Origin of the sequence: Streptomyces sp. NBC_00289 (genome assembly GCF_041435115.1) — a bacterium.
Lineage (GTDB): Bacteria > Actinomycetota > Actinomycetes > Streptomycetales > Streptomycetaceae > Streptomyces.
The window spans coordinates 3278854-3394196 of record NZ_CP108046.1 but is presented as its reverse complement, the minus strand read 5'-3'; the positions used below and the strand labels follow the sequence as shown (position 1 = coordinate 3394196).

Genomic DNA, 115343 nt, shown 5'->3' with positions numbered 1-115343 from the left:
CTGCTGATGGGCAAGAACGGGGTGGACGGGGTCTACGACTCCGATCCGAAGACCAACCCCGAGGCCGTCAAGTTCGACTCGCTCAGCTACGGCGAGGTCATCACCCGCGACCTGAAGGTCGCCGACATGACCGCGATCACGCTGTGCCGTGACAACAAGCTGTCCATCCTGGTCTTCGAGCTTCTGGCGGAGGGCAATATCGCCCGCGCCGTCAAGGGTGAGAAGATCGGCACGCTTGTGGGTGACCAAGGCAGCCGGGACTGACCGGTGCGCCACGCCCGTCCGCCGGACGCCATGTGTCCGTGGGGCAACAGCAGGACGGCGGACGGACCCTGACCGGGGGATGGACAATGTCCTGACGGTCGGGAACCGTGCAGGAAGAAGACGCGACGCAGCCGGCCGCCGCCCCGTAAAGGAACCGCAGCCGGGCCTACTCAAGACACGCAGGAGCAAGTGGTGATCGAAGAGACCCTCCTCGAGGCCGAGGAGAAGATGGAGAAGGCCGTCGTGGTCGCCAAGGAGGACTTCGCCGCGATCCGCACCGGCCGTGCGCACCCGGCGATGTTCAACAAGATCGTGGCCGACTACTACGGTGCGCCGACGCCGATCAACCAGCTGGCTTCGTTCTCCGTGCCGGAGCCGCGCATGGCCGTGGTGACCCCGTTCGACAAGAGCGCGCTGCGCAACATCGAGCAGGCGATCCGCGACTCGGACCTGGGCGTCAACCCGAGCAACGACGGCAACATCATCCGGGTGGTGTTCCCCGAGCTCACCGAGGAGCGCCGCCGCGACTACATCAAGGTCGCCCGGAGCAAGGCCGAGGACAGCAAGGTCTCGATCCGCTCGGTGCGCCGCAAGGCCAAGGACGCCATCGACAAGCTCGTCAAGGACGGCGACGTCGGTGAGGACGAGGGCCGTCGTGCGGAGAAGGAACTCGACGACACCACCCACAAGTACGTCGCCCAGGTGGACGAGCTCCTCAAGCACAAGGAAGCGGAGCTGCTCGAGGTCTGATGAACGACTCTTCCTGGGGAGCGCCGCCTCAAGCCGGGTACTGGGGGCCGTCCGACCAGGGGCCTGTCCAGGGGGCTGCCCCGGCGGGTCCCGCGTACGATGCGCATGACGCCCAGCACACTCGCCCCATGCCCATCGTGCCCGACGTACCCGCATCCGGCGGGAACCAGGATGACGATCGGGGGGCCGCTCGGCTGAGCGGTCCCTTGTTCCGCGACGAACCGCCGCAGCCGTTGCCGTACGACTCACAGCGGACTCCGCCGTACGACCCGCCGCAGGCCCACGTCTACGGGCCCTACGACACGCCGCAGGCGCAGCCCCACGGGGCGGCGCCGCAGAATCCGGAGCCCATGCCCGACGCCTCGCAGCCGGCGCCCGCGCCGCAGAAGAAGAGCGCGGGCCGGGACCTGGGTTCGGCCATAGGCGTCGGAGTCGGGCTCGGAGCGGTGATCGTCGCGTCCCTGTTCGTGGTCAAGGCCGTGTTCGTCGGCGTGGTCGCGGTCGCCGTCGTGGTGGGTCTGTGGGAGCTGACCACGCGGCTCGAGGAGCGCAAGGGCATCAAGGCGCCACTCGTCCCGCTCGCGCTCGGCGGCGCGGCGATGGTCGTCTCCGGATACGTCCGTGGTGCCGAGGGCGCCTGGGTGGCGATGGCGCTCACCGCGCTGGCCGTCCTCGTGTGGCGCATGACGGAGCCGCCCGAGGGCTACCTCAAGGACGTCACGGCGGGCGTCTTCGCGGCCTTCTACGTGCCGTTCCTCGCCACCTTCGTCGCGATGATGCTGCGGGCCGACGACGGCGCGTGGCGCGTTCTGACGTTTTTGCTGCTCACGGTGGTGAGCGACACCGGCGCGTACGCCGTCGGCTGGCGCTTCGGCAAGCACAAACTGGCCCCGCGCATCAGCCCCGGCAAGACCCGCGAGGGCCTGGTCGGGGCGGTCACCTTCGCGATGGTGGCGGGCGCGCTGTGCCTGCAGTTCCTGATCGACGACGGCGTGTGGTGGCAGGGGCTGGTGCTGGGCCTCGCGGTCGCGGCCAGCGCCACGCTCGGGGACCTCGGCGAGTCGATGATCAAGCGGGACCTGGGCATCAAGGACATGGGCACGCTGCTGCCGGGGCACGGCGGCATCATGGACCGTCTGGACTCCCTGCTGCCCACGGCACCGGTGGTGTGGCTGCTGCTGGTGCTGTTCGTCGGATCCGGCTGACCGGGTCGCGTCTGCACGCCGGAGCCCCCGCCCTCGCCACGAGGGCGGGGGCTTCTCGGCTTCACCCGCTGACGGCCGCCGGCCGACCGGCTCGCCACCCGTATCTGTCATGACGAGCGGACCTTCATGACGATCAGAACCTCATGACGAGCGGACCGTCATGACGAGCAGACGCTCTTCAGCTCGTCGGCGGCGGCGTCGATTTTGCCGGAGTCGGGGTTCTCGCCGTTCAGGGCGGCCTTGTTGTAGTCCGAGACCGCCTTGTCGAGATCCTTCACGGCCTTGTCGACCTTGTCGTCCCCCGCGTCGTTCTCGTCAGTGATCCTGTCGAGGCGGCGGTTCGGGGCCATGGGAGGTTCCCTTTCTCAGGGTCGGCGGATGAGACGTGCTGGTGGGAACGTGTGCCGTGTCCGACGATCCCGTCACACGGCCGCCACCACGAGGGACCGGCCTCCCTGATCGATGGTGTAGCGGGCTACACCACCGATCACGCCACGAGATCTTGCACCGGGCATTTACGGTGGCGTTCCCTGGGCGTACTCTGCATTTCCTTGCTCGGTCACTCTCGGGGGAGTGTTTGTGGGGATCGAAATCGAACAGAAGTTTGAAGTTCCCGTCGACTCCATTTCGAGTATTAGTGAGAGCCTGCGGCTCGATCCCTCCCTGGGTGACTTCACCGTCACGTATGCGCGAAAAGTGACCAACTTCGACACGTACTTCGACGTCAATGGACAGATAGCTTCACGTGACTGGTCCCTACGTGTGAGGGAGAAATCCGCCGGGCTGTTTTCTGTGGCGCTGAAACGGCCGCGCCCGGGGGTGGGCGGGGGCTCCGCTGTCCATCGCGAGGAACTGGAAAACCCGACGGACGGCTCGCTGGTCGAGGTCTTGACGGCTGTTGCGGCTGCTCTGCGAGGGGAGAACATCATTTCCGCCCCTCCCGCTCCGGTCGAGACTCTCATTCACCGGGGCGGTGTCGTCGCTGCATTACGTCAACTTGGTCTGGTCAGCGACTATCCGGTGAAAACCACGCGGGACATCTGGATGGTGGGCGACGCGAGTGGCGATGTGGCGGAACTCGTTGTTGATGAAACGGAGTACTTGGACAGCACGGAGGGGAGTGTACGCGAGGGGCGTATCGAGATTGAGATCTCTGATTCGGCGAACGCGGCCAAGCTCGACGAGATGGCCCGTTGCATCGATCGTAGGTTCAATACCCGTCAGGTGTACACCTCGAAATTCCAGCAGGCCTTGATTCACTATGCCTCGCGGCATCTTCGGGACAAGCTGGAAGCGAAGGTGACTCTGGGAGATATTTCGAGTTACGAGGCGCTGGTCGCTCAGATCAATGCGTCCGGAGAGTTCGTCCGGGGGTATCAGTTTCATCGATCTGCGGACCGCAGAATCTTTGACACGTATTTCGACACGAAGAAGCATGAGCTCTTCAAGCTGGGCTGGTATCTGCGGATGCGTCGGGAAGGGGAAACCCGGCAACTGACCTTCCGTCGGCTCAAGGAACGTGGCGAGCAGCGATACGGGCTGGTGATGCAGCAAGAGATCATAGTCCGGCCGTCCAGTGACATCGACGAGGCGTGGGCTGCGATCCAAAACTGGCTCTCTGCGGTCCGGGGCGCCTCGCGTGCGGCACCTCCGGCTGATTTTTCCGAGCTCCCGACCGCGCTCGCCGCGTCGAGCCTACGTAATAGTCTCGAAGTGGAAGTGACGAGGACATCGTGGATTGTCGACCGGGCCGACGTCCGCTCGTCCGATCTCCGAAATCGTATTGCGAAGGTGAAGTACGACAGGGTCGCCTTCCGGCGTCCTGGGCAAACGGCGCCTCTGTCTCATTTCGAGTTCGAAGTGACCGGTGTCGAAGACGAGGCCGCCGCTCCAAATACTTTGCGGCGTGACTCGTATCAAGCCTTCCTGGGTGACTTCCTGGAAGTCTGTGCGGACAGGACGAACGGCGGTCGGGTCGACAAGCGCACGAGTGCCAAGTATTTTCACGGCCTGACGGAGCTGGGCATTGTCAGCAGAAAGCCCGAGTGGCTGACGGACGGCAGACTGGAGGTGCAGATACTGGCCAGGGAGAGTGCGCCGCAAGCAGTACAGTCCCGCAACTGGGGGCTGATGCGTTTCTGGTGCGCTCTCGCGACGCTGACCGCAGGACTGTTCGCACTCAGCGTCGGACAAGGTGAAGGCCTGTTGTCGGACAGCTCACCGGACATCGTTTCGGCGGCGATGCAGACTCTTGGTTTCCTGGCCCTGGTTCTCGGTTCTTTCTTCCTGTTCAAAGACCCGCCGGGCCCCGTCTCGCGTGCTCGTCGACTGGTGATCGTCGTGTGCACGGTGATGGCGGCGGTGGCGATCAGCATCCCGTCCATGGGGCGAGGCAACGCCGCGGACGCGACCGCGTTTCTGGGCCTCCTGCCACTCATTGTCTCGCTGTCTCGGACTGGAATGAGAGGCTGAGTCCGTCCTGCCCCAGGGCCCGTTTCTCTCCGCGGCGCTGCGGAGGGCGGAGGGACCTGGCGCCACGCGCATGGCCCGAAGGCTCCCCCGGGGCCCGGCCGTCTCCTGGCCACCCGATTCGATCTGCGACACTGGTACAGCCATGCCTAAGCCCGGAGAACTTACTTTCGTCGCCCCCCGCGGAGCCAAGAAGCCGCCGCGGCACCTTGCCGATCTCACGCCCGCCGAGCGCAAGGAAGCCGTCGCCGCGATCGGTGAGAAGCCGTTTCGTGCCAAGCAGCTCTCGCAGCACTACTTCGCGCGGTACGCGCACGACCCGGAGCAGTGGACCGACATCCCGTCCGGCTCGCGCGGCAAGCTGCAGGAGGCGCTGCTGCCGGAGCTGATGTCGGTCGTGCGGCATCTGTCGACCGACCAGGACACCACCCGCAAGACGCTGTGGAAGCTGTTCGACGGCACGCTTGTCGAGTCGGTGCTCATGCGCTACCCGGACCGGGTCACCATGTGCATCAGCTCCCAGGCGGGTTGCGGGATGAACTGCCCGTTCTGCGCGACCGGGCAGGCGGGTCTGGACCGCAACCTGTCGACCGCCGAGATCGTGCACCAGATCGTGGACGGGATGCGGGCGCTGCGGGAGGGTGAGATTCCCGGCGGGCCCGCGCGGCTGTCCAACATCGTGTTCATGGGCATGGGCGAGCCCCTCGCCAACTACAACAGGGTGGTCGGTTCCATCCGGCGGCTCACCGACCCCGAGCCCGACGGGCTCGGGCTGTCGCAGCGTGGGATCACCGTCTCGACGGTCGGTCTCGTGCCGGCCATCCACCGCTTCGCCGACGAGGGCTTCAAGTGCCGGCTGGCGATCTCGCTGCACGCGCCGGACGACGAGCTGCGCGACACCCTCGTCCCCGTGAACACGCGGTGGAAGGTGCGCGAGGTGCTGGACGCCGGATGGGAGTACGCCGCCAAGTCGGGGCGCCGGCTGTCGATCGAGTACGCGCTGATCCGGGACATCAACGACCAGGCCTGGCGCGGTGACCGGCTCGGCCGGCTGCTCAAGGGCAAGCCGGTGCACGTCAACCTGATCCCGCTGAACCCGACGCCGGGCTCCAAGTGGACCGCTTCGCGGCCCGAGGACGAGAAGGCGTTCGTCGAGGCGATCGCCGCGCATGGCGTACCGGTGACCGTCCGGGACACCCGTGGCCAGGAGATCGACGGGGCGTGCGGTCAGCTCGCCGCGACCGAGCGGTAGTCTGATCGCGTCAGGACAACTTCATACTCATCTTCATATTCCGACAGGGGAGCGCCACAGCGCTGAGAGTGCGGGACAGACCGCAGACCCTCTGAACCTCGCCCAGGTCATTCTGGGTAGGAAGTTCGGTCATCACTCAAGCTGTTGCGCCCTGCCCGGGAACCGTGGGTTCCTCGGGCAGGGCCGCGTCTCTTCCTGGTCAGCCAGGAGGAATCAGTGAGCACCACCAGGAAGTTCACGGCCGTGGCCCTCGGCCTGGGCCTCGTCACGCTGCCCGCACTCACCGCGTGCGGGTCCTCGTCCGGCTCGGGCAACGGCGGCTCCGGTTCCCGGACCGTGACCCTCGTCAGCCACGACTCGTGGGCCGTCTCGAAGAGCGTGCTCGCGGACTTCGAGAAGCAGTCCGGCTACAAGGTGCGGGTCCTCAAGGACGGCGACGCCGGGCAGGCCGTCAACAAGGCCATCCTCACCAAGGACAACCCGCAGGGCGACGTCTTCTTCGGGGTCGACAACACCCTGCTGTCGCGGGCCCTCGACAACGGGCTGTTCCAGTCGTACGAGGCGAAGGATTCCGACCTGGTCAAGGCGGAGTACCGCGTCGACGGGGACAAGCACCGGGTCACCCCGATCGACACCGGCGACATCTGCGTCAACTACGACAAGGCATGGTTCGGCGCGCACAAGCTGACCCCGCCCAGTTCGTTCGCCGACCTGGTCAAGCCGGCGTACAAGAACCTGCTCGTCACCGAGAACGCCTCCACCTCCTCGCCCGGCCTCGGCTTCCTGCTCGGGTCCGCCGCCGCATACGGCGACGACGGCTGGCAGGGCTACTGGAAGAAGCTGAAGGCCAACGGCGTGAAGGTCGTCGACGGCTGGGAGCAGGCCTACAACGAGGAGTTCTCCGGCTCCGCCGGCGGCAGGAAGGCGAAGGCCGACCGGCCGCTTGTGGTCTCCTACGCCTCCTCGCCGCCCGCCGAGGTCATCTACGCCGACCCCAGGCCCACCACCGCGCCGACCGGCGTCGCGACCGGCACCTGCTTCCGCCAGACCGAGTACGCGGGTCTGCTGAGCAACGCCGGGAACACGAAGGGCGGCAAGGCGCTGCTCGACTTCCTGCTCACCAAGAGGTTCCAGGAGGACATGCCGCTCAACATGTTCGTCTACCCGGTACGGGAGGGCGCCCGCGTGCCCGCGGAGTTCACCCAGTACGGGCCGCAGGCCAAGGATCCGGAGACCATGGACCCGGCGAAGATCGCCGGCAGTCGCGACCAGTGGGTCAAGTCGTGGACCTCACTCGTACTGAAGTAGCCCCCCGGAAGGGCCGTGCGAGGGCCGCCAGGGGGAGCGCGGCGCGGCTCGGCCTCATGGTCGTGCCGGTCGCGTTCTTCGCGGTCTTCTTCGCCTACCCCGTCGCCGCGATCGTCGCGCGAGGCCTCGACGTCGACGGTGTGTGGCGGCTGGGCCGGATCGTGGACGTCCTGACCCAGCCCGACATCCGGCACGTCCTGTGGTTCACCACCTGGCAGGCGCTCGCCTCCACCGCGCTCACCCTGCTGATCGCGCTGCCCGGCGCGTACGTCTTCGCCCGCCTCGACTTTCCCGGCAAGCAGGTCCTGCGGGCCGTGGTGACCGTCCCGTTCGTGCTGCCGACGGTCGTCGTCGGTACGGCGTTCCTGGCCCTGGTCGGCCGGGGCGGGCTGCTCGACGAGCTGTGGGGCGTCCGGCTGGACACCACCGTGTGGGCGATCCTGCTCGCGCACGTCTTCTTCAACTACGCGGTCGTCGTACGGACGGTGGGCGGGCTGTGGGCGCAGCTCGACCCGCGTCAGGAGGAGGCCGCGCGGATGCTCGGCGCCTCGCGGCCGGCGGCCTGGCGGAGGGTCACGCTGCCCGCGCTCGCGCCCGCCGTGGCCGCCGCCGCGCTGATGGTCTTCCTGTTCACCTTCACCTCCTTCGGCGTGGTGCAGATCCTCGGCGGTCCGACCTTCTCGACGCTCGAGGTCGAGATCTACCGGCAGACGTCGGAGATCTTCGACCTCTCCACGGCCGCCGTGCTGACGCTGATCCAGTTCGGGGCGGTGGGCGCCGTCCTCGCCCTGCACGCCTGGACCGTACGGCGGCGGGAGACGGCCCTGCGGCTGGTGGACGCCTCCCTGACCGCGCGGCGGCCGCGCGGGGCCGGGCAGTGGGCGCTGCTCGCCGGCGTCCTGGCGTCGGTCGCCCTCCTGCTCGTGCTGCCGCTGGCCGTGCTGGTGCAGCGGTCGCTCGACGCGCCGGACTTCGGCTACTACCGCGCCCTGACCAGCGACGACGGCGGGATCTTCCTGGTCGCGCCGATCGAGGCGATCGGGAACTCGCTGGAGTACGCCGTCGTCGCCACCGCGATCGCCGTGCTGGTCGGCGCTCTCGCCGCCGTCGCCCTGACCCGGCGGGACGCGGGCCGGCTCGTCCGCGGTTTCGACGCGCTGCTGATGCTGCCGCTCGGGGTGTCCGCGGTGACCGTCGGCTTCGGTTTCCTGATCGCGCTCGACGAGCCGCCGCTGAACCTGCGGTCCTCCTGGATCCTGGTGCCGCTCGCGCAGGCGCTGGTCGGGATCCCCTTCGTCGTACGGACCATGTTGCCCGTGCTGCGGGCCGTGGACGGACGGCTGCGGGAGGCGGCGGCGGTGCTCGGGGCGTCGCCGTGGCGGGTGTGGCGGGAGGTCGACCTGCCGATGGTGCGGCGGGCGCTGCTGATCGCGGCCGGGTTCGCCTTCGCCGTGTCCCTCGGCGAGTTCGGGGCCACCGTGTTCATCGCGCGGCCCGACAACCCGACCCTGCCGGTCGCCGTGGCCCGGCTGCTGGGGCGGGCCGGTGAGCTCAACTACGGGCAGGCGATGGCCCTCTCGACGATTCTGATGGTGGTGTGCGCGGTGGCGCTGCTGGTACTCGAGCGGCTGCGGACCGACCGGACGGGGGAGTTCTGATGCTGCTGAGCCTGGAGGGCGCGACCGTGCGGTTCGGCGCGCGGGCCGTGCTCGACGCAGTCGACCTGGGCGTCGACGAGCACGAGGTCGTGTGTGTGCTCGGGCCCAGCGGCAGCGGCAAGTCGACGCTGCTGCGGGCGGTGGCGGGGCTGCAACCGCTGGACTCCGGACGGGTGGTGCTCGACGGGCGCGACCAGGCGGGAGTGCCGGCGCACCGGCGCGGGGTCGGGCTCATGTTCCAGGACCATCAGCTGTTCCCGCAGCGGGACGTGGCCGGGAACGTCGCGTTCGGGCTGCGGATGCGTGGCGGGTCCAGGAGCCAACTGCGCGCGCGAGTCGGGGAGTTGCTGGACCTCGTGGGGCTTCCGGGCGCCGGCCCCCGGGCCGTCGCCGCGCTCTCCGGTGGGGAGCAGCAGCGCGTGGCGCTGGCCCGCGCACTCGCGCCCCGCCCGCGGCTGCTGATGCTCGACGAACCGCTCGGGCAGCTCGACCGCTCGCTGCGGGAGCGGCTGGTGGTCGAACTGCGCGAGCTGTTCGGCGGGTTGGGGACGACCGTGCTGGCGGTGACGCACGACCAGGGGGAGGCGTTCGCGCTCGCCGACCGGGTCGTGGTGATGCGGGACGGGCGGATCGCCCAGTCGGGGACGCCTCTGGAGGTGTGGCAGCGGCCGGCGGACGAGTTCGTGGCCCGCTTCCTCGGCTTCGACAACGTGGTCGAGGCGACGGTGACCGGGGAGGCGGCCGGCACACCCTGGGGGAAGGTGCCGGTCCCGGCGGGCGCTCCGCAGGGCACCCGCATGTTGCTCGTGCGGCCCGCCGGGGTACGGCTGGTGGCACCTGGCGAGGGCCTGCGCTGCACGGTGGCCGCGCGCACGTTCAAGGGCACGCACGTCGCCGTACAGCTGCGGCCCGAGGACGCGCCGCGGCTCGAGGCGGCGTGCGCGCTGCGGGCGGCGCCGGAAGTCGGGGACACGGTCGGGGTGGAGTTCGACGCGGCGGAAATCGTGGTGCTCGGATGACGGTCCCGCGCATAGGGTGCGCGGCATGACGCTGCTCGCGCACGACCGGTACTGCGACGAGATCGCCCACCAGGTCGGCCTGTTGAGGGACCTGGTGACCTCCGGGGCCGACCTGTCCGCCACCGTGCCGAGCTGCCCGGACTGGTCGCTCGAAGAACTCGTACGGCATGTGGGCGGTGCCCTGCGCTGGGTGGAGCTGCTGGTGCGCACCCGGGCCGCGGAGGACATCCCCGAGGAGCGGGTGCCCCTGTCCGGCGGGCCCGCGGAACGGGGCGACGCGGTCGCGCTGGACGCCTGGCTCGCCGAGACGGGGGAGATGCTCGTCGGCACGCTGCGGGAGGCCGGGCCGGACACCCGGGTCTGGGCCTGGGCGGGGATCCCCGACTCCGGCTTCTGGGCCCGCCGGATGACGCACGAGCTCGTCATCCACCGTGCGGACGCCGCCCTCGCCGCCGGGCTGCCCTTCGACGTCGCCCCGGAGGTGGCCGCCGACGCGATCGACGAGTGGCTGCAACTCGTGGAGTTCGCGCAGCGGACGGAGCCCGACGACCCGGCGAACGAGCTGCGCGGCTTGGGCCGCAGCATCCATCTGCACGCCACCGACACCGGTCCGTCGTTGAATGCCGAGTGGCTTGTCGAACTCACCGAGGACGTCCTGGTGTGGCGGCGCGGCCACGCGAGGGCGACGGTCGTGCTGCGCGGGCCGCTCACCGCCGTGCTGCTCGCCTTCTACCGCAGGCTGCCGCTGGACGGCCCGGAGGTGGAGGTGCTCGGCGAGCGGGAGTTGCTGGAGTTCTGGCTGGAGCGGGCCTCGTTCGGCTGAGGCCCGGCAGCCGAACGGCCCGCCCCCGGTGCGGGGACGGGCCGGACGTGCGTACGACGGGGATCAGCGCGAGGCACCACGACGGCGCAGGCCGAAGAAGACGGCGCCGCCGCCGAGGGCGACGAGGGCGATCGCGATGCCGGCGATCAGGCCGGTGTTGGAGTTCGCACCGGTCTCGGCGAGGTTCGAGTCACCGACCGCGGGGGACGGCGCGTTGCTCGAGGTGTCCGCGGGGGCGGTGCTGCCGCTCTCCGAGGCCGACGGGGTCGGCGACTCGGACTCCTCGGTCGGGGTCGAGGCGGAGTCCGAAGGCGACGGCTTGGCCGTCGGAGTCGGGGTCCCGGTGTCCTCCGCCTTGCAGGCGGTGGACGGGGTGGTCAGGTTCGGCTTGATGTCCTTGTCGACCTGGTTGCCCGCCTTGACGTGGACGCGGTAGACGGCGTTCGGCTTCCAGTCCTCGGCGAAGGTGATGGTGACACCGTCACCCGAGCCCTTGACGTTCTGCTTGCCGACCTGCTTCACGTCGGCGCCGTTGTTCTCGAGGAACACGGTGATGATGGCGGGAACGCCGGAGGGGTCCTTGTCGGTGACGGTGATGACGCCCTTGGCGCCGTCGCAGACGGCTTCGGCGGAGAACTCACTGATATCGCAGGCGAGCGCCTGTCCGGCGACACCGAGCGCGAGCGCGGCCGAGGCGGAGGCGACACCGAGGATGCGCACGGAACGACGTGCGGTGCGACGAGTTATGGACACGTTTGCCCTTCACGGGATGCGCAACTGAGGGGGGTTCGAGGGGGAGATGACGCGACGAGAGGTGAGGCCTCACCACCCCCGGCAGTCTCACAGGTTTATAAGCGTGCCATAAGCAATGTCAATGAATATGCCCCTCAAGCACCTTGGCTTTGCCTGCTTATTAACCACCGAGACGTTTCAAGGCCTCCGGAGCCTCCTCGATCCGGTCAACCAGGGCGATTCGGGACTCCATCGCCCGCTCCCGGGCCAGTGCCCGCAGCAGCGGCCACGCGGGCAGCCGTTCCGTCCAGTGCGCACGGTCGACGAGCACCATCGGCGTCGGTTCGCCGCGTGACTCGTAGTAGTTCGGCGTCGCGTTGTCGAAGATCTCCTGTACGGTGCCGGCGGCGCCCGGCAGGAAGACCACGCCCGCGTTGGAGCGGGCCAGCAGGCCGTCCTCCCGTGTGGCGTTGGCGAAGTACTTGGCCGTGTCCGAGGCGAAGGCGTTCGGCGGCTCGTGACCGTAGAACCAGGTCGGGATGCCGACCGAGGAGCCGCCGCCGGGCCAGGCGGCGCGTACCTCGAAGGCGGCCCGCGCCCAGTCGGACACCGACGGCCTGAACGACGGCGCCTTCGCCAGGAGCCGCAGGGACTCGCCCAGCATGCCCTCCTCGAACGGGGCCGCGTACGCGCCGAGGTTGGCCGCCTCCATCGCGCCCGGGCCACCGCCGGTGGCCACCGTGAAGCCGGACCGGGCCAGTTCACGGCCCAGGCGCGCGGCGCCCGCGTACTCCGGCGTGCCGCGCTCCATCGCGTGGCCGCCCATGACGCCCACCACCCGCGCGCCGACGAGGAGTTCGTCGAGCGCGTCGGAGACGGCGTCGTCGTGGATCGCGCGCAGCATGGACGAGAAGACGTCGCCGTCCGCCTTGGTCCGCTGGAACCAGGCGTACGCCAGCGCGTCCGGGGTCGCCTCGTACCCCTGGTCGAGGGAGGCGAACAACTCGTCGGGGGAGTAGACGAAACCGCGGTACGGGTCGAAGGGCAGCCCCGGGACGGGCGGGAACACCAGCGCCCCGGCGGCCCGGATCCGGGCCGCCGCCTCGGGGTCCATCGGGCAGCCGAGGAAGACGGCGCCCTTGACGTCCACGGTGCGCAGGACGTCCGTACGGTCCGTCAGGTCGACGGCCTGCACGCGGTGGTGGGTGAGCGAGCCGTGCGCGGAGACGACCTCGTCGAACTCGGCGAGGGACTCGATCTCGCGGTCGCGGGAGCCGTCGTGCGGCTGCGCGAGCTGGAAGGGCTGGGCCGGCTGGGCGGGTGTCGGGTGCACCCGCCCATGCTAGGCACCAGCCATTCGCCCGGTGGGCTCAACTCTGAACCGCAGCCGGGTCCATCCACATGATCTCCCAGGTGTGGCCGTCCGGGTCGTCGAAGGCGCGCCCGTACATGAAGCCGTGGTCCTGGGTCTCACCGGAGGCCGAACCGCCCGCCGCGATCGCCCTGTCGCACAGCTCGTCGACCTTCTCGCGGCTCTCGGCGCTCAGACACAGCAGGACCTCGCTGGTCCTCGTCGAGTCCGCGATCTCCTTCTTGGTGAAGTCCGCGTAGCGCTGCTTGTTCAGCAGCATCGCGACGATGGTGTCGCTGATCACCACGCTGGCACAGTTCTCGTCGCTGAACTGCGCGTTGATCGTGTAGCCGAGTTCCGTGAAGAACTTCTTCGAGGCGTCGACGTCGTTCACGGCCAGGTTCACGAAGATCATCTGCTGGTACATGGGGGCCTCTCCCGTCGGGTGCGTGCTGTTCGGTGGGGTAGACCCGGGGCCGGCGCCGAACTCATCGGCGTCCTGAGACCTTTCTCGGCGCGGTCGGCGGGCGGGCTGTCAGCGGGCCAGCGGAAGCGCCGCGAGTTCGGCGACGACCAGGGTCAGCGGGACGAACAGCGCGAGCAGGGCGCCGGCGCGGAGGGCGGCGGCGCTGCGCAGCATCGTGGCCGGGGCGCCGAGCCGCAGCAGCGCCGCCGTGGTGTCGGCGCGGGCGTGCTTGGCCTCGACGGCGGCGGTGAGCAGGGTGGCGACGGTGCAGCCGCTCACGAGGAGCGCGCCGAGGGTGCTCAGCGGACCGAACGACGGGCCCTCGGCCAGCGCGGTCGCGGCGTAGGCCGCGGAGGCCACCGCGCAGACGACGCCGAGCGGGCGGCCGATCCGTCCGGCCTCCGCCATCAGGACGCGGCCGGCCAGCAGCCGCAGCGGGCCGGGGCGGACGGCCTGCAGGAGGCTGCCGCACAGATGGGTCAGGCCGGGTCCGGCCAGGGCGAGGCCCAGGGTGGCCAGGATCCATCCGACGAGGACGCCGGCGGGACCGGTGCTGAGGCCTCCCGGCATGCGGAGGCCGGAGCCGCCCGGGGACCGGCCCGCGTACGACTCGAACGCGAGACCGGCGGCGAGTACCGCGATGCCCCAGGGGAGCCCGGCGGGGGCCTCGCGGGGGGCGGGCGGCCCGTCGGCGGCCGGGCCGGCCGTGGCGGTGCCCGCCGGCACCGCGGACTCCACCGGCTGATCGGTCGCGGTGACCGCCGTGGTCGAGATGACGTATCCCCGCGCGGCGGCCGCCGGGTGGGCCCGCAGCCGCGCGCCGAACCTGCCGTACGCCCCGAACGTCTCCCGCGTCCCCGACCGTCCGTACGCGCCGAAACGGCCGTACCCACGAGCTGGGACCCGTGCTCCCGCATCGCGCGCGTTTTCCTCCCGCGCCCCGGTGGGCCGCGGCACCCGCGGTCGCAGCGCCGTCGCCACCGCCATCGACGCGATCGTCGGTGCCAGGGCGAGCAGGGTCAGCGCGGCCGGCAGCGGCAGTGGCACGTCCGCGGCCAGGAACCCGGCGGCGGCGCCGTCGAACGGCATGCCCGTCAGGTCGCCGCGCAGGTGGAGGAAGAGGAGGAGGGCCAGCATCGAGCCGAGCGTGCAGGACAGCGCGGTCGTCGTGGCGGAGATGGCCATCAGACGGGCGGGGCCCAGGCCGATCGCCGACAGACCGGGACGCGGCCGGGTGGCCGGGTCGGTGCGGGCCACCGCGACCGCGAAGTACACCGTGGCCGCCAGCGGGGTCAGGCACCAGGCCAGCCGCAGCAGCGCGGCGGCGGTGGACTCCGGGTGGCTCATCGCGTGGCCGAGGGTGCACAGGAACAGGAAGCCCGTGCCCGCCGACGCCACCGCCACCAGCAGGCGGCGCAGTTGTACGGCGGGACGGGCGCCGCGGGTCAGACGGAGAGCGAGCACGCGGCCCGGCCTTCCGACTCCGCGAGCGGGGGCAGGTGCACGGTGTGCACGCGCCGCCCGTCCAGCAGGGACACCGTGCGGTCGGCGAGGGCCGCGGTCTCCGCGTCGTGGGTGGCGAGGACGACCGTGATGCCGTGCGAGCGGGCCGCCGTGGTGAGGGTGCGCAGGACGTGGGCGCGCTCGGCGCGGTGCAGGGGAGCCGTCGGCTCGTCGGCGAACAGGACCGAGGGGGCGGGGGCGAGGGCACGGGCGATGCAGACGCGCTGCCGCTCCGCCTGGAGCAGTTCGTGCGGGCGTTTGCGGGTGCTGTCGCCGATGTCCAGGCGCTCCAGCCACTCGATGGCGGCCGTCCGGGCGCGGCGCCGGCTGGTGCCGCGCAGCATCAGGGGCAGGGCCGCGTTCTCCCAGACGTTCAGCTCGGGAACGAGTACCGGGGCCGGGTCGATCCAGCCGAAGCGGTCGCGGCGCAGCCGTTCCCGGGTCAGGGGGCCCATCCTGTGCACGGGCACGCTGTTGAACCAGACCTCGCCGCGCTGTGCCGGGGTCAGACCGGCCAGGCACTGCAGCAGGGTCGTCTTGCCGCTGCCGCGCGGCCCGCTGACGGCGAGGATCTCGCCCTCCCGAACACCGAGCGAGACGCCGGTGAGTCCGGGCGATCCGTCCTGGTGCCGGAAGTGCAGGGCGCGTGCCCAGAGCACGTCGTTGTCGGGCGGGGCCTCCATGCGCGTACACCTCGTTCTGATCCGTTTTTCCCTGCCTTGTCCCCCGTGCGGGGGAACGAAGACAGGGCCGATCGGTCACTCGGCACGCTAGGCAGTTCCTGGGGAGAGGCCGGACAGCACACGGCCCCGGGCGGCCCATTCTCACTCGAATGGGCGGCCCGGGGCCGGTGTTGATCATTCCTACCGAAGATACCTAAGGAAGATCACAGCTGCGGGGAGGTTCACAGCCGCGGGGAGGATCACAGCTTCGTCCACGCCTCCGTCAGCGTCGCGCGCAGGATCTGCTCGATCTCGTCGAAGGTCTCCTGGTTGGAGATCAGCGGCGGGGCGAGCTGGACGACCGGGTCGCCGCGGTCGTCGGCACGGCAGTACAGGCCGTTGTCGTAGAGCGCCTTGGAGAGGAAGCCGTACAGGACGCGCTCGGTCTCCTCGTCGTTGAACGACTCCTTCGTCGCCTTGTCCTTCACCAGCTCGATGCCGTAGAAGAAGCCGTTGCCGCGGACGTCGCCGACGATCGGCAGGTCGTGCAGCTTTTCCAGGGTGGAGCGGAACGCGCCCTCGTTGTCGAGCACGTGCTGGTTGAGGCCCTCGCGCTCGAACAGGTCGAGGTTGGCCAGGCCCACGGCCGCCGACACCGGGTGGCCGCCGAAGGTGTAGCCGTGCAGGAAGGTGTTGTCGCCCTTGTAGAACGGCTCGGCCAGGCGGTCGGAGATGATGCAGGCGCCGATCGGGGAGTAGCCCGAGGTCATGCCCTTGGCGCAGGTGATCATGTCCGGCACGTAGTCGAACTTGTCGCAGGCGAACATCGTGCCCAGGCGGCCGAAGGCGCAGATGACCTCGTCCGAGACGAGCAGCACGTCGTACTGGTCGCAGATCTCGCGCACGCGCCGGAAGTAGCCGGGCGGCGGCGGGAAGCAGCCGCCGGCGTTCTGCACCGGCTCCAGGAAGACGGCCGCGACCGTCTCCGGGCCCTCCATGAGGATCTGCTGCTCGATCTGGTCGGCGGCCCAGCGGCCGAAGGCCTCCGGGTCGTCGCCGAAGAGCGGGGCGCGGTAGATGTTGGTGTTCGGGACCTTGTGCGCGCCCGGGACGAGGGGCTCGAAGGGTGCCTTCAGGGCCGGCAGGCCGGTGATGGACAGGGCGCCCTGCGGAGTGCCGTGGTAGGCGACCGCGCGGGAGATGACCTTGTACTTGGTGGGCTTGCCCTGGAGCTTGAAGTACTGCTTGGCGAGCTTCCAGGCGGTCTCGACCGCCTCGCCGCCGCCGGTGGTGAAGAAGACCTTGTTCAGGTCGCCCGGCGCGTGGTCCGCGAGGCGCTCGGCGAGCTCCACGGCCTTCGGGTGGGCGTAGGACCACACGGGGAAGAACGCCAGCTCCTGGGCCTGCTTGAACGCCGCCTCGGCGAGCTCCACACGGCCGTGGCCGGCCTGGACCACGAACAGACCCGCGAGACCGTCGAGGTAGCGCTTGCCCTTGTCGTCGTAGATGTAGGTGCCCTCACCCCGGACGATGGTCGGAACGGGGGAGTTCTCGTACGAGGACATGCGGGTGAAGTGCATCCACAGGTGGTCGTACGCGGTCTTGCTGAGGTCCTTGGAGCTCACGGTTATCGGGTTCCCCACATGTAGGTCTGCTTCTTGAGCTTGAGGTAGACGAAGCTCTCGGTGGAGCGCACTCCGGGCAGGGCCCGGATGCGTTTGTTGATGACGTCCAGCAGGTGGTCGTCGTCCTCGCAGACGATCTCCACCATGAGGTCGAAGGATCCTGCGGTCATCACCACGTACTCGCACTCGGGCATGGCGGTCAGCGCCTCCGCGGCGGACTCCACGTCGCCCTCGACGTGGATTCCGACCATCGCCTGCCGGCGGAAGCCCACGGTGAGCGGGTCCGTGACGGCGACGATCTGCATCACGCCCTGGTCGAGCAGCTTCTGCACGCGCTGGCGTACGGCCGCCTCCGACAGGCCGACGGCCTTGCCGATCGCGGCGTACGGCCGGCGGCCGTCCTCCTGGAGCTGCTCGATGATGGCGAGGGAGACGGAGTCCAGCTGGGGACTGCCGTTCCTGGACTCGCGGGAGTCCCTGGGGTCTGCGCTTCGACTGGCCACGGGCATCACTGTGCACGACGTCTCGACAGTTCCGCAAGGCCGCACCAATGAAATTCGTTGTTTACGTGACCGAGACCTGCGGATTTCGCAGCGAGGTGCCGATCGGGGGTGTTGAAAACGTGGGCGGGCCGATTAGGGTGGGTGTCTCAGTGAGTGGACACTCCCAGTGAGTGGACATGGATCGCATGGACACCCCCCAGCAGTCAGAAACCCACAGGAGGCCGGCAGTGAGCACCGAGCTGCGTCGTCTGCGCAACTACATCGACGGTGAGTTCCGGGACGCCGCCGACGGACGGACCACCGAGGTGGTCAACCCCGCTACCGGCGAGGCGTACGCGACCGCGCCGCTGTCCGGGCAGGCGGACGTGGACGCCGCCATGGCGGCGGCGGCCGCCGCCTTCCCCGGCTGGCGCGACGCGACCCCGGCCGAGCGGCAGAAGGCCCTCCTGAAGATCGCGGACGCCTTCGAGGAGCGCGCCGAGGACCTCATCGCGGCCGAGGTGGAGAACACGGGCAAGCCGATCGGGCTCACCCGCTCCGAGGAGATCCCGCCGATGGTCGACCAGATCCGCTTCTTCGCGGGTGCGGCCCGGATGCTCGAGGGGCGCAGCGCCGGCGAGTACATGGAGGGGCTCACCTCCATCGTCCGCCGCGAGCCGGTCGGCGTCTGCGCGCAGGTCGCGCCGTGGAACTACCCGATGATGATGGCCGTGTGGAAGTTCGCGCCGGCGATCGCGGCCGGCAACACGGTCGTGCTGAAGCCCTCCGACACGACCCCGGCCTCCACGGTCCTGATCGCCGACATCATCGGCTCGATCCTGCCCAAGGGCGTCTTCAACGTCGTCACCGGCGACCGTGACACCGGCCGGCTGATGGTCGAGCACCCGACCCCGGCGATGGCCTCCATCACCGGTTCGGTGCGGGCCGGCATGTCGGTCGCCGAGTCCGCGTCGAAGGACCTCAAGCGCGTCCACCTGGAGCTGGGCGGCAAGGCGCCGGTCGTCGTCTTCGACGACACCGACATCGCCAAGGCCGTCGAGGACATCTCCGTCGCGGGCTTCTTCAACGCCGGCCAGGACTGTACGGCCGCCACCCGCGTCCTGGTCCAGGAGGCCATCCACGACGAGTTCGTGGCCGCGCTGGCGAAGGCGGCGGCGGAGGCGAAGACAGGGCAGCCGGACGACGAGGACGTGCTCTTCGGCCCGCTGAACAACCCCAACCAGCTCAAGCAGGTCTCCGGCTTCGTCGAGCGTCTGCCCGCCCACGCCAAGGTCGAGGCGGGCGGTCAGCGGGTCGGCGACAAGGGCTACTTCTATGCCGCGACCGTCGTGTCCGGGCTGAAGCAGGACGACGAGATCATCCAGAACGAGGTCTTCGGGCCGGTCATCACCGTCCAGTCGTTCACGGACGAGGACCAGGCCGTGGAGTGGGCCAACGGCGTCGACTACGCCCTGGCCTCCTCCGTGTGGACCAAGGACCACGGCCGTGCGATGCGCATGTCCAAGAAGCTCGACTTCGGCTGCGTGTGGATCAACACGCACATCCCGCTGGTCGCCGAGATGCCGCACGGCGGCTTCAAGAAGTCCGGCTACGGCAAGGACCTGTCGGGCTACGGCTTCGACGACTACACGCGGATCAAGCACGTCATGACCTCGCTCGACGTGTAGCGCTCCGCGGGGTTCGCTGCCTCGGGGGTGCTGTGCGGGGCGGGTGCCGGTGCGTTGTGGCTGGTCGCGCAGTTCCCCGCGGCCCTGGGGGAGTTCGGCCTCTGGTCTTCGGATCGGGGGCCGATTGCCGTGGGTTGTGCGGGTGCGGGTGCGTTGTGGCTGGTCGCGCAGTTCCCCGCGCCCCTGAGGGGGTTGTGGTCGCGCGGTTCCCCGTGCCCCTGAGGGGGTTTGGTCGTCGGTTCTTGACAAGGTGTCCGGGCGGGGGCGGTGTGCTTGACGTAGCGTCGATTGCCCGGGGGTCGGCGGTCCCGGCAAGCTGCGGCCATGCGCCTGACACGCACCACCTCCGCACTCACCCGCCGGACCCTGTTGCGCGCGCTGGGGGCGGGTGGGGTGCTGGGCGGTCTCGCCGGCTGCGGGGTGCCCGGCGCGTACGTGGCGCCGGGGGACCGGGCCGGCCCCGACCTCTCCGCCGACGACAAGCGGCTGACCTGGGCGAACTGGCCGCTGTACATCGACACCGACGACACCGACACCACCCGCAGGCCCACGCTGGAGGCCTGCCGTGGGCGCACCGGGATCTCCGTCGACTACGTCGAGGAGATCAACGACAACGACGAGTTCTTCGGCAAGATCAGCCCGGCCCTGATGAACCACCAGCAGACCGGCCGGGACCTGATCGTCGTCAGCGACTGGATGTGCGCGCGGTTCGTGCGGCTCGGCTGGGTCCAGGAGATGGACCGGGCCCGCCAGCCGCACGTGACCAAGTACCTGGACCCGCTGCTGAGTTCGCCGGCCTTCGATCCGGGCCGCAGGTTCACCGTGCCGTGGCAGTCCGGCATCACCGGCATCGCGTACGACCGCCGCAGGCTCGGCCGGGAGCTGCGCCAGGTCTCCGACCTGTGGGCGCGCGACCTCAAGGGCCGGGTGACGCTGCTGTCGGGCCTGGACGAGGCGTTCGCCCTGCTGATGCAGGGCAACGGCGTCGACATCACCGCCTGGACGGCGGACGACTTCCACCGGGTCGTCGACCAGGTCGAGGCGTACGTCGGCAACGGCCAGATACGCCGCTTCACCGGCAACGACTACACCAAGGACCTCGTCAGCGGCGACGTGCTGGCCTGCCAGGCGTACTCCGGGGACGTGATCCAGCTCCAGGCGGACAACCCCGACATCCGTTTCGTCGTGCCCGAGGAGGGCGCCGAGCTGTGGTCGGACTCGCTGATGATCCCCGACCGGGCCCGCCACAAGACGAACGCCGAGCGGCTGGTCGACTACTACTACGAGCCCGAGGTCGCCGCGGAACTGGCCGCCTGGGTGAACTACGTCTGCCCGGTCCCGGCCGCCCGGGACGTGCTCGCCGCGTCCGGCGACGAGGACACGGCGGCCCTGGCCGAGAACCCGCTGATCTTCCCGGACGACGGCATGCGCGGCCGGCTGGCCGTCGCCCGCGACATCACCGCGAGGGAACGGGTCGAGTTCGCCAGGCGGTGGAACAAGGTCGTGGGGCTGTAGGGCGGGAGCGCGGGGTTGGGTCCCAACGGGGATGGAGCGCCGGGCACGCGTGAGGGCGTGGACAGGGCACAGTGCGCCCCTGTCCACGCCCTCGGCGCGAGGAGGTCTACGGGGTGTCCTCCACCGTGCCCGTCAGTGCGGGGTGGTCGGGGAGCGGGTGGGCGTTGTCGTCGGTCAGGACGAGGCGTATCGACTCGGTCGGCTCCGCCAGTCGGTCCTTCACCGTCGGCACGGTGAAGTCGGCGGTGGTGGCGCCGGCCGGGATGCCCGTCCACACCCACAGGTGCGCCCGGGAGAGCGGGCGCTCCGGGTCGGGGACGTCACCGGAGTAGTCCATCAGCCACTGCGGGTCCACGTCCTTGGTGGACAGTTCGGCGCCCTCGATGACCGCAACGACCTGGATCGGCTGCGAGATCTCCAGGTCGGCGGGTTCGGAGAGGGTGAGCCGCCAGGTCAGCGTCCCGCCCTCGGTCACCCGGTCCGTGACCGGCGTGACGGTGATCTCGGGCGCGGGGTCGTCGTTCAGCGCGGTGACGCCGCCCAGGTAGGAGCCGACGACGGCGCCGCGCACGGCCTTCGCGACGAGGTCCTGCTGCTTGTCGTAGCCGATGCGCGTGTCACCCTTCACCACCACGGGCACGTCGATCGGGGTGCTGCCCGGCCGGACCGTGACCAGCTTGTCCTTGGCCCGGCCGGTCTCCGGGTCGAGGACGGAGAAGCGGACCTTGCCGCTGCCGTGCCCGGAGACCTGGACCGGGACGCGGTAGGTGCGGGTGCCCGAGTCGCCCTCCTCGACGGTGAGCCGGCCGATGTCGACGCGCGGCAGTGCCGTCGGCCTGACCGCCGGGGTACCGGGGGCCCAGCCCCAGGCATCCATCAGCCATGCCTTCCCGGAGCGTGAACGCGGGGTCAGTTCCAGGGACTTGACGTGCTTCAGGTCGAGGCCGGCGCGGGTGGCCGCGGTCAGCGGGACGCGCAGCTCGCGCGCCCAGTAGGAGGCGGTGCGCTCGGAGCCCGGCAGCCCGTCGACCCTGACCCGGCCGAGCTTGGCCCGGCGGCCGGCGGAGTCGGTGACGGCCACGTCCAGCTTGGTGCCGGTCGTGTTGGGCGGAACGAAGACGCGCAGCGCCAGGCTTGCGGCGCCGGAGAGGGACCTCGGTGCGGCGGGGCGGACCGTGGTCGCCGTGCCGGGCGCCGACCACTTCATCGCGACCGCGCGGCGGCCGGTCTCCTTCTCGGTCTGCCACGACGCGAAGTGCGGCGAGGAGCCTTTGGTGTCGGGGGCGAGGCAGGCCACCGCCGGGTCGGGGTCGACCGCCGAGCACAGCCTGCCGCCGGTCACCTTCACCGGGGTGTCGGGCAGGAAGCCGCCCGTACGGCGGGCGCCCACCGCGTGGGTCAGCACGCGGGCCGGGTCGGCGGAGGGTGCGCGCCGGCCCGTGCCGTCGAGCAGCGGCCGCACCCGGTCGTCGCCGGCGACGAACAGCCGGGCAGCGGCGGCGATGTAGGTGGCGCCGGCCCGGTGCTGCTGGCCGGGGGTCAGCCGGGTGCGGGCGCCCGGGGCGCACACCGGGTCCGGCGGACTGTCCGGGTCGTCGTAGAAGTCGTCGAAGGAGGGTGCCTGGGACGTGCCCGGTGTCCACTCGGTGTTGAAGAAGTTGTGGTTGGCGCCGACGACGTAGACGGAGCTGTGCAGGGCGGTACCCCGGCTGACCCCGCGGGTCCCGTCGGTGTACACCTCGCCCTGGAGGTCGGAGACGTCACCGTCGCAGCCGGGGAGGATCGTCGTGGACGGCACGTCGGCGACCGGATTCTGGCCGAAGATCGTCGGTCCGATGAGGACGGTCCCGCGGATCTTCCAGCGCACCGGGCCCCGGTAGCCGTCCTGCGCGGCGGGCGGCGGATAGAGGCTGTCCATGGCGGCCCGGTTGACGCCCTCGCCGCCGCGCGAGTGGCCGACGAGCAGGACGCGGGACAGGTCGGCGGCGGCCGCGTCGGGCACGGCCGCCGGGGCGGTGCCCGGGTGGGCGGCCCAGCCGGCCCACGTGGCCAGGTGCCGCCGTACCAGCGAGGAGCGCGCCTGCGCACCGGCGTCCTCGACGTCCCCGTCCTGGCCGTTGACGCCGTTCGCCGAGATCGACACGGTCACATAGCCCTGGGAGGCCAGCAGCTTCTGGTCCCTCAGGTAGCCCTTGTAGCTCGGGATCGGCTGCGTGCCGGGCGAGCACGGCCAGTCGATGGTCACGTCGTCCTCGGTGCCGCCCGGCTTGAAGCACGTGGCGTGGCGGCCGTGCAGGAACAACGCGACCGGCCGTTTGCCGGTGGCCCCCCTGGGTGCCACGACGACGGCCCGCATCTCGACCGGCTGGGCGAAGCCGGGCAGCTTCACCGGGTCGAGGTCGTACTCGCCGGTGGCCGTGCCGTACGTGCCCGGCCTGCCCGGGTCCACGGAGTTCGCCGGGAGCCGGGCCGGCGGTCGCGCGGCCGCCGCGGAGTTCCGCGGCTGCGTGCCGGCGTTGTCGGCGGGCGCGTCCAACCGGACCCCGGCCGCGAGGACTTGGAGTCCCTTCAGCGGGGTGGCGGTGCCGAGGGCGAGCCGGAACGTGTGGCCGTCGTCGCCCGCCTTCGGTACGCCGAGCAGGCGGCCGTCCGCGTGGAACTCGACACGGGCGTCGCCCACGGGCACGCGTCTGTCCGACCGCCAGACCAGCTCACGCGCCGTGGCCGTTCCGGTGACGCGCCAGCCCGGCGGCAGCGGGTTGTCGGCGTTCACCGTCAACGGCGCCGGCTGGGGCGGCTGTTGGGCCTGGGCCAGCCCCGGTGAGCCCGCCAGGGCCGCGAGCACGGCCACGGCGGTGACACCTATTCGCCGGGTGTGGTTCAAGGGTCCCCTCCTCGCACTTCGAGCGCGGGCGCCGCGTCGGTCCCGGGAGCCCCTCGCGCCCCGGAGGAAGCGAATCGGGACCTGTGGGTTGCCTGTGCCGGGGAAACGTGCCCGCGCGGGCCAGGAATCGAGCCACCCGGGCAGCCCGCACGGACGCCGGACGAAGCCATCGACGTGAGCGGAAGTGCCCGTCTGCGCAAGGCCGTTCAGCGGGCGTCCAAGGACCGTCGGCGGTCCGGCGCGGACTTTGCCGGCTCTTTACAACCCGCTCCGCCGCTGCCTCGTCTCTCCGCTCGTCCGTATCCCGATCCGTGCCCGGGCCCGCTCGTCCACCGTGCGGCCGGACCGACGAAAGAGAGCGATTCATGCGCCGAACTGTCCTGAGTGTCATGGCACTTGCCTGCACCGCCGTGCTGGCGGGCACCGTGCCCGCGTTCGCCGACGGGGCGAGCCCGGTCCCCTCCACCAGGCCGAGCGGCACCGTCGCACCTGACTCGGCCACCCCCGTCCCGAGCGCCGAGCCGACCCGGGCCGCCACTCCGGGTTCGGGCGCCGACCCGACCACGGCGGCCTCCCCGGCCCCGAGCCAGGTGTCCGTCGTACCGAGCACCGCGCCCGACACCGGCGTGGTGCCGCCGTCGCAGCACTCCGGAGCACAGGCCGGGGCGATCGGCGGCGGCGCGGCCGCGGCGCTCGCCGTCGGTGGCGCGGCGGTGTTCGTCGTACGGCGCCGGCGGGCGACCGGGGAATGACCTCCCTCTCCAGGCGGGCGTTCGTCACCGCGGCGACCGCCTCGCTGCTCGCGGGCTGCGCCGGCCACGAGGCCGGCCGGTCCGCGACCGCGCGCCCCACCGGCGTGCCGGCACCCTCCGGGCCCACCGGGAAGGCCGGGAAGGCCGCGCCGCGGACCCTCGCGCGCTCGGTCCCGGTCGGGCTGCGCATCCCGGCCATCGGGGTCGACACCTCCGTCATGCGCCTGGGACTGGCCGCCGACGGCAGCATGCAGGTGCCCCCGATCGAGGCGGACGACCGAGCGGGCTGGTACCAGCACTCGCCGACGCCGGGTCAGGTCGGCCCGTCGGTGATCCTCGGCCATGTCACGGTCGGCGCCTACGGGGACGGGGTCTTCCGACGCCTGGCGGAGCTGGGCCGCGGCGACCGCGTCGTGGCGCGCCTGGAGAACGGCACGAGGGCGGAGTTCGCCGTCACCTCCGTACGGACGGTCGCCAAGGCGGACTTCCCGACGGAGGCGGTGTACGGGGACGTGGACCGCCCGGAGCTGCGGCTGATCACGTGCGGCGGGCCCCGCAGCGGTTCCGGATACCCCGACAACGTGATCGTCTTCGCCGCGCTGGGTACCGCGAGCCCCTGACCCGCCACCACCGGTTCCCGGGCCGACGGAACGTACGCCGTCGGCCCGGACTCCTCCTCTTCGAGCGCCCACCCGCGCCCACGAGTCCCCCCACGACCATGGAGAGCGTTGAAACGGTCCCGCGAGAAGGCAGCGTCCGAACTGTTCGCCGCCCTCTATCCGCGCCTCGCCGGCTGGTGCCGCCGTCTGGTCGACGACGACGAGACGGCCCACGAGATCGCCTCGGAGGCCTTCACCCGGCTCTGGGCCCGCTGGACGGCTGTCGCGGAACCCCGCGGGTTCCTCTACGTCACGGCGGCCAACCTCGTCCGGGACCACTGGCGCAAGCTGGAGCGCGAGCGGCGGGCCGTGCGCCGCGCCACCGACGAGGCCGCCGTACGCCCACCGGCCGAGCCCGCCGATCCGACGGTACGGATGCTCGTGCAGTCGCTGCCGGAACGGCTGCGCGTCCCGATCCTGCTGCACTACTACGCTGACATGCCGATCCGGGAGGTGTCCGCGCTGACCGGGCGCAAGGAAGGAACCGTCAAGGCCGACCTCCACGCGGCCCGCGAACTGCTCCGCGCCCACTTGAGGAGAAGTCTTGATCACTCACTCTGACGACGGTCCGGACTTCGACCCCGACGACCCGCTGACCGTCATCCTGCGGCCCACCTCCGGCTATCTCGGCCCACCGGCCGGCCGCTACGAGGCGATCCGCCGAGGTGCCGCCCGCCGCCGGCTGCTGCGCACCGCGGCCGGAGCCGGTGTGGCGTGCGCGGTCGCCGCGTGCATCGTGCTGCCGCTGCGTCTGGCGACGCCCGGGAAACCCCCGTCGCCGGCGGTCCCGCTCGCCCCGCCGGCCGCGACCAGCCCCTCGGTGCCGCCCGATCCGGCGGCGTCGACCGCGCCGGTCACTCCCGGCCCGAGCAGGCGGAGCGCGTCTCCCGATCCCGCCGCGACGCGCGGCGGCGCCGTCTCTTCGCCCGTGCCCTCGGTGCCGCCGGACTCGGTGACGGCCGAGCCGTCCACGGCACCGACCCCGGCATCGACCTCGGCGTCGACCTCGGCGTCGACCTCGGCGTCGACCTCGGCGTCGACCTCGGCGTCGATCGTGCCGTCGGCGACACGGAACGACGCCGACGTCACATCCGCGAGCGGCATCCGGTCGTAGGCCGTACGACAGCCCCCCGAGGTGCCGGCCCCCTGTCGGGGGTCGGCACCCGCCTGTGTCGGGGGTCAGCTCGAGTTGGCGCTCGACCGGCCGAAGAACTCGATCTCGGCGATGGACACCTGCGTGCTCGCGGATGCCCGGTAGGTGGACTCGATGACGAAGCGGACCTTGGTGACCGCCCCGACACGGAAGGAGCGACGCTGGCCGCCCGCACCCTGGTCGAGGGTGATCTTCCGGGTCATGGTCGTCCCGTCGTCCCTGGTGATGACGGCCTTGATGCGGTGCGGAAGTGCCGCCTTGGAGTTCTGGTCGGCGTGGGTGGAGACGCCCGGCGTGATGATCAGGTCGAGGAGCCGGGTCGGCTCGTCGAAACGGGCCTCGATCCACTGGCCCTTGCCGGACTCGGACACGCCCGGGCCCCACCAGGTGTTGTTGAGCAGGTCGAAGACCAGGTCGGGCTTGTGGCCCGGGTAGGACCGGGACGCGCTGACGCTGTCCGGGGGCACCGGAGCCCGCTTGGCGAAGTGGTCCCGGGTCGCGTCGATCCCCTTGGGGATGTTGAACGCCAGCACGATCAACAGGGTCAGGACGATCGCGCCGAACAGCCAGGTCAGGATCCGGTCGAAGGTGCGGCGCAGCCGGGGACGGTCACCCGCCCACGGGATCTCCCGGTTGCCGAAGCCGAGCCGGCGCCACCACGGCAGGCGGCCCGGAGTGGGCCCGTCCCCCGCCATGGGCATCGCGCACCGGGTGCAGAAGTGCCGGTCGGGCCGGTTGCGGGTGGAGCACCAGGGGCAGGGCGTTCCGCCGTCCGCGCCGAGTTCCTCGCCCGGGGCCCGTACGACCTGCGGGCGTGGGGCGGCCGGGCGGCCCGGCAGTACCGGCGCGACGGACGGGGCCGCCGCGGGGCGGGGCTCCGGGTCGGCGAGCGGCACGAGGAGCCGGCGGGCCCGGTCGGCCATGTCGTCGGCGTCCGCCGGGGACTGCCCCGGCCTCGGAGCCGCGGTGGGGAGGGGTTCGGTGGCGGCGGTCTCGTCGGCGGCCGGGGTGGCGGCGGGCGGGGTGGCCGCGGGGGGCACGTCGGGGTGGGCGACGGCCGCCGGTCCGCTCTCGCTCTCGTCGGGCGCGGCGGTGTGCGTGCGGGCCCAGGAGGGGGCCGGGGCCGTGGCGGGACGCGGCGAGTCCTGGTGGGACGGGGCCGCGGCCTGGCCCGTGGAGGCGCCGGAGGCGGGCGGGGCGGCGGGGGAGGCCGTGCCCGGTTCCGCCGCGGCCGCCCCGGCGCCCAGCAGTTCCCGCTGGGTGCGGGCCAGACCCGTACCGCCGTCGGTCCGGGTGAAGGCGTCCCACCCGGGGTCGCCTCCGGCCGGAGGGGCCGGGCTGTCGGAAGCGGCCGAGGAGTCGGCAGGGGAAGCGGCCGAGGGAGCGGGGGCCGAGCCGGCGGAGTCGCTCCCGTCGGCGCCCGCCGTTCCGTCTCCGGCTCGCGCTCCGGCGGAACCGCCGGAACCGCCGGAACCACCGGAACCGGAGGAACCGCCCGAACCCGCGTAAGCGGACGCGCTGGACGTGCCGGGAGCCGTCGTAGCACCGGACGACCCGGAAGCACCGGAAGCCCCAGAGGACCCCGAAGCTCCGGACGCCCCGGACGCCCCGGACGACCCCGATGCTCCGGACGCCCCCGCCCCTCCCGACGCAGCTCGCGCGGCCGCCCTGTCCGTCCAGCTCAGTACGGCCCCGCAGGCGTCGCAGAACGACTGGCCAGGTTCCGCGCGGGTGCCGCAGTCGGCGCAGTTCTGGGTGGTCGTCATCTCTCCGGGGTCCTTTCGGCGGGTTCGCCGGCGGTCACCTGGACCGTGTACGGCATGTGGGCTGGGCGCGCGGCGGCCACGAGGGTGTCCAGGCGGTGGTGGTCCGCCCGGGTCGGCTCGGGCAGCCGCAGGTGTACGTGCAGTCGTGGGCGTGGCTCGCCGGGGAACGGGCCGAGCGGGCGGGCGCTCCAGGCGGCCGCCCCGCTCTCGGTGATCTCGGGTTCCACGCCGAACGCGAGCCGGACCGCCTCGGCCAGGCCGCGCCGGGTGCCCCGGATGCGGTGCAGATACGCGGCGGCGGCCACGGCGGCGCGCAGCAGCGGTTCGGGTTCGGTGCCGTCGGTCTCGGCGCCGACCCAACTGCCCAGCCACTGGGTGAAGTCGAGCGGGGCGAGGGACGGCCGGAAGTACGTGTCGAGGCAGTCGAGCACGTTGTGGATCGGCGCGACCACCTCGTCGAGCCCGGCGACGAAACGCATGGCGAGGTCGTCGTCGGCGAACACGGCGGGCAGCATCATGCCGATCGGCGCGGACGAGTCGAGGCCGTCGACGGAGCCCCTCATCCGAGGCCCCCGGCGCGGGAGTCGACGTTCATCAGGCGCCGTCCCCGATGACTCGTACGCGGTGGTCGAAGGAGAACACCAGCGACGGCGGTGACAGGTCGATGCGGTCCGTCGCCTCGCCGCGTTTGCCGGTCAGCGGGTCGGCGGGATGCAGGACGACCTCGTCGACCAGTTCCACGCCCGGTACGCGTTGCAGCACCGCGAACACCTCGCCGGCCTGCACGGGCCGCCCGAACGGCCAGCCCTTGCCGTCGGTACCGCCGGTGAGCGGGTCGAGGTGCCGGTAGAGGGCGTCGTGGGCCTGCCGGCGCACCCGGTCGGTGTCGACGCCCCGGAAGGCGTGCACGGACGCCACCACGGTGACGCCCTGGTAGTACGGCGGCCCGACCGCCAGCCGGGTGCCGATCAGACGGCGTTCGTCCAGGTGACGGGTGATGCGGTCCAACAGGGCGTCTCCGGGCACCAGTTGCTCGAAGCGCAGGTGTCCGCCGGGATCCGGGACCGCCTGCGGCACCACGAGGACCCGTACCGCGTAGGCCCCGTACTCGCCCTCCTCGCCCTCCAGGCAGGTGATCCGCGCGGTCTCGGGAGCGGCACGGCGGGCCAGCTCCTCGTAGTCGCGCAGGGTCACCGCCCGCTCCTGGGCGCGCAGTGTGATCGGTGCCCGGACCTTCGCCTCCTGCACGGTCTCCCCCGCCACGCCGCCGCGCGCCGCCTCCCGGTTGACCACCTCGGAGACGTACGGGATGGAGCTCCGCAGGATCTGGACGGCGCCGCGCGCCACGTTGCCCGCGCGGCCGCCGCCGGTGCGGTAGCGGCGGGCGCGGACGGGGGAGCCCTTCGGGGCGACCATCCCGTACTGGCGCAGTGATCCGTCGGGTTCGCGCACGGCCGGCCCGAAGGCGATCTCGCCGGTCGTGGCGTCGAGCGTGATGTGCCGGTCGTCCGGCCCCGAGGCCGAGAAGTGCGGGACGACCTGCCAGTCCGCCCAGCCGTCGTGCTCGGCGGTCTGCAGCAGCACCGGCGGGGTGTCGCCGACCACGGGCGCGTGCGCCAGCCGCAGCCGCTGCCCCGGCAGTCCGGTGGACTCGCCGAGCGCCTCGTCGTACACCGTCTCGGCGTGTACGACGGCGGTCGTGCCGCCGATCGTGAAGGCCTCGGCGGCCTGGATCGTCGGCGAAGTGGTGTAGAAGGGCTGGCCGGGGAGGGGTTCCGTGACCCGGCAGCGCAGCCAGCCGGCCTGGTGGCCGGCGTTGCGGGACAGGACGTGTCCGCCGGGGACGTGCAGCACGACCTCGCCGGGCCGGTTGAGGCCGCCGGTGCCGTCCCGGTCCACCTCGCAGGACTGCCAGCCGTCCGCGGTCCACGCCTCCCACACCAGCGGCGGCTGCCGCGGGTCCACGCCGACGCCGTCCACCCGGCTGTCCAGGTCCAGGGCGAGCGCGCAGTGCGGTACGGCGGCGCTCAGACCGAGCAGCATGCAGTCACCCGGGGAGGGCGACTCCGCGAAGCACAGCAGGTCCTTGTCCTCCTCGGCGAGGTCGTGCGTCCGGTCCACCACCGGCTCGCCCTGCTCCTGCACCAGCAGATGGCGCAACCCGGTCGGTACGACGTTCAGTTCGCGCTCGGTGGCGAAGACGACCGCCTCGTCGCCCTCGGTGCGCAGGGTGGCGACCTCGGTGCCGACCGGCACCGGTACGGTCTCCTCCTGCGGCGCCGACAGCCAGAACGTCACGTCGGTGCGGGCGGCGGACGGCGGGAACAGGGTGATCCCGACCAGGTCCAGGAACGCCAGATGGTTCTTCTCCGGCACCCGGTTGAGCCGGTACACGATCTGGTCGGCCATGTGCGCGACCGTCTCGACCAGGGTGACACCGGGGTCGGAGACGTTGTGGTCGGTCCACTCCGGGGCGCGCTGCTGGATGTAGCGCTTGGCGTCGTCGACGAACTGCTGGAAGCGGCGGTCGTCGAGGTTCGGGGAGGGCAGGGCCATCAGCGGTCACTTTCGGGGGAGTTGCCCGCGCCGGAGCTGTCCGGCTCGTCGTGGGAGGGAATGACGTAGAACGGGAAGACGAGGCTGCGCGGGTTGTTGGTGCCGCGGATCGAGTACCGGACGTCGATGAACAGGACGCTCTGGTCGCCACCGGTGCTGACCTCGACGTCGTCGACCTCGATGCGCGGCTCCCAGCGGTCCAGGCTGACGTACACCTCGTGCTGGATGCGGCCCGCGGTCTGCTCGTTGACCGGCGCGAACACCAGGTCGTGGATCGCGCAGCCGAAGTCGGGGCGCATCGGGCGCTCGCCCGGCGCCGTCGACAGGACCAGCCGGATCGCCTCCTCGACCTCCCGCTCCCCGCTGACCAGGGCGATACCGCCGGTCGGCCCGATGCGCAGCGGGAACGACCAGCCGGACCCGACGAACTGCTCGGCCATCAGTGGGCCACCCGCCTTCCCGAACCTCTGAGGTGTCTGACATGGCTGAAGCTTCCGGAGAACCCGTTCACGGCAGCGGATACGGCTTGGCGTTGACCAGCACCGCACCCTGGAGCGTGAGGGTGACGGCCCGGATGCCCACGTTGGCAATGGAGTTGACCTGCACGGCGCCGCCCGCGGTGAGCGTCGCGGCACCCACCGCCTTCAGGTTCAGGGCGCCCATCGCGTCGACCATCACCGCACCGGTGAGGGACTTGACGTTGACCATGCCGCGGCCCTGGATGTTGAGGAGTCCGCCGCTCTTGATGGTCACGTTGCGCCGGGCGCTGAGCGTGAGGTCCGTGCCGGCCTCGACCGACACCGAACGGCTGCCCTTGATGGTGACCGAGCCCTTGCTGTCGACGACGATCTCGGTCTTCGTCCGGTCCAGGAACACCGTCAGCTGCTTGTCCCCGGAGATCATCCGCACGCCCTGCTTGCGGCCGCCGGTCTTCTGGCTGAGCAGGTCCATCCGGTTGCCGTCCCGGTCGGAGACGGTGTGCCGGCTGGCCTTCTTGCGGACGGTGTCGTGCAGCGGCACGTCGCCCACGACGGTCGGCTTGTCCCGGCCGTTGTAGAGCCCGCCGATCACGAACGGATGGTCCAGGGCACCCCGGTCGAACGCGACCAGCACCTCGTCGTTGACGTCCAGCGGGAAGATCCCGCCGCCACCGAGGCCACCCATCTGCACGGTCCGCGTCCAGTCGCTGACGTAGGTGTCGTCGAGCCACGGGAACTGCAACCGGACCCGCCCCTGCTTGAGCGGGTCGTTCACGTCGGTGACCAGCGCGTTGGCCACGCTGGGCAGCCGGGGCGAGGTGTCCGCGCCGCCCGAGGTGAGCCCGTACAGCGAACGCCACTGCCGGCCGCTGACCGTCACCCACGCCTCGTAGTGCTTGCCGTCGCCGAAGGCGTGCCGTACGGAGGTGACGGTGTACTTGCCCTCGAAGGGCGCCCCCACGTCCGCGAGTGCGACCGGAACTCCCGGCCGCAGCTTGGGATTTCCGCGGACGACGACCTCCAGCTCGGCGAACGAGCCGGTGACGTCGTCGGCGAGCGCGTCGGCGGCGAACTTCACTTCCTTCTGCTTGTCGTAGGGCGTGCCCGTCTCGACCAGCTTGGCGGCCTTGAACTTGCCGGCCGCCGCGCCCGGCGTGGTGCCGATGCTGATCCCCGGGTTGGAGGTTCCCGGGGAGGTCGCGGTGATCTTCTTCTTCGTCGTGACGTCCCAGCCCCGCGACTCCACCTTGGCGACCTGGTCGGCCGCCGTGACCGCGGACCGCAGCCGCAGGATGTCGTGCCCGGCCTGGAGGACGAAGGGGCTCTTGTCGCCGTCGGTCTTGGGCGAGGGGGCGCCGGAGGACGGCTTGGGCTTCACGAACTGGAAGTTGCCGTCCGCGTCGACGGACATGACCATCTCGTTCTCGTCGGCGAGCCGCGCGAGGAAGTCCCAGTCGGTGACGTTGGACTGGCTGATGAACTCGTACACCGTCTTCGTCGGCTGGATCAGCCCCACCGGCACACCGTCCTGCGCGGCCAGCTTCCTGGCGATGTCGGACGCGGTCTGGTTGCGGTAGGCGGCCACCCGGCGCTGGCGCAGCAGGCGGTGCCCGAAGTCGTAGCCACGGATGACGGTGAAGGTGCCGGTGCCGTCGTAGTCGGCCTCGAGGCCGGTGACCTCGCCGGTCAGCAGGGGATCACCGGCGCCCTGCCCGTCGGCCATCGGCGTGAGGACGACCTTCGTGCCGAAGGTCACGCGCAGTTTGCCGAGGATCAGCCGGTACGGGTCCCGGAAGGTGAGCCGGAACGCGGCCGGCACACCGGCGCCCTGGTCCACCCAGCTCTCGACCAGGGCCCGGGCGTATTCGGACGGAAGATCGGCGCCGCCGATCTTCACACCGATGACGTTGGAGAACGCGGACCTCACCATCAGGTACGCACCTCCTCGGCAGCGGGCAGCACCAGTTCCACGCCGGTCCGCAACTGCCCCGGGTTGTCGATGTCGTTGGCGTCGGCGATCGAGCGCCACGCGGACGCGTCGCCGTACTCCCGCCAGGCCAGCGACTGCAGTGAGTCACCCGCCACGACCCGGTGCACGCGCTGCGCGGTCAGTGCTCCCGAGGTCGGATTCTGCCCCTTGGTCTTGCTCGGGATCTCGTGCAGCTGGAGCCGGCAGGTGGCGCGGATGGGGACGCCGGTGGTGCCGAAGAGCGAGTAGGCGGCCTCCACGGAACTGACGTACGCCGTGAAGCGGGCCGTCGAGAACGACCCCCACTGGAACACCACCCAGGGCGGCGACGGCTGCTTCGCGGCGATGCTCTTGGTCGTCACCTCGCAGCAGTCGAGCAGCGACTCGACCTTCTTCAGCACCGTGTTGCTGGTCGGCTTGGCGGAGGAGTCGAGGAAGATCTCCACGCTCATCTCGCGCGGCTCCGAACCCATGAACTCCGGGAGCGAGCCGTCCCGTTCGATCTGCGCGGGGGTCGCCTTCCACTGCGCGCGGCGGGTCAGCGACAGCTGCGCCGGGTTGAAGTCGAAGCCGAAGGTCTTGATGATTCCGCCCGGCGTCGTGCTGCCGCCGACGGGGGGCTCGTGGATCGCGAGCGAGGCCCGAACGAGACTCTTGCCCGCGCCCTTGCTGCCTTTCGCCATGTCTCCCGGCCCCTCTCAGTCCGTGAACCCGTGATGGGCGATCTCGAGGACCTCCGTCGCGACGGCCGGGTTGGCCGGGTCCAGAGTGGGTCCCGTCCAGCTGACCGGCAGCACCTCGATGAGCCCCCACCGCGCCACCTCCGAACCGTCCGCGCGCAGCGCGGAGATCTGCGCGGTCGGCCGCTTGATCCCGGTCTGCACGGACGAGATCCACTTGGCGACCTTCGTGGTGTCCGGGGTCAGCGGACGGGTCAGCCGGATGGTGGAGAACGTGACACGGGTCGGCAGCTGCCAGACGAAGCCGTTGTTGCCGCCCTCCTGGCGGTGCTCGATCTCCACCTGGGAGGACAGCCCTTCGCAGCCGTTGAAGTAGCCGAGGCTCTCGCCGTCGATGCTGAGGGTGAACCAGATGGTGGAGCCCGGGTCCTGGCGGGGCATCGCGGGTGGGCCTTTCTGTCGTTCCTGATCGGTGGGGCGGTGGCGGCCGGCGGGGGCCGCGCCGGTGGGCGGGTCAGTGGCGGGGGTCGCGGAGCTTGCCGATCCGTTCGCGGTCCATGCGCAGTTCGGTGCGGATCAGCCGGGTGATACGGCCGATGATCCGGTGCACCAGTTCGTCGAGCTGGAAGTCGGTGAGCTCACGCGGGTCGAATCCACCGGCCGGGACCGCCGTGTACTGCGGCGGGGGCGGCCCGGACGACGCCGCCACAGCCGTCTGACCGGGCGGCGAGTACGGCGGCGGCGAGTACGGCGGCGGCGCGTGCGGCGGAGGAGAGTGCGAGGGCGGGGTGCCCGGGGGCGAGTACGCGGGCGGGGCCTCGGCGCGGTGGTCGCGCGCGGGTGCGTGGGACAGGAGAGGCAGCGTGCCGGAGACCGTGGCCGCGGCGGCGGCCGCGAGCGCACCCGTGGCGGAGGATCTGACCGGGGGCCTGGCCGGAGCCTTGGCCGAGGTCTTGGCCGGAGTCTTGCTCCGATGCCAGAGGCGCTGGACGACGGGCGGGGCAGCGGTGGTGGCGCCGGGAGCCGTGAGTGGCGCCGACGCGGGGGACGACGAGGGGCGGGTGAGCGGAGCTACGGGGAGGGGAGGGCGGCTGGAGGGTGTGGTGGTGGCGCTGGTGGGGGGTGACGGCAGGTGCAGGGGTACCGGACCGGGCGTGGCCGTCCGGCGTTGAACGGCCGGTGCGGAGGCGGGCGTTATGGACGGCTGCGGCTGCGGCTGCGGCTGCGGGGCCGGGGAGCTGGGCAGCGTGGGGGCGCCGGCCGAGAGGGGTGCCGTCGGCCGCAGCGGTGTCGCGGGAGGAGGTGTCGTGCGGCCGGACGGTGCCGGCGGGAAGGGGGTGGCGTCGGCGGGCGCGGTGCTGATGGGCGCGCCCAGGGGGGAGCGGCGACGGGCGGGCACGGCGGGGGCGGAGGCCGGGGCGCGCTGGACGACGGGTGGAGTGGCGGGCGACTGCGCGGGCTGAGGTGGGTTCGGCGTGGAAGGCGAACCTGCTGTGGTCGGCGCGGAGTTGACCGGCGTCGGCCGGGGCGGCGGACTCGCGGGGGTGACAGGTTGCGAGGCGATCGGGGCGCCGAGACCCAGTCGGGGCGCGCGGCGGGAGACGCTGCGCTGGACAGGGGGTGCCGGGGGTGTCACGCCGTACGAGCCGGGGGTCGGTGCGGGTGTCGACGCGGTGGCCGCAGAAGCGGAGCCGGAGGGAGAGGGGACGGCCACAGGGGGCCGGGGTGCGGTGCCTGTCGGGCTGCTGGGCTCAACGGCATCACGCTGTACGGGCGTTGCCGCCGCCGGACGAGAGAGGGACGATCCGGCGCCGGGGGCGGAGGCAGACGTGGGGGACGTGGGCGGGGTCGCCGAAGGGCTCGGAGAGACCGCCGCCCGCTGTACGGCACCGGATGCGGGACGGGTACCGGCGGGGGGCGCCGGGGCGGGCGCGGAGGTGGAGCCGGGTGTCGTACGGGCCTGCTCGACGGGCACCGTCGAGGGGCGTTCGGTAGCCGACGGGCGGCCCTGGGCGCGGTCCGGCGCGGTCGCGGACGGTGAGGTACGGCTGCTGTCGGGCGACGCGGACTGCGGCCGATCGGTGTCGGACACCGTTCGGCGCTGGACGGCGGGCGTCGCTCCACCGGACCCGGTCACTGTCTCGTGCGAGGCGGCAGCGGGCGTGGGAACCGGCGGGACTGCCGAGGGGGCGTTCACCCTGCGGTCGGCCGACGAAGTCTGCGGTTGCCCGGAGTTGGGGCCAGAACCGGAGGCGGGCCGGCGCTGGACGCTGGGTAGCGAACCGCCGGTACCCGTGGTTGTCGGGCGCGGGGTGACCGGGGCCGTGGGCGCTCCCGGGCCGGGGTGGGAGCCGGAGGCCGGTTGGCGTTGGACGCTGGGGTTGGCTTCGCCGGTACCGGTGGTGGTCGTGCGGGGGGCGGCAGGGGTTGTGGAGGTTGCCGGGCCGGGACGGGAGCCGGGGGCGGGTTGCCGTTGGACGGCGGGCATCGCTTCCCCGGACCCGGTGGTCGTCTCGTGCGGGGCGGCAGGGGTCTCAGGGGCTGCCGGGCCGGAGACCGATCGGCGTTGGACGGCGGGCGTCGCTCCACCGGAACCGGGGCTGTTTGTGCGCGGGGCCGCAGGGGTCGTACGGGCTGCCGGGCCGGAGACCGATCGGCGTTGGACGGCGGGCGTCGCTCCACCGGACCCGATTGTCGACTCGTGCGGGGTGGCAGCGGACGTAGGAACTGCCGGAGCCGCCGACTGAGCGTTCGCCCCGCCGTCGGCCGACGAAGCCCGCGACCGACCCGACGCGGACGCGGACGCGGCCCCGGAGGCCGAGCCGGACCCGGTGCCCGAGCCGGACCCGGTGCCCGAGGGGGACCCGGTGCCCGAGCCGGACCCGGAGGCCGAGCCGGACCCGGAGGCCGAGCCGGACCCGGGGCCCGCTCCCGACGTCGATCGTCGCTGGACCACGGGCTGCGAACCGCCCGTACCGGTGGTCGTCGTGCGCGGGGTCGCGGAGGTCGGTGAGGAGCCGCTCGCCCCGCCGGCGGGAGCGGGCCGGTTCGGCGCGCCTGTCGTACCGGAGGGCGTCACCGCACCGCCGGCTCCGGCGGCTGTGCTCCCCTCGACGGCGGGCCCGACCGCGGCCCGCTGCACCGGGGCGCCGCCATCAGCCGCACCACCCGTGCCGGAGGAGCGCCGCGTGGTGTCGTCGGGGATGGCACCGGTCGCCGTGTCGGCGCCGGGCAAGGCCGCGGCCCGCTGGACCGGGCCGCCGATGTCGCCGGTCCCCGTTCCGGGAACGGGCGCGGCGAGGTGAACCTCCGCTCCACCCGCCTCGGTTGACGACGCCGACGGCGTGTTCGCCGTACCGGCCCCGTCCGGCGTCCCGCTCGCCCCGGATGTCGTCACGCCGGTCGGGGCGGAGACCCGGCGTGTCACCGGCAGTGTCCGGCGCTGCACCGCGGGCGTTCCGGAGCGTGCGGTCGTCAGGGACCTCGGCCCGGGCCGGGACGGCTGCTGCGCGGCCACGGGGGTGACCCGGAGACCGGAGGCGGGGCGTACGGTCGGCGACACCGCGGCCGTGGCCGGTCCGGTCGAAGCGACCGGCGTCGGTGCGGACACCGGACCGTTCGACGGCGACGGCGACGGCGACGGCGACGGCGAGGGCGAGGGCGAGGGCGACGAGGGCGAGGGCGACGAGGGCGAGGGCGACGGCGGGACAACACCCGGGAGTCCCGGAGACGACGGAGAAGACGGAGCCGCCGGACCGGCCGGACCGGCCGCGCTCGCCCGCTGCACCGAGGGCGCACGCCCGCTCGGACCGCTCACCCGGGCCGGGGAGGGCGACGCAGCCGACGGCGTACTCGTCCTCGGCCGAGCCGGCGCGCTCCGCGCACCCGCACCGGCACCCACCTCCGACGCGCTCCGTCCGACAAGCGGCGTCGCCGTCGCCGTCGCCGTCGGCGTCGGGGATCCGCTCGGCGTGCGCGGGCCGGCCTCCGGGGACGGAGCCCGCCCCGGTGTCGGAGGTCCGCTCTGGGGGAGTGCTCGCAGGGGCACCGCCGGAGCCCGTTGCACGGTCGGCTCGGGGCCGGCCAACGGCATGGTGCCCGCGGGGCGTTCGAGGCCCGGCGCCGGTCGGCCCGAGGCCGCGCGTGCCGCGTCGCCGAGCACCGCGCTGGACCGCCCGTCCAGCACCGTGTGGGAGGACGTGCCCAGGAACGACGGGTTCTGCCACGTCGGCAGCCGCCCGCTGAACCGGGCGTCCGCGACCGTGGCCCGCCCCTCCGTCATGGCCCGCTGGATCGGCGGCAGCCCCGACCAGGACGCGGCCACCACCGCGCCACCGCTCGCGGAGCCGTCGGCGGTCGCGGCGGAAACCGGCACGCCGACGGACGGAGCGGCGGCGGCCGCCACCCCACCGCCGTCACGCGTCGCGCCGTTTCCGCCCGTCGAGCCCGTCGAACCCGTCAAGCCCGTCAAGTCCCTCGAACTCGAACCCGTCTCGTTCGTGCGCCTTCGCAGCCGGTCCAGGAACGCCATCGGTCAGCCCTCCGACCCGGCCCGCGTCACCAGGGACGCGATCTGCTCGGTGAAGCGGCGGCGATCCTCGTGTTCGAGGTCCAGGATCTCCTCCAGGCTCCAGTGGAAGTGGTAGGCGACGTACGCGATCTCCTCATGCAGCCGGTCGGTCGCGTACGTCACGATTCCCCCAGGCGGCTCCCGCCGAGTTCCACCTCGAACGGCTCCGAGCAGTGCGGGCACTCCACCGCCGCCCGGGTGTGGCCCTCGGCGTTGACCTGGCGGTAGAAGTCCTGGAGGAACGCGAGGTCGGAGGCGAACATGTTCTCCACCACCCCGTCGTGCACCATCGGGAGCGTGCCGAGGCGGGTGATGACCCGGCCCAGCAGGACCACCGACAGGTAGGCGGGGTTCTCCTGGACCCGGACGTCCCGCAGCGGGATCAGTTCGTCCCGGGCCGTGGCCAGGCGCATCACGCCGTCCCGGTGGACCGTTCCCGCGTCGTCGACATAGCCGCGGGGCAGTTCGAAGGCGAACTCGGTCCGCAGCGGTTGTGCCGCCGGGGCGGGCGCGGGCGCGGGGGCCGGGGCCGGAGCAGAGGTCTGTTCCGGCCCCGCCACCGCCTCCGGCGCCGGTGCGTCCACGATCGAGCCCGCGCCCGCCCTGGCAGCCGTACGCCGCATTACTCGATGACCAGTTCTTCGAAGACGATCGTCACGGTCTCGGTGAGCGCGGAGGCCTCGCCGGCCTTCAGGGTGCTGGCGGAGATCTTGCTGCACCAGGCCCGGCGCATGTTGTAGCGCTTCACCGGGTTGTACTCGTAGTCCATCATGATGATGGAGGCGTTCTTGCGGGCCGTGCTCATCCGGCCGCCGATCGAGTCGTTGATCCACGTCGTGAACGCCGGCGACATCGTCATGCCGCGCACCACGGTGACCTGCCCGTCCTTCTGCACGCCCGGCATGAGGGTGATCTCAGGCCTGCCCTGTGCGGAGTTCTGCGGGCTCTTGATGACGTCCTGTTCCATGTTGAGGCCGTCGACCGACGTGAGGTACTCGACCATCACGCCGTCGATCTGGAGGCCGAAATTATGTGATGTGAGGGAGTCACCCTGGGTGAGAGTCATCTGTTCGCTGTCCTTCTAAGGCTTTTGACGATCGCGTGAGGCCGGGGGCGCAGGCGGGGCCGCCTACTCCTCCAACTCGCCGCCCCCGCTGGAGAACTGGGCCAGCCGGAAGATCACGAACTCGGCCGGCTTGACCGGCGAGACACCGATCTCGCAGATGACGCGGCCCACGTCGACCGACTCCGGCGGGTTGGTCTCCTCGTCACACTTGACGTAGTACGCCTCCTCCGGCCGCTGGCCGAAGAGGGCGCCGCTGCGCCACTCGTTGACGAGGAACGCCGAGACGTTGCGCCGGATCCGGGCCCACAGCGCGTGGTCGTTCGGCTCGAACACCACCCACTGGGTGCCGAGGAGGATCGACTCCTCCAGGTAGTTGAAGTACCGGCGCACGTTCAGGTAGCGCCAGGCCGGGTCCGAGGACATGGTGCGGGCGCCCCAGACGCGGATGCCGCGGCCCGGGAAGGCGCGGATGCAGTTGACGCCGATGGGGTTGAGCAGGTCCTGCTCACCGCGGGTGATCTGGATCTCCAGGTCCACCGCACCGCGTACGACCTCGTTGGCGGGCGCCTTGTGCACGCCGCGCTCGAAGTCGTTGCGGGCCCAGATACCGGCCACGTGACCGCTCGGCGGGATCACCCTCGACTGGCCCGACGCCGGGTCGAAGACCTTGATCCAGGGGTAGTACAGGGCCGCGTACTTGGAGTCGTAACCCGCGGTCTCCTGGCGCCAGACCCGGATCTGACGGGCGTTGAGGCCCGGCGGCGGGTCGATCACCGCGACCCGGTCGCCCATCAGCTCACAGTGCGCGATGAGACCGAGCTGGACCGCCTTGACGGCCTCCAGGTCGATCGCGCCGCGCTGGTAGGCGGCCATCAGGTCGGGGACGGCGACCATCGAGATCTCGTCCACCGCCTCGAGGCCGCCGAAGCCGGTGCGGTCGGCGGAGTCGCCCAGATACTCGGCGGGACCGGGGTGGGAGTCGTCACCGGCGGCCGGGGCGGCCGGGGCGGCGGCCACAGGGGCCGGGGACGCGAGCGCCACGGTCTGGTTGTCGGGCCGGGCGAGCTGCGCGGCGGGCGCGGCCTCCTGCACGGTGATGAGCTTGGAGCGCTCCTTCACCTGCGTGACGACGTAGTTGCGGCCGCCCTTCTTGGCGGTCACGTCGAAGGTCTCGACGGACTTGTCGCCGTCCTTCACGATCAGCTTGAACCGCTCGGCGGGGCCTTCGCCCTCCGGGTCGGCGACCTCGACGCTCAGCGAACCGCCCGCGATGGCGGTCACCGAGAAGGTGCCGAGCTGCTTCGGCTCGGCCGGCGGCAGCGCGGCCGGGGCGGCGGAGCCGGTCAGCGCGGCCGGGGAGCCCTCGGACGCACCGTCGGCGGAGCCGCCGACCCGTACGACATAGGCCGCCGAACCGCCGTTGTTGAAGAAGCCGTAGACGGAGTGCGCGAGGTAGTAGCCGTCGGTGAACGCACCGAAGGCCGCGACGTACTGAGTCCAGTTGGTCACCAGCGTCGGCTCGTTCAGCGGACCGGTCGGCGCGAGCCCGACGAAGGCCGCGACCGACGTGCCCACTCCCTCGATGGGACGCGAGCCGCTGGCCACCTCCTCGACGTATACGCCGGGCGACAGGTAGGACGGCATGCTCTGCTCTCCTCGGGGTACGAGACAGGAACCTCTCCAGCCTCACGCGCGCGGGGCGCCGGCGAAACGTCCGCCGGTGCCGGACCGGGGGCAACCCCGCTGCCCGCAAGGGCAGTCCGGCGCGCCCTCACGTCCCGCCGGCCGTCGGCCGCGCCCCCGGGTCTGCCCCTTCGGACCTTCCGCCGGGCCGGCCGGTGCGTTATTCCGTGGAGTACGACCACCCGTCGCCCGGACCGGGAAGGCCCATGCGCGCACACGAAGAGAACCGTTCGTCCGCCGACCGGAAGCCCGCCGTCCCGCTCAGGCCGGCCGCGTCGCCGCCGCCGCTGCTCGCCCTGCAACGCACCGCGGGGAACGCCGCGGTGACGCGCGCGATCGGGGAGGCGCGGCACGAGCACAGCGCGGACTGCGGCCACGAGGGGGCGGCCGTCCAGCGGGCGGAGGAGCGGCCGTCCGTCCAGCGGCGCTCCTCGGTCTTCGACGCGGTCAGCTCGCCCCACTCGCCACTGGAGCCGCGCATCCAGCACCGGGCCGAGCAGGCGTACGGCATGAGTTTCGCCCATGTCCGCGTGCACTCCGGGCCGGTGGCCCAGCGGTCGGCGCAGGAGTTCCAGGCCAAGGCCTACACCACCGGTTCGGACATCGTCTCGGGCTCGTCGAGACTGGACGACGAGACGATCTACCACGAGCTCGACCACGTCCGTCAGCAGAGCATGGGGCAGGTGGCGGGCACCGACAACGGGTCGGGGACGAAGGTCTCCTCGCCCGGCGACCCGTTCGAGCGCCAGTCGACCTCCAACGGCCGCAAGGTGGCCCAGGGCGAGACCCCCGACCTGGCCGGCCCCTGACGGACCGCTCCGCGGTCCCCGTCTCGGGGGCTGTGGGGAGCACGCCGTCCGCGGCGAGCCGTCGGAAGCGGACCGCGACTGCCGGGACCGGGACTGCCCGGACCGGGACTGCCCGGACCGCCCGGAGGGCCGCGAGGGCACCGAGCTCTGCACTCGAGGCTCCTGACCGGGCGAGGGGTCCGCACTAGCGTCGACGCGTGAGCCTGTGGACTTCTCTGGAACCCGCCTCCGCTTCGGTGGACCCGGGTGGCAGTACGCGTGTACGGCTGCGGTTGCGTAATACCGGGGACGTGGTGGACGAGTACCGGTTCGAGGCGGTGGGGCCGGTGGCGCCGTGGACGACGGTGGAGCCGTCGTCGTTGCGGTTGTTTCCGGGGACGACGGGGACGGTGGAGTTGACGTTCGCGCCGCCGCGTACGTCGGATGCGAGTGCGGGGCCGAACGCGTATGCGGTGCGGATCACGCCGACGGAGCATCCGGAGGCGACGACGGTTCCGGAGGGCAATCTGACGGTCACGCCGTTCACGGAGGTGCGGGCGGAGTTGGTGCCGCCGACGGTGAAGGGGCGTTTTCGGGGGCGGCCGCGGCTGGCGATCGACAATCTGGGCAATACCAGGCTGACGGCGTCGCTGAGTGGCGGCGACACGGGTGATCATCTGTCGTACGACCTGCGTCCGGGCAATGTGCAGGTGGAGCCGGGTCGTGCGGTGTTCGTGAAGGCGACGTTGAAGCCGCGGAACATCATCTGGTTCGGGGCGAAGGAGCAGCGGCCGTACACGTTGTCGGTGCTGCGTTCGGGTGCTCAGCCGATGCCGGTGGAGGGCACGTATGTGCAGCGGGGGTTCCTGCCGCGCTGGCTGGCCACGTTCTTCGGGCTTTTCCTGGCTCTGGCGCTGACCTTCGTCATGTTGTGGATCGCCTACAAGCCACCCGTCAGGAGCGGAGCCGACGAGAAGACCGTCGAGGCCGGCGCCACCCTCGCACCCTCACCGACGCCCACACCGGCCCTGACGCCGGCACCCCCGTCCGAGGAGGCCGCGCCCGCGGCGCCGGAGACCGCCGCCGGCGACGAAGAGGAGAAGGACAGCGGTTCGGGCGGTGGTGGCGGTGGCGGCGGTGGTGCTCCGGCCGCGCCCAAGAAGAAAACCGCCAAGCCCGTGGTGCCCGCGACCGACATCGTGCTGCGCAACACGACCACCAAGAAGTGCGCGGACGTCCCCGGCTACGACAAGGGCAGGACCGACGGCCCCGTACGCCAGTACGTCTGCGACGACACCACGCGCGACAACCAGCGGTGGAACCTCGAGGTGAAGTATCCGAAGGGGGGCCCGGGAAGCCGTCCCCTCTTCCAGATCCGCAACGTCAAGGACCAGCTCTGCATGGACCTGCCCAACTACGGGGCGCAGCCCATCAGGACCGCGATCACCGAGTTCACGTGCAACGGCACGACCGGGGACAACCAGCTGTGGTGGATCCAGAAGCAGCCGAGCGGCGCCTACTGGATCCGGAACTTCGCCAGTAACAACAAGTGCCTCGACGTGGCCGGTTACAGCACCGGCGGCAACGACGCCAACCTCACCCTGTTCGACTGCTCCCGCACCGACGACCAGGAATGGCAGGTCGTCCCCGCCTCGGGAGAGTGAGCCGACAGACAGTTCCGGTGCCTACCAGGCACCCTCACCCGGCACCAGGCGGCCCGCCTTGCGGTACTCGCGGCGGGCGCCCTCCAGGAGGTCGGCCGCGGTGACGAGGTCGTCGCGGCCGGCGGCGAGATACGCGGCGGTGACCACGGCGCTGCGGATGGAACCGCCCGCCAGCTCGAAGTCGGCGGCCACCGTGCCGAGTTCGATGTCCTGCACGCAGGGTACGTGGGTGAGGCTGTGCCGCCACAGGGCGCCGCGCTGGCCGGCGTCGGGGAACGGGAAGTCGACGATCAGGTCCAGGCGCCGGGTGAACGCCTCGTCGATGTTGGCGCGCAGGTTGGTGGTGAGCAGGGCGATGCCGTCGAAGGACTCCAGCCGCTGGAGCAGGTAGGCGCTCTCCATGTTGGCGTAGCGGTCGTGCGAGTCCTTCACCTCGGACCGTTTGCCGAACACGGCGTCGGCCTCGTCGAAGAGGAGGACGGCGTCGGTGCGGTCGGCCTCGGTGAAGATGCGTTCCAGGTTCTTCTCGGTCTCGCCGAGGTACTTGTCGACCACGGACGACAGCTGGACCACGTAGAGGTCCAGGCCCAGTTCCGCCGCGACCACCTCCGCCGAGAGCGTCTTGCCGGTGCCGGACTCGCCCGCGAACAGGCCGAGGACACCCCGGCCGCGGCCGCCGCCCGCGCTGAGCCGCCAGTCGCCGAGGACCCGGTCGCGGTGGCGGGCGCGCAGGGCGAGTTCGTGCAGCCGGCCCAGCGGCTGCTCGGGCAGCACGAGGTCCCGCCAGTCGACGTCGGGCCGGATCCTTCGGGCGTGCTGCTCCAGACCCGAGGCGGACTGCTGGCGGGCGGCGAGACGCAGGTGGGCCGGGCTGAGGGGGGTGCCGTCGAAGGCGGCCAGGTGCCGGGCGGCGCGGGCGGCCCGGGTGATGTGGTCGCCCGCGAGGTGGTACGGGGCGACGGTGGCCGCGAGGTCGAAGCCGGGCTCCTCGCCGAGGGCGGCCGACCAGGCGCGGACCGCGCCCGCGCGCTGCGGGGGCGCCTCCAGGACCAGGGGATCGTGGTCGCACCACTCGGGGTCGTAGGGGCGCGCCCCGGTGATCAGCACGGGTACGTCGGCGGCCGAGGCCAACTCGCGGACCAGCGGGGCGGGTTTGTCCGGCAGGCCGGTGACGACGACCGCGCGGCCGGTCAGCCGCGCCTCCCGCAGCAGGTCGGGTACGCGGTCCTCGGGGCCCGAGTAGCGCAGCGCGGGGACGCCGGCGATGTGCAGGGCGGCCGCGGCCGACGCGACTCCGTCGCCCTCGCGGCGCTCGCGGAGATAGGCGGTGAACGGGCGACCGGCGGCCAGCCGGGCGGCGAGCCGGTGCGTGAAACGGCTGAACTCGCCGTCCTGGCTTGCCTCCTCGTCCTCGCGGAACTCCACGGGCGCGGTCAGCGGGAGAAGGTGGCCGGCGAGTGCCGCGTCGGGGGTGTCGTCGCCGAGCAGGTGCGCCACGAGCCGGTCGGGTACCCGCAACGAACGGCTGAGGAAAGGCCGTTCGGGTTCCTCCAGCACGAGCAGTCCGAGCGCGCACAGCGGGGCCGCGGGATGCAGCCGGGCGCGTGCGGCGGGCAGGTGGACGGGGAGGCCGCACAGGTCGAGGGCGAGCGCGACGGTGGCCCGCCGCCGGCTCACGTCGTCGTTGAGATAGCCGTAGAACTGCTCGAACCCGCGGTCCAGGTCGGGGGCGAGGGCGATCAGCAGCAGCAGGGCGTCGAGTTCGGTCAGGTCCAGGCGCGCGGCGAGTTCGGTCAGGCGGTCGTGCGGCGGCTCGGCCGGGTCCGGCGGGGCGAGCCCCGCGGGTTCCGCCGGACGCAGCAGATGCCGTACGGCGTCCTCCGGCAGGTACAGGCCGCGCAGCGGGTCGGCGGCCGTGGGGTCGTCGGCGGCGCGGTGGTCGACCAGCAGGGCGACGCGGTCCCGCAGGCCGGTCACCCGGTGGAGGAGGGCGGCGGCCGGTTCTGCCTCCGTCACCTCGTACGCCGCGGTCTGTGCGGTCACGTCGTCCTGCCCGGCCCGCGACCGGCCCGCGCGGCCTCCCGCGCCTCCCGGACCGCCGCTTCCCGCGCCTCCCGGGCCGCCGTCACCTGCCGTGGCCGGTGCGCGCGTTCCTCCGCCTCCGGCGGGGTGTCGTCCATGGTGCGTACCCGGATCGCGGCGCCCTCGGTGACGGGCGGGCCGGCGTCGTACTCCGGATAGGCCGGGAAGGGGGCGGTGACCACGAGGTCGAGGGACGGCTTGAGTTCGCCGCCGAGCGCGGACCAGATCTCCGCCAGGGAACGCGACTCCGACTGGATGCCGGCCACCGACAACGGCACCGTCAGACCCAGCGCGCCGAGGGCGCCCGGGAGTTCGGCGGGTGGGATCAGCTCGCGCGGGATCAGCGTGGCCATCACGGCGGACAGCAGCCGGTGTTCGTCCTGGGGCTGCTTCGTCCACGCCGTCACCAGATACGACAGCCGGAACCAGCGCGGCGGCTGGCGGAGCTTGACGATCACGTCCAGGTCGTCGCGTACCGGCACGTGCCCGCGCTGGCGGCGGGTCACGTCCTCCCGGATGTCGTACAGATACGCGTTGATGGTGGGCGCGTTGCGGCGGGCGGCCCAGTCGCGGGTGGGGGCGTCGAGGGCGACGTCGATGCCCGAACCGGCCAGCGCGCCACCGCCGAGCAGCCCCTTGAGGACCTCGTCCACTTCGTGGATCACTGTCGTGCTCCCGCCCTGCCGTGCCAGGGCGGACGCCCTGTGTGTCACCTGCCGCCGTACCCGATCCTGCCTCCGACCGGCCCGTGCCCGCAGGCACGCCGGGGACGGCCGCGGGGCAGACCGGGCTGCCCGCGGGGCCGGGTTCGGATGCCCGTTCGGTCAGATGTAGCCTTCCCGCAGGGCATGTGCCACGGCGTGGGCACGGTTGCGCAGATGCAGTCGGGTGGTCAGCCCGTGCATGACGTTCTTGACCGTCCGTTCGGAGTAGGACAGCTTGCTGGCGATCTCTCCGGTGTCGAGTCCCTCGGCGACCAGCCGCAGGACGTCGACCTCACGCGGTGTCAGCCCCGAGGCCGGTGCGCCGGACCGGCCGGCGGCACTGCGATGCAGCGAGCCCACCTGGCTGATGAGCCGGCCGAGCAGATCGGCCGGCAGGTCGCCGTCACCGCGGGCGGCCGCGAGCACGGCCTGCACCAGGCGGGTCGCGGTGGCCTCGTTGCGCCACACGATGGCGCCGACCCCGCACTCGATCACGTCGAGCAGTTCGCTCTCCCGGAGGGCGCCCACCACGAGCACCGCCCGCGCGCCCTCGCTGCGCACCAGCCGGCGCAGCCGGGTCAGCGCGGCCTCGTCGAGTGACTCCTCGACGAGCAGGGCCACCGTGCCGGGCCCCGACTCGCTCTCCTCGCGAAGGAGGACCTCCGGGTACCGGCGCAGCTGGCTGAGCGCTCCCTCCCGCGAGATCGGGTCCGAGGCGTGCACCGCCACGGGTACCCGGTCCGCCGAGTCGGCCGTACCCGGGTGTGTGGTGCGCGATTGGCTGAGCAAGCGTTTCCCCTATGTCCACGTGTGCGCCACCTCGGTAAAGCCGGTGGCAGGCGTGCACTCTTCACACTCGTGTGGCGGACGGGACGGGCGCAATCGTGGAGCACCACGAGCAGCACCACGAGATCGGCCGTACGACGACCACGACGACCACGACGGCGACCGCCCGTCCGGTACCACGGCGCCCGTGTTGCACGGCCGTTGCACTTCTCACGTCACCGCACCCCGTCGGTGGACGTCTTCCCCGGCGGAAGGCGTCACGCCCGACCAAGGAGGCACGGATGTCCGTACCGCAGCGTGAACTGCCGCGCGAGCACCGGGAAGCCGTCGCGCTGCTGGCGGCCGGAGCCGCGCGGGCCCGGGCCGGCTCGGGCGGCCTGGTGCTGCTGCGCGGGGCCACCGGCACCGGCCGGACCACCGTCCTGGAGGCCGCCGCCGAGGCCGCGGCCACTCACGGCATGCGGGTGCTGCGCGCCCGCTGCTCGCCCGGCGACGCCGGCGTGCCCTTCGCCGCCGTACTCCAACTCCTCGCGCCCGTACCCGGATTCGAGCAGTTCGACACGGCGGGCGACGAACGCGAGCGGGCCGCACTGCTGCGGCGGGTCCTGCGCTCGTACGCCGACGACTCACCACTGTTGCTCGCCGTGGACGACATCCACCTCGCCGACGCCCCCTCGCACCGCTGGCTGGTGGAGTCCGCCCGGCACGTGGACCGATTACCGCTGCCGGTCCTGCTCGCCGTCACCGAACGCAGCCAGTACGACATCGACCCGCCCGCCCCCGGCTTCACCCACACCCTCTCGCCGGCCCTCGTGCACACCCACACCCTCGCCCCGCTCACCGCGGACTCGGCGGCCGGACTGGTGCGTGCGCGGTTCCCGTCGGCCACCACGCCGTGGATCGACAGCTGTGTGCGGGCCGGCGCGGGCAGCCCCCTGCTGCTCGGCGCCCTCCTCGACGACCTCGGCGCCCCCGGCCGGCACCCCACCGTGCCCGAGACGTCCGCCGCGCTGTACCCCGGGGCATACCCGGCGGCCGTGCGCTGGTGGCTGGACAGCGCCGGCCCCGGCACGGCGGAGTCGGCGCGCGTCCTCGCGGCCCTCGACGAGGGATGGGACCGCACGACGGTGGGCCAGCCGGGCGGCGATCCCGGCTGCCCCGACGAGGGCCTCGCCGGCCTGCTCGCCGGACTGGCGGGCGCCGACCCGGCCCGGGTCGCGGGCTGGCTCACCGCCATGACCGGACTCGGCGTGCTGCGCCCCGACGCCGACGGCCGCCCCCGCTACGCCCACCCCCTCCTGCGGGACGCGGTCCTCGCCGGCGTGCCCGCGGAGCGGCGGCGGGCCGCGCACCGGGCGGCCGCCGAGGCGATGCTGCACCGCGGCGCCCCCACCGAGACCGTGGCACGGCAACTGCTGCTGTCCGGCCCGGCCGGCACCGCCTGGGCGCCGGCCGTGCTCCAGGACGCCGCGTCCCTCGCCCTGCGTGACGGCCGCGACGGCGACGCCGTCGTGTTCCTGCGCCGCGCGCTGGAGGAGCCGTTGTCCGACGAACGCAGGCAACGGCTGCTGACCGAGCTGGGCTCCCTGGAGTGCGCCGGCACGGACTCCTCGGCCGGCATACCCCGGCTGTCCGAGGCGCTGCGGCTCGCGGGCGCACCGCAGGACCGGGTACGCACGGCGGTGGCCCTGAGCACCGCGCTCGCCGGGCGCGGCAAGACCCGCGCCGCCGTGGAGGTACTGCGCACGGTGAACGGCCAGCTCGCCGACCACCCCGACATCGGCGACCGCTCCGACCTGGCCGGCACCCTGCAGAGCGCGTCCGCCCTGCTCTCCGACCAGGACCAGACGGTCCGCGGAGAGGTGTACCGGTGGCTGTGCGACACCGCCGAACACTCCCCGCGGCTGGTCGGCCCGGCCGCCCGGGCGCTGCTCGTACGACACGCGGCAACGGCCGGACTGACCTCGGCGGACGACGCGATGCAGCGGATGCGCACCCTGCTCGCCGAGCCGGCCGAACCACTGACCGAGCCCTTCCTGCTCGGCACGGCCGCCGCCGTCGCCCAGTGGGCCGACCACCTCGACGAGGCGGAGCGGCTCGTGGACCGCGGCCTGGCCGGCCAGCGTCCCGACCTGCTGCACCCCATGCACGAGGCGCTGCTCAACGTACGGGCCGACATCGCGGCCGCCCGGGGCGAGTACACGCGGCTGCCCGCCGAGCCCCCCGTCACCTCGGACGCCGGACCCTCCAACGCGCACGCCCACACCCTGATCGCACTCGTGGAGACCGGCCGCGCGGCCGAGGCGCAACGCCTGGCCGACGGCTTCGACCTGCGGGCGGCGCCCGACTCCTGGGAACTGAACCGGTTCCTGTACGCGCGGGGTGTGCAGCGCGCCGCGGCGGGCGATCCGGCGGCGGCCCTGCACGACTTCCTGGAGTGCGGCCGCCGGCAGGGCGCCCGCCAGGTGGTCAGCCCCGTCGTCACACCGTGGCGCACGGCCGCCGCCGAGTGCCGCCTCGCCCTCGGCAGCCCCCGGGAGGCGCTCGCCCTGGCCACGGAGGAGCTGCGGCTGGCCCGGGTGTGGGGCACACCGCGCACGACGGGCCGCGCCCTGCGGGTGCTCGGCACGGTCACCGGCGGCCGCCGGGGCCTGGAGCTCGCCGAGGAGGCCGTACGACTGCTGCGGGACGCCCCCGACGTCGCCGAGCCGGAGTTGGTGGCCGCGCTGATCGCCCAGGGCCGCCAGCTGACCGCCGCCGGAGAACGCGTCCGGGCCCGGCACTGCCTGCGGGAGGCGGCCGAACGCGCCGAACGCCTCGGCGCGCCACGACTGCGGACCCTCGCCGAGGAGGCCCTGCGCGAGGGCGGCGCCCGCCGCTCGGCCGGCGCCCGCACCGGCTCCGGCTCCCTCACCGGCAGCGAGCGGCGCATCGCCCAACTGGCCGCCGACGGCCGCACGAACGGGGAGATCGCCGGTCTGCTGCACCTGGCCCGCCGCACCGTGGAGACCCATCTCACCAGCACCTACAAGAAACTGGGGATACGGCGGCGGAACGAGCTGAGCCAGGCGCTGGAGATGCCCTAGGGCACGGCGGGTGGCGCCACCACCGGCTGTCGTGGTCCGAGGTGGTTGTCGGGGTCCTCGACCCGCGCGCCCTCGGTGCTCAGCATGCGGCGCACCACCGGCTCCGGCATACGGATCACCACCGGAGTCGGCAGCGTCATCTCCCGTACGGCGGTGGCGGTGCGGGAGGTGCGGACCCGGTTGGTCACCTGGGCGACCACCCTGACATCCAGCGTGAACTGGACCAGACACGAAGCCGACTTGGGCTTGTGCAGCGGCATCGAGCCGGCCGAGTTCACCGCGCCGTCGGCCGTGCCGCCCGCACCGTCGGCGTTGCCCATGAGCTGGTTGAGGCGGAACTCGTCCGCGTTGAGCAGACCCGCCCCCGCGAGACCCCGTGCGCTCCTGCCGCGGTCGGTGGAGCTCAGACCGTCCGTCTGGGTGGGGCGAGGCGCGTCCAGGTGGCTCTGCCCCACCGTCTCGAAGGTCATTCTGTCGCCGACGCCCAGCACCCGCCCGTTCCGCAGCCGTGCGTGCACGGAGGCGCGCAGGTCCTGGCCCTCGGCGCCACTCGCGTGCACCGGCGGCAGGTCCGCCCCGGCGGAGGTCAGCAGCGGCAGCGCCGCGATCAGCCACTCGGTGGAGACCGCCTCGTTCAGCGTGTACGCGGCCGCCTGCCCCTTGTCCCGGAACCGGCCGCCGCCACCCGCCTCCCGGACCGCGGAGTTCACCAACTCCCGCACTCGGGGCGCCCCCTGGAAGCCGTTCACCTGCGCCTCCATCGGCAGCCGCACGCCCCGCGCCCGCCAGGTGCCGAGCCCGGCCGCCGGGGCACCGGCCGCATCCCGCCGGCCCCGCTCGGCACGCGGCGCCTCCGGCCGGGGAGCGGACATCCGGCCGAGCGCCGCCAGGTCCTTCTCCGGCACGCGGTGGGTCAGCGCCAGATCGTCCATCCGCGCGAGACCCAGGCGGGTGTCGCCCCGGTGCAGTTCGAGGCTCGCCCGGATCGGCACGCGCATCCTCGCCGACTTCACGGCGGACGCCTCCGCGACCGTCTTCATCCCCAGCTGGCCCCGGCTCACCGCGCCACCGCGCCGTGAGTCGCCGGAGGCGAGGCCGACGCCCGCCGCACCACCCGTGCTCTTCAACTGGCCCGCCCCTGCCTCCGGCTTGCCGGAACCCGCGAAGACGGCCTCCACGCCGGTCACGACGCCCTCGTCGTGGGAGTCTGCCTGTTGCGCGACGGCCGAGGTGATGTACTCCATGTCCCGGCCGTCGTCCGCCGCGCCGGCCGGTGTGGCGTCCCCCACGCGGTCGACCCTGAAGACCGCCCAGTACGGCGTCCTGCGCCCGTCGAACAGCTCGACCGTGACCCCGCCGTCCATGGCCCCGGACAACAGCCCGGCCGAACCGTCCCGGTCCAGGACGCGCAGCAGGCGCTGCACGTTGTCGTTGCGGTCCTTGAGCTGCTGCCTGGGCAACAGGGCCTCGGCGAGATCCTGCCGTCCGCTTCGCGCGAGCCGCGAGCGCAGGGTGTCCAACAGCGGTACGAAGTTCGGCAGATCCTCGACCATGCCGAAGCCGAGGGGGAGGCCGCGGGCGAGGGAGGGGCCGGGGTGGGCGGCCGTGGACGAGGAGGAGGCGGCCGTCTCCGGGCCACCGCCCGCCTGGCGCGGGCCGCCGGGCGTGTCCGTGTCGCCGGCCCGCCGCCGGGCGCCCGCCGTGTCCGTGCCATCGGCCGGCTTCCCGCGGCCGGCCGTGTCCGTCTCCGTGCCGGTCCGTGGCAGGCCATCGGCCGTCGTCTCCGGGCCGGTCCGCCGTCGGCCACCGGCCGTTTCCCGGCCCGCGGCCGCCCGCTCCGGGGAGTCCGTCCGCTCCGGGGCGTCCGCCCGCTCCCGCGTGCCGGTCCGCCGTCGGCCATCGGCCGTTTCCCGGCCCGCGGGCGCCCGGTCCGGGGCGTCCGCCCGCTCCCGCGTGCCGGTCCGCCGTCGGCCATCGGCCGTTTCCCGGCCCGCGGGCGCCCGGTCCGGGGCGTCCGCCCGCTCCCGCGTGCCGGTCCGCCGTCGGCCATCGGCCGGTTCCCGGCCCGCGGGCGCCCGCTCCGGGGAGTCCGTCCGCTCCGGGGAGTCCGTCCGCTCCGGGGCGTCCGCCCGCTCCCGCGCGTCAACCCGTTCCCGCGCGCCGGCCCGTGCCGCGGCCGCCCGGGAACTCTCCGGCCCGCTCTCGCCGCGCGGGGACGAGGACGCGGCGAGCGGCTTCGTGACCGGCTCCTCCACCGGCTCCGCGTCCAGCTTCAGCTGTCGGCGGATCGACGCCGGCAGTTGCGCCTCCGTCAGCCACACCGCCGCTTCGGCCGGCAGGGTCCGCGCGGCCTTCGCCACGTACGGGCCGCCGCCGGTGACCTCGACCTCCGCGACCATGTTCACCAGCAGGTCGCACTGGACCAGGTAGAGGGGGGCCTTCCTCGGCGTGTGGGCGTTGCGTTCGACCGTGCCGGACACGCCGGACGACTCGGCGCCGCCCTCGCTGCCGGTCCGGTACGCCGACAGTCCCTGGCCGGTGCGCCAGGCCGGGCCGTTCTCCGTGCCCATGACCCCGGCCTGCACCGTGCTGGTGGTGCTCTGCCCGTGCTGTCCGGCGGCCTGGTGCCCGCCGAGGACGAAGGTCTCCGTGCCGGGACCGGCGCCCCGGTGCACGAACTTCGGGTTGGTCAGCGTGAGCCGGATGCCGACGGCCCCGTTCAGTGCGGCAAGACGGCGCGGGTGGCGCAGGTTCTTCACCACCCAGCCCGACGACGCGGCCTGCCGCAGCGAGGCCGTGATCGTCTGCGGGCTGAACCGCTCCTCGACCGCCAGCCGCGGGGCGAGCCCCTCCGTCGCGAGTGCCGGGTCCTCGCGCAGGTCCTTGTTGCGGGCGGCGGCCCGGGACAGCAGGGTCAGCGCGAGGTCTCGGACGGGCTGTCCGTCGCCGACGGTCTCCACCAACTGCCAGTCCCGCAGCGCCTGTCCGACGGCCGGTCGGGGGACGAGCGCGGCCAGGTCGCCGATGCCCGTGGCGGCGACGTCCCAGTCGGGGCGCGGAGCCCGCGCCCGGCGGGCGCCGGCCACCGCCTCGTGCCGCCGCTTCCCGTCGTCGTCCAGGGTGAACTCCGCCGGGGTGAGCAGCCGTACGTCCTGCTCGTCCAGGTGCAGCCCGGCCAGCGTCCTCGGTTCCGGCACGTCCCGACCGGGGGAGCCGGGGGTGAGGCCGCGCGCGAGTTTGCGCGGCCGGGAGGTCATGGTGACGTCGACGTCGAGGCGCAGGGCCGCTCCGAAGGTCGCGGCCGTCTCGGAGCCGTTGGTCAGCAGGTCCGTGCGTGTGGTGGGGCCGGCCTGGTTACGGCGGGTGCCGACGCGGTGTCTCTCGACGCGGGCCCCGCCGGTCAGGACGCCGGGGACCAGCCGGGCCTGGGCGAGGACCAGACCGCCGATGGAGCGTGAACTGCTGCGCCCGCTCTGCGTGTTGCCGGCGACGCCGGAGTGGCTGCGGACCATCCAGTCCTTGGTGTCGCCGAGGTAACCGGTCTCGCGGAGGGCGCCTTTGAGGTGTATCTGCACGTCGTGGGCGTGCATCGTGGTCTTGCGGCGTAACCGCACCCGGATGCCGGTGGACAGCAACTGGTCCTTGTTGACCCTGAGGTTGGTCTCCGCCAGGGCCGTCATCAGCTCCCGGTGGTTGTCGCGCTGGGCCTCGGCCTCCTCCCTGCCGGTGTGCGCCCCCGGCGGGGTGACACCGAAGGCGGGGAGGTAGCCGGCCAGCCGGGGGTCGGTGGCGAACAGCTCCCGTACGGCCTTCACCAGGGGGCCGGTGTCGAGCCGGCTGAGGGTGACACTGGACCCCATGGCGCCGAAGGGAAGGTGACGTTCGACGTCCACCTCGTCGCCGTTCTCGTCGGTCCGCTTCGGCTTCTCGAGGAACTCGCCCGCCGTCACTCCCGGCGGCAACGGCAGCCCGAGGTCCCGCGCCTCGTCGGCCCGCAGGCTCATCCAGACCTTCATCGAGTGCTCGGCGACCCGGGTGCCGGGGTCGAGGACCATCCGCGCCGAGCGGGGGCCCGTGCCCTCCACGGTGAACTTCACGGTCCCCAGGTAGAGCACCTTGTCGCCGCGGACCTCCGCGCCCTGCCGGCTGGTCACGGTCTGCTCGGCCACGGTGAACCGCGCCTTGCGGGCACCCGCGACCGGCATGGCCGTACCCCGGACGACGGCCGCGTTGGCGGCCGCCCCGACGCCGATCGCCGGACCCAGGCCGCCCGAGACGGCCCGCCCCTTGCCCGCGGAGTCGGTGACCGTGTTCTGCGTCTGCTGGTGGGTGCGCAGCTGCGTCCTGCCGGTGCCCCAGGCGGGGGAGAGGCCGGTGATCTCGGCGCGCATCCGGTAACTGCCCGTGCTGTCGCCGTCCTTGGCGTGCAGGTCCTCGCCGGTGACGCCGTCGCGGAGCAGCCGGGGCATGTCCTCCAGGACGGTCGCCGGAGAGGTCGCCCGGTACAGACGGTCCAGGCCGGGCGCTCCGGGTGCGGTGAGCGAGGGGTGCAGTACGGAGGCGACCGCGTCGAAGAGCCCGCCGCCGCCCCGGTGGGGCGCGGCGGTGTCGGTCACGCCGACCGGGGCCAGGGAGTCGGCGAGCGAGACGGCCCGTGCGGTGTCGGCGCGGACCGGCCGCGGCGCGGGCGGCGCGTCGGTGCCGACGGGAACCAGGTGCTCGGTGGGCACCCGCTGGGTGAGGGTGCCCACGTCCTGGAAGGTCTGCTCGCCGGGGGTGCCGTGCTTCTTGATCCGCACCTCGTAGCGCACCCTGCGGGGCACCTCCACCGAGCCCTTGTCGCTGCGCAGCACGCGCGGTTCGGCCACGTTGCGCTGGCTTCGGGACTCCCGGGAGGACTGCCAGGGCTGGAAGTTGGCGGTGGCGGCGCCGCCCACCCAGACGGCGGGCGCGACAGGCGCGAGCCCGAAGGCGAGCCCGCCCGCGCCCTTGCCGGTGGAGCCGCCGGCGGTGGTGCTCACGCCGGCGGAGGTGTTGTGCTGGACGTCGACCTTGGTCTCCTTGCCCTCCGCGTCCTCCAGTTCGGCCTGCGGCACCTCGTCGGTGCCGGGCGAGGCGTCGGCCGACAGGGCCGGGGGCTGGAAGACGGGCGGCTTGTCGCCAGGGGCTCTGGAGACGGCGACGGTGACGTCGTACGACTCCTTGCCCTTCGTGCCCTGGACGGCGAAGGCCCGGCCCCGGCCGAAGAAGCTCTCCGGCCGTCCGGCCAGTTCGGACGCGATGCCGGCGACCGTGCCCTCGCCGTGTCCCACCACGGCGGCCACCGCGTGCCGCACGAACTCGTGCCCGGTCAGCCCGTACGCCGTGGAGAGGCCGCCCGCCTCCAACTCCAGCAGGTACGACGGCAGCACGAATCCCGTCTCCGTGCGCTCCTCGACATCCGGCAGCGGGGGCACCGCTCGCTGCCGGCTGGCGGTGCGGTCGGGCCCCGGCCGCTCGCGCCGCAACGCCTGCGCGGTGGCCGCGTTTCCGGCGGACCGCTGGAAGGCGAGCAGCGCCTGGGGAGCGGCACCGACGGGTGGCGGGCCGGCCGTGCGGCGCACCCCAGGAGCCTGCCGAGAAGCCTCGTTCCTGCCGTCCGCTGACTGCCGCTGTGTCCGCACGGCCTCAACGTAGCCACCGTCCGCGCAGGTCGGGAGGCATCCGCCCGCTCCTGGACTGTTCGCCTTCCCCGCCACACCGGGAGATCGACTCCCGTTCACCTGACGGCCTTCCGGCCCCCGGGCGTTGGACCGCCGATACCGTCCGCACCATGGTTTTGAACATGTTCAATTTCAGGCGTACGCTGCCCTCATGAGCGACAGAGCCGCCCTTCTCAAGGGCATCCGCGCATGGCTGGTTCTCTTCGTCGTCTGTCTGGTGCTCAGCGGCGCCACCGCCTTCCCCCTGGTGCACGAACTGCGCTGGACCGAGGACCTCCTGCGGGCGTTGTCCGTCCCGGAGCACGTCCCGGCCCTGACGGACTGGATCGAGCACGTCCGGCGCGGACTGGACACCGCCGACACCGACTACCCCTTCCTCCTCTACGGCACCGACTGGCTGGCCTTCGCGCACCTCGTGATCGCGGTCGCCTTCTACGGCCCCTACCGCGACCCGGTCCGCAACATCTGGGTCGTCGAGGTCGGGATGATCGCCTGCGCCGGAATCATCCCGCTCGCGCTGATCTGCGGGCCGCTGCGGGACATCCCCTTCTGGTGGTCGGTGATCGACATGTCGTTCGGGGTGTTCGGCGTCATCCCCCTGTACGCCGTACGCAGGAAGATCAAGCGGCTGGAGGCGCTGGAGACGGCGGGTGCGGTCACCGCCCATCCCGCACGGGCGGTGGCTACTTGAGGGCGGCCCGCGCGATCCGCTCGGTGACGGGGTTCATCGCCTCACCCTTCGCGTCCGTCGCGCCCACGGACAGGACCAGGGTGCGGGACAGGTCGCGGGTCGCGGCGACGAGCGTGCCGTAGCCGTAGCGGGCGCCCGACTTGAGCCAGTAGACCCGGCCGCCGAACTCGAAGCGCTGGAGGCCGGCGCTCATGGTGGCGCCCTCGATCCGCGCCGGGAGGGTGAACATCTCCCGGAGCTGCGGCCGGGGGACCAGGTCGCCGCGGAACAGACGGGTCACCAGGCGCTCCAGGTCCGCGGTGGTGGAGATCATGTCGCCGGCCGCGAACCGGTCCGCCTGGTTCCAGTCGGTCACATCGACGAACTCCGTCGTCCCGTCGTCCCGTCGGACCGCCTGGTAGCCGTGGTTGTGCGGGCCGCGGATGCGCGGGTCGGTGCCGGGGAAGCAGGTGTCCCGCATACCGGCGGGGCGCAGCACCCGCCGGGCGGCCTCCGAGGCGTACGACCGCCCCGTCACCTTCTCCACCAGCAGGCCCAGGACGGTGTAGTTGATGTTGAGGTAGTGCTGCTGGGTGCCCGGGGCGAACTCCCGCTCCTTCGCCACCGCCGACGCCACGACGTCGCGGGGCGACAGGGTGTCGAAGCGGTGCGCGTACTGCTCCGCGAAGGAGTTCCCGAAGCCGTCGCCCGCCGGGATGCCGCTGGTGTGGTTCAGCAGCTGCCGCACGGTGACCCCGGCGAAGCGCGGGCCGAGCAGCTCGGGAAGGTAGTGCCGCACCCGCGTGCCCAGGCCGACCCGGCCCTCCGCCACGAGGTCGAGCACGACGGCCGCCGTCACCACCTTCGTCGTGGAACCGGCCCGGAAGCGGGCGTCCGGGTCCGCCGCGCGGCCGCTCTCCAGATCGTGCACCCCCGCGCTGCCGCGCCAGCTGCCGTCGGTTCCCCCGACCCGCACCAGGGCCGCGGTCGCGTCGGCGTCCGGGAGGCCGGAGATCGCGGCGCCCAGGGCGGCGCCGTCCGGGCCGGTAGCCGTGCTGTGAGCGGCCGCCGGTCCGGGGGCGGCCAACGCGGGCGCGGCCAGCGGACCGGCACCCAGAGCCAGGGCGAGGGAGGCGGCGAGGACGGTACGGCGACGGACCCGCATGCGGTTGCTCCAGGGGGCGAGAGGGGCGAGAGGGGCGACGGGGTGTGTGTCTCCGCGATCATCCTCCGGCCGTACCGGCACGCCTGGATCGTCACTCGGGAGGACCCCGGGCCCTGGCGAAACCCCGAGCAAACACCGTGGCAGATGCGGGAGTTGTGGGGGCGCGTCCCCTAGGGGCCCCCGCGGAGGCGAAAAAAAACCGTTATCGCGGCGGCCTTCACCCCGTCTCCACGCTGTGACCCCCGACATAGCCAAGATCCCCGGCCGGCCCGAGAGTGTGCGTGCACCACAGCGGCGACCTCAACCTCGTCTCGGCCGCCCGCCGCGGTGACTCCAGCGACCGACGGCAACGGCACGAACCAACGACAACCGTCGACGGCACCAGCCGTCCACGCCGTCGACAGCAGCACCACCAGCCGACGACGACAGCCGTGGACAGCACCCACCTCAGCCACCGAAAGGGCACCGTGGAGACTCAGCACTGGCGCTCGACCATCGCGGCCGCGCAGGCCGGCGACCGGCAGGCGCTGGACGAGCTGGTCGCGGGTTGGCTGCCGCTGGTCTACAACATCGTCGGCCGCGCCCTCAACGGCCACGCCGACGTCGACGACGTCGTCCAGGAGACGATGCTGCGCGCCGTCGGCAACCTCGGCTCGCTGCGCGACCCGGACAGCTTCCGGTCCTGGCTGGTGGCGATCGCCATGCGGCAGATCCGGGACCGGGCTCGCCGCAGGACGCCCGCCCGGCTCGACGAGTCGGCGGCGCACGAGGCCACCGACTTCGCCGAACTCACCGTGCTGCGGCTCCGGTTGGAGGGCCAGCGGCGCGAGGTCGCCGAAGCCGTGCGCTGGCTCGACGACGAGGACCGGCAGCTCCTGTCGCTGTGGTGGCTGGAGGTCGCGGGTGAACTCACCCGGCGCGAGCTGGCGGCCGCCGTCGGCATCAGCCGGCAGCACGCCGCCGTGCGCGTCCAGCGGATGAAGGAACGCCTGGAGACCTCACGCGGCATCGTCCGGGCCCTCGACGGCGCCTGCCCGGACCTGCGCGAGCTGACCGGCCGCTGGAACGGACGGCCCGACTCCGTGTGGCGCAAGCGGCTGGCCCGGCACATCCGGGGGTGCGCCTACTGCGGCGACGCCCGCGAGCCGGTCGTACCGGCGGAACGTCTGCTCGTCGGCATCGCGCTGGTCCCGGTGCCCGTCGGCTTCACCCTGTCGCTGGCGCTCGGCGGCAAGACGGCGGTGGCCGCCACGTCGGTCGGCTGGTCCGCCAAGGTGCTGAGCGCGCTGGCCAAACCAGCCGTCGCCATGACGGCCGGCGCGACTCTCGTCGCGGGTGGCGCCTACGTCGTCACCCGAACGCCCGACGACCCGCCGCCGCACGCCGCCACCGCCCCCACCGCGACCCGCACGCCCCGCCCGCCGTCGCCCCCGGTCGCTCCGACCACCTCCGAGTCCGTCGCCGCCTCGCCTTCCGCGTCGCCGTCGGCGACCCGGGCGAAGGCCGAGCTGTACGGCACGGTCGTCGACGCCGTCGACCGGGCCCCCGACCCGGACGCGCGGCCGGCGGCCCTGCCGCACCGTCCCGCGTCCGGGATCACCAGCACCGGCGGGGCCAAGGCCGTCATGAACCACCGCGGGGACGGTGTGACCCTCACCGGGCAGGGCTACGTCCTGGTGCGCTGGCAGATCTCCCCGCAGTACCGGTCCGGCGCGCTCGTCATGCCGTCCTGGACCGGTCTCGAGGGCAGGCTCTTCCACGTGGCGTCCGGCGGCGGCCGTCGGATGGACGACCCCACCGGCGACGACACCACCGGCATGGGCGGCCCCGACACCGGTTACACCGTCCTGCCGGCCGGCACCCAGCAGATGTGGCAGAACGAGTACTTCTACCTCGACGGCACCGTCACCCTCACCGTGAACGAACGGGGCGCCGACTACGGCCTGGCCGTCTTCCCGTCCAGCTGGGACGCGGCGGACAAGGACGTCGAGACCGGCCCCGCGCAGGGCGCGATCCGCTACGGCCTGGTCCGCGACACCGGCAAGGACACCGCCCCCGTACCCCAGTACGCCACCCGCACGACCCCGACCGACCCGGCGACGGTGCCGCAGCGATCCCGTCTCTGACCGGGGCCGGCGAAGCCGCGCCGTAAGGGGCGCGGGGAACGGCGCGACAGGCCACGACGCGCCCGCAGCGGCCGTGCGGGCTTCGCGGCGGAGGGCGGAAGGCGGGTGCCGATTGCTCGGCCGGGATGCCCGGCTCTGAACGGGGCGGGCGAAGCGGCCCCGAAAGGGGCGCGGGGAGCGGCGCGACCAGCCACGACGCGCCCGCGCCCACCGCACCGGCTTCGCGGCGGAGGGCGGTGTGCCGGTTGCTCGGCCGGGATGTCCGGCTCTGAGCGGGGCAGGCGAAGCGGCCCCGAAAGGGGCGCGGGGAACGGCGCGACCAGCCACGACGCGCCCGCGCCCACCGCACCGCCCCGAGGCGGACCGCGGCGCGCTCAGCGCCCGGACCCCGTTCCCCCCGCCCGCAGCGCGTGCAGCACGTCGACGCGGTTCGTCGTGATCGAGTCGACGCCCGCGTCGAGAAGCCGGAGCATCGAGCGGCGGGTGTCCGGCGTCCAGACGGAGAGCAGGCAGCCGTCGCGGTGGACACGGTCGGCGAGATCGCGGTCCACCAGGCCGAAGCGGTAGTTGAGCCACCGCGGCCGCACCGCCGCCAGCAGCGCGGGCCGCGGCGGCGCCAGCGACTTCCAGGTCAGCGCGATCTCGGCGGCCGGGTCGGCCGCGCGTACGGCGAGCATGGCCGGGGCGTCCGCGCAGTAGTACACACGGTCCTCGGCCCCGCACTCGCGCACGACGTCCACGACGCGGCGCACCGCCCGCAGTCCGGGCGTGCCCGGCAGGTCGAGCATCAGCCGGGTTCCGTCGGTCGCGGCCAGCGCCTCGGCCAGCGTCGGGACTCCGCCCCCGGTCAGCCCGCGCACCTCGTCCGCCGACAGCGAGAGCAGCGGCCGGTCCAGCTCCCACAGCCGCTTCAGGGTCGCGTCGTGCAGCAGCACGGGCACGCCGTCTCGGGTGAGCCGTACGTCGACCTCGACCGCGTCCGCGCCCCGGCGGAGCGCGGAACGCACGGAGTCGAGGGTGTTCTCCCGGACGCGGTAGGGGTCGCCGCGGTGGGCGACGGCGGTCACGTTCTGCTTGTCGCTCATGGTGGCGGGGCCCTCCGGGGCGGGGCTCAGGGGGCGAGCCATGCCGAGGTGTACGCGTCGATCTCGTCCTTGATCCGGGACTTGCCGGCCTCGGTGAGGAAGGACGCCTCGACCCCGTCCTTGGCCAGCTCGGCCAGACCCCGCTCGTCGAGGTCCAGGAGCCGGGCGGCGACGGCGTACTCGTTGTTGAGGTCGGTGCCGAACATCGGCGGGTCGTCGGAGTTGACGGTCACCAGGACCCCGGCCCGCACGAACTCCTTGATCGGGTGTTCGTCGAGGGTGCGGACCGCGCGGGTGGCGATGTTGGAGGTCGGGCAGACCTCCAGCGCGATGCGGTGCTCGGCGAGGTGGGCGAGCAGCTTCGGGTCCTGGGCGGCGCTGGTGCCGTGTCCGATGCGCTCGGCGCGCAGGTAGTTGAGCGCGTCCCACACGGTCTCCGGGCCGGTCGTCTCTCCGGCGTGCGGCACCGACCGCAGCCCGGCGGCGATCGCCTGGTCGAAGTACGGCTTGAACTGCGGCCGCGCCACGCCGATCTCTGGCCCGCCGAGCCCGAAGGAGACCAGCCCCTCGGGGCGCACCCGGTCGTCGGTGGCGAGCCGCGTGGTCTCCTCGGCCGCCTCGAGCCCGGCCTCGCCGGGAATGTCGAAGCACCAGCGCAGCACGGTCCCGAACTCCGCCTCGGCCGCCTTGCGCGCGTCCTCGATCGCGTCCATGAACGCCCGCTCGTCGATACCGCGCCGGGTCGAGGAGAACGGGGTGATCGTCAGCTCGGCGTAACGCACCTGCTGACGGGCCAGGTCACGGGCCACCTCGTAGGTCAGCAGCCGCACGTCCTCCGGGGTACGGATCAGGTCGACGACCGACAGGTACACCTCGATGAAGTGGGCGAAGTCCGTGAACGTGAAGTAGTCGACCAGGGCCTCGGGGTCGCTGGGAACCCTGGAGTCGGGGTGCCGGGCGGCCAGTTCCGAGACGATACGCGGGGAGGCGGAGCCGACGTGGTGAACGTGCAGTTCGGCCTTGGGCAGGGACGCGATGAACGCGTGCAGGTCGCGCGGTACGCGAGGGTCGACAAGACGGTCGGTCAAGGGTCCTCCCCAAAACGGCGTCCCCGGCCGGGGTGCGGCGGGACGCGGGTGATCGGCTGATCGGTGACTCGGGGATCATCGTAGGCCGGGGGCACGCGCCGGGGCGCAGCCGCATAGCATGACGCCACGCAGGACAGCACGCACGACGGAGGGGGCCCACCATGTCCGACGACGCGCAGACGCCGAACGCGCCGGTGGGCACGGGGGACGGGGCCGCGGCTCCCAAGGTGCCGCTGCACAAGCCGGACCGGCCGGCCGACTCGGCGGCTTCGGCAGCGCCCCCCTGGGCGCCTCCCGCGAGCGACGACACCGCCGGCACCGGACCGTCTGCCGGCCCCGGACCGACCGCCGGCCCCGGACCGACCGCCGGCCCCGGACCGACCGCCGGTCCCGGACCGACCGTCGACACCGGCCCTCCGGCCGGGCCGCCCCCCTCCGTGCACGACTGGCAGACCGTCACGGCACTCCCCAGCCCAGTCGCCCCACCTCCGGCCGACGTACCTCCGATCGCCACGCCCCCGGCAGACGCCGCACCGGCCCCGCAGCCGTGGGCGTCCCCCTTCGCCCCGCCGAACCCGTCCGCCCAGGCGAACGGCGCGAACGGTGGGCCTGGCGCGAACGCTTCGAACGGCACGGCCGGCTCGGGCGGCAACCCCTTCGCCCCGCAGAACCCCTTCGCCCCACCGAACCCCTTCGCCGCACCGAACCCCTCCGCCCCGGCGAGCGGTGCCGCCGGCCCCTTCGCGCCCCCGGTCGCCGCCCCCTATGACCAGGGGCAGCCGGTGCCTCCGCCGCCGATCGCCCCCGACGGTCCCAGCCAGGTGCCGTACGGCTACCCGGGCGGTTACGGCTACCCGGGCCAGCCCTCCTACGGCGCTTACGCCGGTCAGAGTGGTCACGGCGGCCTCGGCGGCGCCCATGCCCCCAGGCCCCAGGGCACCGGGACGTACTACGGCTGGCCCGGGATGACTCCCCAGCCGAGCAACGGCGCGGGTACGGCGGGACTCGTGCTCGGCATCATCTCGGCCGTCATCTTCTGCCTGTGGCCGATCGCCGTGCTGTTGGGCGTCCTCGCCCTGATCTTCGGCATGATCGGCCGCGGGAAGGTCCGCCGCGGCGAGGCGACGAACCCCGGCCAGGCCCTTGCCGGGATCATCTGCGGAGCGGCCGGCATCGTCCTCGGCCTGGTGGTCATCGCGTTCCTCATAGCGAGGTAGGACCGCGAGAGCCTGACAGGGACGTAGAGACCGCGAGGAGTACCTGACGACAGGGACGACAGGGCGCCCCGCCGGTCAGATGCCGACGGTGCCGCTCCTGAGTCTCTCCCGAGCCTCCATCAGGGCGAACCCCAACAGATTCGGCCCTCGCCAGCGCTCCGGGCGCGAAGCCGCCTCGTCCGCCGCGGCCAGCCCGATGCCCCACACCCGGTCCACGGGGCTCGCCTCCACCAGCACCCGCTCGCCCGTGCCCAGCAGGAAGTCCCGCAGGGCGGGGTCCGCGGCGAACTTGCGCACGCTGCCCTCGACCACGATGCCGAACCGCTCGCGCACCCACACCGCCTCGTCGAAGTTCCGCACGAGCCGCCCGGCCTTCTTCGCCTCGGCGGGATGTCCCGCGGCGAGCACCCGCTGTGTCGCCTCGGCGTCTCCGAACAGCCGGGCCTTGCCGGCCATCATCCAGTGCTCGGCGGTCGCGTAGGACACGGAATCGGCCACGAACGGTGACGGCCACCACTGGCTCAGACAGCTCGCGCCGACCCGGCCGTCCGCCTGCGGCCGGTGCCCCCAGAAGTGCAGGTACCTGACCCTTGCCCCCGCGCGGACCTCCCTGATCAGGGTGTCCCAAGAATCGATCTTCCCCATGCACGCGAGTGTGGCACGCACCACTGACACTCCGTCCTGCCTTTTCCGCGCCGACTCGACACCTGGTCGACAGATTCCGTCGCGTAACCAAAAGGCAACAACGGAATCACTTGTTGACGTCCCTTTGCTCTGTCAGGATCGGCACTCAAATCAAGCTGGAGCTACGCCACCCGCCCCGAGCTACGGGCGCCGGCGGAGGAGAGCGGACATGCACAATCCGGACAACGCCACCCCGGACCGGTTCCCGGCCCGGGACCGCTTCGCGGACGGCGCGCAGTTCATCGCGGGCCGTCCGGCCAAGGGCACCTCCGGCCGTACGCACACGATCGTGGACCCGGCCACCGGCGCGGACGTCCACACGTACGAGCTGGCCGGCCCCGACGACGTGGACGCGGCCGTCGCCGCCGCGCGCGGGGCCTTCCCCGCCTGGGCCGCCGCCACCCCCGGCGAGCGCTCGGACGCCCTGCACCGCTTCGCCGCGGTACTCGCGGAGCGGGCCGGGGAGTTCGCCCGCGCCGAGTCCCTCCAGTGCGGCAAGCCGCTGAAGCTGACCCGCGAGTTCGACGTACCGGGGACCATCGACAACACCGCCTTCTTCGCGGGTGCCGCCCGGCATCTGCAGGGGCAGTCGGCCGGCGAGTACTCCGGTGACCACACCTCGTACGTCCGCCGCGAGCCCATCGGTGTCGTCGGTTCCATCGCGCCCTGGAACTACCCGCTCCAGATGGCCGCCTGGAAGATCCTTCCGGCGATCGCCGCGGGCAACACCGTCGTGCTCAAGCCCGCCGAGCTGACCCCGCTGACCTCGCTGCTGTTCGCGCAGGCCGCCACCGACGCGGGCATCCCGGACGGGGTGATCAACATCGTCACCGGCACCGGCAGGGAGGCCGGAGAGCGCCTCGTCGGGCATCCCGACGTGGTCATGACCTCCTTCACCGGCTCCACCGCCGTGGGCCGGCGCGTCGCCGAGATCGCCACCGCCACCGTCAAGCGCCTGCATCTGGAACTGGGCGGCAAGGCGCCCTTCGTGGTGTTCGACGACGCCGACCTGGAGGCGGCCGCCAACGGAGCGGTGGCGGGCGCGCTCATCAACACCGGCCAGGACTGCACCGCGGCCACGCGCGCGTATGTGCAGCGTCCCCTCTACGAGGCGTTCGTCGCGCGGACGGCCGCCCTCATGGACGGCGTCCGGCTCGGCGACCCGTTCGCGGCCGGTACCGACCTCGGCCCCCTGATCTCGCACGCCCAGCGCGACCGCGTGGCCGGTTTCGTCGACCGGGCGCGGGCCTACGCGACCGTGGTCACCGGCGGCGAGGCACCCGAGGGGGACCTGAAGGACGGCGCCTACTACCGCCCCACCCTGATCGCCGACGCCGCTCAGGACAGCGAGATCGTGCAGTCGGAGATCTTCGGTCCCGTGCTGGTCGTTCTGCCGTTCGACGACGATGATGAAGGTATCCGCCTGGCGAACGACACCCCGTACGGGCTCGCCGCCTCCGCCTGGAGCCGTGACGTCTACCGGGCGAACCGCGCCACCCGCGAGATCAAGGCGGGCTGCGTGTGGGTCAACGACCACATCCCGATCATCAGCGAGATGCCGCACGGCGGCTACAAGGCGTCCGGCTTCGGCAAGGACATGTCCGCGTACTCGTTCGAGGAGTACACCCAGATCAAACACGTCATGTTCGACAACACGGCGGTGGCCCGGAAGGACTGGCACCGCACGATCTTCGGGGACCGATAGCCGAACAGGCCGCCCGACCCGCGGCCGCACATCTCCCGAAAGGGCACCAAGCGCATGGAGCAGTACGAGCCCGACCGCCTGTCCCCGGCCCAGGTGTCCGCCATGCGGCGCAGCTTCCGCAACGGCAGGGCCTCCCTGACGCGCCGCTCGATGCTGCGCGCCTCCGCCGGAGGCGCGCTCACGGTCGGCGGACTGGGGGCACTGAGCGCCTGCGGCATCCCCGCGGCGGGCAAGACACAGGGCGGCGTCTCCGCGGACGACCACTCGGCCACGGAGAAGACCGTCGACTTCTCCAACTGGACCGAGTACATGGACGTCGACGACAGCGGCAAGCATCACCCGACGCTCGACGCCTTCACCGAACGCACCGGCATCAAGGTCAAGTACACCGAGGACATCAACGACAACAACGAGTTCTTCGGCAAGATCAAGCCGCAGCTCGCCGCGGGCCAGGACACCGGCCGCGACCTCATCGTCCTCACCGACTGGCTGGCCGCCCGCCTGATCCGGCTGGGCTGGGTGCAGAAACTCGACTCGTCGAACCTCCCGCACGCCTACGCCAACCTGTCGGCGCAGTTCCGCGACCCGGACTGGGATCCGGGCCGTGCCTACTCCTATGTGTGGCAGGGCATCTCGACCGTCATCGCCTACAACAAGAAGGCGCTCGACGGCGTCGAGGTGAAGTCGATCTCCGACCTGCTCGACAACCCGAAGCTCAAGGGGCGGGTGGGCTTCCTGTCGGAGATGCGCGACAGCATGGGCATGACGCTGCTGGACATGGGCAAGGACCCGGCGAACTTCACCGCCGACGACTACGACGCGGCGATCGCCCGGCTGCAGAAGGCCGTCGACAAGGGGCAGATCCGCCGCTTCACCGGCAACGACTACACCTCCGACCTGACCAGCGGCGACTTCGCCGCGTGCGTCGCCTGGGCCGGTGACGTCGTACAGCTGAAGGCGGACAGCCCGGACATCGACTTCCTGATCCCGGACAGCGGGTACATGACGTCGACCGACAACCTGCTGATCCCCAACAAGGCGCGTCACAAGACGAACGCCGAACGGCTGATCGACTACTACTACGAGCCGAAGCCGGCCGCCGAGCTCGCCGCGTACATCAACTACGTGTGTCCCGTCGACGGTGTGCAGTCCGAGCTGGCGAAGATCGACGAGGATGCGGCGAACAACCCGCTGATCATCCCCGACAAGGCCATGGCCGCCAAGTCCCGTGCCTTCCGCTCACTGAGCGCGAAGGAAGAGACGGCGTTCGAAGAAAAGTTCGCGAAGCTGACTGGGGCGTGACCACCGTGACGACGAACAAGACCGACCACGGCGGCGACGTCCGCCTCTCGGGCATCAGCAAGAACTACGGCTCCTTCACCGCCGTGCATCCGCTGGACCTGACCGTTCCACAGGGCTCCTTCTTCGCCCTGCTCGGCGCCTCCGGCTGCGGGAAGACCACCACCCTGCGGATGATCGCGGGACTGGAGGAACCTTCCTCCGGCACCGTTTTCCTCGGCGACCAGGACGTGACCCCGCTGCCGCCGTACCGGCGCCCGGTGAACACCGTCTTCCAGTCCTACGCCCTCTTCCCCCACCTCGACATCTTCGAGAACGTCGCCTTCGGTCTGCGCAGGCGCGGCATCAAGTCGGTGAAGAAGCAGGTCGGGGAGATGCTGGACCTGGTGCAGCTCGGCGAGCAGGCGCGCAAGAAGCCGCACCAGCTCTCCGGCGGCCAGCAGCAGCGCGTGGCCGTCGCCCGGGCCCTGATCAACTCGCCCAGGGTGCTCCTCCTCGACGAGCCCCTCGGCGCCCTCGACCTCAAGCTGCGCCGCCAGATGCAGCTGGAGCTCAAGCGGATCCAGACCGAGGTCGGCATCACCTTCGTGCACGTCACGCACGACCAGGAGGAGGCCATGACCATGGCCGACACGGTCGCCGTGATGAACGCGGGCCGGGTCGAACAGCTCGGCTCGCCCGCCGACCTCTACGAGAACCCGAACACCACGTTCGTCGCCAACTTCCTCGGCACCTCGAACCTGATCGAGGCCGAGGTCGACTCCAGGACCGGCGACGACATCGTGCTCAGGGCGGGCGGCGGCAAGCTCGTACTGCCCGAGGCGCGCTGTTCCGCCCCGACGACGACCGGCGGGAAGGTGCTGGTCGGCGTCCGCCCGGAGAAGATCTCCCTCACCCACGCCGACCAGGCGGGCGAGATCCCGGACGGCCGCAACCGGATCACCGGCAGGATCGCCGACTCCAGTTTCATCGGCGTCTCCACGCAGTACGTCATCGACAGTCCCGTCTGCCCCGAGTTCGAGGTCTACGCCCAGAACATCGACCGCGACGCCCGGCTCGTGCCCGGCGCAGAGGTCGTCCTGCACTGGAACCCCGCGCACACCTTCGGCCTGGACGCGGCCCAGGACATCGACGCCGGCATCGACACGGCGGAAGAGGCGGTCTGATGTCGACCCTCACCGAGGCGCCCCCGCCTCTCTCCCCGACCGCCCCGGAGAAGAAGCCCCCGCGCAAGCGCGGCCGCCTGGTGCCGTACTGGCTGCTGCTGCCCGGCCTGCTGTGGCTGGTCGTCTTCTTCGCGCTCCCGATGGTCTACCAGGCCTCCACGTCCGTGCAGACGGGCTCCCTGGAGGAGGGCTACAAGGTCACCTGGCACTTCGCGACCTACTGGAACGCGCTGTCCGACTACTGGCCGCAGTTCCTGCGCTCGGTGCTCTACGCGGGTTCGGCCACGGTCCTGTGCCTGATCCTCGGCTACCCGCTCGCGTACCTGATCGCCTTCCGCGCGGGCCGCTGGCGCAACCTGATCATGATCCTGGTGATCGCGCCGTTCTTCACCAGCTTCCTGATCCGCACGCTCGCCTGGAAGACGATCCTCGCGGACGGCGGCCCGGTCGTCGGCGCCCTCAACACGCTGCACGTCCTGGACGTCACCAGCTGGCTCGGCATGACCTCCGGCGACCGCGTCCTGGCCACACCGCTGGCGGTGATCTGCGGTCTGACGTACAACTTCCTGCCGTTCATGGTGCTGCCGCTCTACAGCTCGCTGGAGCGCATCGACGTCCGGCTGCACGAGGCGGCGGGCGACCTGTACGCGCGGCCGGTCACGGTCTTCCGCAAGGTCACCTTCCCGCTGTCGATGCCGGGCGTGGTCTCCGGCACGCTGCTGACCTTCATCCCGGCGGCCGGCGACTACGTCAACGCCGAACTCCTCGGCTCGACCGACACGCGCATGATCGGAAACGTCATCCAGACCCAGTTCCTGCGGATTCTGGACTATCCGACCGCGGCAGCCCTCTCCTTCATCCTCATGGCCGCGATTCTCCTCATGGTCACCTTCTACATCCGCAAGTCCGGGACGGAGGATCTGGTTTAAATGGCCCTCGTCAACTGGCTCAAGCGTCATTTCGTCGTCATCGCGGGACTGCTGACACTCGGATATCTCCTGCTGCCGAACGTCGTCGTCACGGTGTTCTCCTTCAACAAACCGAAGGGTCGCTTCAACTACCAGTGGCAGCAGTTCTCCACGGACGCCTGGAAGGACCCCTGCGGCGTCGCCGACATGTGCGGCTCGCTGTCGATCAGCCTCCAGATCGCCGTCTGGGCGACGGTCGGCGCGACCGTCCTCGGCAGCATGATCGCCTTCGCGCTGGTCCGCTACCGGTTCCGCGCGCGGGGCACCGTGAACTCGCTGATCTTCCTGCCGATGGCGATGCCCGAGGTCGTCATGGCGGCCTCACTGCTCACCCTGTTCCTCAACCTGGGTGCCCAGTTGGGTTTCTGGACGATCCTGATCGCCCACATCATGTTCTGCCTCAGCTTCGTCGTCGTCGCCGTCAAGGCGCGCGTGATGTCGATGGACCCGCGCCTGGAGGAGGCGGCCCGGGACCTGTACGCGAGTCCCGTCCAGACCTTCCTCCGGGTGACCCTGCCCATCGCGGCCCCCGGAATCGCCGCAGGCGCGTTGCTGTCCTTCGCCCTCTCCTTCGACGATTTCATCATCACCAACTTCAACGCCGGCTCGACCGTCACCTTCCCCATGTTCGTCTGGGGCTCGGCCCAGCGCGGAACGCCCGTGCAGATCAACGTCATCGGCACGGCCATGTTCCTCGTCGCCGTTCTGCTGGTGCTGGCCTCGATGGTCATCGGGAATCGCCGCAACAGGCAAAAGGCATAACCGCACGCATCCTGTAGGGAGTTGAAATCATGGCCCCAGGCGCCATGAACCGTTGGACCACGTCACTCTCCGACGCGCAGCCGGTCCCGTACTGGCTGGAGGATCCCGGAAAACCCCACCCCGAGCCCGCCCTGACCGGCACCGAGACCTGCGACCTGCTCGTCGTCGGCGGCGGTTACAGCGGACTGTGGACCGCCCTCAACGCCAAGGAGCGCGATCCGCGGCGGGACGTGGTGCTGATCGAGGGCCGCGAGGCGGGCTGGGCCGCCTCGGGCCGCAACGGCGGCTTCTGCGCCGCGTCCCTCACCCACGGCCTGGCCAACGGCCTGACCCGCTGGCCCGACGAGATCCACAAGCTCCAGGAGCTGGGCGCCCGCAACCTCGACGAGATCGAGCAGGCGGTCGCCCGGCACTCCCTGGACTGCGACTTCGAGCGCACCGGCGAGATCGACGTCGCCACCGAACCGCACCAGGTGGCCGAACTCCGCGACTGGTACGCCGAGACGCGACGCCACGGCCTCGCCGACGGCGCCGAGTTCCTCGACCGGGAGGCGGTCCGTGAGCAGGTCGACTCGCCGACCTTCCTGGCGGGCCTGCACGACCGCCGGGGCGTGGCCATGCTCCACCCGGCCAAGCTCGTCTGGGGCCTCAAGCGCGCCTGTCTGCGCCTCGGTGTCCGCATCCACGAGCACACGCCCGCCCTGTCCCTGAAGCCGTACGGCGCCGGGATGGCCGTACGCACCCCGTACGGGCAGGTCCGCGCCCGCCGGGTCGCGCTCGGCACGAACATCTTCCCGAACCTGGTCAGGCGCGTGCGGGCGTACACGGTCCCGGTCTACGACTACGCGCTGATGACCGAACCGCTCACCGCCGACCAGCTGGCGTCCGTCGGCTGGAAGAACCGGCAGGGGCTCGGTGACTCGGCGAACCAGTTCCACTACTTCCGGCTGTCCGCGGACAACCGCGTCCTGTGGGGCGGCTACGACGCGATCTACCCCTACGGCGGCCGGGTACGGGCCGAGCACGACGACCGCCCGGAGACGTACGCCAAGCTCGCCGGGCACTTCTTCACCTGCTTCCCGCAGCTGGAGGGGGTCCGCTTCACACACGCCTGGGGCGGCGCGATCGACACCTGCTCGCGGTTCTCGGCGTTCTACGGCACCGCGCACCAGGGCAGGGTCGCGTACGCGGCGGGCTACACCGGTCTGGGAGTGGGCGCCACCCGGTTCGGCGCGGACGTGATGCTGGACCTGCTGGCGGGGGAGCGCACGGAGCGCACCGAGCTGGAGATGGTCCGCAGAAAGCCCCTGCCCTTCCCGCCGGAACCCTTCGCGTGGACCGGCATCGCCCTCACCAAGTGGTCGCTGGCCCGCGCCGACGCGCACGGCGGCCGGCGCAACCTGTGGCTGCGGACGATGGACCGGCTGGGGCTCGGCTTCGACAGCTGAGTGTGTGCCGGTTCACTCCAACGGGATGCCGGAACCCGCGTAATGCCGACGGGGAACCTCCCTCTCCCTTGTGACGCGACTGGCGTCCACGAAGGAACCGGGAGGTCTCCTCATGACTTCGGCGATGACGGCGGTCGAGTGGCTCGCATCCGTCGCACCGGATCCCCGGGCCTGCCGGCGGGAATGGGAGCGCAATCCCCTCGGGGTCGCGCTGCTGCCCGCCGGCAGGGCCTGGGACGTACTGATCCTGCCGGGTTCGCTCGGCTACCCGACGCTGGACGTCCTCACCCGCATCCTCGACCGGCCAGGACCGGTCCTGGCCGACTTCGGCGACGCCCGGATGGGCTTCCTCGTACCGCCCGGCACCGCGGCCCGCTGGCTCGGCACGGGCATCCGCACGGCCGGGCCCGGCACCTGGATCGTCGTGCCCTACCCGGGCCGCTCGGCCGGCGGGGTGCGCTGGCTGGTGCCACCCGACGGCTCCGGCACCCTCACCGACCCCGCGCTGCTGGAGCTGGCGATGCACGAGGCGGCGGCGGGACCGACGGGCGACGAGGGCAGTTAGCGGGCCGGAGGTCTTGACAACCGGATTGGTCTGGACCAAGTTGGGCGCGCTCCACCCTCCAATTCCCCCATGTCCGGAGGCCCTTGTGGATCGCACCAGATCCGTCCTCGCCACGCTCACGGCCACGCTCCTGGCCGTACCCGGCATCACCGCGCTCTCGTCGGACGCCCGTGCGGCCGACGCGGACCTCGCCCGCAACGGCGGCTTCGAGGCAGGCCTCGACGGCTGGACCTGCACGGCGGGTACCACGGTCGGCTCACCCGTGCACAGTGGCGGTTCGGCGCTGCAGGCGACCCCGACCGGCAGCGACAACGCCCAGTGCGCACAGACGGTGACCGTGAAGCCGGACGCCCAGTACACGCTGTCCGGTTACGTCCGCGGCTCCTACGTCTACCTCGGCGCGAGCGGCACCGGCACCACCGACGTCTCCACCTGGACCCAGTCCGCCCCGGCGTGGCAGCAGCTCACCACCACCTTCCGCACCGGCCCGTCCACCACCAGGGTCACGATCTACACCCACGGCTGGTACGGCACCGGCGCCTACCACGCCGACGACCTCTCGCTCGTCGGTCCCGGTGTCGACGCCGGTCAGCCGCCCGCCGCTCCGACAGGTCTCAAGGCAGGCACCGTCACCTCCTCCGGCGTGGCCCTGTCCTGGTCGGCGGTCACCGGCGCGACGGGCTACGCCGTGTACCGCGACGGCGTCAGGAACCAGACGGTGAGCGGGACTTCGGCCACGGTGACCGGGCTCTCGCCGTCGACGGCGTACGGATTCCAGGTCGCCGCGGTGAACGCCGCCGGCGAGTCCGCCAGGTCGGCGACGGTGACCGCGACGACCACCGCCGGGACCGGCGGCCCCTCCACCGACCTGCCGGCCCACGCCCTCGTCGGCTACCTCCACGCGAGCTTCGCCAACGGTGCCGGCTACACCCGCCTGGCCGACGTCCCCGACAGCTGGGACGTCATCGACCTGGCCTTCGGCGAGCCGACCTCGGTCACCTCCGGCGACATCCGCTTCACCCGCTGCCCGGTCACCGAGTGCCCCACCGTGGAGAGCGACGCCGACTTCAAGGCGGCGGTCAAGGCCAAGCAGGCGGCGGGCAAGAAGGTGCTGATCTCCATCGGCGGCCAGAACGGCCAGGTGCAGCTGGCGACCACCGCGGCGCGCGACACCTTCGTGTCCTCGGTCTCGAAGATCATCGACACCTACGGGCTCGACGGCCTGGACATCGACTTCGAGGGCCACTCGCTGTCACTGAACGCCGACGACACGGACTTCAAGAACCCGAAGACGCCGGTGATCGTCAACCTGATCTCCGCCCTCAGGACCCTGAAGGCCAGATACGGCTCGAAGTTCGTCCTGAGCATGGCCCCGGAGACCTTCTTCGTCCAGCTCGGGTACCAGTACTACGGCACCGGCAAATGGGGCGGCCAGGACCCGCGGGCGGGCGCCTACCTGCCGGTCGTCCACGCCCTGCGCGACGACCTGACCCTGCTGCACGTCCAGGACTACAACTCCGGCTCGATCATGGGCCTCGACAACCAGTACCACTCCATGGGCGGCGCCGACTTCCACATCGCGATGACCGACATGCTGCTGACCGGATTCCCGGTGGCGGGTGACGCGAACAACGTCTTCCCGCCGCTGCGCCCCGACCAGGTCGCGATCGGAATGCCGGCCTCCACCAACGCGGGCAACGGGTACGTCCCCCCGGCCGAGGTCACCAAGACCCTGGACTGCCTGACGAAGAAGACGAACTGCGGCTCGTACGCCACCCACGGCACCTGGCCCGCCCTGCGCGGCCTGATGACCTGGTCGGTCAACTGGGACCGGTTCGCGAACGGGGAGTTCCAGCGGACCTTCGACGGCTACTTCGGCTGAGGAAGCGGCACAGGAGAGCGATCAGCACCGTGCAGAGGCACCAACTGGCCACGACGTCCAGTGGCCAGTGGTAGCCGCGCCGGACCAGGCCGAAGCCGACGCCCGCGTTGACGGCCGCGCAGCCGGCGATCAGCGCGCGGCGGGCGGCGGCGGTGCGCTGCAACGGGAGGAGCAGCAGCGTCGCACAGCCGTAGGCGACGGCGGCCGTCGCGGTGTGGCCGGAGGGGTAGTAGCCGGTGCCGGGCGGCATGACCGGGGTACCCCCGCGGGCGGTCAGTTCCTTCAGCGGCACGACCAGGGCGGGGACCAGCGCCATGACCACGGCGGCCGAGGCGGCCGGCAGCCACCAGTGGTCCGTACCACTGCGGCGTGCCCGCCGGGCCGCGTACACCAGGACCGCCGCGAGGACCGGCAGCGCGATCTGGACACCGCCGAGTTCGGCGAGGAGTTCGGAGGCGCGGTCCGGGTGGACCAGGACACGGCTGAGGCGCCGGTCGACCCGCAGAAGTGGGCCGTCGACGACGACCTGCCAGGTGATCAGCGCGAAGAAGAGGGCCGGAAGGCCGAGAAGGAGAGAAGAGGAGAGGAAGGCCGGCCGCCCCGGAACAGGGGGGGTGGTTCCGGGGCGGCCGATCGGATCGGATGGTCGGCCGCCCCGGGGGGTTTGGGGCGGGCGACTGTCCGATCGGTGAGGAGACCCGGAGCCAGAGGCCCCGGTTGTGTGCGCGAAGGCACGACCAGGTCGAAGCTGGGGAGGCCCCGTCCTGATGTCGCCCACAGTCCCCTGTGGGCGGGGTGTATCTCTCATCTGGAAGAGAACCTACGTCAGGCGATGGGCTCAGGACAGGCGGAAGCGACTCCCGACATGCACCTCGCACACGTTCTTCACACCCTCTGACGCCCGTCCCGCGGGCTCGGCGAGCGCCGCGGCGAACGGGGCTGGGGCGGGTGGGGCCGCTGAGCTGTGTGTCTGTGGCCCACCCGTGTCCCCTCTGTCTTTCCGCCGCGCGGTGCCGCGCGGGCCCGGACGTGGCTCAGACGGCCGAGAACGCCTGCTCGATGATGTCGAGGCCCTCGTTCAGCAGGTCCTCGCCGATCACCAGCGGGGGCAGGAAGCGCAGCACGTTGCCGTAGGTGCCACAGGTCAGGACCAACAGGCCCTCCTGGTGGCAGGCCTTGGCGAGCGCCCCGGTCGCCTCCGGGTTCGGCTCCTTGGTGGCGCGGTCCTTGACCAGCTCGATGGCGATCATCGCGCCCCGGCCGCGGACGTCACCGATGATGTCGAACTTCTCCGCCATCGCGGCGAGGCGGGACTTCATGATCGCCTCGATGTTCTTCGCCCGGGCGTTGAGGTCGAGCTCCTTCATGGTCTCGATCGAGCCGAGCGCGCCGGCGCAGGCGACCGGGTTGCCGCCGTAGGTGCCGCCCAGGCCGCCCGCGTGCGCGGCGTCCATGATCTCGGCACGGCCGGTGACGGCGGCCAGCGGGAGGCCGCCCGCGATGCCCTTGGCCGTCGTGATCAGGTCGGGGACGATGCCCTCGTCCTCGCAGGCGAACCACTGGCCGGTGCGGCAGAAGCCGGACTGGATCTCGTCCGCGACGAAGACGATGCCGTGGTCGGCGGCGAACTGGCGGATCGCGGGCAGGAAGCCCATGGCAGGCTCGATGAAGCCGCCCTCGCCGAGCACCGGCTCGATGATGATCGCGGCGACGTTGTCCGCGCCGATCTGCTTGTTGATCATGTCGATGGCCTGCGCGGACGCCTCGGCGCCGGCGTTCTCCGGACCGGTCAGCCAGCGGTAGCCGTAGGCGACCGGCACCCGGTAGACCTCGGGCGCGAACGGGCCGAAGCCGTTCTTGTACGGCATGTTCTTCGCGGTCAGCGCCATCGTCAGGTTCGTCCGGCCGTGGTAGCCGTGGTCGAAGACGACGACCGCCTGGCGCTTGGTGTACGCACGGGCGATCTTGACGGCGTTCTCGACGGCCTCGGCGCCCGAGTTGAACAGGGCGCTCTTCTTGGCGTGGTCGCCCGGCGTCAGCTCGGCGAGCGCCTCGGCGACCTCGACGTACCCCTCGTACGGCGTGACCATGAAACAGGTGTGGGTGAAGTCGGCGAGCTGCGCCGTGGCACGGCGTACGACCGCCTCGGCGGAGGCGCCCACCGAGGTCACCGCGATGCCGGAGCCGAAGTCGATGAGGCGGTTGCCGTCGACGTCCTCGATGATGCCGCCGCCCGCGCGGGCGGTGAACACGGGCAGCACGGAGCCCACACCGGCCGCGACCGCGGCGGTACGGCGGGCCTGCAGCTCCTGCGACTTCGGGCCGGGGATGGCGGTGACGACGCGGCGCTCCTGCGGAAGTGCGGTCATGAGGGGCTCCTGGTGATCTTGCTGACGTGATCTGACGGTGACGTGGGCGAGGCGACGCGTCCGGTCCGGTCTGCGCCCGGCGGGCCGAGGGCCCTCTCTTCTCGCAGGTTAGGGCGGGGCCGCGGGGGTGGGCATGCTCCATGTGGGCGCTGTCGGCGCGCCCGGTTGTCCGTGGTGGACATACAGGCACTGTCGCGCATCACGGACCACCCGGCCACGTAAGCGGTGAACTCCCCTTGCGAGGGAGTTAGATTGACTCGCTGATGGCGAACGGAACGGCTGGTCAGGGGGCAGGGTCGATGGACAGCGACGGGACGCACGACGCACGGGGCACGCATGCGAACCCGGTGCCGCGTCCGGCGGGGCCACCCGAGGTCCCGGCGGCGCCACCGCGGCCGGCGGGCGCCCCGGGCATGCCGCCCCGGCCGGACGGGTCGGCGTTCCTGACCTGGCTGCGGACACCCCGGCCGGAGGCGGCGCCGGGCGTGTGGCGGTTCGGGCACACGCCCCGCCCCGAGGAGGAGCCGGAACGGATCCCCGGCCGTCAGCTGCTCAGCGGAGCCGTGATCGCCTTCCTGGTGGGCTGGCTGATCTGGTCCCTGCTGTGGAACGGCTACCTCGGCGGCTGGTGGGTGGTGCCGCTGGAGCTGTTCACCCCGGACTCCTGGCGCCGCAGCAACGACCGCGTCGGCAACGCCGTCCTCTGGTACGGCTACTACACGCTGATCGCCCTCGCGATCATGCTCGTGGTGGGCCGCCTCGGCCGCTGGGGCGAGGTCTGGCGGCGCTACGGACCGCCCGCCTGGAGCCCTGCCGCACCCGCGCCCGAGCACCGGTCCACCCCCGGCCAGGACCCCGCCGACTGGCCCGAGCTGCGCGCCGCGGGAGCGTCCGACGCCGCCGAGCGGCTCGCCGCGGAGGCCCGGGCCGGGCTGATGCGGGACGTCGACCAGGCCCGGATCACCCGCGCCTGGCAGGGCGTGCGCAGCGGCCGGCACAGCCTCGCCGCCTTCACCGGTGCCGTGCTCACGGAGGGCTCCGCCGCCTGTCTGCACCCCTCCGGGGAGCGCGACCTGCCGGCCCGGCTCGCCCGGCACGACCTGGTCACCGGCCAGGTCAGGCTCGGCACCACGGCCGACGACCCCCGCAACCCGTACGCCTTCCGCGGCACCGGCCTCGGCCTCGGACCCGAGCTGCTCGGCACCTCCCTGCTCGCGGTCGGACCGGCCGGCTCCGGCAAGACCGGCGCCGTCGTGTGGCCGCTCGCCGAGTCGCTGTGCCTGCACGCGCTCGCCGGGCGGGCCGCGGTCGTCGTGGTCGGCGCGGCCGGCGCGGGGCTCGGCCCGGCCGACGCGTTCGACGTCGTCGTACGGATCGGGAATCCGGAATCCGTCTACGACCTCGACCTGTACGGCGGGGCCACCGACCCCGACGAGGCGGCGGCCGTGCTGGCCGAGGCGCTGGTCGGGGACCTCGCCGAACCGCACCAGGGCGGCGACACCCGCCGGTCCACGACCGTCCTCGCCCAGCTGCTCGGCCCCTTCCGGGCGGTCCACGGACGCTTCCCCTCCGTACCGGAACTGCGGCAGCTCCTGGACGGCGCCCCCGGCGCGCTCACCGCGCTCCGGACGGCACTCGAGGGCTCGGGACAGGAGTCGCTGCTGCGGGAACTGGACGCCCGGGAACGGCAGCTGGGCCACCCGGGGGATGCGGGAAGCGTGCTCGCGGACCGCGTCGCGCTGCTCGACCGGCCGGCCTTCGCCGGGTTCTTCGACACCTCCGGACAGTCGCGGCCCTTCTCCCTGACGGCGCTCGACCATCCGGTGCGGGTACGGATCGACCTGCCCCAGCGCGGGCACGCCGACGCCTCGCGGATGCTGGCGCGGCTGGTGCTGGCGCAGTTCACGGCGAGCGTCGCGGTGCGGGAGGACCGGTCGCTGTTCGCCTGCCTGGTCTTCGACGACGCCACCGGGGTCGTGACGCCCGAGGCCGTACGGGGCATCCAGCGGCTGCGGTCCGGCAACGCCGGTGTGGTCCTGACCCTGCGCACCCTCGACGACGTACCGCGTCCGCTGCGCGGGCCGCTGCTCGGCTCCATCGGATGCCGGATGGCGCTGGCCGGGCTCACCCCCTGGGACGGACAGGACTTCGCCGAGGTCTGGGGCAAGGAGTGGATCGAGGCGCGGGACGTCACCGACCGGCAGATCATCGCCGAGACCCCGGCCGGCAAGGCGGTGCACATGCTGCGGCGGGTGATCACCGGGAAGGCGCCGACCGCGCGGGCGGTGACCGTGCGGCAGGTGGAGCGGGAGCGGTGGTCCGCGTCCGAACTCGCGCACGCCGTGCCGCCCGGCCACGCGGTGCTGTCGCTGACCGACGTGACGGGGGAGCACGCGCCGCCCCTGCTGGTGGACCTGCGCGGCTGAGCAGCACGTATGGGCGTCAGGTGACGTGCGGACCGTACGGTGAGGCAGAATCGACACAGGCCGTTCATACATCGCGGCCAAAAGATCACAGGGATCACACCGATTTGAAGGCCTCATGCCCCCGACGCTCGCCTCGCTCGTCCACCACTCCGCGCTGAAGCTCACCGTGCGGGCGGGCGAGGACCGCCTGGACGTGCCCGTCCGCTGGGCGCACGTCAGCGAGCTGGCCGACCCCGTGCCGTACATGGAGGGCGGGGAGCTGCTGCTGATCACCGCGCTGAAGCTCGACGCGGAGGACGCGGAGGCGATGCGGCGCTATGTGAAGCGCCTCGCCGGGGCGGGTGTGGTCGGGCTCGGCTTCGCCGTCGGGGTCAACTACGAGGAGATCCCCAAGGCGCTCGTCCAGGCGGCCGAGCAGGAAGGGCTGCCGCTGCTGGAGGTGCCGCGCCGCACCCCCTTCCTCGCCATCAGCAAGGCGGTGTCCGCGGCGATCGCGGCCGACCAGTACCGGGCGGTCACCGCGGGATTCGCCGCCCAGCGGGAACTGACCAGGCAGGCACTGACGGGCGGCCCCGAAGGACTGCTCGCCGCGCTCGCCTCGCAGGTCGACGGCTGGGCCGCGCTGTACGACGCGTCGGGCGCCGTCGTCGCCACGGCACCGGAGTGGGCGGGACGGCGGGCCGCGCGGCTCACCGCGGACGTGGAGCGGCTGCGGGAGCGGCCCGCGCCCGCCTCGTCGGTGGTGGGCGGCCCCGGGAACCCCGAGAACGACGACCGGGTCGAACTGCACTCCCTCGGCACCGGCCGACTGCCGCGCGCCGCGCTCGCGGTGGGTACGGCCGCGGCCCTCGGCACCGCCGAACGGTACGCGGTCCACTCGGCCATCGCCCTGCTCACGCTGACGACCGAGCGCTCGCGGTCCCTGCGCGCGGCCCAGCAGCGGATCGGCGCGGCGGTGCTGCGCATGCTGCTGGCCGGTGAGCCGGACCACGCGCGCGCCGTGGCCGGCGACCTGTACGGCGGCCTGCTGGACGCGCCGTTCCGGATGCTCGTCGCCGAGTACGCCTCGGCGTCCGCCGCGCGCGTCCACGCCGACGCCCGCGCGCGCGTGCCGGCCACCGGCGCGGACGCGGTGGCCGATCCGCTGGGCGCGCTCGCCGAGGTGGTGGAGTCCGCGGCCGCCCGGGCCGGGGAGGCGCTGTTGGTGGTGCCCGAGGCGGACGGCTGCCGGCTGGTCGTGCTGGTCGTGGACGGGGGCGCCGCCGCGACGGCGTGCGGCGAGTACGCGGGACTCCTGGAGGCGGCGCGGACCTCGCCCACGACGGGTGAACAGGGTTTCGCGGGTGACGAGGACGAGCTCGTCGTGGGCCTGTCCGCACCGGCCGGACCGATCGCGGCCGCCTCCGCGTACAAGCAGGCCGAACAGGCCCTGTCGGTGGCACGCCGACGCGGGCGCGTCTTCGTCGAGCACGAACAGCTCGCCGCCGGCTCGGTGCTCCCGCTGCTCGCCGACGACGCGGTGAAGGCGTTCGCCGACGGCCTGCTGCGAGCGCTGCACGAGCACGACGCGACAGGACGCGGCGACCTGGTGGCCTCCCTGCGCGCCTGGCTCTCCCGCCACGGCCAGTGGGACGCGGCGGCAGCGGACCTCGGCGTCCACCGCCACACCCTGCGCTACCGGATGCGGCGGGTGGAGGAGATCCTCGGACGCTCGCTGGACGACCCGGACGTACGGATGGAGCTGTGGCTGGCCCTGAAGGCGACCTCGGCCGAGTAGTCGAGCCCGCCACCACGGCCCGTCCGGCGTTCGAGGACGAGGCCGCAAGGCCGACAGGGGGTCTGGGGGCGAAGCCCCCAGGGACGGGACGGGAAGTGGCGGCGGGGCGAACCCCTCGAACCCGCACCCCCGCACCCCCGGCAGCCTCGCACCCCACCCCGCCAATCCGGCACACCCCCCACCCCGACTACTACGCCTCGGACAAACGCCCACCGGCGACCCCACGCCTACCGTGGACCCGACAGCACACGACCACCCCCATCGCGGAAGGGCCGGACCTCCCTATGACTTCCACTCACGCCTTCTGGCTCGCCGGCCGCCAGGCCACGGGCGAGGACAGCTTCGACGTCACCTCCCCGTGGGACGGCCGCCTCGTCGCGAAGGTCGCCGTGCCGACCGACGCCCAGACCGAGGAGGCCGTGGCCGCCGCGTACGCCGTCCGCGAGGACTTCGCCGCCACCCCCGCCCACGTCCGTGCCGCCGCCCTCGACCACGTCAGCAGGCGCCTGGTCGAGCGCACCGAGGAGATCGCGCAGCTCATCTCCGCCGAGAACGGCAAGCCGGTCAAGTGGGCGCGCGGCGAGGTCGGCCGGGCCGTGTCCGTGTTCCGGTTCGCCGCGGAGGAGGCCCGCCGGTTCAACGGCGGCGAGGCACAGCGCCTCGACACCGACCTCGGCGGGCAGGGGCGGCTGGCCCTCACCCGCCGTTTCCCGAAGGGTGTCGTCCTCGGCATCGCGCCCTTCAACTTCCCGCTCAACCTGTGCGCCCACAAGATCGCCCCGGCCATCGCGGCCGGCGCGCCGATCATCCTGAAGCCGGCGCCCGCCACCCCGCTGTCCGGGCTGGTCATCGGCGAGCTGCTCGCCGAGACGGATCTCCCGGCCGGTTCGTGGAGCATCCTCCCGGTGCCCAACGACCGCATGCCCGCCCTGGTGCAGGACGAGCGGCTGCCGGTCATCTCCTTCACCGGGTCGGAGATGGTCGGCTACGCGATCATGGACTCGGTGCCGCGCAAGCACTGCACCCTGGAGCTGGGCGGCAACGGCGCGGCCGTCGTGCTGGCCGACTGGGCGAGCGACGAGGACCTCGACTGGGCCGCGACCCGCATCGCCACGTTCTCCAACTACCAGGGCGGCCAGTCCTGCATCTCCGTGCAGCGGGTGATCGCGGACGCCGCCGTGTACGACCGGCTCCTGCCGCGTGTCGTGGCGGCCGTGGAGGCGCAGGTCACGGGCGACCCGTCCGACGACAAGACGGACGTCGGCCCGCTGGTCAGCGAGGACGCGGCGGTGCGCGTCGAGGCGTGGGTGCGGGAGGCGGTCGAGGCGGGCGCCGAGCTCCTCACCGGCGGCGAGCGGGACGGCGCCTCGTACGCGCCGACCGTCCTCACCGGGGTACCGGCCGATGTGACGATCTCCTGCGAGGAGGTCTTCGGGCCGGTCCTCACCGTGCAGAAGGTGGAGGGTGAGGCCGCGGCCTATGCCGCCGCCAACGACTCCAAGTACGGCCTCCAGGCAGGCGTGTTCACGCACGACCTGCAGACCGCCTTCCGCGCCCACCGGGCCCTGGAGGTCGGCGGCGTCGTCATCGGCGACGTCCCCTCCTACCGAGCCGACCAGATGCCGTACGGCGGTGTGAAGCAGTCCGGTGTGGGCCGCGAGGGCGTGCGGTTCGCGATGGACGACTACACCTACGAGCGGGTGCTGGTGCTCACGGGCCTCGCGCTCTGAAACCAGGGCACCAGTTCATGGGAACCATTTATAGGTTCCTCGAAGGGGCCCGGCACCGATGCCTTCCGGTGCCGGGCCCCTTCTGTACGCCGGTTTCCCCAGCCCCTCAACCGGAGAAGCCGACGTGCGCGAGCCGCAGCGGGCCGCGCAGCCGGACGCGCACGTCGTGCACACCGGCGGCGGTGAAGCCGGCGCTGAGCGTGCGGTAGTCGTACGGGCCGGAGGCGGGCGCGTCCGGCGTCAGCGCGGCCGACGCCGGGCCGCCGTCCACCGTGATCTCCACCGTGCCCTCACCCGCCACGGTCACCGTCACCGTCGTGACGCCGTCCCCGAAGTCGCAGGCGCGGTAGAGGAGTTCACCGGTCCCGCGCTCCGGCGCGGTCACCGCGTCACCCGACGTCCTCGTCCGGTCGACGATCCGGGTGGCGCTCTGCTCGTCGAAGTCGGCCGCGTCCAGGCCGCGTTCGCGGACGGGCCGCGGCGCGCCGGGCTCGCCGTCGAGGAGCACGGCCGTCCGCAGCCGGACGTCCTCGCTGGAGGCGCCGGCCAGCACCTCGTACGAGCCCGGCTCCAGCCGCCACCGGCCCTGGGCGACATCCCAGAACTCCAGGGAAGTCAGAGGGACTTCGAAGGTCAGCTCGGTCCGCTCGCCCGGCTCGAGCGTCACCCGGCGATGCCCGGCCAGCTCACGGCGCGGGCGCGGGACCGACGGGTCCACGGCGCGGGTGTAGAGCTGCGCGACCTCGTCGGCGGTGACCTCGCCGGTGTTGGTGACCGTGAAGGAGACCCGCAGCGCCCCGTTGTCGACCTGGACCGCCAGGTCGGCGTACGAGAAGGAGGCGTACGACAGTCCGTGCCCGAACGGGAACAGCGGGGTGCCCTCGAAGTACAGATAGGTCTGGCGGCCGCCGATCACGTCGTAGTCGAGAAGGCCGGGCAGGTCGGCGTCGTCGGCGTACCAGGTCTGCGGGAGGCGGCCGGCCGGGGAGACGTCGCCGGCCAGGACGCGGGCCAGGGCGGTGCCGGCCGCCTGCCCGCCGTGCGCGGTCCACAGCACCGCCGGGAGCTCCGTGAGGTCGACGGCGTAGGGATACGCGGAGGTCAGCGCCAGCACCGTGACCGGGTTCGCGGCCTGTGCGGCGCGCAACAGGCGCTCCTGCTGGGCGGGCAGACGCAGCGTCGTACGGTCCTCGGTCTCGCGGCCGTTGAGGTGCGGGTCGTTGCCCGCGACCACCAGCACCACGTCGGCCTCCGCGGCGACCCGCGCCACCGCGTCCTCGCCGCGTTCGGTGACGACGAGCTCGAAGGTTTCCGGGTTCTCGTCGGCAACCTTTACGCCGTCCGCGGAGACGCAGACGTGACGACCCGTGCCGAGGTGCCGCAGGAGGTGACCGTTCCCATGGGGTTCCAGGCGGAACGTCTCCTGCACGATCCAGCCTCCGGGCTGGTCGGCGGAGGCGCGAACCCGGCCGTCCTCGGCGACCGAGAGATAGCGGCCGTCGGGGGCGCGGAAGGTCAGGACGCCCTCGCCCCAGTCGATCAGCGCCAGTTCGGTGCCCTCGGCGCCGGCGGTGAGCGGGGGCAGGTCGGTACGGCCCGCCAGCAGCGCCGGGTCCAGGGCACCCGCCGCGCCGCGCACCTCGTCGGCCGCCTCCGCGGCCGGCACACGCAGGAACGTACCGGCCGAGGTTTTGAGCAGGACCCGGTCCACGCCCTCCGCGAACTCCACGCGCTCCGCGCCGAACCGCTCGTAGACGCCCTCCAGCGGGGTGGAGCGGTGGATGAGGGTGCCGCTGTACCAGTCGAGCTTGCACTCGTCGGCGAGCAGGCCCACCACCGCCACGCGGGCGTCCGTGGCCAGCGGCAGCACCCCGTCGTTCTTGAGCAGCACGACCGCCTGTTCCGCGGCCTCCCGGGCGAGGGCGCGGTGCGCCGGCGTGTCGAAGGCCGCGGTGTCGGTGTGGGGGTCGTAGCGCGGGTCGAACTCGCCGAGGCGGAAACGCACCGACAGCTGGCGGCGGACCGCCGTGTCGATGTCGGCCTCCGTCAGCAGGCCCCGCTCATGGGCCTTCCTGACCCGGCCGACGATCACCGAGCTGTCCTCGCCGTGGTCGGTGAAGCTGTCGACGCCGGCCAGCAGGGCGGCCGCCGTCGCTTCCTCGTGGGTGTCGAAGTAATGCTCGGAGTCGGCCAGGTTGGAGGGCGCGCCCGCGTCGGAGCAGACCAGCAGCTCTTCCTCGGTCCAGGTGCGCAGCTGTTCGCGCAGATGCGGGGAGACGTGGTTCGGGCGGCCGTTGACCAGGTTGTACGCCGGCATCACCCCGGCCACGGCACCCGCTTCGACGGTTTCCCGGAAGGCCCGCAGGTCGTACTCGTGCAGCACCCGCGGACGCACCGACGACGAGGTGACGTCCCGGCCCGTCTCGTTGTTGTGCGCGAGCCAGTGCTTGAGGACGGGGGCCGTGCGCCAGTACGTCGGGTGGTCGCCGCGCAGGCCGTGCGTGTACGCGGTGGCGATGGCCGAGGTCAACTTCGGGTCCTCCGAGTAGCCCTCCTCGTTGCGGCCCCACAACGGGTGGCGGAGCAGGTTGACCGTCGGGGACCACACGTTGAGGCCCACCCGCTCGTCGCGGGCGCGCATCGCCCGGGCCTCCCTGGACACCGCCTCGCCGACCCGCCGTACCAGGTCCGTGTTCCAGGTCGCGCCCAGACCGACGGCCTGCGGGAACACCGTCGCCGGGCCCATCCAGGCCATGCCGTGCAGGGCCTCCTGGCCGGTGCGGAAGGAGGCGAGGCCGAGCCGTTCGACGGCGGGCGTGAACTGGTGCAGAAAGCCGGTCTTCTCGTCGAGGGTCAGCCGCGACAGCAGGTCGTCGACGCGCTTCGCGAACGGCAGATGCGGGTCACGGAACGGCGGGGCGGGCGGCGTGGATGCGGTCACGTGGGGTTCCCTTTGCTGTGGAGCGGCGCAGCGCTTTCGAAGCGCTTCGATGCTCAGTCGAAGCGGGGGCGGGTGTCAAGACACCCCGAGGCAACAAACGCGACTCCCCGGCGACATTTCAAGCGGCATATGAGGCCGTCGGATCTGCCACAACTCCGGGCACACCCCGGAGGAAACTTGGGAACGACCCTTGTGCACCCCCAGGTGTTCACTTAACCTCGCAGCAACATCGAAGCGCTTCGACTACGAGAGCCGCCACCGGGAAGTGCGCGGCACTCGACCTGGGTCAAAGGACCGCTTCGGCTCAGCCAGTTCCACTGAAGACACCGCAGCCGACGGCCCACCGCCGGGTGTCCTGGTGCGCCATGAAGGGTTGACGCAATGACGCCGAACGCCGCTTCCTCCTCCGCTCCCAGCCGGAGAAGTTTCCTCGCCTCCACGGCGGTCGCCGCCGCAGCGGTGGCGGGCGGGATGCCGCTGCTCGCCGCCTGCGGCGGTTCGGGGAGCGGTTCGCGGGAGGGCACCACGTCGGGCAAGGACGCGAAGAAGATCCTCCCGGCCTACGTGGCGAGCAACGTGGTGACGCCGGACATCCCGTCCAAGAACGGCTCGTCGATGGGCTTCACCGCCAAACTCGACGGCGCCGCCCTCAAGACCTCGGTCGCGAAGAAGCTCGGCACCGGTGGCAAGATCACCATCATGTCGCCGTTCTGGGGCTCGCCGCCGAAGGGCGACAACCCGTACTACACGTCGATGAACGACCTGATCGGCGTCGACGTGCGGTGGCGGAACCAGGACGGCAACACCTACGACCAGAAACTCGGCGCGGTCCTCGCCTCCAGCGACGTCCCGGATGTGGTCGTCGTCCCCGGCTGGAACATGATGGGCAAGATACCCAGCGCCATCGTCGGCAAGTTCGCCGACCTCGGCCCGTACCTGTCCGGGGACAAGGTCAAGGAGTACCCGAACCTCGCGGCGATCCCCAGCGGCGCCTGGCAGCGTTCCATCTTCGGCGGCAAGCTGATGGGCCTGCCGCAGCCCTCCCCGTCCGTCCAGACCATCGTGCCGCTCTACCGCCAGGACATCTTCGACAAGGAGGGCTACGAAGTCCCCCGGTCCGCCGAGGAGTTCATGGCGCTGTGCAAGGACATCACCAACGCCCGGGCCAAGGTGTGGGCCTGCGGTGACATGAAGTGGACCGCGATGAACACCTTCGGGGCTCTCGGGGGCGGGGAGAAGCCGCTCTGGTGGAACCTGGTCGACGGCAAGCTGATCAACCGTCTCGAGACCCCGGAGTACCTGGAAGCCCTGGAGTGGACGCGCAAGCTGTTCGCCGCCGGAGTCGTCCACCCCGACTTCAAGCTGGGCAAGAGCCAGGCGACCGACCCCGCCCCCAAGTTCGCCGCCGGCGAGTTTCTGATCTGGAACAACAACATCGTCAACTGGTACGGCCAGCAGGCCTCCCAGGCCACCCAGAACCCCGACTTCAAGGTCTGGGGCATGGACATCTGGAACCACGACGGCGGCGCCCCGACGCTGTACGCCCAGAACCCGGCCGGCATCTTCTCCTTCATCAGCAAGAAGGCCTCCGAGTCCGTCATCCGCGACGTGCTGGCCGTCGCCAACGTCACCGCGGCGCCGTACGGCACCAAGGAGTGGATGATGACCAACTACGGCGTCGAGGGCACGCACTACACGATCAAGGACGGCGTCCCCGTCAAGAACGACAAGGGCAACAACGAGGTCCTCAACGCCTACGTCATGGTGGCGAGCCCCGCCCCCACCACCGCCCACCCCGACCTGCCGGACTACACCAAGGCCATGGTCGAGTGGGAGCAGCGGATGGGCGCCGCCACCAAGAAGTCCTCCTTCTGGGGCCTGCAGATCACCGAGCCCTCCCGTTACACCAACCTCGCCAACGACTTCGAGCAGCTCGAGGACGACATCATCCGCGGCCACAAGAAGATGAGCGACATGCAGCAGGCCGTCTCCGACTGGAAGAGCAAGGGTGGCGACAAGCTGCGCGACTGGTACAGGAAGCTGCTCGACGAGAACGGCACGGCGGCGAGCTGACCGGGCTCTGAGGCGAGGAGAACAGCCGTGTCCCACAGCACGGTGCCTCGGAGCAGCGCCGAGGCCGGCACACCGGTGAAGACGCCGGTGACGTCCGTCGACGTCACCGGTGCCCGCAAGGAACAGGGCTCGGGCAAGCTGAGCCTGCGGCTCAGGTTCAGACGCGACCGTGTCCTGATCCTCATGACGCTGCCGGCCGTCCTGCTGGTCCTGGTCTTCAACTACCTGCCGATCCTCGGCAACGTCGTCGCCTTCCAGGACTACGACCCCTACATCAGCGACAACGGCATCGTCTCCATCCTGCACAGCCCGTTCGTGGGCCTGGAGAACTTCCAGCGGATCTTCGAGGACTCGGCCTTCTGGAACGCCGTCCAGAACACCCTGGTGCTGTTCATCATCCAGCTCGTGCTGTTCTTCCCGATCCCGGTCCTGCTCGCGCTGCTCATCAACAGCGTGGTCAGGCCCCGGGTCAGGGCCGTCGCGCAGGCGGTTCTCTACCTGCCGCACTTCTTCTCCTGGGTGCTGGTCATCGCTGTCTTCCAGCAGATGTTCGGCGGCGCGGGGATGCTCTCCCAACTGCTGCGGCAGAACGGGTACGACGGCCTCGACATCATGACCAACCCGGACACCTTCGCCTACCTGATCACCGCGCAGAGCGTGTGGAAGGACGCCGGGTGGGGGATCATCGTCTTCCTCGCCGCGCTGGCCTCGGTCCCGCAGGACCACTACGAGGCCGCCGCGATGGACGGCGCCGGACGCTGGCGCCGCATGTGGCACGTCACGCTTCCCGCCCTGCGCCCGGTGATCGCCCTCCTCCTCGTGCTGCGCGTCGGCGACGCCCTGACCGTCGGTTTCGAACAGATCCTGCTGCAACGCGACGGCGTCGGAACGAACGCGGGGGAGGTCCTCGACACCTTCGTGTGGTGGAACGGCGTACGCAACCAGGACTTCGGCTACGCGGCCGCCGCCGGCCTGATCAAGGGCGTGGTCAGCATCGGTCTGGTCCTCGCCGCGAACAAGATCGCCCATCTCATGGGCGAGCAGGGGGTGTACGAGAAGTGACGTCCGTGATGTGGGAGTCGCGCCAGGACACCGAGCCGGCACAGCGGAAGGCGCCCCACCGGTGGGCCGCGCCTCCGCGCCCGGCATGGGAGGAAGAACCCTCGAAGGCCGGCCTCGCGGGCAAGGGCCTCGCCCTGACGATCGCCTGCCTCGCGGTCGTCTTCCCGCTGTGGATCGTGATCGTCACCAGCCTCTCCTCGCGGAAGACCATCGACGAGGCGGGCGGCCTCGTGATGGTGCCCAAGGGCATCACCTTCATCGCCTACCGGGAACTGCTCAACGGCGGCCAGGTCACCCGCGCCGCGATCATCAGCATCCTCGTCACCCTGGTCGGCACGCTGTTCTCGATGGCGGTGTCCGTCCTGTGCGCCTACGGCCTCTCCCGCGTCGGATCCCTCGCCCACCGCTGGATCCTGATGGTGCTGCTGGCGACCATGTTCTTCAGCGCCGGCCTCATCCCCACCTACCTGCTGGTGCAGTCCCTCGGCCTGACGGACAGCTATCTCGCGCTGATCCTGCCGAGCGCGCTGAGCGTCTTCAACATCCTGGTGCTGCGCAGCTTCTTCATGGGGATCTCACAGGAACTCATCGACGCGGCGCGCATCGACGGCGCCGGGGACTTCCGGGTTCTCTGGCAGATCGTCATGCCGCTGTCGCGGGCGGTCCTCGCGGTGATCACGCTGTTCTACGCCGTCGGGTACTGGAGCGCCTGGTTCAACGCGTCGCTCTACCTGAACGACCAGGACATGATGCCGTTGCAGAACGTCATGATCCAGCTGGTGCAGAGGCAGGAGGCGCCGGTGGGGCTCAGCCAGGCCATCAGGACCGGGCAGTTGTCGGGGTTGGCCATACAGATGGCGGTCATGGTGATGGCCCTTCTTCCGGTCGCCGTGCTGTCCCCCTTCGTCCAGAAGCACTTCAAGAAGGGCATGTTGACGGGTGCGGTGAAGGGCTGACCGTTCGCCATCCCGAAGGGGTGGTTCCGTCGGACGGCGGCCGCGGATGTGTTGTGGCTGGGCGCGCGGTTCCCCGCGCCCCTTGGTGGGTTCACTTCCCCTTTCTCATACAGCGAGGTATGTGTCATGCGCGCGTCCGGGCCTAGCCGTCGTGCTGTTCTTGGTGGGGCCGCGGCTGCGGCCGCGATCACCGTTGTTCCGTCCTTCCCGGCGGCTGCCGCGACCGCCGGATCCGCCGCCCCCTCGTACCGCTGGCGCACCGCCGTCATCGGTGGCACCGGGTTCGTCACCGGTGTGCTCTTCCATCCCTCCGTGCGGGGGCTCGCCTACGCCCGTACCGACATCGGCGGGGCCTATCGCTGGGACGACCGGAGCGCGCGCTGGACTCCGCTCAACGACGATCTCGGCTGGGACGACTGGAACCTCCTCGGGGTCGAGGCCATCGCCGTCGATCCCGCTCACCCGAACCGGGTGTATCTGTCCCTCGGCACCTACGCCCAGTCCTGGGCCGGAAACGGGGCGGTCCTGCGGTCCGAGGACCGTGGTGCCACCTGGGCCCGTACCGATCTCACCGTGAAGCTCGGGGGGAACGAGGACGGGCGGGGGGCCGGGGAACGGCTGCTCGTCGATCCGCGGGACAGTGACACGCTGTGGCTGGGGACCAGACACGACGGGCTGCTCAAGTCCACCGACCGGGGCGCGACTTGGAGGGCCGTGAGCTTCCCGGCCACCCCGAGCGCCACCGGCCAGGGCATCACCCTCCTCGTCGCCGCGGGCCGCAGCGTCTACGCCGGCTGGGGCGACTCGGACGGCACCGCCGCCAACCTGTACCGCACCTCCGACGGGACCACCTGGGAAGCCGTCCCCGCGCAGCCCTCCGGTGCCGCCGCCAAGGTGCCGATCCGGGCCGCCTACGACTGCCACACCCGCGAGCTGTACGTCACCTACGCCAACGCGCCCGGCCCCAACGGGCAGTCCGACGGCAGTGTCCACAAGCTGGCCACGGCGAGCGGGAAGTGGACCGAGGTCACGCCGGTGAAGCCTGGCGGGACGACGGCTGGGGGCACCTCCCGCTCGAGCGAAGCCGAGAGTGGGGGAGGCTCCTCCGACACCTTCGGCTACGGCGGCGCCGCCGTCGACGCCCGCCGCCCCGGCACGGTCGTCGTCTCCACCAACAACCGCTGGGCGGCCGTGGACGCCCTGTACCGGACCACGAACGGCGGCCGCACCTGGACGTCCCTGAAGGACTCGGCGGTCCTCGACGTGTCCGAGACCCCGTTCCTCACCTTCGGCGCCGACCGGCCCAAGTTCGGCTGGTGGATCCAGGCCGTCGCCGTCGACCCGTACGACTCCGAGCACGTCGTGTACGGCACCGGCGCCACCCTCTACGGCACCCGGGATCTGAAGCACTGGGCCCCACAGATCCGGGGCCTGGAGGAGACCTCCGTACGTCAGCTGATCTCGCCGCCGACCGGGGAGGCGCACCTGATCAGCGGGCTCGGGGACGTCGGGGTGATGTACCACGAGCGGCTCACCGCCTCGCCCTCGCGGGGCATGGCGGCCAACCCCGTGTTCGGGTCGGCGACGGGACTCGCCCAGGCCGCGGGCAGGCCGTCGTACGTCGTCCGCACGGGCTTCGGCGACCACGGCAACGGCGCCTGGTCGAACGACGGCGGCAGGTCCTGGGCGCCCTTCGCGGCCCAGCCCGCCCTCGCCAGGGACGCACCGGGGCCGATCGCCACCAACACCGACGGCAGCGTGCTGCTGTGGACCTTCGTGCACGGGGACGGCACCAGGTACCCCGCCCAGCGCTCCACGGACAACGGAGCGACCTGGTCCGAGGTCCCGTCGTTCCCCAAGGGCGCCACACCGCTCGCCGACCCGGCCGACCCGACGTGCTTCTACGCGTACGACACCGACACCGGAACCCTGTTCGCCAGCACGGACAGCGGCCTCACCTTCACCGGCCGGGCGAGTGGACTGCCCTCGGGCGACAGCCAGTTCCAGCTGGCCGCGGCCCCGGGACGCTCCGGTGACCTGTGGCTGAGCACCAAGTGGAACGGGCTCCACCGGTCCACCGACGGCGGAGCGAGCTTCACCAAGCTGGCCAGCTGCTGGGCCTCGTACACCCTCGCCTTCGGCAAGGCCGCCGACGGCGCCGACTTCCCGGCGATCTACCAGGTCGGCTCAACGGAGTCGATCACCGCCGTGTACCGCTCCGACGACGGCGCGAAGACCTGGGCGCGGGTCAACGACGACCGGCACCAGTGGGGCTGGATCGGCGCGACCATCGCCGCCGACCCGCGCGTATACGGCCGCGTCTACGTCGCCACCAACGGCCGCGGAATCCAGTACGGGGAGCCTGTCTGATGCCACACCTGGGCGACGCCACCCGCGGCCGCATCCTCTTCGGCGGCGACTACAACCCCGAGCAGTGGCCCGAGGAGACCTGGCACGAGGACGTCCGGCTGATGCGGGAGGCCGGCGTCAACTCGGTCACCCTCGGCGTCTTCTCCTGGTCCAGGCTCGAACCCGAGCCCGGGGCGAGGGAGTTCGGCTGGCTCGACACGCTGATGGACCTCCTGCACGCGAACGGCGTCGGCGTCGTCCTCGCCACCCCCACCTCCGCCCCGCCCCCGTGGCTGGGCCGGCTGCACCCGGACACCCTGCCCCGCGACGAGAACGGCGGCGTCGAGTGGTGGGGCGGACGGCAGCACTTCTCGCACTCCAGCGCCACCTACCGCCGCTACGCGGCCGCCATCACCGAGGATCTCGCCGCCCGCTACGGCGGCCACCCCGCCCTCACCATGTGGCACATCAACAACGAGTACTGCACGGCCGACCACGGCGACGAGGCGGCCGCCGCCTTCCGCCGCTGGCTGCGCGCGAGGTACGGCACCCTCGACGCCCTCAACACCGCCTGGGGCACGGCCTTCTGGAGCCAGGGCTACGACAGCTGGGACGCCGTCCTGCCCGCCCGCCGCACCCACTACCTGAAGAACCCCGGTCAGGTGCTGGACTTCCGGCGCTTCACCTCCGACATGCTCCTGGAGTGCTACCTCGCCGAGCGCGACATCGTCGCCCGGCACACCCCGCACCTCCCGGTCACCACCAACTTCATGCCGCTCTTCTCCGGCCAGGACGCCTGGCGCTGGGCCGAGGAGGAGGACGTCGTCTCCGTCGACCTCTACCCCGACCCGCGCGACCCCTTCGGTGCCCAGAACGGCGCCCTCGTCCAGGACATGACCCGCTCCCAGGCCCGCGGTCCCTGGATGCTGATGGAGCAGGCGGCGGGACCGGTCAACTGGCGGGGCGTCAACCATCCCAAGCCGCGGGGCCTCAACCGACTCTGGTCCCTCCAGGCCGTGGCCCGCGGCGCGGACGCCGTCTGCTACTTCCAGTGGCGCCAGTCCCGGCAGGGCGCGGAGAAGTTCCACTCCGGGATGGTCAGCCACGCCGGGGAGCACGGCCGTACCTTCCAGGAGGTCAAGCGGCTCGGCGCGGAACTCGCCGCCATCGGCGGGGCGGTGACGGGCACGCACACCGCCGGCGACATCGCGGTTCTGCACGACTGGCACTCCTGGTGGGCCGGATCGCAGGAGGGCCGCCCGTCCACCGAGGTCGACCACCCGGAAATCCTCCGCTCCTGGCACCGCGCCCTCTGGGAGGCGCACCTCGCCACCGACTTCGCCCACCCGGAGCACGACCTGTCCGCCTACCGGCTCGTGGTCGTCCCCCAGCTCTACGCCCTCACCGATACGGCGGTCGAGAACCTCCTCCGGTACGTCCGCGGCGGCGGCACCCTCGTCGCGGGCTTCCTGACCGGCGTCGCCGACGAGGACGACCGGGTCCGGCCCGGGGGCATGGACGCCCGGCTGCGGGACCTGTTCGGCATCCGCACCCTGCACGAGTGGTGGCCGCTGGACCCGGGGGAGAGCGTCGAGTGCGGCGGGTTCCGCGGGACCCTGTGGTCGGAGGAGCTCGAGAAGACCGAGGACGCCACGACGGAAGCCGCCTACAAGGGCGGGGAGCTGGACGGCCTGCCCGCGGTCCTGCGTACGGGCCGCGCCTGGTACGTCTCGACGCTCCCCGAGCCCGGCGCCCTGCGCGACCTGCTCACCCGCGTCGCCGCCGGCACGGGCATCCGGCCGGTGCTCGACGGGCTGCCGGACCGGGTCGAGGCGGTCCGCCGCGGCGACCTGCTCTTCGTGCTCAACCACGGGCGGGAGCCGGTCACCGTCGAGGTCCCCGGCACCCACCACGACCTGCTGACCGGGACGGCCGTCGAGGACGCGCTCACCCTCGGCCGATACGGGGCGGCGGTGCTCAGGCCATGACCGACGGACCCGTGCACGGAACCTGGGAGCCGGCCCCGGCCGCCCGCTGGGAGGACGGCTTCCTGAGCGGCAACGGCCATCACGGCACCCTTGTGTTCGGTGGTCCGGACGACGAGCGGGTCGTCGTCACCCACCACACCCTCGTCCGCCCCAACGGCGGCGAACACGCCCGTCCGCCCGAGCTGGCCGCCGAACTCCCCGCGCTCCAGGACCGGTTGCTCGCCGGTGACCCGCACGCCGCCGAGGAGTTCACCGACGGCCGGGACCTGCAGTGGGTACAGCCCTTCCACCCGGCCTTCCAGATACGGCTGCGCGGCACACGCACGGACCCGGCGCACGGATACCGCCGCTCCGTCGACTTCGCCACCGGCGTCACCGTGGCGGCGTGCGGGGGATGGCGCAGCCGGGTCTTCGTCTCGCGCGCCGACGACGTGATCGTCCAGCAGGTCAGGGCCCCCGACCTGGGCATCGCTCTGGACCACCGGCTTCCCGGCGCGCCCGCACACCTCGCCGTCGGCGACGGGGCGGTCCTCACCGCCGAGGGCGCCGTGCTCACCCTGCGCGCCCGCTACCCCGGCGGCGACACCGCCTTCACCGGGGTGACGCTCGTGGTGGCCACGGGCGGCCGTACGAGGCTCGCACCCCCCGGACTGCGGGTCGCCGGTGCGGAGTCGGTGCTGCTGCTGACCCGGGTGCTGCGGCACACCGGCGAGCTGGACACGACGCCCCACGCGCGCGCCCTGCGGGAACTGGTCCCGGACGACACGGACCCGGACCCGTACGCCCGTCTCCTGGACCGCCACACCGCACTCCACCGGGCCGCGTACGAGCGCGTACGCCTGGACCTGGGCGGGGATCCGGCCGAACGCGCCCTGCCCGGTTCGGAGCTGCTCCGGCACACCGAGAGCCCCGCCCTGCTGGAACGTCTCTTCGCCGCCGGCCGCTACCACCTGCTCTCCGCCGCCGGCCTGTTCCCGCCCCGCCTGACCGGGCTGTGGACCGGCGACTGGAACACCGCCTGGTCCGGCGCCTTCACCACCAACGCCAACCTCAACCTCCAGACCGCCTCCGCCGCGGCCGCCGCCCTGCCCGAGGTCAGCACGGCGCACGCGGCGCTCGTCCGGGGTCAGTTGCCGCACTGGCGGGAGAACGCCCGCGCCGTCTTCGGCGCCCGGGGCGTCGTCGCCCCCACCCACACCGACGGCGAGTCCGGGTACACGTACCACTTCGCCCGCGAGTACCCCCACCAGCTGTGGACCGCCGGCGCCGACTGGCTGCTCAAACCCCTCGTCGACCACGACGAGACACACGGGACACGCGATCCGCACACGGCCGCCGCACTCGCCGAAGTCGCCCTGTTCTACGAGGACTTCCTCACCCGAACCGACGAGCAAGGGCAGCTCGTCGTGGTTCCCTCCTACTCGCCCGAGAACCGGCCCGCGAACGCGAGCTGGGGCGCCCTCAACGCCGCCATGGATCTGTCCGCGGCCCGGCACGCCCTGCGCACCGCCGCCGCCTACCACCCCGGCACGCCCGACGCCGACCGCTGGCAGGACCTCGCGGACCGGCTTCCGCCCCACCGGGCGAACGCCGACGGCGCCCTCGCCGAATGGGCGTGGCCCGGCCTCGACGACACCTACGACCACCGCCACCTCAGTCACCTCTACGGCGTCTGGCCGCTCGACGAGATCAACCCGTACGACACCCCGGACCTCGCCGCCGCCGCCCACCGCGCCCTCGAACTGCGCGGAGCGGAGAACGACTCCGCCCACGGCCACCTGCACCACGCCCTCCTCGCGGCCCGGCTGCGGGACGGCGAACGCGTCGCCCACGCACTCGGCCAGGTCCTCAAGGGCGACTTCTTCCACGCCTCCCTGATGAGCGCGCACTACCCGGCCCGGAACGTCTACAACGCGGACGCCGCGCACACCCTGCCCGCCGTGCTCGTCGAGACGCTCGTGCAGTCGACCCCGGACCGGCTGGTCCTGCTGCCCGCGCTCCCGGCGGCGCTCCCGGCCGGTGAACTCCGGGGCGTCCGAACCCGGTTCGCGGCCGAACTCGACCTGACCTGGACCCCGCACCACGCCACCGCGATGATCCGCCCCACGCGTACCCACCGCGTCGAACTCAGGACCCCCTCCGGCGAGCAGCCGCTCGACCTCGTCGCCGGAGAGGACCACGTCGTCACCTCGGGGACGTGGTAGCAGCCGCATTTCCCCCCACCCATGGAAGGGACACCATGGCAACACGCACCCTCGGCAGGATCACCAAGGCCCTGCTCGCCCCCGCCCTCGCGCTCGGCGCCACCGTCGGCCTCGCCGCCGCCCCCGCCCAGGCCGCCGTCTGGAACTCCTGCGACCAGTGGGGCAACACCAGCCTGAACGGCTACACCCTCTACAACAACATCTGGGGCTCCGGCGCGGGCAGCCAGTGCGTCTGGGCCAACTCCGGCACCAACTGGGGCGTCTGGGCGAACCACCCCAACACCGGCGGCATCAAGTCCTACCCCAACTCCAAGAAGGTGATCAACAAGTCGATCACCTCGCTGGGTTCGCTCTCCAGCAGCTACAACGTCACGGTCCCGTCGTCCGGCGCGTACAACACGTCGTACGACATCTGGGACACCGACTACGACTACGAGATCATGCTGTGGGTCAACAAGACCGGAGCGGTCGGGCCGCTGGGCACCTCGCAGGGCAACGTGACGCTCGGCGGCCACACCTGGACCGTCTACAAGGGCAACAACGGCGCGAACGAGGTCTTCTCGTTCATCCGCACCTCCAACTCCAGCTCCGGCACGGTCAGCATCCTGCCGATCCTCAAGTGGATCAAGGACACCAAGGGCTGGTTCGGCAACGAGACCATCGGTGACGTGCAGTTCGGCTACGAGATCACCTCGTCCTCCGGCGGCCTGGACTTCACCACCAACAACCTGACGGTCAGCAGCAGCTGAGCGGCTCACACGCAGGGTGCGGCCGGTCCCTCCCCTACGGGACCGGCCGCACGTCCGTGCCCGGGGCGGTTACTCCGCCACCGGCAGCCGTGCCCCGTCCCGCAGGAACAGCGGTATGCGGTCCAGCGGCGCGTCGACCGTGACGGTCCCGCCCCCCTCGTACGAGACGCCCGTCCACGCGTCCGTCCAGCGCGCGCCCGCCGGGAGATAGGCCGTACGCGCCGTGGCGCCCGCGGTGAGGACGGGGGCCACCAGCAGGTCCCGGCCGAAGAGATAGGCGTCGTCGACCGACCAGGCGGCCTGGTCCCCGGGGAACTCCAGGAACAGCGGCCGCATGACGGGCAGGCCCTCCTCGTGGGCCTCGCGCATGACGTCCAGGACGTACGGCTTCAGCCGCTCGCGCAGCCGCAGGTACTTCTCCAGGATCGGGCCGGCCTCCTCGCCGTAGGACCAGACCTCGTTGGGGCCGCCGGTCATGTCGGGGCCCAGTGGCATGCCCGGGTCGCGGAAGCCGTGCAGGCGCATCAGCGGGGACAGCGCGCCGAACTGGAACCAGCGGACCATGACCTCGCGGTAGCCGGGGTCGTCCGGGTCACCGCCGTGGAAGCCGCCGATGTCCGTGTTCCACCAGGGGATGCCGGACAGCGAGGTGTTGAGACCGGCAGCGATCTGGCGGCGCAGGGTCGCGAAGTCGGTGCCGATGTCGCCGGACCACAGGGCGGCGCCGTAGCGCTGACTGCCCGCCCACGCCGAGCGGTTGAGGGTGATCACCTCGGTCTCGCCGGCGGCGGACAGTCCCTCGTGGAAGGTGCGGGAGTTCTCTGCGGGGTAGATGTTGCCGACCTCCAGGCCGGGGCCCGCCCAGTAGCGCAGGTTCTCCGAGAACCCCGGCTTCAGCTCCGGCTCGCAGGCGTCCAGCCAGAAGGCGGTGATGCCGTACGGCTCCAGGTAGTTCTCCCGCACCCGCGACCACAGGAAGTCCCGGGCCTCGGGGTTCGTCGCGTCGTAGAAGGCGACCTGGACCGTCGAGGCGACCCCCTTGTCCGGCCAGTCGGCGTGCGCCATCGGCCCGTACTGCGTGCCGATGAAGTAGCCGCGCTGCTCCATGAGCTGATGGTTCTCGCTCAACGGGGACACCGACGGCCACACGCTCACCACCAGTTTGACGCCGAGTTCCTCCAGCTCGCGCACCATCGCCGCCGGGTCGGGCCACTCGGCCGGGTCGAACTTCCACTCGCCCAGGTGCGTCCAGTGGAAGAAGTCGCAGACGATGGCGTCCAGCGGCAGACCCCGGCGCTTGTACTCCCGCGCCACGGACAGGAGTTCGTCCTGGTCGCGGTAGCGCAGCTTGCACTGCCAGAAGCCGGCCGCCCAGCGCGGCAGCATCGGCGTCCGGCCGGTCGCCGCGCTGTAGCGCCGCTGGCCGTCGGCCGGGTCGCCCGCGGTGATCCAGTAGTCGATCTGGGGAGCCGAGTCCGCCACCCAGCGGGTGCCGTTGCCGGCCAGCTCGACGCGCCCGATCGCCGGGTTGTTCCACAGCAGCGTGTAGCCGCGGCTGGAGGTGAGGACCGGGATGCCGACCTCGGCGTTGCGCTGCACCAGGTCGAGGACCAGGCCCTTCTGGTCCAGCCGTCCGTGCTGGTGCTGGCCGAGGCCGTACAACTTCTCGTCCGGGTAGGCGGCGAAGCGCTGCTCCAGGCGGTGCCGGCCACCGCCGACCGGCGTGTACAGGCGCGGCCCGGGCCACCAGAAGTGGGCCCGCTCCTCGGCGAGGAGCTCGGAGAGGTCGTCGGTGCGCAGGAACCGGACCAGGCCCTCGGCGTTGATCTCGACGGTCAGCGCGCCGACCGTCAACCGCCCTTCGCCGTCGCCGAGTTTGACGCTGCTCTCGGTGGCCGGCGCCTCTTCCAGCAGGGCGCCCGGCAGCCCGTCCAGCACCGGACCGCCGAGCCGGGCCCGGACGCGGACGGCGTCCGGTCCCCACGGCTCGACGCGCACGGTCTCCTGGCGGCCGCTCCACTCCAGCGCGCCGTCCCGCTCGTGGAGGGTGCCGACGGTGGGTGACGACTGCGCGAGGCTGACCGCGCCGTGACCGGGCTGGTGTGCGGCAGGCTGATTCACGTGGGGTGCTCCTTTGAAGGAGTGCGGGGGGCCGGCGTGCGGGCGTGCGTGAAGGAGTGCGTGCTCAGGCGTGCGGGCGGGGGAGCCCGGGCATGGCGGTGCCCTGGTGAGGGCCGAGGTGCGGCGGTTCCGGGGTCAGGAAACGGCGGCCGGGGCGGGCCCCGTGCTGGTGCGTACCGTCAACTCGGGGGCGATCAGCACGACGTCGTCGCTTCCGTGCCCGTCCAGCTTGGCGACCAGGTACTCCACCGCGCGGCGGCCCATCTCCTGGGCGGGGATGGCGACGGAGGTCAGCCGCACCGAGGCCTGCTGGGCGACCTGGTCGGGGCAGATGGCGACCACCGACACGTCCTCGGGGACGGCGCGGCCCTGCTGGCGCAGCAGGGCGAGCAGCGGTTCGACCGCCGACTCGTTCTGCACGACGAACCCGGTGGTGCCCGGGCGTTCGTCCAGGACCCGGGCGAGGGTGACGGCCATCGCGTCGTACCCGCCCTCGCACGGCCGGTGCAGCAGCCGTACCCCCAACTCCCGTGCGCGGGAGCGGAGTCCGTCGAGGGTGCGCTCGGCGAAACCGGTGTGTCGCTCATAGACCGCGGGGGCCTCGCCGATGACAGCGATGTCACGGTGGCCGAGCATCGCCAGGTGCTCGACGCACAGGGCGCCCGTCGCGCGGAAGTCGAGGTCGACGCAGGTCAGGCCGCTGGTGTCGGCGGGCAGCCCGATCAGTACGGACGGCTGGTCGGTGCCGCGCAGCAGCGGCAGCCGCTCGTCGTCCAGCTCGACGTCCATCAGGATCATCGCGTCGGCGAGTCCGCTGCCGGTGACGCGGCGCACGGCGTCGGGCCCTTCCTCGCCGGTGAGCAGCAACACGTCGTACCCGTGGGTGCGCGCGGTGGTGGCCACCGCGATGGCGATCTCCATCATCACCGGCACGTACATGTCGGTGCGCAGCGGGATCATCAGCGCGATGATGTTCGACTTGCTGCTGGCCAGGGCGCGGGCGCCCGCGTTCGGGTGGTAGCCGAGGCGGCGGATGCTCTGCTCGACCCGCTGCCGGGTGGTCGCGGAGATGGACCGCTTGCCGCTGAGGACATAGCTCACCGTGCTCGCCGAGACTCCGGCGTGCTGGGCGACCTCGGCGAGGGTGACCATCCAGCTCTCCAAGCTTTGTGAAGCGCTTCGACAGTGCGCAGTGCGAACAGTGGCGGGTGGGGGTGGTTCGACAGTAGCCCCACCGCGAGTGGGTGTCCATAGGTTGTCGAAGCGCTTCGACAGCTTTTCTCCTGCGACCGCTCCGCGCCGTCGGAACGGCCTCCCGGCGGGTGCCGGCACGGGGGCCGTACCCGAACCGTCCCCCCGGAGGGACCCCCGGCGCAACACCGCGGACCGCGTCCGTCCGGACGGGCTTGCGGCTCTTCGGGCCGGGCGGCGGTCCGGCCCTCGGGTGGGACGGCGGTCTGGCCCCGGGCGGGACGGTGTTACGGCCCGCCGGGGGGATGGTGATTCGGCGCGCCGAGGGGACGGCGATCGGCGCGCCGACGGAACGGCGATCGGGCCGCCGAGGGGACGGCGATCGGCGCGCCGACGGGACGGCGTTACGGTCCGCCGACGGAACGGCGATCGACCCGCAGACGGAACGGCGATTAGGCCCCGTCGGCCGGACCTACACCCCTCCGGCCGTGCACTCGTCCGGCCCAAGCCGCCCGGCGGGGAAAACACGCCTTCGGCACCGTGTCCGGGACCGTGATCCGCCGGGATTCGGGCCCTCGGGGAGCCTGGCCGCACCTGGCCGGCATCGGACCGACGGCCGCGCGAGGGGTGGTGGCCCCGCCCGGGATCGGGTACATACGATCGGGTAGCACCCGTCGGTAACCATACGGTCCCAAGATCCCGATTCGCGGCGAGGTGAGCCTCATGTCCGCTCCACCCACCCACTCCTCCCGACCAGCCGTCACCGAACGGGAGGCCCGTCAGGTGGCGGAGGCCGCCCGGGAACAGGACTGGCGCAAGCCCAGCTTCGCCAAGGAACTGTTCCTCGGACGCTTCCGCCTCGACCTCATCCACCCCCACCCGCTCCCGGCCGACCAGGACGCCCAGCGCGGCGAGGAGTTCCTCGCCAAACTGCGCGACTTCTGCGAGACGAAGATCGACTCGGCCCGGATCGAACGCGAGGCGCAGATCCCCGACGAGGTGGTCGACGGGCTCAAGGAGCTCGGCGCCCTCGGCATGAAGATCGACACCAAGTACGGCGGCCTCGGCCTCACGCAGGTCTACTACAACAAGGCCCTCGCCCTGGTCGGCTCGGCCAGCCCGGCGATCGGCGCCCTGCTGTCCGCCCATCAGTCGATCGGCGTACCGCAGCCGCTGAAGATGTTCGGCACGCAGGAGCAGAAGGAGCGGTTCCTGCCGCGCTGCGCCCGGACCGACATCTCGGCGTTCCTGCTCACCGAGCCGGACGTCGGCTCGGACCCGGCGCGCCTGGCCACCAGCGCGGTCCCGGACGGGGACGACTACGTCCTCGACGGGGTGAAGCTGTGGACGACCAACGGTGTGGTCGCCGACCTCCTCGTCGTGATGGCGCGGGTGCCGAAGTCCGAGGGTCACAAGGGCGGCATCACGGCGTTCGTCGTGGAGGCCGGCTCCGAGGGCGTCACGGTCGAGCACCGCAACGCGTTCATGGGCCTGCGGGGCCTGGAGAACGGCGTGACGCGCTTCCACCGGGTCCGCGTTCCCGCCGCGAACCGGATCGGCCCCGAGGGCGCCGGCCTGAAGATCGCGCTCACCACCCTCAACACCGGCCGGCTGTCGCTGCCCGCGATGTGCGTGGGCGCCGGCAAGTGGTGCCTGAAGATCGCCCGGGAGTGGTCGGCGGCGCGGGAGCAGTGGGGCAAGCCGGTGGCCTTCCACGAGGCGGTCGGCGCGAAGATCAGCTTCATCGCGGCGACGACCTTCGCCCTGGAGGCCGTCGTCGACCTGTCCAGCCAGATGGCCGACGAGGACCGCAACGACATCCGCATCGAGGCCGCCCTCGCCAAGCTGTACGGCTCTGAGATGGCCTGTCTGATGGCCGACGAACTGGTCCAGATCCGCGGCGGCCGCGGCTTCGAGACGGCGGCCTCCCTGGCAGCCCGCGGCGAACGCGCGGTCCCCGCCGAGCAGATCCTGCGCGACCTGCGGATCAACCGCATCTTCGAGGGCTCCACCGAGATCATGCACCTGCTGATCGCCCGCGAGGCGGTCGACGCCCACCTGTCGGTGGCCGGTGACCTGATCGACCCCGACAAGTCCCTGTCGGACAAGGCGAAGGCGGGCGCGAACGCGGGTGTCTTCTACGCCAAGTGGCTGCCGAAACTGGTCACCGGGCCGGGTCAGCTCCCGCGTTCCTACGGCGAGTTCAGGCACGGCGTGGACCTGTCCGGGCATCTGCGCTACGTCGAACGCACCGCCCGCAAGCTCGCCCGCTCCACCTTCTACGCCATGTCCCGCTGGCAGGGCCGGATGGAGACCAAGCAGGGCTTCCTCGGCCGGGTCGTGGACATCGGCGCGGAGCTGTTCGCGATGAGCGCGGCCTGTGTACGGGCCGAACTCCTGCGCGACCAGGGCGATCACGGCCGCGAGGCCTACCAGCTGGCGGACGCCTTCTGCCGCCAATCCCGCATCCGCGTGGAGGAACTCTTCGGCCGCCTGTGGAGCAACACCGACGACCTCGACCGCAAGGTCGTCAAGGGCGTCCTGGCGGGCACCTACGAGTGGCTGGAGCAGGGAATCGTCGACCCCTCGGGAGACGGCCCGTGGATCGCCGACGCGACCCCCGGACCCAGTGAGCGGGAGAACGTGCACCGCCCCATCCGCTGACAGCCGGTCAGCGGTACGCGTCGCCCGGACCCGCGTCGTCCACGAACGCGGGGCCGGGCCCGAGGACGCCTTCGCCGGGTGCTGCCTGCCGGGTGTCGCTCCACCGGATGTCGCTCCACCGGTCGTCGACCCACCGGCCGTCGACCCACCGGCCGTCGGCGGAAGTACCGGCACCAGGAGGCCTTCACCCCGCCTTCACATGGGCGGATTCAGTCCCATTCAGATTCATTCGGATTCATTGGGATCCATTCGATTCCATTCGGTGCCGAGTCGAGATAAGACACCCTCCCGAGGGACGTGCTGTCCTCCCGGGCGTCCGATGCGGCCACAATGGGGGGATGAGCGACAGCCCAGCCCCCCTCGCCGACCCGCACCTCGTCTACGACCCCGTGGCGGGCGACGGCCCGAAGGACGTGGTGATCCTCGGCTCCACCGGCTCGATCGGCACCCAGGCCATCGATCTCGTCCTGCGCAACCCGGACCGGTTCCGGGTCACCGGACTCTCCGCCAACGGCGGACGGGTCGCCCTGCTCGCCGAACAGGCGCACCGGCTGCGGGCGCGGACCGTGGCCGTGGCCCGCGAGGACGTCGTACCGGCACTGCGCGAGGCGCTCGCCGCGCGGTACGGCACGGCGGAGCCGCTCCCCGAGATCCTGGCCGGACCGGAGGCGGCCACCCGGCTCGCCGCCTCCGACTGCCACACGGTCCTCAACGGCATCACGGGGTCCATCGGGCTCGCCCCGACCCTCGCCGCCCTGGAAGCGGGCCGCACCCTGGCGCTCGCCAACAAGGAATCGCTCATCGTGGGCGGGCCGCTGGTCAAGGCCCTCGCCAAGCCGGGGCAGATCATCCCGGTCGACTCCGAGCACGCCGCTCTCTTCCAGGCGCTGGCGGCCGGCACCCGCGCGGACGTCCGCAAACTCGTCGTCACCGCCTCCGGCGGTCCCTTCCGGGGCCGTACGAAGGACGAGCTGGCGCACGTCACCGTCGAGGACGCGCTCGCGCACCCCACCTGGGCCATGGGTCCGGTGATCACGATCAACTCCGCGACCCTCGTCAACAAGGGCCTGGAAGTCATCGAGGCGCACCTCCTCTACGACATTCCCTTCGATCGCATTGAGGTCGTCGTACACCCGCAGTCGTATGTCCACTCGATGGTTGAGTTCACGGACGGATCGACACTGGCCCAGGCGACGCCCCCCGACATGCGCGGGCCGATCGCCATCGGTCTCGGCTGGCCGGAGCGCGTCCCGGACGCCGCGCCGGCCTTCGACTGGAGTACGGCGTCGACCTGGGAGTTCTTCCCCCTCGACGGCGACGCGTTCCCCTCGGTCGGGCTCGCCCGGCACGTGGGACAGCTCGCGGGCACGGCTCCCGCGGTGTTCAATGCGGCCAACGAGGAGTGTGTCGAGGCCTTCCGGTCCGGCGCACTGCCGTTCACCGGCATCATGGAGACCGTGACGAGGGTGGTGGAGGAGCACGGCACCCCGGATACGGGAACCTCGCTCACCGTCGCGGACGTCCTCGACGCGGAGACCTGGGCACGGACCCGGGCAAGGGAACTGACGACACATACGGCGGAGGCCCGTGCATGACGACCCTGATGTTCATCCTCGGCATAGTCGTCTTCGCGTTCGGCCTGCTGGTCTCGATCGCGTGGCACGAGCTGGGGCACCTGTCCACGGCCAAGCTCTTCGGTATCCGCGTGCCGCAGTACATGGTCGGCTTCGGCCCGACCATCTGGTCACGCAAGAAGGGTGAGACCGAGTACGGGGTCAAGGCCGTCCCGTTCGGTGGCTACATCCGCATGATCGGCATGTTCCCGCCCGGCCCCGACGGCCGCCTCGAGGCACGTTCCACCTCGCCCTGGCGAGGCATGATCGAGGACGCCCGCTCGGCCGCGTTCGAGGAGGTCAGGGAGGGTGACGAGACCCGCCTCTTCTACACGCGCAAGCCGTGGAAGCGGGTCATCGTGATGTTCGCGGGCCCCTTCATGAACCTCATCCTCGCGGTGGGCCTGTTCTTCACCGTGCTGATGGGCTTCGGCATCCAGCAGCAGACCACCACCGTCGCCTCGGTCTCCCCGTGCGTCATCGCGCAGAGCGAGAACCGCGACTCCTGCAAGAAGACCGACCAGGCCTCCCCGGCCGCGGCCGCGGGCCTGAAGCAGGACGACCGGATCGTGGCGTTCGCCGGAGTGCGCACCGACGACTGGAACAAGCTCTCCGACCTGATCCGCGTCAGCGCCGGCAAGGACGTGGCGATCGTCGTCGACCGCAAGGGCCAGGAGGTGACCCTGCACACCAAGATCGCCACCAACCGGGTCGCCAAGAAGGACTCGAGCGGAGCGTACGTCCAGGGCCAGTACGTCGAGGCCGGCTTCCTCGGCTTCAGCGCGGCCACCGGCGTCGTCAAGCAGGACTTCGGCGAGTCCGTGACCTGGATGGGTGACCGGGTGGGCGACGCCGTCGACTCCCTCGCGGCCCTGCCCTCCAAGATCCCCGCACTGTGGGACGCGGCCTTCGGCGACGGGCCGCGTGAGCCCGACTCCCCGATGGGCATCGTCGGCGCGGCCCGGGTGGGCGGCGAGATCGCCACCCTCGACATCCCGGCCTCGCAGCAGCTCGCCATGTTCGTGATGCTGCTCGGCGGCTTCAACCTCTCCCTGTTCCTCTTCAACATGCTCCCGCTGCTCCCGCTCGACGGCGGACACATCGCGGGCGCCCTGTGGGAGTCCCTGCGCCGCAGTGCGGCGAAGGTGCTGCGCCGCCCGGACCCGGGTCCGTTCGACGTGGCGAAGCTGATGCCGGTGGCCTACGTGGTGGCCGGTGTCTTCGTCTGCTTCACCCTGCTCGTGCTGATCGCGGATGTGGTCAACCCGGTGCGCATCTCCTAGTCACAGCAGTTCGTGGCGGTCCGGAACGTCGATTTCCGGGCCGCCCTCCATCGAGTGGGTTTACGGGCGGGATGTGCTCCGGCCTCGGGGCGTGCCGTAATCTCGAAGTCTGGAGCCCGCTGCTGACGGGACCGGACCTTGATCCACGACTTGGGGTTGCACAGCAGATGACTGCGATTTCTCTCGGCATGCCGTCCGTTCCGACCAGGCTCGCCGAGCGCCGCAAGAGCCGGCAGATCCAGGTCGGATCCGTGGCGGTGGGCGGCGACGCGCCCGTGTCGGTGCAGTCGATGACCACGACACGTACGTCGGACATCGGCGCGACCCTCCAGCAGATCGCCGAACTCACGGCCTCCGGCTGCCAGATCGTCCGTGTGGCCTGCCCCACCCAGGACGACGCCGACGCCCTCGCGACCATCGCCCGCAAGTCGCAGATCCCCGTCATCGCGGACATCCACTTCCAGCCGAAGTACGTCTTCGCGGCCATCGAGGCCGGCTGCGCCGCGGTGCGCGTCAACCCCGGCAACATCAAGCAGTTCGACGACAAGGTCAAGGAGATCGCCAAGGCGGCGAAGGACCACGGCACCCCGATCCGCATCGGGGTGAACGCGGGCTCGCTGGACCAGCGGCTGCTCCAGAAGTACGGAAAGGCGACCCCCGAGGCGCTCGCCGAGTCCGCGCTGTGGGAGGCGTCCCTCTTCGAGGAGCACGACTTCCGGGACATCAAGATCTCGGTGAAGCACAACGACCCGGTCGTGATGGTCGAGGCCTACCGCCAGCTCGCGGCCCAGTGCGACTACCCCCTGCACCTGGGTGTCACCGAGGCCGGACCGGCCTTCCAGGGCACCATCAAGTCGGCCGTCGCCTTCGGTGCCCTCCTCTCCCAGGGCATCGGTGACACGATCCGCGTGTCCCTGTCCGCGCCTCCCGTGGAGGAGGTCAAGGTCGGCAACCAGATCCTGGAGTCGCTGAACCTCAGGCAGCGCGGCCTGGAGATCGTCTCCTGCCCGTCCTGCGGCCGCGCCCAGGTCGACGTCTACAAGCTGGCCGAAGAGGTGACCGCCGGCCTGACCGGCATGGAGGTCCCGCTGCGCGTCGCCGTCATGGGCTGCGTCGTCAACGGCCCCGGCGAGGCCCGCGAGGCCGACCTCGGCGTCGCCTCCGGCAACGGCAAGGGGCAGATCTTCGTCAAGGGCGAGGTCATCAAGACCGTCCCCGAGTCCAAGATCGTGGAGACCCTCATCGAGGAGGCCATGAAGCTGGCCGAACAGATGGAGGCGGCCGGCGTCACCTCCGGCGAGCCCGAGGTCTCGGTCAAGGGCTGACCGGCATCCGGGGCGGGGCGCCGACACGGCGCCCCGCGGCGGTGGAGGTCCGCGGGTGAGGGTCCGCCCACCGCCTTCCCCGCGCATGCGATTTATTCGATCGCCGCGCGCACATGATCGCGTTAGCTTGGCGCGATGTCCGAACTGCGTACCGAGCGACTCGTCCTCCGCACCTGGCGGGACTCCGATCTCGCCCCCTGGGCCGCCATGAACGCCGACCCCGAGGTCCGGGAACACTTCCCCGAACTCCTCACGGCCGAGCAGAGCGCCGCGTCCGTCGCGTCCTTCCAGGCCGACCTCGACCGGCGCGGCTGGGGCTGGTGGGCCGTGGAGGTGGCGGGCACCCGCGAGTTCGTCGGGTTCACCGGGCTCGACCCCGTCGAGGAGGACATGCCCTTCACCGGAGTCGAGGTCGGCTGGCGGCTGGCCCGGGCGGCCTGGGGCCACGGATACGCCACCGAAGCGGCCCGCGCCGTCCTCGAGTTCGGCTTCCAGAGCCTCGGCCTGGCCGAGATCCTCGCCGTCACCACGGCCACCAACCTCCGTTCGCAGGCGGTGATGCGGCGCCTGGGCATGACCCGCGACCCGGCCGACGACTTCGACGACCCCACCGCGCCCGAAGGACCGCTGCGGCCCAGCGTCCTGTACCGCCTGCGCAGCGATCTCGCGTCCCGCCCTCAGACGTGACGCATCCAGACGTTGGGCTCCTGGTAGACCCCGTTGTCGGCGTCCCGGTCGACGCGCAGCACGCTCAGCCCGTCCGGGATGACGTAGTCGCCGGACTCGGGGAGGGCCAGTCCCGTCCAGTCCTCCCACTCGGCGACCGTGCCCGTCATCGTCTGCGAGGCCGGCGCCGCCGCCAGGATCTCCGCGCCGAGACGCTCATGGGTCCGGATCCACGGGTCGAGGGCCGCACCGTCGGACCGGCGCCAGTGCATGAAGGAAGCGATCGGCGTCAGCGGGTACCGCGCCTTCGTCGTCGGCCGCACGGGCGCGAGGACCCGGCTCAGGCCCGCCGCCAGGCCGGTGTCCCGCAGCGTCGACAGCGTCCGGCCCGCCAGCCCACGGCCCTTGAGCGACGGAGTGACGATCGCGCCGCAGATCACCAGGGTGTCCGGCACGACCCCCTGCTCCCTTCCCTCGACGGCCCTGACCAGGGCGTCGCTGTAGCCCGACGGCAGTGTGTCGGTCTGCCCGTCCCAGCGGACCGGCACTCCCCACCCGCCGGCGACCGGCACGCCCGCCTCGTCCAGCAGCATGAGGTCCAGATCGCCGAACCACTCCCTGACCCGGCCTATGTACTGCTTGCCCAGCCGATCGGCGGTGATGAACCGTGGAAAGCCCTCACTGAACAGCTCGGCCATCTGCTCCTGAGGCCACGTCCGCGCGTCCGTTCTTTCGGTCTGCAAGATCATGGGCCGATCCTGGCACGAGGCCGTACCACGGGGCGGCGTGGCACATTCTCGGCAGGTACAGTGCGGAGATCTGTAGACCTTAGGGTGAGGCCCCGTACGTGTTGACCCAGACCACTTCCCGGGTTCTCGAACCGAGTGACCTGGACGCCGCGCTCGCCGTCCTCGACCGCGAGCCGGTCGCCAACGCCTTCGTCACCTCCCGGGTACGGATCGCCGGCCTGGATCCATGGCGGCTCGGCGGCGAGATGTGGGGCTGGTACGAGGGCGGCATGCTGACCTCCCTGTGCTACGCCGGCGCCAACCTGGTCCCGATCTGCGCCACCCCGAGGGCTGTACGCGCTTTCGCCGACCGCGCCCGCCGGGCCGGCCGTCGCTGCTCCTCCGTCGTCGGCCCCGCCGAGCCCACCGCCGAGCTGTGGCGCCTGCTCGAACCCAGCTGGGGACCGGCCCGCGAGGTGCGCGCCCACCAGCCGCTCATGGTCACCGACCGCCCGTCCGCGACCGTCGACCCGGATCCTTACGTCCGCCGCATCCGCAAGGACGAGATCGAGGCGATCATGCCGGCGTGCGTGGCGATGTTCACCGAGGAGGTCGGTGTCTCCCCGCTCGCCGGGGACGGCGGCCTGCTGTATCAGGCGAGGGTCGCCGAACTCGTCGGCACCGGCCGCTCCTTCGCCCGCCTCGGTCCCGACGGCAGGGTGGTTTTCAAGGCCGAGATCGGCGCCGCGACCGACCGCGCCTGCCAGATCCAGGGCGTGTGGGTGGCCCCGGAGTACCGGGGGAGGGGCGTGGCCGCGCCGGGCATGGCGGCGGTGCTTCGCCACGCGCTGGCCGACGTGGCCCCGTTGGTGAGCCTGTACGTGAACGACTTCAACACCCCCGCGCGACGGACGTACCGGAGGGTGGGCTTCCGTGAAGTCGGCGAGTTCATGAGCGTTCTCTTCTGAAATCCGGACCCGGACGACAACGGGAGAGCCCCTGTACTCTCCCCACATGCGATTTTCCGGTCATGGCCACCGCCACCCCGCAGACGTCGTGATCGGTTCCCTCGACCTCGCCGCCCACGTGGACGAGGCCCTCGCGGTCCAGGCGGTGGCCTTCGGTCTCGGCGCCGAGGAGGTCGCCGTACGCCGCCAGATCGTGCTGCGCCACATGACCTACCCCGGTGCCCGCGCACTCGGCGCCTCCACCGCCGGACGGCTCGTCGGCTTCGTCTACGGCATGCCCAACAACCGCACCCACTGGTGGTCCACCGTCGTGGAGCCCTACCTCCGCGCCCAGGGCCACGACGGCTGGCTCGACGACTCGTTCGTGATCACCGAGCTGCACGTCCACCCGCACTTCCAGAACCGCGGTCTCGGGCGCTCCCTGATCACGTCGATCACGGACACCGCCGTCGAACCCCGCTCGATCCTCTCCGCGATCGACACCGACAGCCCCGCCCGCGGCCTCTACCACTCCCTCGGCTACGAGGACCTGGCCCGCCAGGTCCTCTTCCCCAGCGCCCCGAAGCCGTACGCCGTGATGGGTGCTCCGCTTCCGCTGCGCCGGTAACGGATTTCCACGGTCCCGCACCGCCCGGCTAACCTCCTGCCATCACCCTCACGCAGCAGGAGTACGAGAATCATGGCGAACGCACCGGTCCAGCGCATGTCCCAGTTGTTGGCGAAGACGCTGCGCGACGACCCGGCGGACGCCGAGGTCCTCAGCCACAAGCTGCTCGTCCGCGCCGGCTACGTCCGCCGCACCGCGGCGGGGGTGTGGTCCTGGCTGCCGCTCGGCCGGAGGGTCCTCGCCAACGTGGAGCGGATCGTCCGTGAGGAGATGGACGCGATCGGCGCCCAGGAGGTGCTGCTCCCCGCCCTGCTGCCGCGCGAGCCGTACGAGGCGACCGGCCGCTGGGACGAGTACGGCCCCGAGCTGTTCCGCCTCCAGGACCGCAGGGGCGGCGACTACCTGCTCGGCCCCACCCACGAGGAGATCTTCACGCTGATCGTGAAGGACCAGGCGTCCTCCTACAAGGACCTGCCGGTCATCCTCTACCAGATCCAGACCAAGTTCCGCGACGAGGCCCGCCCCCGTGCCGGCATCCTGCGCGGCCGCGAGTTCCTGATGAAGGACTCCTACTCCTTCGACACCGAGGACGAGGGCCTCGCCCAGTCGTACGCCCTGCACCGCCAGGCCTACCAGCGGGTCTTCGAGCGCCTCGGCCTCGACTACCGCATCTGCGCCGCGACCGCGGGCGCGATGGGCGGCTCCAAGTCGGAGGAGTTCCTCGCTCCGGCCGAGGCCGGCGAGGACACCTTCGCCGACTGCCCGAACTGCGACTTCGCGGCCAACACCGAGGCGATCACGTACGAGTTGCGGCCGGTCGACGCGGCGGACGTGCCGGCGGCGGAGGAGATCCCCACCCCCGACACCCCGACCATCGAGACCCTCGCCGCCTCCCTCGGGGTGCCGGCCTCCGCCACCCTGAAGAACCTGCTCGTCAAGGTCGACGGCGAGATCGTGGCCGTGGGCGTCCCCGGCGACCGCGAGGTCGACCTGGGCAAGGTCGAGGCGCACTTCGCGCCGGCCGCCGTCGAACTGGTCACCGCCGAGGACTTCGTGGGCCGCCCGGACCTGGTCCGCGGCTACGTCGGCCCGCAGGGTCTGGAGAAGGTCAGGTACATCGCCGATCCGCGGGTGGCCCCCGGCACGACGTGGATCACGGGCGCCAACAAGGAGCACACACACGCGAAGAACGTGGTCGCGGGCCGCGACTTCGAGGTCGGCGAGTACGTCGACGTCGTGGTCGTGGAGGAGGGCGACCCCTGCCCGAAGTGCGGCACCGGCCTCAAGCTGGACCGCGCCATCGAGATCGGCCACATCTTCCAGCTCGGCCGCAAGTACGCCGACGCCCTCAAGCTCGACGTCCTCGGCCAGAACGGCAAGCCGGTCCGCGTCACCATGGGCTCCTACGGCATCGGCGTCTCCCGCGCGGTCGCGGCCCTCGCCGAGCAGACCGCCGACGACAAGGGCCTCGTCTGGACCAAGGAGGTCGCCCCGGCGGACGTGCACGTCGTGGCCGCCGGCAAGGCCCTGCAGACCGAACTGGCCCTCGACGTCTCCCAGAAGCTGGCGGCGGCCGGCGTCCGCGTCCTGGTGGACGACCGGCCCGGCGTGTCCCCGGGGGTGAAGTTCACCGACTCCGAGCTGATCGGCGTACCGCAGATCCTGGTGGCCGGACGGCGTGCCGCCGAAGGGGTCCTGGAACTCAAGGACCGCAGGACCGGCGAGCGCGAGGAACTCACGGTGGACGAGGCCCTCGCCCGCCTGACGGCGTGACGTAAACCAACCTCTCAGAGAGTTCTGCGGCGTCGTACGGGCGCCTCACAGACTTCTCTCAGGCCGTTCCCCGACCGTAGGGCGTGACACAGCGTCACTACGGAGGGGAACGGTCATGGCTTCGAGGGAACGAGGTGCCGCGGCAGCGGTGCGCAGAGGAGCGCAGCGCACGGCGGCCGTCGCGGCAGCGGTCACGCTGGCCGCGGCGGCGGGGGTGTTCGCCCTGGTCGGCACGATGCAGGCGGACGCCGGCACGACGGCGAGCACCGGAACCGGGTCGAGCAGTTCGAGCAGTACGAGTGGTTCGAGCGGTTCGGGCTCCGGGGACACCGCCGGCAGCGGTACGGACTCGTCGTCGACGTCCTCCGCGACCGACTCCTCCTCCACCGATTCCACCTCGTCATCGTCTTCGTCTTCGTCCTCGTCTTCGTCCTCGCCTTCGGCGGGCGACTCCTCGTCGAGCGGCTCCTCCAGCGGTCTCACCGCCGGCAGCGGCTCCGCCGACTCCACCTCGGGGGCGTCATGACGGCCACCGCCTCCGCGCGCACCACGGCCGCCGCCGACTGGCGTGCCCTCGGCACCGGCGTCCGGCTCGTCGTCACCGACCCGGCGCTGCTGAACTCCTGCAACCTGCTCCTGGCCCGGCACCTGGCCGAGGTCGACGCGGCCTGCAGCCGCTTTCGTGCCGACTCCGAGCTGGCCGCGCTCGACGACGCGGGGGGCCGGCCGGTCCGGGTCAGCCCCCTGCTCGCCGAGGCGCTGGGCGTCGCGCTGCGCGCCGCCGAGGCGACGGACGGGGCGGTCGACCCGACGGTCGGCTCGGCGATGGACGCCATCGGCTACGACCGCGACTTCACCCTCGTCCGCGAAGACGACCGGCCGGTACGGCTGACCTTGCGGCGCGCTCCCGGCTGGCGCCGGGTGACGCTGGACCCCGGCACCGGGACGGTCGCCGTCCCGGCCGGCATCCGCCTGGACCTGGGAGCCACGGCCAAGGCATGGGCCGCCGACCGAGCCGCCGCGCGGCTCGCCGAGACGGCCGGCTGCGGGGTCCTGGTGAGTCTGGGCGGTGACACCGCCGTCGCGGGCGAGGCCCCGGCGGGCGGCTGGCGGATCCGCGTCCAGGACGTCACGGGCCCGGTCGGGGTCACGCCCGCGCAGGGCCCGTACGCCATGGTCGGCCTGAGCGGCGGCGGGCTCGCCACCTCCGGCACGGCGGCGCGCAACTGGCGTCGCGGCGGGCGGCAGTTGCACCACATCGTCGACCCCCGCACCGGACTGCCCGTCCGCAGCCCCTGGCGAACCGTCTCGGTCGCCGCCGCGACCTGCGCCGACGCCAACGCGGCGAGCACCGGGGCCCTGGTGAAGGGCGCGGGCGCGGAGCGGTGGCTCACCGGACTGGGGCTGCCGGCGCGGCTGGTGGCCCAGGACGGGACCGTCCTCACCACCCCGGGCTGGCCGGGGTCCGCGCCGGACCGGGCGGCGGCGGCATGACCTCCGAGACCCTCTGGTACGCCAACCGCGCCACCGGCGCCGTCTGCCTCGTCCTGTTCACTGTCGTCGTCCTGCTCGGCATCGCGGTCCGGCTGCGCGGCAGGCTCCCCGGCCTGCCCCGGTTCGGCACCGTCTCCCTGCACCGCACCCTGTCCCTGTCCGCCACCGCCTTCCTGGCCCTGCACATCGCGGTCGCGGTGATCGACGGCTACGTCGACATCACCGCCCTCGACGTCCTCGTCCCGTTCCGCTCCGCCTACCAGCCGCTCTGGCTCGGCCTCGGCACGGTCGCCCTCGACCTGATGCTGGCGGTCCTGGTCACCAGCCTCCTGCGGGAACGCGTCGGCCACCGCGCCTGGCGGGCGGTGCACCGGCTGGCGTACGCCTCCTGGCCGGTCGCGCTGGTCCACGGCCTCGGCATCGGCACGGACACCGGCGCCGACTGGATGACCTGGCTGACCGTCGCCTGCGTGACGGCCGTGGCCGCCGCCGTCGGCAGCCGGCTCGCGCACTCCGCCCGCGCCGCCCGGCGCACCCCCGCCGCCGTTCTCCGAACCGCCGAAGGAGCCCGACCGTGACCAGCACCTTTGAGGACGTCCACCTGTCACCCCGGCTGCTCGCCCCCGGCGGCACCCCGGCCGGCCTCGCCACCCACGAGCAGCGCTACGGCCCCCTGCCGTACGGCGATCCGGACGCGCTCCTGCGCACGGTCGCCGCCTCCGGCCTGACCGGCCGCGGGGGAGCGGCGTTCTCCGTGCACCGCAAGCTCCTCTCGGTCGCCGAGGCGGGCCGCCGCAGCGGCCGTACCCCCGTCGTCGTCGCCAACGGCTGCGAGGGCGAACCGGCCTGCCACAAGGACCGTACGCTGCTGCGGCTGTCGCCCCACCTGGTCCTGGACGGCATCCAGGCGGTCGCCGCGGCGACCGGTGCGGGGGAGGCGCACCTGGCGGTGAAGGACGGGGCGTCGTATCTGGAGTCGGCCCTCGCGCGGCGTCGCGACCCGGTGCCCGTGCGGGTCGTGAGGGTTCCCGAGCGCTTCCTGTCCGGCCAGTCCTCCGCCCTCGCCCGGTACGTCTCCGGGGACATCGCCCTGCCCGCGTTCCAGCGCCCGCCGGTGCGTGAACGCGGGGTGAACCGGGCACCGACTCTCGTGCAGAACGTCGAGACCCTGGCACACCTGGGACTGATCGCCCGCTACGGCGCCGACTGGTTCCGGTCCGCCGGAACCCCGGCCCAGCCGGGCAGCGCCCTGTGCACGGTGCACGTCCCGGGACGCGAAGTCCGGGTCGTGGAGGCCCCGTTCGGCCTGCCGCTGGGCCGGCTGCTGCCCCTGGACGGGATGACCGCCGTGCTGCTCGGCGGCTACCACGGCACCTGGATCCCGGCCGCCGCGGCCGCCCGGCTCGGCCTCGACGCCGCCACCATGGGCGCCGGCGTCCTCGCCGCCCTCCCCGCCGACCGCTGCGGCCTCGCCGAAACCGCCCGCGTACCTACTGCGCTACCTCGCCCTGCAGTCGGCCGGTCAGTGCGGCCCCTGCCTCAACGGCCTGCCCCGCATCTCCGCCGCCTTCCGAACCCTGGCCGCCCCCGGCGCCCAGGGCACGGTCCGCGAGGACATCGCCCGCTGGGCGGGCCTCGTCGAGGGCCGCGGCGCCTGCCACCACCCCGACGGCACGGTCCGCCTGGTCCGCAGTGCCTTGACCACTTTCGCGACCGAACTGGACGCCCACGCACGGGGGTTGTGCACCGCGACCGAGTCCACGCCCCTGCTGCCCGTACCCGAGGAGGACTGACCCATGAGCACAGCCCGGCGCATCGACATCGACTGGACCGCCTGCCAGGGACACGGCCTGTGCGCGGAACTCCTCCCCGAACACGTCACCCTCGACGAGTGGGGCTACCCGCTGGTCGACGCCGCCCCGGTGCCGGCCGCCACCGTGAAACGGGCCCGGCGGGCAGCTGCCGGTTGTCCGGTTCTCGCTCTGTCGCTGATACCCGGGCGGGTGCGCTGACGAGGGGTCAGCAGACCTCGGCCGTGAGGACGTCGCGGGGAACGAGTTCGTGCGGGATTTCCACCCGCATACCGCAGAAGCACCACAGCATGCTGCCCCGTGACGCGGGGGCGCCCAGGTCGACCATCAGGATGTCCCGTACTTCCCGGAGCACGTCACTCAGCTGGAAGCCTCTGGCCACGCGGATACTGACCTCATCCGGGTCCCATACCGCGATTTCGGGCACATTGTCTGCCAACGACATGTGAATGCACACAACTGTCTCCCCAGGGATGCACGACGCGAGTGATCCGCTCCGGGAGGCCAGCGGCGGACCGATGCTAGCGGTGGCTGTCGGGGCTAGGGACAGTTTCGGTCATATTCGTTCGCGGGGTGCGGCTCGCCCTGCGCGTCCGCCGGAGGCGGGCGGCACGGACCGTGGGCTCACGTGACGCCGCTGACCTCACGTGATACGGCTGACCTGCAGCATCGCCTCGGCATCCTGCACAAGCGCGCGCTGACGTGCCTCCGGCAATTGCCGGTACAGCTTGAGGAGCCGAGCCTCCCGCTCGTCCCCGCTGGGTCCGGGTACGGGACGGCCGACCGCCGCGAAGAACTCCCTGGGTGTCGTCTCCACGCCCCAGCGCCGGAACACGTCGACCAT

Annotated in this window: 89 protein-coding genes, 2 pseudogenes and 1 riboswitch (2 of these 92 only partly in view); of the genes and pseudogenes, 52 read left to right on the top strand and 39 right to left on the bottom strand. The window is 72.1% G+C overall.

What is annotated here, in order from left to right:
* The 3 genes from pyrH to OG985_RS15390 form a co-directional block, all read left to right on the top strand.
* A protein-coding gene (pyrH, locus tag OG985_RS15400; RefSeq protein WP_371668902.1) for a UMP kinase crosses the window boundary here: on the top strand, nt 1–264 show its 3' portion. The gene continues 495 nt to the left of window position 1, outside the view; 264 of the gene's 759 nt are visible here — the last part of the coding sequence; its start codon lies off the left edge, out of view; it ends in the stop codon at nt 262–264.
* A gap of 192 nt (nt 265–456) precedes the next feature.
* Nucleotides 457–1014, top strand: coding sequence for a ribosome recycling factor (gene frr / locus OG985_RS15395; RefSeq protein WP_250074558.1), 558 nt, complete (start codon nt 457–459; stop codon nt 1012–1014).
* Complete coding sequence (locus OG985_RS15390) at nt 1014–2219, top strand: phosphatidate cytidylyltransferase (RefSeq protein WP_371668901.1); 1206 nt, start codon at nt 1014–1016, stop codon at nt 2217–2219. The genes frr and OG985_RS15390 overlap by 1 nt, the downstream gene beginning before the upstream one ends.
* A gap of 158 nt (nt 2220–2377) precedes the next feature.
* Here the strand turns inward: OG985_RS15390 and OG985_RS15385 are convergent, their stop codons facing one another.
* A complete protein-coding gene (locus OG985_RS15385; protein WP_371668900.1) occupies nt 2378–2569 on the bottom strand; it encodes a hypothetical protein in 192 nt (63 codons plus the stop codon).
* Between the two features lie 229 nt (nt 2570–2798).
* On the opposite strand from OG985_RS15385, the gene OG985_RS15380 reads away from it, so the two are divergent.
* The 6 genes from OG985_RS15380 to OG985_RS15355 all read left to right on the top strand — a co-directional run bounded on the left by OG985_RS15380 (nt 2799) and on the right by OG985_RS15355 (nt 10748).
* Nucleotides 2799–4691, top strand: coding sequence for a CYTH domain-containing protein (locus OG985_RS15380; RefSeq protein ID WP_371668899.1), 1893 nt, complete (start codon nt 2799–2801; stop codon nt 4689–4691).
* Nucleotides 4692–4833: 142 nt separating this feature from the next.
* Nucleotides 4834–5940, top strand: a complete 1107-nt coding sequence (gene rlmN, locus OG985_RS15375; protein WP_371668898.1) for a 23S rRNA (adenine(2503)-C(2))-methyltransferase RlmN — start codon at nt 4834–4836, stop codon at nt 5938–5940.
* 35 nt (nt 5941–5975) lie between these two features.
* Nucleotides 5976–6081: riboswitch (TPP riboswitch) on the top strand.
* A gap of 75 nt (nt 6082–6156) precedes the next feature.
* Nucleotides 6157–7248 (top strand): thiamine ABC transporter substrate binding subunit, encoded by a 1092-nt coding sequence (locus OG985_RS15370; RefSeq protein WP_371668897.1) that lies wholly within the window; start codon nt 6157–6159, stop codon nt 7246–7248.
* The gene (locus tag OG985_RS15365) at nt 7224–8906 is read left to right on the top strand and encodes an ABC transporter permease (protein ID WP_371668896.1); all 1683 of its coding nucleotides are present in this window, start codon (nt 7224–7226) and stop codon (nt 8904–8906) included. Before OG985_RS15370 ends, OG985_RS15365 begins: the two co-directional genes overlap by 25 nt.
* The gene (locus OG985_RS15360; RefSeq protein ID WP_371668895.1) at nt 8906–9925 is read left to right on the top strand and encodes an ABC transporter ATP-binding protein; all 1020 of its coding nucleotides are present in this window, start codon (nt 8906–8908) and stop codon (nt 9923–9925) included. Before OG985_RS15365 ends, OG985_RS15360 begins: the two co-directional genes overlap by 1 nt.
* 25 nt (nt 9926–9950) lie before the next feature.
* A complete protein-coding gene (locus OG985_RS15355) occupies nt 9951–10748 on the top strand; it encodes a maleylpyruvate isomerase family mycothiol-dependent enzyme (RefSeq protein WP_371668894.1) in 798 nt (265 codons plus the stop codon).
* 63 nt (nt 10749–10811) lie between these two features.
* Here the strand turns inward: OG985_RS15355 and OG985_RS15350 are convergent, their stop codons facing one another.
* From OG985_RS15350 to OG985_RS15320, 7 genes are all read right to left on the bottom strand, one after another.
* Nucleotides 10812–11501, bottom strand: coding sequence for an LAETG motif-containing sortase-dependent surface protein (locus tag OG985_RS15350; protein WP_371668893.1), 690 nt, complete (start codon nt 11499–11501; stop codon nt 10812–10814).
* A gap of 160 nt (nt 11502–11661) precedes the next feature.
* Nucleotides 11662–12813: an LOG family protein gene (locus tag OG985_RS15345; protein ID WP_371668892.1), complete on the bottom strand. Its 1152-nt coding sequence runs from the start codon at nt 12811–12813 to the stop codon at nt 11662–11664.
* A 37-nt stretch (nt 12814–12850) separates the two neighbouring features.
* Entirely contained in the window at nt 12851–13258 is a 408-nt protein-coding gene (locus OG985_RS15340) for a VOC family protein (protein WP_371668891.1), read from the bottom strand.
* A 108-nt stretch (nt 13259–13366) separates the two neighbouring features.
* Complete coding sequence (locus OG985_RS15335; RefSeq protein WP_371668890.1) at nt 13367–14761, bottom strand: hypothetical protein; 1395 nt, start codon at nt 14759–14761, stop codon at nt 13367–13369.
* Nucleotides 14743–15483, bottom strand: coding sequence for an ABC transporter ATP-binding protein (locus OG985_RS15330; RefSeq protein WP_371668889.1), 741 nt, complete (start codon nt 15481–15483; stop codon nt 14743–14745). The genes OG985_RS15335 and OG985_RS15330 overlap by 19 nt, the downstream gene beginning before the upstream one ends.
* A 239-nt stretch (nt 15484–15722) precedes the next feature.
* Complete coding sequence (locus OG985_RS15325; protein ID WP_371668888.1) at nt 15723–17105, bottom strand: aspartate aminotransferase family protein; 1383 nt, start codon at nt 17103–17105, stop codon at nt 15723–15725.
* On the bottom strand, nt 17090–17590 hold the full coding sequence (locus tag OG985_RS15320) for an Lrp/AsnC family transcriptional regulator (RefSeq protein WP_371668887.1): 501 nt from the start codon (nt 17588–17590) through the stop codon (nt 17090–17092). The genes OG985_RS15325 and OG985_RS15320 overlap by 16 nt, the downstream gene beginning before the upstream one ends.
* 227 nt (nt 17591–17817) lie before the next feature.
* Here OG985_RS15320 and OG985_RS15315 point away from each other — a divergent pair, with 227 nt between their 5' ends.
* On the top strand, nt 17818–19257 hold the full coding sequence (locus OG985_RS15315) for a gamma-aminobutyraldehyde dehydrogenase (protein WP_371668886.1): 1440 nt from the start codon (nt 17818–17820) through the stop codon (nt 19255–19257).
* Between the two features lie 324 nt (nt 19258–19581).
* Nucleotides 19582–20772, top strand: coding sequence for a spermidine/putrescine ABC transporter substrate-binding protein (locus OG985_RS15310; protein WP_371668885.1), 1191 nt, complete (start codon nt 19582–19584; stop codon nt 20770–20772).
* A 106-nt stretch (nt 20773–20878) separates the two neighbouring features.
* On the opposite strand, the gene OG985_RS15305 is transcribed toward OG985_RS15310, so the two are convergent.
* Nucleotides 20879–23656 carry a hypothetical protein gene (locus tag OG985_RS15305; protein WP_371668884.1) on the bottom strand — a complete coding sequence of 926 codons (2778 nt, stop codon included), beginning with the start codon at nt 23654–23656 and terminating at the stop codon, nt 20879–20881.
* A 365-nt stretch (nt 23657–24021) separates the two neighbouring features.
* On the opposite strand from OG985_RS15305, the gene OG985_RS15300 reads away from it, so the two are divergent.
* The 3 genes from OG985_RS15300 to OG985_RS15290 all read left to right on the top strand — a co-directional run bounded on the left by OG985_RS15300 (nt 24022) and on the right by OG985_RS15290 (nt 25628).
* Entirely contained in the window at nt 24022–24408 is a 387-nt protein-coding gene (locus OG985_RS15300; protein WP_371668883.1) for a sortase-dependent protein, read from the top strand.
* Nucleotides 24405–25028 carry a class F sortase gene (locus OG985_RS15295; RefSeq protein WP_371668882.1) on the top strand — a complete coding sequence of 208 codons (624 nt, stop codon included), beginning with the start codon at nt 24405–24407 and terminating at the stop codon, nt 25026–25028. The genes OG985_RS15300 and OG985_RS15295 overlap by 4 nt, the downstream gene beginning before the upstream one ends.
* A gap of 108 nt (nt 25029–25136) precedes the next feature.
* Entirely contained in the window at nt 25137–25628 is a 492-nt protein-coding gene (locus OG985_RS15290) for an RNA polymerase sigma factor (RefSeq protein ID WP_371668881.1), read from the top strand.
* 84 nt (nt 25629–25712) lie between these two features.
* On the opposite strand, the gene OG985_RS15285 is transcribed toward OG985_RS15290, so the two are convergent.
* The 9 genes from OG985_RS15285 to OG985_RS15245 form a co-directional block, all read right to left on the bottom strand.
* Complete coding sequence (locus OG985_RS15285; protein ID WP_371668880.1) at nt 25713–26171, bottom strand: hypothetical protein; 459 nt, start codon at nt 26169–26171, stop codon at nt 25713–25715.
* Nucleotides 26172–26246: 75 nt separating this feature from the next.
* The gene (locus OG985_RS15280) at nt 26247–27986 is read right to left on the bottom strand and encodes a zinc ribbon domain-containing protein (protein ID WP_371668879.1); all 1740 of its coding nucleotides are present in this window, start codon (nt 27984–27986) and stop codon (nt 26247–26249) included.
* Entirely contained in the window at nt 27983–28549 is a 567-nt protein-coding gene (locus OG985_RS15275) for a phage tail protein (RefSeq protein ID WP_371668878.1), read from the bottom strand. Before OG985_RS15275 ends, OG985_RS15280 begins: the two co-directional genes overlap by 4 nt.
* 31 nt (nt 28550–28580) lie before the next feature.
* Nucleotides 28581–30542, bottom strand: coding sequence for a putative baseplate assembly protein (locus OG985_RS15270; protein WP_371668877.1), 1962 nt, complete (start codon nt 30540–30542; stop codon nt 28581–28583).
* Nucleotides 30542–30982 (bottom strand): GPW/gp25 family protein, encoded by a 441-nt coding sequence (locus tag OG985_RS15265; RefSeq protein ID WP_371668876.1) that lies wholly within the window; start codon nt 30980–30982, stop codon nt 30542–30544. The genes OG985_RS15270 and OG985_RS15265 overlap by 1 nt, the downstream gene beginning before the upstream one ends.
* A gap of 67 nt (nt 30983–31049) precedes the next feature.
* Nucleotides 31050–32951, bottom strand: coding sequence for a VgrG-related protein (locus OG985_RS15260; RefSeq protein WP_371668875.1), 1902 nt, complete (start codon nt 32949–32951; stop codon nt 31050–31052).
* A complete protein-coding gene (locus OG985_RS15255; protein ID WP_371668874.1) occupies nt 32951–33673 on the bottom strand; it encodes a peptidase M23 in 723 nt (240 codons plus the stop codon). The genes OG985_RS15260 and OG985_RS15255 overlap by 1 nt, the downstream gene beginning before the upstream one ends.
* Before the next feature lie 15 nt (nt 33674–33688).
* A complete protein-coding gene (locus tag OG985_RS15250; RefSeq protein ID WP_371668873.1) occupies nt 33689–34111 on the bottom strand; it encodes a phage tail protein in 423 nt (140 codons plus the stop codon).
* A 73-nt stretch (nt 34112–34184) separates the two neighbouring features.
* Nucleotides 34185–35069, bottom strand: a complete 885-nt coding sequence (locus OG985_RS15245; RefSeq protein WP_371668872.1) for a hypothetical protein — start codon at nt 35067–35069, stop codon at nt 34185–34187.
* Nucleotides 35070–36501: 1432 nt separating this feature from the next.
* On the opposite strand from OG985_RS15245, the gene OG985_RS15240 reads away from it, so the two are divergent.
* Nucleotides 36502–36975, top strand: coding sequence for a hypothetical protein (locus tag OG985_RS15240; protein WP_371668871.1), 474 nt, complete (start codon nt 36502–36504; stop codon nt 36973–36975).
* A 1229-nt stretch (nt 36976–38204) separates the two neighbouring features.
* On the opposite strand, the gene OG985_RS15235 is transcribed toward OG985_RS15240, so the two are convergent.
* The 4 genes from OG985_RS15235 to OG985_RS15220 all read right to left on the bottom strand — a co-directional run bounded on the left by OG985_RS15235 (nt 38205) and on the right by OG985_RS15220 (nt 40950).
* A complete protein-coding gene (locus tag OG985_RS15235; RefSeq protein WP_371668870.1) occupies nt 38205–38363 on the bottom strand; it encodes a DUF6760 family protein in 159 nt (52 codons plus the stop codon).
* Complete coding sequence (locus OG985_RS15230) at nt 38360–38863, bottom strand: hypothetical protein (protein ID WP_371668869.1); 504 nt, start codon at nt 38861–38863, stop codon at nt 38360–38362. The genes OG985_RS15235 and OG985_RS15230 overlap by 4 nt, the downstream gene beginning before the upstream one ends.
* Nucleotides 38863–39306 carry a phage tail protein gene (locus tag OG985_RS15225; protein ID WP_371668868.1) on the bottom strand — a complete coding sequence of 148 codons (444 nt, stop codon included), beginning with the start codon at nt 39304–39306 and terminating at the stop codon, nt 38863–38865. Before OG985_RS15225 ends, OG985_RS15230 begins: the two co-directional genes overlap by 1 nt.
* Nucleotides 39307–39369: 63 nt before the next feature.
* Entirely contained in the window at nt 39370–40950 is a 1581-nt protein-coding gene (locus OG985_RS15220; protein ID WP_371668867.1) for a phage tail sheath subtilisin-like domain-containing protein, read from the bottom strand.
* Nucleotides 40951–41195: 245 nt separating this feature from the next.
* Between OG985_RS15220 and OG985_RS15215 the strand changes: the two genes are divergently transcribed.
* Entirely contained in the window at nt 41196–41798 is a 603-nt protein-coding gene (locus tag OG985_RS15215) for a DUF4157 domain-containing protein (RefSeq protein WP_371668866.1), read from the top strand.
* A 197-nt stretch (nt 41799–41995) separates the two neighbouring features.
* Complete coding sequence (locus tag OG985_RS15210; protein WP_371668865.1) at nt 41996–43441, top strand: RICIN domain-containing protein; 1446 nt, start codon at nt 41996–41998, stop codon at nt 43439–43441.
* Between the two features lie 21 nt (nt 43442–43462).
* Here OG985_RS15210 and OG985_RS15205 read toward each other — a convergent pair whose 3' ends face one another.
* The 3 genes from OG985_RS15205 to OG985_RS15195 all read right to left on the bottom strand — a co-directional run bounded on the left by OG985_RS15205 (nt 43463) and on the right by OG985_RS15195 (nt 47016).
* Nucleotides 43463–45484 carry an AAA family ATPase gene (locus OG985_RS15205; protein WP_371668864.1) on the bottom strand — a complete coding sequence of 674 codons (2022 nt, stop codon included), beginning with the start codon at nt 45482–45484 and terminating at the stop codon, nt 43463–43465.
* On the bottom strand, nt 45481–46188 hold the full coding sequence (locus OG985_RS15200) for a DUF4255 domain-containing protein (protein ID WP_371668863.1): 708 nt from the start codon (nt 46186–46188) through the stop codon (nt 45481–45483). The genes OG985_RS15205 and OG985_RS15200 overlap by 4 nt, the downstream gene beginning before the upstream one ends.
* Nucleotides 46189–46347: 159 nt before the next feature.
* On the bottom strand, nt 46348–47016 hold the full coding sequence (locus OG985_RS15195; RefSeq protein WP_371668862.1) for a LuxR C-terminal-related transcriptional regulator: 669 nt from the start codon (nt 47014–47016) through the stop codon (nt 46348–46350).
* 278 nt (nt 47017–47294) lie between these two features.
* On the opposite strand from OG985_RS15195, the gene OG985_RS15190 reads away from it, so the two are divergent.
* Nucleotides 47295–50099, top strand: a complete 2805-nt coding sequence (locus OG985_RS15190; RefSeq protein WP_371668861.1) for an AAA family ATPase — start codon at nt 47295–47297, stop codon at nt 50097–50099.
* On the opposite strand, the gene OG985_RS15185 is transcribed toward OG985_RS15190, so the two are convergent.
* Complete coding sequence (locus tag OG985_RS15185) at nt 50096–55702, bottom strand: hypothetical protein (RefSeq protein WP_371668860.1); 5607 nt, start codon at nt 55700–55702, stop codon at nt 50096–50098. The genes OG985_RS15190 and OG985_RS15185 overlap by 4 nt on opposite strands.
* Before the next feature lie 250 nt (nt 55703–55952).
* Between OG985_RS15185 and OG985_RS15180 the strand changes: the two genes are divergently transcribed.
* Nucleotides 55953–56492 carry a hypothetical protein gene (locus tag OG985_RS15180; RefSeq protein ID WP_371668859.1) on the top strand — a complete coding sequence of 180 codons (540 nt, stop codon included), beginning with the start codon at nt 55953–55955 and terminating at the stop codon, nt 56490–56492.
* On the opposite strand, the gene OG985_RS15175 is transcribed toward OG985_RS15180, so the two are convergent.
* Nucleotides 56485–57636, bottom strand: coding sequence for a serine hydrolase domain-containing protein (locus tag OG985_RS15175; protein WP_371668858.1), 1152 nt, complete (start codon nt 57634–57636; stop codon nt 56485–56487). The two genes, OG985_RS15180 and OG985_RS15175, sit on opposite strands and share 8 nt — an antisense overlap.
* Before the next feature lie 467 nt (nt 57637–58103).
* On the opposite strand from OG985_RS15175, the gene OG985_RS15170 reads away from it, so the two are divergent.
* Nucleotides 58104–59762: an RNA polymerase sigma factor gene (locus tag OG985_RS15170; RefSeq protein WP_371674381.1), complete on the top strand. Its 1659-nt coding sequence runs from the start codon at nt 58104–58106 to the stop codon at nt 59760–59762.
* Between the two features lie 374 nt (nt 59763–60136).
* Here OG985_RS15170 and OG985_RS15165 read toward each other — a convergent pair whose 3' ends face one another.
* Both OG985_RS15165 and OG985_RS15160 read right to left on the bottom strand, forming a co-directional pair.
* Nucleotides 60137–60847, bottom strand: a complete 711-nt coding sequence (locus tag OG985_RS15165) for a glycerophosphodiester phosphodiesterase (protein ID WP_371668857.1) — start codon at nt 60845–60847, stop codon at nt 60137–60139.
* 26 nt (nt 60848–60873) lie between these two features.
* On the bottom strand, nt 60874–61935 hold the full coding sequence (locus tag OG985_RS15160) for an adenosine deaminase (protein WP_371668856.1): 1062 nt from the start codon (nt 61933–61935) through the stop codon (nt 60874–60876).
* A 161-nt stretch (nt 61936–62096) separates the two neighbouring features.
* On the opposite strand from OG985_RS15160, the gene OG985_RS15155 reads away from it, so the two are divergent.
* A complete protein-coding gene (locus tag OG985_RS15155) occupies nt 62097–63152 on the top strand; it encodes a DUF4190 domain-containing protein (RefSeq protein WP_371668855.1) in 1056 nt (351 codons plus the stop codon).
* Between the two features lie 75 nt (nt 63153–63227).
* Here the strand turns inward: OG985_RS15155 and OG985_RS15150 are convergent, their stop codons facing one another.
* Nucleotides 63228–63797, bottom strand: coding sequence for an NADAR family protein (locus tag OG985_RS15150; RefSeq protein WP_371668854.1), 570 nt, complete (start codon nt 63795–63797; stop codon nt 63228–63230).
* A 208-nt stretch (nt 63798–64005) separates the two neighbouring features.
* On the opposite strand from OG985_RS15150, the gene OG985_RS15145 reads away from it, so the two are divergent.
* From OG985_RS15145 to OG985_RS15110, 8 genes are all read left to right on the top strand, one after another.
* Entirely contained in the window at nt 64006–65541 is a 1536-nt protein-coding gene (locus tag OG985_RS15145; protein WP_371668853.1) for a gamma-aminobutyraldehyde dehydrogenase, read from the top strand.
* A 54-nt stretch (nt 65542–65595) separates the two neighbouring features.
* Nucleotides 65596–66843: a spermidine/putrescine ABC transporter substrate-binding protein gene (locus OG985_RS15140; RefSeq protein WP_371668852.1), complete on the top strand. Its 1248-nt coding sequence runs from the start codon at nt 65596–65598 to the stop codon at nt 66841–66843.
* Nucleotides 66840–68006, top strand: a complete 1167-nt coding sequence (locus OG985_RS15135; RefSeq protein ID WP_371668851.1) for an ABC transporter ATP-binding protein — start codon at nt 66840–66842, stop codon at nt 68004–68006. The genes OG985_RS15140 and OG985_RS15135 overlap by 4 nt, the downstream gene beginning before the upstream one ends.
* Nucleotides 68006–68935 carry an ABC transporter permease gene (locus OG985_RS15130; protein ID WP_371668850.1) on the top strand — a complete coding sequence of 310 codons (930 nt, stop codon included), beginning with the start codon at nt 68006–68008 and terminating at the stop codon, nt 68933–68935. Before OG985_RS15135 ends, OG985_RS15130 begins: the two co-directional genes overlap by 1 nt.
* On the top strand, nt 68936–69736 hold the full coding sequence (locus tag OG985_RS15125; RefSeq protein WP_371668849.1) for an ABC transporter permease: 801 nt from the start codon (nt 68936–68938) through the stop codon (nt 69734–69736). It abuts the gene before it with no gap.
* Nucleotides 69737–69765: 29 nt separating this feature from the next.
* Nucleotides 69766–71184, top strand: coding sequence for an NAD(P)/FAD-dependent oxidoreductase (locus tag OG985_RS15120; protein WP_371668848.1), 1419 nt, complete (start codon nt 69766–69768; stop codon nt 71182–71184).
* A gap of 112 nt (nt 71185–71296) precedes the next feature.
* Nucleotides 71297–71749, top strand: coding sequence for a hypothetical protein (locus tag OG985_RS15115; RefSeq protein ID WP_371668847.1), 453 nt, complete (start codon nt 71297–71299; stop codon nt 71747–71749).
* A gap of 85 nt (nt 71750–71834) precedes the next feature.
* Entirely contained in the window at nt 71835–73631 is a 1797-nt protein-coding gene (locus OG985_RS15110) for a chitinase (protein WP_371668846.1), read from the top strand.
* Here OG985_RS15110 and OG985_RS15105 read toward each other — a convergent pair.
* Together OG985_RS15105 and gabT are read right to left on the bottom strand one after the other, a co-directional pair.
* Nucleotides 73570–74409: a phosphatase PAP2 family protein gene (locus OG985_RS15105; RefSeq protein WP_371668845.1), complete on the bottom strand. Its 840-nt coding sequence runs from the start codon at nt 74407–74409 to the stop codon at nt 73570–73572. The genes OG985_RS15110 and OG985_RS15105 overlap by 62 nt on opposite strands.
* Before the next feature lie 256 nt (nt 74410–74665).
* Nucleotides 74666–76000: a 4-aminobutyrate--2-oxoglutarate transaminase gene (gene gabT, locus OG985_RS15100; protein ID WP_371668844.1), complete on the bottom strand. Its 1335-nt coding sequence runs from the start codon at nt 75998–76000 to the stop codon at nt 74666–74668.
* A 299-nt stretch (nt 76001–76299) separates the two neighbouring features.
* On the opposite strand from gabT, the gene OG985_RS15095 reads away from it, so the two are divergent.
* The 3 genes from OG985_RS15095 to OG985_RS15085 all read left to right on the top strand — a co-directional run bounded on the left by OG985_RS15095 (nt 76300) and on the right by OG985_RS15085 (nt 81933).
* The gene (locus OG985_RS15095) at nt 76300–78426 is read left to right on the top strand and encodes an ATP-binding protein (RefSeq protein WP_371668843.1); all 2127 of its coding nucleotides are present in this window, start codon (nt 76300–76302) and stop codon (nt 78424–78426) included.
* A 115-nt stretch (nt 78427–78541) separates the two neighbouring features.
* Complete coding sequence (locus tag OG985_RS15090) at nt 78542–80203, top strand: PucR family transcriptional regulator (protein WP_371668842.1); 1662 nt, start codon at nt 78542–78544, stop codon at nt 80201–80203.
* Between the two features lie 284 nt (nt 80204–80487).
* On the top strand, nt 80488–81933 hold the full coding sequence (locus tag OG985_RS15085) for an aldehyde dehydrogenase family protein (RefSeq protein ID WP_371668841.1): 1446 nt from the start codon (nt 80488–80490) through the stop codon (nt 81931–81933).
* Between the two features lie 106 nt (nt 81934–82039).
* Here OG985_RS15085 and OG985_RS15080 read toward each other — a convergent pair whose 3' ends face one another.
* Nucleotides 82040–84874 (bottom strand): glycoside hydrolase family 3 C-terminal domain-containing protein, encoded by a 2835-nt coding sequence (locus OG985_RS15080; protein ID WP_371668840.1) that lies wholly within the window; start codon nt 84872–84874, stop codon nt 82040–82042.
* Between the two features lie 381 nt (nt 84875–85255).
* Here OG985_RS15080 and OG985_RS15075 point away from each other — a divergent pair, with 381 nt between their 5' ends.
* From OG985_RS15075 to OG985_RS15045, 7 genes are all read left to right on the top strand, one after another.
* Nucleotides 85256–86947 (top strand): extracellular solute-binding protein, encoded by a 1692-nt coding sequence (locus OG985_RS15075; RefSeq protein ID WP_371668839.1) that lies wholly within the window; start codon nt 85256–85258, stop codon nt 86945–86947.
* A 27-nt stretch (nt 86948–86974) separates the two neighbouring features.
* Nucleotides 86975–88009 (top strand): ABC transporter permease, encoded by a 1035-nt coding sequence (locus OG985_RS15070; RefSeq protein ID WP_371668838.1) that lies wholly within the window; start codon nt 86975–86977, stop codon nt 88007–88009.
* A gap of 8 nt (nt 88010–88017) precedes the next feature.
* Nucleotides 88018–88965 (top strand): carbohydrate ABC transporter permease, encoded by a 948-nt coding sequence (locus OG985_RS15065; RefSeq protein ID WP_371674380.1) that lies wholly within the window; start codon nt 88018–88020, stop codon nt 88963–88965.
* Between the two features lie 126 nt (nt 88966–89091).
* The gene (locus OG985_RS15060; RefSeq protein WP_371668837.1) at nt 89092–91335 is read left to right on the top strand and encodes a WD40/YVTN/BNR-like repeat-containing protein; all 2244 of its coding nucleotides are present in this window, start codon (nt 89092–89094) and stop codon (nt 91333–91335) included.
* Nucleotides 91335–93302: a beta-galactosidase gene (locus tag OG985_RS15055; RefSeq protein ID WP_371668836.1), complete on the top strand. Its 1968-nt coding sequence runs from the start codon at nt 91335–91337 to the stop codon at nt 93300–93302. Before OG985_RS15060 ends, OG985_RS15055 begins: the two co-directional genes overlap by 1 nt.
* Nucleotides 93299–95506 (top strand): glycoside hydrolase N-terminal domain-containing protein, encoded by a 2208-nt coding sequence (locus OG985_RS15050; protein WP_371668835.1) that lies wholly within the window; start codon nt 93299–93301, stop codon nt 95504–95506. The genes OG985_RS15055 and OG985_RS15050 overlap by 4 nt, the downstream gene beginning before the upstream one ends.
* A 35-nt stretch (nt 95507–95541) precedes the next feature.
* The gene (locus tag OG985_RS15045; protein WP_371668834.1) at nt 95542–96255 is read left to right on the top strand and encodes a hypothetical protein; all 714 of its coding nucleotides are present in this window, start codon (nt 95542–95544) and stop codon (nt 96253–96255) included.
* Between the two features lie 69 nt (nt 96256–96324).
* Here OG985_RS15045 and OG985_RS15040 read toward each other — a convergent pair whose 3' ends face one another.
* Entirely contained in the window at nt 96325–98376 is a 2052-nt protein-coding gene (locus tag OG985_RS15040; protein WP_371668833.1) for a TIM-barrel domain-containing protein, read from the bottom strand.
* A gap of 135 nt (nt 98377–98511) precedes the next feature.
* A complete protein-coding gene (locus OG985_RS15035; RefSeq protein ID WP_371668832.1) occupies nt 98512–99528 on the bottom strand; it encodes a LacI family DNA-binding transcriptional regulator in 1017 nt (338 codons plus the stop codon).
* 762 nt (nt 99529–100290) lie between these two features.
* Between OG985_RS15035 and OG985_RS15030 the strand changes: the two genes are divergently transcribed.
* The 5 genes from OG985_RS15030 (at nt 100291) to OG985_RS15010 (ending at nt 107139) form a co-directional block, all read left to right on the top strand.
* Entirely contained in the window at nt 100291–102231 is a 1941-nt protein-coding gene (locus OG985_RS15030; protein WP_371668831.1) for an acyl-CoA dehydrogenase family protein, read from the top strand.
* A gap of 338 nt (nt 102232–102569) precedes the next feature.
* A complete protein-coding gene (gene dxr / locus OG985_RS15025; RefSeq protein WP_371668830.1) occupies nt 102570–103826 on the top strand; it encodes a 1-deoxy-D-xylulose-5-phosphate reductoisomerase in 1257 nt (418 codons plus the stop codon).
* Between the two features lie 8 nt (nt 103827–103834).
* Entirely contained in the window at nt 103835–105127 is a 1293-nt protein-coding gene (locus OG985_RS15020) for an RIP metalloprotease (protein WP_371674378.1), read from the top strand.
* A 167-nt stretch (nt 105128–105294) separates the two neighbouring features.
* Nucleotides 105295–106452 (top strand): flavodoxin-dependent (E)-4-hydroxy-3-methylbut-2-enyl-diphosphate synthase, encoded by a 1158-nt coding sequence (gene ispG / locus OG985_RS15015; RefSeq protein WP_371668829.1) that lies wholly within the window; start codon nt 105295–105297, stop codon nt 106450–106452.
* Between the two features lie 135 nt (nt 106453–106587).
* Nucleotides 106588–107139: a GNAT family N-acetyltransferase gene (locus OG985_RS15010; RefSeq protein ID WP_371668828.1), complete on the top strand. Its 552-nt coding sequence runs from the start codon at nt 106588–106590 to the stop codon at nt 107137–107139.
* Here OG985_RS15010 and OG985_RS15005 read toward each other — a convergent pair.
* Nucleotides 107130–107816 (bottom strand): hypothetical protein, encoded by a 687-nt coding sequence (locus OG985_RS15005; protein ID WP_371668827.1) that lies wholly within the window; start codon nt 107814–107816, stop codon nt 107130–107132. The genes OG985_RS15010 and OG985_RS15005 overlap by 10 nt on opposite strands.
* 149 nt (nt 107817–107965) lie before the next feature.
* Between OG985_RS15005 and OG985_RS15000 the strand changes: the two genes are divergently transcribed.
* The 3 genes from OG985_RS15000 to OG985_RS14990 all read left to right on the top strand — a co-directional run bounded on the left by OG985_RS15000 (nt 107966) and on the right by OG985_RS14990 (nt 111194).
* On the top strand, nt 107966–108814 hold the full coding sequence (locus OG985_RS15000; RefSeq protein WP_371668826.1) for a GNAT family N-acetyltransferase: 849 nt from the start codon (nt 107966–107968) through the stop codon (nt 108812–108814).
* Nucleotides 108815–108860: 46 nt separating this feature from the next.
* Nucleotides 108861–109421: a GNAT family N-acetyltransferase gene (locus tag OG985_RS14995; protein ID WP_371668825.1), complete on the top strand. Its 561-nt coding sequence runs from the start codon at nt 108861–108863 to the stop codon at nt 109419–109421.
* A gap of 72 nt (nt 109422–109493) precedes the next feature.
* On the top strand, nt 109494–111194 hold the full coding sequence (locus OG985_RS14990; protein ID WP_371668824.1) for a proline--tRNA ligase: 1701 nt from the start codon (nt 109494–109496) through the stop codon (nt 111192–111194).
* A 45-nt stretch (nt 111195–111239) separates the two neighbouring features.
* On the opposite strand, the gene OG985_RS14985 is transcribed toward OG985_RS14990, so the two are convergent.
* The gene (locus OG985_RS14985) at nt 111240–111704 is read right to left on the bottom strand and encodes a hypothetical protein (RefSeq protein WP_371668823.1); all 465 of its coding nucleotides are present in this window, start codon (nt 111702–111704) and stop codon (nt 111240–111242) included.
* 12 nt (nt 111705–111716) lie between these two features.
* Here OG985_RS14985 and OG985_RS14980 point away from each other — a divergent pair, with 12 nt between their 5' ends.
* From OG985_RS14980 to OG985_RS14960, 5 genes and pseudogenes are all read left to right on the top strand, one after another.
* Complete coding sequence (locus OG985_RS14980) at nt 111717–112688, top strand: FAD:protein FMN transferase (protein ID WP_371668822.1); 972 nt, start codon at nt 111717–111719, stop codon at nt 112686–112688.
* Entirely contained in the window at nt 112685–113266 is a 582-nt protein-coding gene (locus OG985_RS14975; protein ID WP_371668821.1) for a ferric reductase-like transmembrane domain-containing protein, read from the top strand. The genes OG985_RS14980 and OG985_RS14975 overlap by 4 nt, the downstream gene beginning before the upstream one ends.
* Nucleotides 113263–113805 (top strand): annotated as a pseudogene (locus OG985_RS14970) (NADH-quinone oxidoreductase subunit E); the annotation flags it as partial. The gene OG985_RS14975 and the pseudogene OG985_RS14970, both read left to right, overlap by 4 nt.
* Before the next feature lie 376 nt (nt 113806–114181).
* Nucleotides 114182–114358: pseudogene (locus OG985_RS14965) on the top strand (NADH-ubiquinone oxidoreductase-F iron-sulfur binding region domain-containing protein); the annotation flags it as partial.
* A gap of 126 nt (nt 114359–114484) precedes the next feature.
* Nucleotides 114485–114700, top strand: coding sequence for a ferredoxin (locus OG985_RS14960; RefSeq protein ID WP_371668820.1), 216 nt, complete (start codon nt 114485–114487; stop codon nt 114698–114700).
* A gap of 7 nt (nt 114701–114707) precedes the next feature.
* Here the strand turns inward: OG985_RS14960 and OG985_RS14955 are convergent, their stop codons facing one another.
* Nucleotides 114708–114881 (bottom strand): hypothetical protein, encoded by a 174-nt coding sequence (locus tag OG985_RS14955; RefSeq protein ID WP_371668819.1) that lies wholly within the window; start codon nt 114879–114881, stop codon nt 114708–114710.
* 261 nt (nt 114882–115142) lie between these two features.
* Nucleotides 115143–115343: the final stretch of a helix-turn-helix domain-containing protein gene (locus tag OG985_RS14950; protein WP_371668818.1), read on the bottom strand. 222 nt of this gene lie beyond the right edge of the window; the window shows 201 of its 423 coding nt (coding positions 223–423); its start codon lies beyond the right edge, outside the window — the gene reads right to left on this strand; it ends in the stop codon at nt 115143–115145.

Bases quoted from the DNA above. Each gene is read 5' to 3' on its own strand.
- OG985_RS15385 (WP_371668900.1), bottom strand. From the start codon at position 2,569: ATGGCCCCGAACCGCCGCCTCGACAGGATCACTGACGAGAACGACGCG.
- OG985_RS15355 (WP_371668894.1), top strand. From the start codon at position 9,951: ATGACGCTGCTCGCGCACGACCGGTACTGCGACGAGATCGCCCACCAG.
- OG985_RS15220 (WP_371668867.1), bottom strand. From the start codon at position 40,950: ATGCCGTCCTACCTGTCGCCCGGCGTATACGTCGAGGAGGTGGCCAGC.
- OG985_RS15175 (WP_371668858.1), bottom strand. From the start codon at position 57,636: ATGCGGGTCCGTCGCCGTACCGTCCTCGCCGCCTCCCTCGCCCTGGCT.
- OG985_RS14995 (WP_371668825.1), top strand. From the start codon at position 108,861: ATGCGATTTTCCGGTCATGGCCACCGCCACCCCGCAGACGTCGTGATC.
- OG985_RS15050 (WP_371668835.1), top strand. From the start codon at position 93,299: ATGACCGACGGACCCGTGCACGGAACCTGGGAGCCGGCCCCGGCCGCC.
- OG985_RS15270 (WP_371668877.1), bottom strand. From the start codon at position 30,542: ATGGCCCTGCCCTCCCCGAACCTCGACGACCGCCGCTTCCAGCAGTTC.
- OG985_RS15060 (WP_371668837.1), top strand. From the start codon at position 89,092: ATGCGCGCGTCCGGGCCTAGCCGTCGTGCTGTTCTTGGTGGGGCCGCG.
- OG985_RS15145 (WP_371668853.1), top strand. From the start codon at position 64,006: ATGCACAATCCGGACAACGCCACCCCGGACCGGTTCCCGGCCCGGGAC.
- OG985_RS15225 (WP_371668868.1), bottom strand. From the start codon at position 39,306: ATGACTCTCACCCAGGGTGACTCCCTCACATCACATAATTTCGGCCTC.
- OG985_RS15010 (WP_371668828.1), top strand. From the start codon at position 106,588: ATGTCCGAACTGCGTACCGAGCGACTCGTCCTCCGCACCTGGCGGGAC.
- rlmN (WP_371668898.1), top strand. From the start codon at position 4,834: ATGCCTAAGCCCGGAGAACTTACTTTCGTCGCCCCCCGCGGAGCCAAG.
- OG985_RS15230 (WP_371668869.1), bottom strand. From the start codon at position 38,863: ATGCGGCGTACGGCTGCCAGGGCGGGCGCGGGCTCGATCGTGGACGCA.
- OG985_RS15130 (WP_371668850.1), top strand. From the start codon at position 68,006: ATGTCGACCCTCACCGAGGCGCCCCCGCCTCTCTCCCCGACCGCCCCG.
- OG985_RS15140 (WP_371668852.1), top strand. From the start codon at position 65,596: ATGGAGCAGTACGAGCCCGACCGCCTGTCCCCGGCCCAGGTGTCCGCC.
- OG985_RS15065 (WP_371674380.1), top strand. From the start codon at position 88,018: ATGTGGGAGTCGCGCCAGGACACCGAGCCGGCACAGCGGAAGGCGCCC.
- OG985_RS15285 (WP_371668880.1), bottom strand. From the start codon at position 26,171: ATGCCGCTCGCGGATGTGACGTCGGCGTCGTTCCGTGTCGCCGACGGC.
- OG985_RS15125 (WP_371668849.1), top strand. From the start codon at position 68,936: ATGGCCCTCGTCAACTGGCTCAAGCGTCATTTCGTCGTCATCGCGGGA.
- ispG (WP_371668829.1), top strand. From the start codon at position 105,295: ATGACTGCGATTTCTCTCGGCATGCCGTCCGTTCCGACCAGGCTCGCC.
- gabT (WP_371668844.1), bottom strand. From the start codon at position 76,000: ATGACCGCACTTCCGCAGGAGCGCCGCGTCGTCACCGCCATCCCCGGC.
- OG985_RS15055 (WP_371668836.1), top strand. From the start codon at position 91,335: ATGCCACACCTGGGCGACGCCACCCGCGGCCGCATCCTCTTCGGCGGC.
- OG985_RS15390 (WP_371668901.1), top strand. From the start codon at position 1,014: ATGAACGACTCTTCCTGGGGAGCGCCGCCTCAAGCCGGGTACTGGGGG.
- OG985_RS15030 (WP_371668831.1), top strand. From the start codon at position 100,291: ATGTCCGCTCCACCCACCCACTCCTCCCGACCAGCCGTCACCGAACGG.
- OG985_RS15020 (WP_371674378.1), top strand. From the start codon at position 103,835: ATGTTCATCCTCGGCATAGTCGTCTTCGCGTTCGGCCTGCTGGTCTCG.
- OG985_RS15190 (WP_371668861.1), top strand. From the start codon at position 47,295: ATGTCCGTACCGCAGCGTGAACTGCCGCGCGAGCACCGGGAAGCCGTC.
- OG985_RS15150 (WP_371668854.1), bottom strand. From the start codon at position 63,797: ATGGGGAAGATCGATTCTTGGGACACCCTGATCAGGGAGGTCCGCGCG.
- OG985_RS15180 (WP_371668859.1), top strand. From the start codon at position 55,953: ATGAGCGACAGAGCCGCCCTTCTCAAGGGCATCCGCGCATGGCTGGTT.
- OG985_RS15360 (WP_371668895.1), top strand. From the start codon at position 8,906: ATGCTGCTGAGCCTGGAGGGCGCGACCGTGCGGTTCGGCGCGCGGGCC.
- OG985_RS15155 (WP_371668855.1), top strand. From the start codon at position 62,097: ATGTCCGACGACGCGCAGACGCCGAACGCGCCGGTGGGCACGGGGGAC.
- OG985_RS14960 (WP_371668820.1), top strand. From the start codon at position 114,485: ATGAGCACAGCCCGGCGCATCGACATCGACTGGACCGCCTGCCAGGGA.
- OG985_RS15005 (WP_371668827.1), bottom strand. From the start codon at position 107,816: ATGGCCGAGCTGTTCAGTGAGGGCTTTCCACGGTTCATCACCGCCGAT.
- OG985_RS15165 (WP_371668857.1), bottom strand. From the start codon at position 60,847: ATGAGCGACAAGCAGAACGTGACCGCCGTCGCCCACCGCGGCGACCCC.
- OG985_RS15045 (WP_371668834.1), top strand. From the start codon at position 95,542: ATGGCAACACGCACCCTCGGCAGGATCACCAAGGCCCTGCTCGCCCCC.
- OG985_RS15095 (WP_371668843.1), top strand. From the start codon at position 76,300: ATGGACAGCGACGGGACGCACGACGCACGGGGCACGCATGCGAACCCG.
- OG985_RS15275 (WP_371668878.1), bottom strand. From the start codon at position 28,549: ATGAGGGGCTCCGTCGACGGCCTCGACTCGTCCGCGCCGATCGGCATG.
- OG985_RS14975 (WP_371668821.1), top strand. From the start codon at position 112,685: ATGACCTCCGAGACCCTCTGGTACGCCAACCGCGCCACCGGCGCCGTC.
- OG985_RS15330 (WP_371668889.1), bottom strand. From the start codon at position 15,483: ATGGAGGCCCCGCCCGACAACGACGTGCTCTGGGCACGCGCCCTGCAC.
- OG985_RS15090 (WP_371668842.1), top strand. From the start codon at position 78,542: ATGCCCCCGACGCTCGCCTCGCTCGTCCACCACTCCGCGCTGAAGCTC.
- OG985_RS15255 (WP_371668874.1), bottom strand. From the start codon at position 33,673: ATGGCGAAAGGCAGCAAGGGCGCGGGCAAGAGTCTCGTTCGGGCCTCG.
- OG985_RS15120 (WP_371668848.1), top strand. From the start codon at position 69,766: ATGGCCCCAGGCGCCATGAACCGTTGGACCACGTCACTCTCCGACGCG.
- OG985_RS15300 (WP_371668883.1), top strand. From the start codon at position 24,022: ATGCGCCGAACTGTCCTGAGTGTCATGGCACTTGCCTGCACCGCCGTG.
- OG985_RS15075 (WP_371668839.1), top strand. From the start codon at position 85,256: ATGACGCCGAACGCCGCTTCCTCCTCCGCTCCCAGCCGGAGAAGTTTC.
- OG985_RS15115 (WP_371668847.1), top strand. From the start codon at position 71,297: ATGACTTCGGCGATGACGGCGGTCGAGTGGCTCGCATCCGTCGCACCG.
- OG985_RS15310 (WP_371668885.1), top strand. From the start codon at position 19,582: ATGCGCCTGACACGCACCACCTCCGCACTCACCCGCCGGACCCTGTTG.
- OG985_RS15215 (WP_371668866.1), top strand. From the start codon at position 41,196: ATGCGCGCACACGAAGAGAACCGTTCGTCCGCCGACCGGAAGCCCGCC.
- OG985_RS15265 (WP_371668876.1), bottom strand. From the start codon at position 30,982: ATGGCCGAGCAGTTCGTCGGGTCCGGCTGGTCGTTCCCGCTGCGCATC.
- OG985_RS14990 (WP_371668824.1), top strand. From the start codon at position 109,494: ATGGCGAACGCACCGGTCCAGCGCATGTCCCAGTTGTTGGCGAAGACG.
- OG985_RS15295 (WP_371668882.1), top strand. From the start codon at position 24,405: ATGACCTCCCTCTCCAGGCGGGCGTTCGTCACCGCGGCGACCGCCTCG.
- OG985_RS15260 (WP_371668875.1), bottom strand. From the start codon at position 32,951: ATGGTGAGGTCCGCGTTCTCCAACGTCATCGGTGTGAAGATCGGCGGC.
- OG985_RS15250 (WP_371668873.1), bottom strand. From the start codon at position 34,111: ATGCCCCGCCAGGACCCGGGCTCCACCATCTGGTTCACCCTCAGCATC.
- dxr (WP_371668830.1), top strand. From the start codon at position 102,570: ATGAGCGACAGCCCAGCCCCCCTCGCCGACCCGCACCTCGTCTACGAC.
- OG985_RS15340 (WP_371668891.1), bottom strand. From the start codon at position 13,258: ATGTACCAGCAGATGATCTTCGTGAACCTGGCCGTGAACGACGTCGAC.
- OG985_RS15280 (WP_371668879.1), bottom strand. From the start codon at position 27,986: ATGACGACCACCCAGAACTGCGCCGACTGCGGCACCCGCGCGGAACCT.
- OG985_RS14980 (WP_371668822.1), top strand. From the start codon at position 111,717: ATGACGGCCACCGCCTCCGCGCGCACCACGGCCGCCGCCGACTGGCGT.
- OG985_RS15085 (WP_371668841.1), top strand. From the start codon at position 80,488: ATGACTTCCACTCACGCCTTCTGGCTCGCCGGCCGCCAGGCCACGGGC.
- OG985_RS15035 (WP_371668832.1), bottom strand. From the start codon at position 99,528: ATGGTCACCCTCGCCGAGGTCGCCCAGCACGCCGGAGTCTCGGCGAGC.